The 115,343-nt window shown below is 42.3% G+C and carries 78 protein-coding genes and 1 pseudogene (1 of these 79 cut by a window edge); 28 read left to right on the top strand and 51 right to left on the bottom strand.

The window, feature by feature from the left end; genetic code table 11:
• On the bottom strand, positions 1–766 hold the 5' portion of the coding sequence (locus tag AC59IL_RS08015) for a sigma-70 family RNA polymerase sigma factor (RefSeq protein ID WP_014217201.1). The gene continues 92 nt to the left of window position 1, outside the view; 766 of the gene's 858 nt are visible here — the first part of the coding sequence; the start codon lies at positions 764–766; the stop codon falls past the left edge of the window.
• A gap of 455 nt (positions 767–1,221) precedes the next feature.
• On the opposite strand from AC59IL_RS08015, the gene AC59IL_RS08010 reads away from it, so the two are divergent.
• From AC59IL_RS08010 to AC59IL_RS08000, 3 genes are all read left to right on the top strand, one after another.
• The gene (locus AC59IL_RS08010; protein WP_496551734.1) at positions 1,222–1,560 is read left to right on the top strand and encodes a BlaI/MecI/CopY family transcriptional regulator; all 339 of its coding nucleotides are present in this window, start codon (positions 1,222–1,224) and stop codon (positions 1,558–1,560) included.
• A complete protein-coding gene (locus AC59IL_RS08005) occupies positions 1,557–3,911 on the top strand; it encodes an N-acetylmuramoyl-L-alanine amidase (protein WP_496551583.1) in 2,355 nt (784 codons plus the stop codon). Before AC59IL_RS08010 ends, AC59IL_RS08005 begins: the two co-directional genes overlap by 4 nt.
• A 185-nt stretch (positions 3,912–4,096) precedes the next feature.
• Positions 4,097–4,846, top strand: coding sequence for a DeoR/GlpR family DNA-binding transcription regulator (locus tag AC59IL_RS08000; RefSeq protein ID WP_496551582.1), 750 nt, complete (start codon positions 4,097–4,099; stop codon positions 4,844–4,846).
• Between the two features lie 129 nt (positions 4,847–4,975).
• Here the strand turns inward: AC59IL_RS08000 and AC59IL_RS07995 are convergent, their stop codons facing one another.
• The gene (locus AC59IL_RS07995; RefSeq protein WP_496551581.1) at positions 4,976–6,139 is read right to left on the bottom strand and encodes an AIR synthase-related protein; all 1,164 of its coding nucleotides are present in this window, start codon (positions 6,137–6,139) and stop codon (positions 4,976–4,978) included.
• A 138-nt stretch (positions 6,140–6,277) separates the two neighbouring features.
• On the opposite strand from AC59IL_RS07995, the gene AC59IL_RS07990 reads away from it, so the two are divergent.
• Entirely contained in the window at positions 6,278–7,306 is a 1,029-nt protein-coding gene (locus AC59IL_RS07990) for a bifunctional riboflavin kinase/FAD synthetase (RefSeq protein ID WP_496551580.1), read from the top strand.
• A gap of 113 nt (positions 7,307–7,419) precedes the next feature.
• Here the strand turns inward: AC59IL_RS07990 and holA are convergent, their stop codons facing one another.
• Positions 7,420–8,418, bottom strand: coding sequence for a DNA polymerase III subunit delta (gene holA / locus AC59IL_RS07985; protein WP_496551579.1), 999 nt, complete (start codon positions 8,416–8,418; stop codon positions 7,420–7,422).
• 244 nt (positions 8,419–8,662) lie between these two features.
• Here holA and AC59IL_RS07980 point away from each other — a divergent pair, with 244 nt between their 5' ends.
• Together AC59IL_RS07980 and AC59IL_RS07975 are read left to right on the top strand one after the other, a co-directional pair.
• Entirely contained in the window at positions 8,663–9,640 is a 978-nt protein-coding gene (locus AC59IL_RS07980; protein ID WP_496551578.1) for a DUF8428 domain-containing protein, read from the top strand.
• Between the two features lie 163 nt (positions 9,641–9,803).
• Positions 9,804–10,424, top strand: coding sequence for a Uma2 family endonuclease (locus AC59IL_RS07975; protein WP_496551577.1), 621 nt, complete (start codon positions 9,804–9,806; stop codon positions 10,422–10,424).
• Positions 10,425–10,522: 98 nt separating this feature from the next.
• Here the strand turns inward: AC59IL_RS07975 and AC59IL_RS07970 are convergent, their stop codons facing one another.
• Complete coding sequence (locus AC59IL_RS07970; RefSeq protein ID WP_496551576.1) at positions 10,523–14,029, bottom strand: DUF8818 domain-containing protein; 3,507 nt, start codon at positions 14,027–14,029, stop codon at positions 10,523–10,525.
• 301 nt (positions 14,030–14,330) lie between these two features.
• Between AC59IL_RS07970 and AC59IL_RS07965 the strand changes: the two genes are divergently transcribed.
• On the top strand, positions 14,331–15,143 hold the full coding sequence (locus AC59IL_RS07965) for a hypothetical protein (RefSeq protein WP_496551575.1): 813 nt from the start codon (positions 14,331–14,333) through the stop codon (positions 15,141–15,143).
• Here AC59IL_RS07965 and AC59IL_RS07960 read toward each other — a convergent pair.
• The 9 genes from AC59IL_RS07960 to AC59IL_RS07920 all read right to left on the bottom strand — a co-directional run bounded on the left by AC59IL_RS07960 (position 15,100) and on the right by AC59IL_RS07920 (position 26,416).
• Positions 15,100–15,762, bottom strand: a complete 663-nt coding sequence (locus tag AC59IL_RS07960) for a class I SAM-dependent methyltransferase (protein WP_496551574.1) — start codon at positions 15,760–15,762, stop codon at positions 15,100–15,102. The two genes, AC59IL_RS07965 and AC59IL_RS07960, sit on opposite strands and share 44 nt — an antisense overlap.
• A gap of 6 nt (positions 15,763–15,768) precedes the next feature.
• The gene (locus tag AC59IL_RS07955; protein WP_496551573.1) at positions 15,769–16,479 is read right to left on the bottom strand and encodes a class I SAM-dependent methyltransferase; all 711 of its coding nucleotides are present in this window, start codon (positions 16,477–16,479) and stop codon (positions 15,769–15,771) included.
• Between the two features lie 128 nt (positions 16,480–16,607).
• Positions 16,608–18,224 carry an ABC-F family ATP-binding cassette domain-containing protein gene (locus AC59IL_RS07950; RefSeq protein WP_496551572.1) on the bottom strand — a complete coding sequence of 539 codons (1,617 nt, stop codon included), beginning with the start codon at positions 18,222–18,224 and terminating at the stop codon, positions 16,608–16,610.
• A 137-nt stretch (positions 18,225–18,361) separates the two neighbouring features.
• The gene (locus AC59IL_RS07945) at positions 18,362–19,852 is read right to left on the bottom strand and encodes a hypothetical protein (protein ID WP_496551571.1); all 1,491 of its coding nucleotides are present in this window, start codon (positions 19,850–19,852) and stop codon (positions 18,362–18,364) included.
• Positions 19,853–19,872: 20 nt separating this feature from the next.
• Positions 19,873–21,366 (bottom strand): hypothetical protein, encoded by a 1,494-nt coding sequence (locus tag AC59IL_RS07940; protein WP_496551570.1) that lies wholly within the window; start codon positions 21,364–21,366, stop codon positions 19,873–19,875.
• A 102-nt stretch (positions 21,367–21,468) separates the two neighbouring features.
• On the bottom strand, positions 21,469–21,951 hold the full coding sequence (locus AC59IL_RS07935; protein WP_496551569.1) for a VOC family protein: 483 nt from the start codon (positions 21,949–21,951) through the stop codon (positions 21,469–21,471).
• Between the two features lie 390 nt (positions 21,952–22,341).
• Positions 22,342–23,541 carry a succinate dehydrogenase/fumarate reductase iron-sulfur subunit gene (locus tag AC59IL_RS07930; protein WP_496551568.1) on the bottom strand — a complete coding sequence of 400 codons (1,200 nt, stop codon included), beginning with the start codon at positions 23,539–23,541 and terminating at the stop codon, positions 22,342–22,344.
• 75 nt (positions 23,542–23,616) lie between these two features.
• The gene (locus AC59IL_RS07925; protein WP_496551567.1) at positions 23,617–25,608 is read right to left on the bottom strand and encodes a fumarate reductase/succinate dehydrogenase flavoprotein subunit; all 1,992 of its coding nucleotides are present in this window, start codon (positions 25,606–25,608) and stop codon (positions 23,617–23,619) included.
• A 91-nt stretch (positions 25,609–25,699) separates the two neighbouring features.
• Entirely contained in the window at positions 25,700–26,416 is a 717-nt protein-coding gene (locus tag AC59IL_RS07920) for a succinate dehydrogenase cytochrome b subunit (RefSeq protein WP_496551566.1), read from the bottom strand.
• Between the two features lie 454 nt (positions 26,417–26,870).
• Between AC59IL_RS07920 and accD the strand changes: the two genes are divergently transcribed.
• The 3 genes from accD to AC59IL_RS07905 all read left to right on the top strand — a co-directional run bounded on the left by accD (position 26,871) and on the right by AC59IL_RS07905 (position 29,814).
• Complete coding sequence (gene accD / locus AC59IL_RS07915; RefSeq protein ID WP_496551565.1) at positions 26,871–27,782, top strand: acetyl-CoA carboxylase, carboxyltransferase subunit beta; 912 nt, start codon at positions 26,871–26,873, stop codon at positions 27,780–27,782.
• A gap of 110 nt (positions 27,783–27,892) precedes the next feature.
• On the top strand, positions 27,893–28,330 hold the full coding sequence (smpB, locus tag AC59IL_RS07910; RefSeq protein ID WP_496551564.1) for an SsrA-binding protein SmpB: 438 nt from the start codon (positions 27,893–27,895) through the stop codon (positions 28,328–28,330).
• 488 nt (positions 28,331–28,818) lie between these two features.
• Complete coding sequence (locus AC59IL_RS07905) at positions 28,819–29,814, top strand: hypothetical protein (RefSeq protein ID WP_496551563.1); 996 nt, start codon at positions 28,819–28,821, stop codon at positions 29,812–29,814.
• 125 nt (positions 29,815–29,939) lie between these two features.
• On the opposite strand, the gene AC59IL_RS07900 is transcribed toward AC59IL_RS07905, so the two are convergent.
• The 6 genes from AC59IL_RS07900 to AC59IL_RS07875 all read right to left on the bottom strand — a co-directional run bounded on the left by AC59IL_RS07900 (position 29,940) and on the right by AC59IL_RS07875 (position 37,808).
• A complete protein-coding gene (locus AC59IL_RS07900; RefSeq protein ID WP_496551562.1) occupies positions 29,940–30,677 on the bottom strand; it encodes a hypothetical protein in 738 nt (245 codons plus the stop codon).
• A 166-nt stretch (positions 30,678–30,843) separates the two neighbouring features.
• Positions 30,844–33,366: a DNA gyrase/topoisomerase IV subunit A gene (locus AC59IL_RS07895; RefSeq protein WP_496551561.1), complete on the bottom strand. Its 2,523-nt coding sequence runs from the start codon at positions 33,364–33,366 to the stop codon at positions 30,844–30,846.
• Positions 33,367–33,488: 122 nt separating this feature from the next.
• A complete protein-coding gene (locus AC59IL_RS07890) occupies positions 33,489–33,857 on the bottom strand; it encodes a DUF4260 domain-containing protein (RefSeq protein ID WP_496551560.1) in 369 nt (122 codons plus the stop codon).
• Between the two features lie 7 nt (positions 33,858–33,864).
• On the bottom strand, positions 33,865–34,710 hold the full coding sequence (locus tag AC59IL_RS07885) for a DUF1835 domain-containing protein (RefSeq protein WP_496551559.1): 846 nt from the start codon (positions 34,708–34,710) through the stop codon (positions 33,865–33,867).
• A 38-nt stretch (positions 34,711–34,748) separates the two neighbouring features.
• Positions 34,749–35,651 (bottom strand): DNA damage-inducible protein D, encoded by a 903-nt coding sequence (gene dinD, locus AC59IL_RS07880; protein ID WP_496551558.1) that lies wholly within the window; start codon positions 35,649–35,651, stop codon positions 34,749–34,751.
• Positions 35,652–35,900: 249 nt separating this feature from the next.
• Complete coding sequence (locus AC59IL_RS07875; protein WP_496551557.1) at positions 35,901–37,808, bottom strand: DNA topoisomerase IV subunit B; 1,908 nt, start codon at positions 37,806–37,808, stop codon at positions 35,901–35,903.
• Positions 37,809–38,380: 572 nt separating this feature from the next.
• On the opposite strand from AC59IL_RS07875, the gene AC59IL_RS07870 reads away from it, so the two are divergent.
• Together AC59IL_RS07870 and AC59IL_RS07865 are read left to right on the top strand one after the other, a co-directional pair.
• The gene (locus AC59IL_RS07870) at positions 38,381–38,710 is read left to right on the top strand and encodes a hypothetical protein (protein ID WP_496551556.1); all 330 of its coding nucleotides are present in this window, start codon (positions 38,381–38,383) and stop codon (positions 38,708–38,710) included.
• 110 nt (positions 38,711–38,820) lie between these two features.
• The gene (locus AC59IL_RS07865) at positions 38,821–40,296 is read left to right on the top strand and encodes an ATP-binding cassette domain-containing protein (protein ID WP_496551555.1); all 1,476 of its coding nucleotides are present in this window, start codon (positions 38,821–38,823) and stop codon (positions 40,294–40,296) included.
• 25 nt (positions 40,297–40,321) lie between these two features.
• Here the strand turns inward: AC59IL_RS07865 and AC59IL_RS07860 are convergent, their stop codons facing one another.
• Together AC59IL_RS07860 and AC59IL_RS07855 are read right to left on the bottom strand one after the other, a co-directional pair.
• On the bottom strand, positions 40,322–42,466 hold the full coding sequence (locus tag AC59IL_RS07860) for a M43 family zinc metalloprotease (protein ID WP_496551554.1): 2,145 nt from the start codon (positions 42,464–42,466) through the stop codon (positions 40,322–40,324).
• A gap of 21 nt (positions 42,467–42,487) precedes the next feature.
• Positions 42,488–42,661, bottom strand: a complete 174-nt coding sequence (locus tag AC59IL_RS07855) for a hypothetical protein (protein WP_496551553.1) — start codon at positions 42,659–42,661, stop codon at positions 42,488–42,490.
• A gap of 370 nt (positions 42,662–43,031) precedes the next feature.
• Here AC59IL_RS07855 and AC59IL_RS07850 point away from each other — a divergent pair, with 370 nt between their 5' ends.
• A complete protein-coding gene (locus tag AC59IL_RS07850) occupies positions 43,032–43,349 on the top strand; it encodes a peptidase associated/transthyretin-like domain-containing protein (protein WP_496551552.1) in 318 nt (105 codons plus the stop codon).
• 87 nt (positions 43,350–43,436) lie between these two features.
• Here the strand turns inward: AC59IL_RS07850 and lacZ are convergent, their stop codons facing one another.
• The 9 genes from lacZ to AC59IL_RS07805 form a co-directional block, all read right to left on the bottom strand.
• Positions 43,437–46,583, bottom strand: coding sequence for a beta-galactosidase, LacZ type (gene lacZ, locus AC59IL_RS07845; RefSeq protein ID WP_496551551.1), 3,147 nt, complete (start codon positions 46,581–46,583; stop codon positions 43,437–43,439).
• Positions 46,584–46,610: 27 nt separating this feature from the next.
• Positions 46,611–48,233 carry a GxGYxYP domain-containing protein gene (locus AC59IL_RS07840; RefSeq protein WP_496551550.1) on the bottom strand — a complete coding sequence of 541 codons (1,623 nt, stop codon included), beginning with the start codon at positions 48,231–48,233 and terminating at the stop codon, positions 46,611–46,613.
• Positions 48,223–49,182 carry a BT_3987 domain-containing protein gene (locus AC59IL_RS07835; protein WP_496551549.1) on the bottom strand — a complete coding sequence of 320 codons (960 nt, stop codon included), beginning with the start codon at positions 49,180–49,182 and terminating at the stop codon, positions 48,223–48,225. Before AC59IL_RS07835 ends, AC59IL_RS07840 begins: the two co-directional genes overlap by 11 nt.
• Positions 49,183–49,199: 17 nt before the next feature.
• The gene (locus AC59IL_RS07830) at positions 49,200–50,912 is read right to left on the bottom strand and encodes a RagB/SusD family nutrient uptake outer membrane protein (protein ID WP_496551548.1); all 1,713 of its coding nucleotides are present in this window, start codon (positions 50,910–50,912) and stop codon (positions 49,200–49,202) included.
• Between the two features lie 20 nt (positions 50,913–50,932).
• Complete coding sequence (locus AC59IL_RS07825) at positions 50,933–54,322, bottom strand: SusC/RagA family TonB-linked outer membrane protein (RefSeq protein WP_496551547.1); 3,390 nt, start codon at positions 54,320–54,322, stop codon at positions 50,933–50,935.
• A 264-nt stretch (positions 54,323–54,586) separates the two neighbouring features.
• Entirely contained in the window at positions 54,587–55,690 is a 1,104-nt protein-coding gene (locus AC59IL_RS07820; RefSeq protein WP_496551546.1) for a FecR family protein, read from the bottom strand.
• 138 nt (positions 55,691–55,828) lie between these two features.
• Entirely contained in the window at positions 55,829–56,407 is a 579-nt protein-coding gene (locus tag AC59IL_RS07815; protein WP_496551545.1) for an RNA polymerase sigma-70 factor, read from the bottom strand.
• 239 nt (positions 56,408–56,646) lie between these two features.
• Entirely contained in the window at positions 56,647–58,317 is a 1,671-nt protein-coding gene (locus tag AC59IL_RS07810; RefSeq protein WP_496551544.1) for an ATP-binding protein, read from the bottom strand.
• A gap of 194 nt (positions 58,318–58,511) precedes the next feature.
• The gene (locus AC59IL_RS07805; protein ID WP_496551543.1) at positions 58,512–59,171 is read right to left on the bottom strand and encodes a metal-dependent transcriptional regulator; all 660 of its coding nucleotides are present in this window, start codon (positions 59,169–59,171) and stop codon (positions 58,512–58,514) included.
• A gap of 118 nt (positions 59,172–59,289) precedes the next feature.
• Between AC59IL_RS07805 and AC59IL_RS07800 the strand changes: the two genes are divergently transcribed.
• From AC59IL_RS07800 to AC59IL_RS07790, 3 genes are read left to right on the top strand one after another with little or no spacing between them, the layout of a single operon-like run.
• Positions 59,290–60,489, top strand: a complete 1,200-nt coding sequence (locus AC59IL_RS07800; RefSeq protein WP_496551542.1) for a di-heme oxidoredictase family protein — start codon at positions 59,290–59,292, stop codon at positions 60,487–60,489.
• An 18-nt stretch (positions 60,490–60,507) separates the two neighbouring features.
• Positions 60,508–60,954: a QcrA and Rieske domain-containing protein gene (locus tag AC59IL_RS07795; protein WP_496551541.1), complete on the top strand. Its 447-nt coding sequence runs from the start codon at positions 60,508–60,510 to the stop codon at positions 60,952–60,954.
• Positions 60,951–62,180: a hypothetical protein gene (locus AC59IL_RS07790; RefSeq protein WP_496551540.1), complete on the top strand. Its 1,230-nt coding sequence runs from the start codon at positions 60,951–60,953 to the stop codon at positions 62,178–62,180. Before AC59IL_RS07795 ends, AC59IL_RS07790 begins: the two co-directional genes overlap by 4 nt.
• A 29-nt stretch (positions 62,181–62,209) precedes the next feature.
• Here AC59IL_RS07790 and AC59IL_RS07785 read toward each other — a convergent pair whose 3' ends face one another.
• Complete coding sequence (locus tag AC59IL_RS07785; RefSeq protein WP_496551539.1) at positions 62,210–62,851, bottom strand: M949_RS01915 family surface polysaccharide biosynthesis protein; 642 nt, start codon at positions 62,849–62,851, stop codon at positions 62,210–62,212.
• 334 nt (positions 62,852–63,185) lie between these two features.
• Between AC59IL_RS07785 and AC59IL_RS07780 the strand changes: the two genes are divergently transcribed.
• The 6 genes from AC59IL_RS07780 to AC59IL_RS07755 all read left to right on the top strand — a co-directional run bounded on the left by AC59IL_RS07780 (position 63,186) and on the right by AC59IL_RS07755 (position 72,481).
• Entirely contained in the window at positions 63,186–63,734 is a 549-nt protein-coding gene (locus AC59IL_RS07780; RefSeq protein ID WP_496551538.1) for an RNA polymerase sigma factor, read from the top strand.
• A 116-nt stretch (positions 63,735–63,850) separates the two neighbouring features.
• On the top strand, positions 63,851–65,032 hold the full coding sequence (locus AC59IL_RS07775; protein ID WP_496551537.1) for a FecR family protein: 1,182 nt from the start codon (positions 63,851–63,853) through the stop codon (positions 65,030–65,032).
• Positions 65,033–65,044: 12 nt separating this feature from the next.
• Positions 65,045–68,437: a TonB-dependent receptor gene (locus AC59IL_RS07770; protein ID WP_496551536.1), complete on the top strand. Its 3,393-nt coding sequence runs from the start codon at positions 65,045–65,047 to the stop codon at positions 68,435–68,437.
• Between the two features lie 25 nt (positions 68,438–68,462).
• Positions 68,463–70,070 carry a RagB/SusD family nutrient uptake outer membrane protein gene (locus AC59IL_RS07765; protein ID WP_496551535.1) on the top strand — a complete coding sequence of 536 codons (1,608 nt, stop codon included), beginning with the start codon at positions 68,463–68,465 and terminating at the stop codon, positions 70,068–70,070.
• Positions 70,071–70,087: 17 nt separating this feature from the next.
• Entirely contained in the window at positions 70,088–71,203 is a 1,116-nt protein-coding gene (locus AC59IL_RS07760; RefSeq protein WP_496551534.1) for a SusE domain-containing protein, read from the top strand.
• 117 nt (positions 71,204–71,320) lie between these two features.
• Entirely contained in the window at positions 71,321–72,481 is a 1,161-nt protein-coding gene (locus tag AC59IL_RS07755) for a glycoside hydrolase family 76 protein (protein ID WP_496551533.1), read from the top strand.
• Positions 72,482–72,554: 73 nt separating this feature from the next.
• On the opposite strand, the gene AC59IL_RS07750 is transcribed toward AC59IL_RS07755, so the two are convergent.
• The gene (locus AC59IL_RS07750) at positions 72,555–74,051 is read right to left on the bottom strand and encodes a GH3 family acyl-acid amido synthetase (protein WP_496551532.1); all 1,497 of its coding nucleotides are present in this window, start codon (positions 74,049–74,051) and stop codon (positions 72,555–72,557) included.
• Between the two features lie 225 nt (positions 74,052–74,276).
• Positions 74,277–74,849: a hypothetical protein gene (locus AC59IL_RS07745; RefSeq protein ID WP_496551531.1), complete on the bottom strand. Its 573-nt coding sequence runs from the start codon at positions 74,847–74,849 to the stop codon at positions 74,277–74,279.
• A 348-nt stretch (positions 74,850–75,197) separates the two neighbouring features.
• Here AC59IL_RS07745 and AC59IL_RS07740 point away from each other — a divergent pair, with 348 nt between their 5' ends.
• Complete coding sequence (locus tag AC59IL_RS07740) at positions 75,198–76,724, top strand: RICIN domain-containing protein (protein WP_496551530.1); 1,527 nt, start codon at positions 75,198–75,200, stop codon at positions 76,722–76,724.
• Between the two features lie 130 nt (positions 76,725–76,854).
• Here AC59IL_RS07740 and AC59IL_RS07735 read toward each other — a convergent pair whose 3' ends face one another.
• The 3 genes from AC59IL_RS07735 to AC59IL_RS07725 all read right to left on the bottom strand — a co-directional run bounded on the left by AC59IL_RS07735 (position 76,855) and on the right by AC59IL_RS07725 (position 80,257).
• Positions 76,855–78,990 carry a M43 family zinc metalloprotease gene (locus tag AC59IL_RS07735; protein ID WP_496551529.1) on the bottom strand — a complete coding sequence of 712 codons (2,136 nt, stop codon included), beginning with the start codon at positions 78,988–78,990 and terminating at the stop codon, positions 76,855–76,857.
• A 340-nt stretch (positions 78,991–79,330) separates the two neighbouring features.
• Positions 79,331–79,699 carry a hypothetical protein gene (locus AC59IL_RS07730; RefSeq protein ID WP_496551528.1) on the bottom strand — a complete coding sequence of 123 codons (369 nt, stop codon included), beginning with the start codon at positions 79,697–79,699 and terminating at the stop codon, positions 79,331–79,333.
• Positions 79,700–79,705: 6 nt separating this feature from the next.
• Positions 79,706–80,257 (bottom strand): toxin-antitoxin system YwqK family antitoxin, encoded by a 552-nt coding sequence (locus AC59IL_RS07725; protein ID WP_496551527.1) that lies wholly within the window; start codon positions 80,255–80,257, stop codon positions 79,706–79,708.
• 258 nt (positions 80,258–80,515) lie between these two features.
• Here AC59IL_RS07725 and AC59IL_RS07720 point away from each other — a divergent pair, with 258 nt between their 5' ends.
• Positions 80,516–84,121, top strand: a complete 3,606-nt coding sequence (locus AC59IL_RS07720; protein WP_496551526.1) for a T9SS type B sorting domain-containing protein — start codon at positions 80,516–80,518, stop codon at positions 84,119–84,121.
• Positions 84,122–84,219: 98 nt separating this feature from the next.
• Here the strand turns inward: AC59IL_RS07720 and AC59IL_RS07715 are convergent, their stop codons facing one another.
• The 7 genes from AC59IL_RS07715 to AC59IL_RS07685 form a co-directional block, all read right to left on the bottom strand.
• The gene (locus AC59IL_RS07715) at positions 84,220–85,983 is read right to left on the bottom strand and encodes an SIR2 family protein (protein WP_496551525.1); all 1,764 of its coding nucleotides are present in this window, start codon (positions 85,981–85,983) and stop codon (positions 84,220–84,222) included.
• A 369-nt stretch (positions 85,984–86,352) separates the two neighbouring features.
• Complete coding sequence (locus AC59IL_RS07710; protein ID WP_496551524.1) at positions 86,353–87,327, bottom strand: hypothetical protein; 975 nt, start codon at positions 87,325–87,327, stop codon at positions 86,353–86,355.
• Between the two features lie 857 nt (positions 87,328–88,184).
• Positions 88,185–89,042: a hypothetical protein gene (locus tag AC59IL_RS07705; protein ID WP_496551523.1), complete on the bottom strand. Its 858-nt coding sequence runs from the start codon at positions 89,040–89,042 to the stop codon at positions 88,185–88,187.
• A gap of 895 nt (positions 89,043–89,937) precedes the next feature.
• Complete coding sequence (gene aqpZ / locus AC59IL_RS07700; RefSeq protein ID WP_496551522.1) at positions 89,938–90,615, bottom strand: aquaporin Z; 678 nt, start codon at positions 90,613–90,615, stop codon at positions 89,938–89,940.
• Between the two features lie 225 nt (positions 90,616–90,840).
• A complete protein-coding gene (locus AC59IL_RS07695) occupies positions 90,841–91,104 on the bottom strand; it encodes a hypothetical protein (protein ID WP_496551521.1) in 264 nt (87 codons plus the stop codon).
• Between the two features lie 55 nt (positions 91,105–91,159).
• The gene (locus AC59IL_RS07690) at positions 91,160–92,113 is read right to left on the bottom strand and encodes a hypothetical protein (RefSeq protein WP_496551520.1); all 954 of its coding nucleotides are present in this window, start codon (positions 92,111–92,113) and stop codon (positions 91,160–91,162) included.
• 358 nt (positions 92,114–92,471) lie between these two features.
• Entirely contained in the window at positions 92,472–94,274 is a 1,803-nt protein-coding gene (locus AC59IL_RS07685; RefSeq protein WP_496551519.1) for a S41 family peptidase, read from the bottom strand.
• A 267-nt stretch (positions 94,275–94,541) separates the two neighbouring features.
• Between AC59IL_RS07685 and AC59IL_RS07680 the strand changes: the two genes are divergently transcribed.
• Entirely contained in the window at positions 94,542–96,998 is a 2,457-nt protein-coding gene (locus AC59IL_RS07680; RefSeq protein ID WP_496551518.1) for an ABC transporter permease, read from the top strand.
• Positions 96,999–97,019: 21 nt separating this feature from the next.
• Here AC59IL_RS07680 and AC59IL_RS07675 read toward each other — a convergent pair whose 3' ends face one another.
• The 5 genes from AC59IL_RS07675 to AC59IL_RS07655 form a co-directional block, all read right to left on the bottom strand.
• On the bottom strand, positions 97,020–100,034 hold the full coding sequence (locus tag AC59IL_RS07675) for a hypothetical protein (protein ID WP_496551517.1): 3,015 nt from the start codon (positions 100,032–100,034) through the stop codon (positions 97,020–97,022).
• 81 nt (positions 100,035–100,115) lie between these two features.
• On the bottom strand, positions 100,116–102,506 hold the full coding sequence (locus AC59IL_RS07670) for a T9SS type B sorting domain-containing protein (protein ID WP_496551516.1): 2,391 nt from the start codon (positions 102,504–102,506) through the stop codon (positions 100,116–100,118).
• 233 nt (positions 102,507–102,739) lie between these two features.
• On the bottom strand, positions 102,740–105,187 hold the full coding sequence (locus AC59IL_RS07665; protein WP_496551515.1) for an ABC transporter permease: 2,448 nt from the start codon (positions 105,185–105,187) through the stop codon (positions 102,740–102,742).
• A 240-nt stretch (positions 105,188–105,427) separates the two neighbouring features.
• A complete protein-coding gene (locus tag AC59IL_RS07660; RefSeq protein WP_496551514.1) occupies positions 105,428–106,054 on the bottom strand; it encodes a response regulator in 627 nt (208 codons plus the stop codon).
• A gap of 3 nt (positions 106,055–106,057) precedes the next feature.
• Positions 106,058–109,066, bottom strand: a complete 3,009-nt coding sequence (locus tag AC59IL_RS07655; protein ID WP_496551513.1) for a sensor histidine kinase — start codon at positions 109,064–109,066, stop codon at positions 106,058–106,060.
• 273 nt (positions 109,067–109,339) lie between these two features.
• Here AC59IL_RS07655 and AC59IL_RS07650 point away from each other — a divergent pair, with 273 nt between their 5' ends.
• Entirely contained in the window at positions 109,340–111,265 is a 1,926-nt protein-coding gene (locus AC59IL_RS07650; protein ID WP_496551512.1) for a T9SS type A sorting domain-containing protein, read from the top strand.
• 324 nt (positions 111,266–111,589) lie between these two features.
• On the opposite strand, the gene AC59IL_RS07645 is transcribed toward AC59IL_RS07650, so the two are convergent.
• On the bottom strand, positions 111,590–111,796 hold the full coding sequence (locus tag AC59IL_RS07645) for a T9SS type A sorting domain-containing protein (protein WP_496551511.1): 207 nt from the start codon (positions 111,794–111,796) through the stop codon (positions 111,590–111,592).
• On the opposite strand from AC59IL_RS07645, the pseudogene AC59IL_RS07640 reads away from it, so the two are divergent.
• Positions 111,770–111,910 (top strand): annotated as a pseudogene (locus AC59IL_RS07640) (transposase); the annotation flags it as partial. The gene AC59IL_RS07645 and the pseudogene AC59IL_RS07640 sit on opposite strands and share 27 nt — an antisense overlap.
• Before the next feature lie 384 nt (positions 111,911–112,294).
• Here the strand turns inward: AC59IL_RS07640 and AC59IL_RS07635 are convergent.
• Complete coding sequence (locus AC59IL_RS07635) at positions 112,295–113,125, bottom strand: hypothetical protein (protein WP_496551510.1); 831 nt, start codon at positions 113,123–113,125, stop codon at positions 112,295–112,297.
• A 701-nt stretch (positions 113,126–113,826) separates the two neighbouring features.
• Between AC59IL_RS07635 and AC59IL_RS07630 the strand changes: the two genes are divergently transcribed.
• Positions 113,827–114,438, top strand: coding sequence for a hypothetical protein (locus AC59IL_RS07630; RefSeq protein ID WP_496551509.1), 612 nt, complete (start codon positions 113,827–113,829; stop codon positions 114,436–114,438).
• Between the two features lie 581 nt (positions 114,439–115,019).
• Here AC59IL_RS07630 and AC59IL_RS07625 read toward each other — a convergent pair.
• The gene (locus tag AC59IL_RS07625; RefSeq protein WP_496551508.1) at positions 115,020–115,331 is read right to left on the bottom strand and encodes a hypothetical protein; all 312 of its coding nucleotides are present in this window, start codon (positions 115,329–115,331) and stop codon (positions 115,020–115,022) included.
• Between the last annotated feature and the right edge of the window lie 12 nt (positions 115,332–115,343).

Here is a 115,343-nt window from a genome sequence, read left to right as displayed (position 1 = left end):
TCAGATCGTATTTCTGGCCAATTTGCTCAATGGTAACACCATTTTCACCATCCAGACCAAAATAAGCATTTACAATTTCAGCTTCGCGCGGACTGAGCGATTTCAATACGCGGCGGATTTCGTTGCGTAATGAATCTTTCATAACATCATCGTCCGTGTCGTCGCCACCTTCCAGTAAATCGCCCATGGCCACATCTTCTGCTTCGTGTACCGGAGCATCGAGTGAGGTATGACGGGTATTGCTCTGGAAAATGTTATTAATTTCTGTTTCGCTCATTTCAAGCAACTCGGCCAGTTCTTCGGTACTTGGCTCACGCTCATGTTCCTGTTCAAAAGCCATGTACGCTTTGTTAGCCTTGTTATAGGTGCCAATTTTGTTTTGAGGCAGGCGGACTAATCTGCCCTGCTCTGCCAACGCCTGTAAAATAGACTGGCGAATCCACCATACGGCGTAAGAAATGAATTTAAAACCCTTTGTTTCATCAAAACGCTGGGCAGCTTTTATCAAACCGAGGTTACCCTCGTTGATCAGATCGCTAAGAGAAAGACCCTGGTGCTGGTACTGCTTAGCAACAGATACCACGAAACGTAAATTGGCCTGCACTAACTTATCCAATGCCTTTTGATCCCCCATCTTGATCCGCTGAGCCAGAACAGTTTCCTCTTCAGGCGTGATCATCGGTATCTTTGAAATTTCCTGAAGATACTTTTCTACTGCCTGCGAATCGCGATTCGTAATCTGTGTAGCAATTTTGAGCTGTCTCATATCTAAATATAAAAAATGACTTTAATCGTCGATTTTACAATCTTTCTAAGTTGTTAAGGGTACAATACTAACATTTGCAAGACAAAGAATGTTCAGGAGAGGTTGCAAATCAGGTGCTAATAACCTGTTAATCCATCCGGTACTGTCTGCAAAAGTAACACTCAATCTCCAAACCTCATAGCTTTTGTGGATAAAATCGAAGTTATAAAGGGTATTAATTGACGAAAAGATATCCTTTAATAAATATATAACTGCTAATGTTCCACTTAAATTGGCCGGCTGCGCCTTTTGTTCCACTTATAAGTACCGATTTTAGGGTTAACGTAACCCTCTCAAAAAAATATTTTGAAAAAATAAATTGAAATTTACTACAACTAAATAAATAGTTATACATTTGACAAACAACTAAAATATTAGTTATAATGAAATCGCTCACCAAGGCCGAAGAACAGGTAATGCAAATTCTATGGCAGCTTAAACATGGGTTTTTAAAAGATATTCTGGATAAAATGCCAGCCCCAAAACCCCATTCCAATACAGTAGCAACGATACTTAAAATATTGATAGATAAGGGTTTTGTGAATTTTGAAGTGCAGGGTCGCAACAACCTGTACAAACCCGCAGTTAGCAAATCGGAATATGGTAAAAAAAGCATCAATCAGCTTATAAAAGGCTATTTCGAAGGTTCACCGGCCAAACTCGTATCGCATTTTGTAAATGAAAACAAACTGAGCCAGGAAGAGCTGGAGGCCCTGCTTGAACAAATCAAAAACGCCAAAAACCACCATCAATGACCTATCTTATGTACCCTGCCAAAGTATTCCTGTGTTCAGGGATCTTGTTTGGCTATTACTGGCTGTTTTTACGAAACCGGCGATTTCACCATTACAACCGGTTTTATTTGCTGGGTAGTTTACTGCTATCGATTATACTTCCCCTTTTTAAAATTCAGGTTTGGTACCGGCCCGAAAGCACCGTAAACCAGGTAGTGTACCAAACCATAGATGTACTGACCGCAAATTATGGCGAAACCGAAACACCGGTAAATAGCATACAGGCAGTGAACAATTTATTTACTGTTGAAAATTGCATGTACGCGGTTTATATCGCCGGAATGGCCGTTTTGCTGTGGATGCTGGTAAAATCAGTTTCATATATTAAAAGAATTTCGGGGAAATATCCTTTTGAACGCATCAGCGGACTGAAGTTTTATACCACGCAGGAGCCCGGTACGCCATTCTCGTTCTTTCGCTCAATATTCTGGAACCACGAACTGCCGTTCAACAGCCGTGAGGGGCAGCAGGTGTTTCGTCACGAGCTGTTTCATGTTCAGCAAAAACACAGCACCGATATTATATTTACCGAACTGATTACCGCCCTGTTCTGGTACAACCCGTTTTTTCATATGCTGAAAAAAGAACTGAAGGCCATTCATGAGTTTTTGGCCGACCAGTATGCCGTATCGGGCAGCGACCGCTATGCTTATGCCGAACTGCTGGTAATGCAAACCATAAAAGCCGGCAAAATACCCGTTACCAATTATTTTTTTCAAAACCATATAAAACGACGTATAGCCATGATTACCAACCTTACCTCATCATCAAAATACGGCTACTTCAGCCGGCTGATGATCCTTCCCGTTTCAATATTGCTTTTTTGCACTATTGTGTTGTATGCACAGCAACCAAAAGCACCCGTAAATGCCGCTCATTTTACCAGCGCAGAAAGCAAACCCATTACAGTTATTATTGATGCCGGCCATGGCGGAAGCGATAATGGCGCAGTAAGTGTCGATGGCAGTGTAAAGGAAAAAGACATCGCTTTGCAGATAAGCCTTAAAATTCAGCAACTGGCGCCATCGTATAATGTAAACGTAATAATGACCAGAACCGGCAACGATCTGCCGGCCAATACAACCGAACTGAAAGACGGATTAAGGGCCCGCACTACTATTGCCGAACAAAGTAAGGCCGATGCATTTGTTTCAATACATATGTCGGCCATTACACCTGAGATGGCTGCAGAGGAGAAAAAAAGTGTGAATGATTGGGCCGGTATTGAAGTGTTTATTGCAAGAGAAAATGAAAAATGGATGGCGCCGTCGAAAGCATTAGGCAGCAGCGTACTGCAAACACTATCTTCGTGGTACACAACCTACCCCTCTTTAAAACAACGTAAGCAACAAGGCATTTGGGTGTTAGACCACTCGCCCTGCCCTGCCGTTTTGATCGAATGCGGGTTCATTACCAATGATAAAGACGTGGCCTTTTTCGCAAAAGGCAATAACCAGGAAGCACTGGCCAAAAAGATACTCGAAGGAATAGCGAACTATAAAAATCAACAACCGGCAACAAATGCCGCTATACCAAATAAAAAGGAAATTCAAAAACCTGTTGCTCAAACACAACCTGAAATCAAAGACCCTTCTTTAACCGTCAATAAAATATCGGTACAGTTTACAAGTAGCGCAACAACAGCTTCGCCTGTTATTGAACCTGCATTACAAAAACCTGTTGCTCAAACACAACCTGAAATCAAAGGCCCTTCTTTAACCGTCAATAAAATACAGGTACAGTTTACCAATAGCACAACAACGACTTCGCCTGTTATTGAACCTGCATTACAAAAACCTGAAGTTGAAAAAACCGAAGATGCTGACTTATTAATGAAACTCACCCGGTTTTTCAACAGAAATACCCGCTACCCGCCTGAAGCATTTAAAAATAATATCGAAGGCACTGTTTATTATTCGGTGGTAGTAGATGAAAGTGGGCAGATCAGTAATTTTCAAACATATTCCAAAATGCCCGCCACCGCCCCAAAAATTCATACGCAAACGGTGATTGCGTACCAGCAGACAAACGCCCCGGTAACAGATAAACTTTCGACCGAAGAACAAACTAAAATTTTTCAGGATGAAGTTAAACGAGTTTTTGAAAGAAAGATAGATCTGTCGGGATCGGTTATTAAAGAACGCAGCGAATATTATTTTAAAGCAGATTTCCGTTTGGAAAAGCCGAAACAGACAACTACTTCCGAACAAAATTTAGATGCTGACCGGCAGCGGGTAGTAATGACCTTTAAAAATTCATCCGATATAAAGTCGCTGCTTACCCATAACAAAGCGTGGTTTATGTACCACTAAGATCAAAAAATATAATATACCTCCTACCCTTTCCTCTTATATCACGATAATTAAGCAGGTCTTCGCTGAAATTTTTGCAATAATTATACAGGATTTTATATAGCTTTCGTGCTAAAATATCGTCCCGCCCCGGCAGGGCGGTATTTTGGTTTTAATGCCCATGTAAGTTTTACACCCTCAACAACATGCTAAAAAAAGAGCGACAAGCGTACATATTACACCAGGTTAATCTTCATAACAAGGTAATGTCATCAAATCTCAGCAGGGATATGAATGTGTCGGAAGACACTATACGGCGCGACCTGCAGGAACTTGCAGACGAGGGAAAGATCATAAAAGTACATGGCGGCGCTTTATCGCATTCTTTCAGCCAGGTCCATTTTTCCAACTCAAATGTATATTCGCACGATCATAAAAAAACAATAGCGCGCAAAGCCGCCTCCCTGATACACGACGGCATGTTTGTATTGACCACGGGGGGAACTACCATTATTGAATTGGCGCGGGCTTTGTCGCCAAGGTTAAAAGCCACTTTTGTTTCGCCCAGCATTCCTGCCATTCTCGAATACATGCAGCATCCTTCGATAGATGTAATTGCCATCGGCGATAAAGTATCGAAAAACTCAAAGATCACCACCGGCGGCGAGGCCATTATTCAAATTAAAAGAATACGGGCCGATCTGTGTTTTTTGGGTGTAAATGCAATCAGTATAAAAGACGGCATTACCGACAGCGACTGGGACGTAGTGCAGTTAAAAAAAGCAATGATCGAATCATCGCAAAAGGTAGTTTGTTTAAGTATTGCCGAAAAGATCAACAGCCTGCAACCGATTCATATATGCGACATCAGTAAAATTCATATGCTCATTACCGAATTGTCGCCCGATGATCCGGTGTTAAAACCGTATCGGGATGCGGGGATTGAAGTTATTTAGTTTGTGGTTTGTGGTTTATTGTTTGTAGTTGCTTCGCGGTTCGGGCTTCTTTACTTTTTTTACTCTCCGAACTGGTAACAGGTAACTGGTAACCGGTAACTGCTAAAACATGAAACCTGTAACCTGAAACTAATAAACAATTTCCTCCCCACTTACTTTGAGGATCAATTCTTTCTTATCACTGGCTTCTACCCTGCCCACCACCTGTGCATCGATGCCGAATTTTTGGGCGGCAGCGATCAGCAGGCTGGCCGAGGCTTCATCGGTAAATACTTCGAGGCGATGTCCCATGTTAAACACCTGGTACATTTCGCGATTGTTTGATCCGGATGCTTTTTGAATGAGCTGAAAAATGATGGGAGGTTCAAATAAATTATCTTTTATTATTCTGAAATTACCGGGCAGGTATTTCATGCACTTCGTTTGTCCGCCCCCGCTGCAATGAATTAACCCGTGAATGGTTTCAAAATAATTTTCGATTAACACTTTTAACAGCGGCGCATAGGTCCTTGTTGGCGACAGCAGCAATTTCCCCACTGTATGCTGCGCTGCACCCACTTTGTCGGTAAGACGGTGGGGGCCGATGTACACTACTTCATTAGCCAGACTGTTTTCGTACGACTCTTTGAAGTTATCGGCATAATGCTTACTCAAAATATCATGGCGGGCGCTGGTCAGTCCGTTACTGCCAATACCGCTGTTGTATTCAGTTTCGTAAGTAGTTTGTCCGAAGCTGCTGAAACCAACGATCACATCACCGGCCTGTATTTTTTCGTTGGTAATGAGTTTATTTTTAGGCCAGCGGGCAGTCATGGTACCGTTCACGGCAATAGTGCGCACTACATCACCAACGTCGGCAGTTTCACCACCGAGATAATGAATATGTACATCAAATTTCTTTAATGAATCGAATAATTCCTGGGTGCCATTGATCACCGTTTCAAGCACTTCGCCCGTTACCAGGGTTTTATTACGATCGATGGTTGAAGAAAACAACAGGTTATCGTGAATACCTACGCACAACAGGTCATCGAGGTTCATTACCACGGCATCCTGGGCTATTCCTTTCCAAACCGACAGATCGCCTGTTTCTTTCCAGTATAAATAAGCCAGAATGCTTTTGGTTCCGGCGCCATCGGCATGCATTACATTTACCCAGTCGTTGTTGCCGGTCAGGAAATCGGGATAAACCTTGCAAAATGCGTAGGGAAATAATCCTTTATCCAGTTTTTCCGTAGCCTTATGAACTTCTTCTTTCTGGGCCGAAACACCCCGTTGTGAATATAAACTCATTTTATAATTTGAAACGGCAAAGCTAAGAAAAGAAGTCAGAAGTCGGATGTCAGAAGTCAGAAGAACCTCCGGTTTCCGGCCTCGTCTTCCATTTCCGACTTCAGACTTCAGACTTCATATTGTATTTTCGCATCGCAAATGAAAGTTTACTATTCAACAGATACAATACCGGCCTTTGAAAAGGCAGTAGTTACCATTGGAACGTTCGACGGGGTGCATACCGGCCACACCATGATCCTTGAGCAGCTAAAGCAGGAGGCGGCCCGCATCGGGGGCGAAACGGTTATCATTACTTTTCATCCGCACCCGCGTAAGGTGATCGTTACCGGCCAGCCGGCTATTCATCTGATCAATACCATCGAAGAAAAAATTGAACTGCTCGATAAAAATGGCATCAACCACCTGGTAGTTGTTCCTTTTACCGATGATTTTGCCCGGCAAACGCCCGAAGATTATATTGAACAGTTTTTGATTGAAAAATTTCATCCGCACACAGTGATCATCGGGTACGACCACCGTTTCGGAAAAGACCGCAAAGGCGATTATAAACTGCTTGAAAAATACAGCGACCGGCTGGGCTTTCGTTTAATGGAAATACCCGCACATTTGATCAACGACAATACCGTAAGTTCAACCCGCATTCGCGAAGCGGTGTTGCACGGTGATATAGATACCTCCCAGGCGCTGCTTGGATACGATTTCTTTTTTGAAGGGACTGTTGTCGACGGCAATAAACTCGGCCGCACCCTGGGCTACCCTACCGCTAACCTGCATATTGAAAACGAAGAGAAGCTGGTGCCCGGTAATGGAATATATGCCGTGCAGGTTGAAGTCAGAAAGCGGAAGCCGGAAGTCGGAAGTCAGAAGACGGAAAACGGCAATCGTCAAACGGTAAACGACCAAAAAGCCCCGGCGCTCCCGCTCCTTACTACTTCCCACTCGCTGTTGAATGGTATGATGAGCATCGGCATTCGCCCAACCATCGGCGGTACCGACCGGGTAATAGAAGTAAATATTTTTGATTTCAATGAAGATATTTATGGTGCTACCCTTCGCGTATACGTTAAAAAATATCTTCGCAGCGAAGTAAAATTCAATAGTCTTGAGGCCCTGACAGAACAGCTGGCGAAGGATAAGGAGGATACGTTGAAAGCACTATCAATTTGAAAATGTTTCAGCTTCAAAATCTCTGTAAAATTCCCATTCCGGCTTTAATTTAAAGATCGGTAGGTAAAAACTGTTTTTCTATTTTCAAATTTTCAAATTATTTAATTTTCAAATTAGTTCACCATCTTCGCTACCATTTCTTTCAGCAACGATGCATCGGATGAGCCGGTATCGTTAACACCTACACTACGCAGATTGTAATGATGCAATAAAAGCAATGCTTTTTCAACGCCGTTATATCCGTAATTGCGGGCTACCAGTAAATAGTCTTTTACAAACCAGGCATTCACACCAATATTGGCGGCAATGGTTTTATCGTCTTTGCTGCTTTGGCCGAATATCATGTAAGTTTTACTAAACAGGTTGTACAGGGTTGGCAATACAAGTTGTATGGGAGCCGCTTTGGGATTGGCTTCAAAATACTGAATGATGCGCATGGCTTTGGGCAGGTCTTTGGCCGCCATGGCCGACTGCAATTCAAAAGGATTGTATTCCTTACTTACACCTACATACTTTTCAATATCATCTTCGGTAATACTGGTACGGCTGCCGAGATTAACCAGCATTTTGTCTATTTCATTATCGATGCGGCTAAGATCGTTACCAATATGATCTACCAGTAATAAAACCGCCTTTTGCGAAATAGTGTATCCTTTACTTTTAACCAGTTCTGTAGTCCACTCAGGCAGTTGATTATCGTACATTTTTTTTGTAGTAAGCAATTCGGCTTTTGCTTTCAGCAATTTTGCAAGGCCGGTACGACCGTCGACCTTCTTTTCTTTGTACGATACTACAAAAATTGTTGAGGTTAAAGGTTGGGCAATATAAGATTCCAGTTTTTCGATATCGCGCATTTGCTGCGCTTCTTTTAGTAAAACTACCTGCCGGTCGCTGAACATGGGGTATCTTTTACATGCATTTATTACCTGTGTCCAGTCGGCATCTTTTCCGTAAAATACAGTCAGGTTAAAACCCGCTTCAGCCTCCGTTAAAATGTTATGCTCGGCAAAATGTACTACTTTATCGATAAAATAATCTTCTTCGCCTTCGAGCCAGTAAACAGGTTTAAACAGCTTTTTTTTCCAATCAGCAATGATTTTTTCTGCAGACATGTATATATACGTGGTTTAAACTTTGCAATATTACCATAAAAAAACAGGTGACATATAGTGAATTATACACAACTGTAACACAATACGATACTATGTTTCAGCGTTTTTCCCCGACTTGTGGAAGGGATAAGTGCCCAATTTTGGCATGGTTTTGGTCAAACCCATATGCGAAACCCAGTACAATCGCTAACCTAACAATACTGAACCCGATTTCATAACCTTTCAAAATAAACATACACTTATTATGAGTACAACCAATTATCCATCCGCCAGTCCGCAAGGTACACCCCCAAAACGGGATTCTAAGAATCTGATCATCGGTTTATTGGCCGTAGGTATTCTTGGAACATGGGGATACTTCCTGTGGGACAAAAACAAATCAGATCAAAAGATCACACAACTGCAAACCCAATACGTTGCAGTAGATTCATCAAAGAATGAAATACAAAAAAGCTTTGATGCTGCTTTAACACGTTTGGATTCTTTAACCGGTTATAACAATGAACTGGAAGGAAAACTGAACGACAGAACCAGTGAAATTTCAAAACTGAAAAATCAGATCGGCGGCATCCTGAAAAAACAACGCTTAACTGAAGGCGAAAAGAAGAAAGCTCAGGCTTTAATCGGCGAATTGAACGACAAAATCGCTAACCTCGAAGCCGAAGTTGCCCGTTTAACTCAGGAAAATACTCAGCTGACTACTGAAAAAACTCAGTTAACAGCCGACAAAGAAAAACTGACAACAGATCTTCAAACTACAACTACACAAAAAGAAGAGCTGGCTACAAAAGTAGACATCGCTTCTACGCTGAATGCTACTAACATCACTGTTACTCCTGTTAACGAAAGAAAAGGTGGCAAAGAAAAAGAAACTACCACTGCAAAGAAAGCCGACAAACTGGTAATTGCTCTGGATGTTAGCAATCGTATCGCACAAACAGGTTCTACTGATGTTTATGTTTGCATCACTGGTCCCGATGGCCAACCTGTTGCTGTAGAAGCACTGGGTTCTGGTAAATTCACAACCCGTGAAGAAGGTGAAAAAATCTTTACAGCAAAAGTTCCTGTAGAGTTTGAACAAGGCAAACAAAAACACATTGAATTTGCCTGGAAACAAAACAGCCCTTTCAAAATCGGTAACTACAAGATCGAAGTATACCATAACGGTTTCAAGATCGGTGAAGCTACCCGTGAACTGAAGAAAGGTGGTCTCTTCGGATAATCTTTTCTCTAATATACTTTTAGACGAAATCATCCCGGCATACGCCGGGATGATTTTTTTTGTGCAATGAAAGAGGAAATGATTTTAATCAAAAAATTACTTTGTGGGGTTGAATGGCAATGGACTTTTTGAAATTCCTTAAAGAATGATGTAATTTGGTACAATGGAATTAAGGGAACCCGCTATAGTATACGGTAAAAAACGGCTTACCATAGAAGAATACCTGGAGTATGAAAAAACTTCTGATCAAAAACATGAATACTACCAGGGTGAAATTTTTGCTATGGCCGGAGCGAAAATTGCCCACAACAGAATTGTAGTTAGGCTAACCGGCCTCTTAAGCCAACAGTTACGAGGTAAATCCTGCGAACCTTTTAACAGCGATCAACGTATACACATACCTGTCAATACGCTATTTACCTATCCCGATATCTCTATTGTATGCGGCGAAGTAAAAACCCTTGATAATGATGATTACAATATTTTAAATCCATCTATTATAATAGAAGTATTATCACCCGGCACTAAAAATTATGACCGTGGCGAAAAGTTTCAGTTGTACCGGGATATTCCTACCTTAAAAGAATACATCCTCGTTGATTCACAATTTATAGATGTTGAAGCTTTCCGTATTAACGCCCACGGTCACTGGGAACTCGAAGAATATAAATCACTTAAAGCTGTATTACAAATCCCTGATATCGATGTATCATTGCCGCTGTCTGAAATTTATGATGGAATGAATTTAGTCAATAGGCAACAGACAATAGGCAACAGACAATAGGCAACAGACAATAGGCAATGCTCCAACGCTTTTAGTACTAACAAAGCTATCAAGGTCGATTGCATATTGCCAATTGCCTGTTGCCAATTGCCCATTGATTACAACAGCGCCCTGATCGATGCCCTGCCAATGTGCACCACCCGCGAGGTACCTGGCTTACGCCCTTCGTACTGCATATTAAACTCCAGGTTGTTCGAAAGCCTTTTGGTAAGATCAAGCGTCCATAAATAATTTTTACCGGGTTGTAACCCTTCCAGAATTATGTACGCCGATGATGAATTGGTGTTGGGTGGACTGTCGAGCGAAGTGAATGTTATATCGTTGTAAGTGAATTTCGCCTGAATAGATGTGCTTTGCAGAATATTGTACTTTATATCTGTAGATAATGAATTCGATTTTGACCTTTCTTCACTCCCCTGCTCATTTTTTTTATCACTGTACTTATAGCCAACCCCAAATCTGAAATTGGTTCCTTTGGTAAAAGTGAATCGCGGCTCGGCAGAATACTGATTGATCTTAAAATTACGGTTGTCGAACTTGGAGCTGGTGCTGATGAGCTGGTTGATACCCGTACGCCCTGTTAGTTCAAAGGCAACCAACCGGCTGATGTTCCACCGCGTGCGAACCGTATAGTCGTTTAGTTTGCGGCTTTCATACCCATACGTCAGCAACGATTTATTGTTGTTGCGGGCATTGGTAATATCCAATCCCCACTTCGTACTAAAGCGGTTAAAAGAAAACGTATTAATAAAATTTGAGGCAAGCGTAATTAATGACGTATCACTTAATGGCGATTTAAAGGGATTAAACTGCACGATGTTATTGGCAATTTCTTTTTTATTGATCTGTAACGACGATTGCAGGTTCAGGCGCGATATAAATTTGCGCATGCCGGTAGCGGTGGTCAAATTAATGGCCACACGGGGATTTATACTGATGCTATAGTTGAACGTATTGTAGCTTGCTTTTACATATTGGTTGGTGGGCGTAAATATGCGTATATATTTTGCCTGGTCCTGAAACAAGGCTACTTCAAATTCGTTCAATTGCTGAATACCGTCGTTGTTGTAATCGATCCAGGTATATTCACCCTGCCCTGCAGGCACTTCGAGGTACGAGTAATCTCTTTTTTGCTCCTGCCCCGCCCCTACTTCATACAAAACGTTTCCGGTAAACAATCCCTTTAACGCATTTGCCTGGTATTCGGCCCGTCCCAGTAAGCTTTCATCGGGCAACTGGCTGTTCAGCGAACTGTTAATGATCTGCAATTTGCGGTAGGTAGAGGTGAACCGGAACTGATGCTGCGGGCTTTTTAACAGCTCGGTGGTAAGGGTAATGTTCTGGCTTTTATCGGCCCTCACCAGGTCTTTTCCCAGCGGATAGGAATTGGTACGCGTAAACCAGGTAATACCCCATTGGTTGGGTTTGTTTTGATCTGACTTCAGAAACAACGAGGCGGTGGTAAATGAAAAACTTTGCACCGCCATGCTATCATTCAGCTTATTTTTTATGGCATTGTGCTCTACCGAATAAGCGCCGCCCAACGTATAATTCCACAGTTTTGCAAAGCGGCGCGAAATATTAACGGTTGGCCGCCAGAAATACCCCTTTTGATCGGTGGAATTTATATTGGATAAAGAAAATTGATTGTTGAACGTCCAGCCGCCGGCGGTTTGGGTATGCGTTATGCTGTTCCGATAGCCGGTGAACGAAGTACCACGATTGTATTCGGTAAACTGATAGCGTAACGAGTTATTGGTTTTATCGGCCAGTTGTGCGCCTGCAGTTACAATCGTTTCGTGTTCGGTAGTCGCTAATAACAAAGGCAGGCCCCAATCGCGGGTAAATTCAATGTTACGTAAGCGTTCCAATGGTTTAAAGCGGGCATCAACATATTCATAACCGACAGTTGAAATCAAACGCATGCCTTTTCCGGAACCTTTGAATGGCATTGTATTTTTAAAATCAACTTTGGCAGCATATCCTTTATCGTTGCTTTTATCGATGGTTGAAAATGTATTTACATCGTAATTGCTCATGGCCACCTCGGTATTCACCTGGGTATTTTTAGAAACGTTGTACTCCACACCAAGATTTACGATCTGTTGTTTTTTGGGCGTTACCAGAAACACGGCCGGTTCATAATACCCCTGCTTCACTCCATTTAAAGGAGCCACCCAGCGGTATACTTTACCATTTGCGCCATTCAGGTCGGGAATGTAATTACCATTGTTTGTACCCACTTCAATAAACGATAAGCGATACCGCGCGCTATCGGAATTCGTTGAATACACAAAAACCGAATCGTGCGTACCACCGTTATACAGCGTATCGATCTTTTTATACAAAATAGTACCGGCCGAAAAAGTATCAACTGCTGCATACGGATAATATGCATGCGTTATGCTATCGCCCAGGTTCTTTAAAAACAGTTTCTGATCTGTATCCAGTGTTTGGTTAATAGGCGAACTTTTGGCATCGGCGTTACTGAAATACCCCAGCTTTACCTTTACCTTTTCATTGATATTGGTTTCATTGGTGAGATAAATATTTGAATTGAGGAAGTTGCGGTCGGCATATTCAAACTCCACCACTATTCGCTTATCCTTGGTGACCATTTGTTTGGGCGTAAACGTTACTTCGGCGGTATTGTAATTGATCACATAATCGCGGTCTTCGCCACGCTGCATTAAAACGCCATCGATATATACCCGCTCGGTATTAGCAAGCACCACAAAATAAAATTCGTTGTTGGCTCCCTGCAACCGGTACGGGCCCTGGTTGCCTTCCTGTGGTGCAAGTATGTTACGGTTAAACTTTCCTTTGGCAATGGAGCCGCTTACCATGGTTTTGTTTGATATTTTATCGGTAATGGCCGAGGTAGTTTCAAAAGCCACTCCCTGCAATCGTTTGTAAAAGCTCAGAAAATAGCTTTGCTGCTGGCGGATATCGATATCACCCAAACTTAATTGCCAGTTCTTTTTTCTGAACTGTAAAAAGATGCGGTCAAATTCATTTAGCTGCTGGGTGGTTCCGTCGGGTTGAATGGGAATGTTATTATCGGTAATGGCGGCGACAATTTCAATACTGTCGGCAAGGTAACCGCTTATCTGCAGGTTCAGGTTACTGGTAAACACGGCATCCTGACTGTTTCCAAACGATATGCCGCGACCAAAACTACCGTTGTAATTAATGTTGCCGAAATTGAAAAAGTTATCGGCCTGCCCTATCCCGGCATAATCGGGTATATAGGTTGTGCCCATAAAATTATTCATTACGCTATCGTACTGCAAGCGGCTCACCACCGAATTTAAACGCGTGCGAAATACCCGGTAACGGATCAATACACTGTCCATGGGTGGTAATTGCTTCCAGTTGAGGCGGGCATTTACAAAGTCGATATCAAAAAGGCTGTCGGGAATACCGGCTATTGAAACAGTTCCGGGAACAATGCTGAGGCTGTCTAACAGCACCGGATTTTTTTTAGCGGAGATCATCTTTTTGCGCAGGTTCGACATAGCATGGCCTGCCTGCGGAACCTGTGCGGCAGTCATCAGCCATCCAACAGAAAAACAAAAGCACAGTATCAGGATTTTCCCGATCAACAATTGGTTATTTGATTTGGTAAAACATCTTTTCAAAAGAGGGTAACTCGCAGAATCTATTGAAAAGACCTTTGGTTTGGTAACCGGGCTGATTTTCACTTTGTTAAGCAGCTATCAGCAAACAGTTTAAATAGCGCTTAAAGTTAGTATTTATTGCATGAACCACTGTTTTTATCGATTTAACAACTGTTTACACCGATCACCTGCAACGAATTCGAAAAACAGCTTGTCTGACAGCCGTGTAATGGCCTGGCAAATTTGCGCCAAAACACTACTTTTATCGCATTTAACCAAAACCTGCATGAAAAAATATCCATACCTGATCTGGCTGCCCTTTTTAATCTTTTTATTGAGCAGTTGTACGAGATACGCTTATTTCCAAAGCCCTTTTCAGGCCAATACTTCGGGCTATAAAACCATTCCGCTGCAAACCGATAGTTCACACAGTGCCATATATGCCACCGGCATCCTAAGTGCAACCGGTGTAAACGACCAGTACCGCGATGGGGCGTTTGTTTTTCATGGTTCTATATATCGAAGCCATTCAACCCGGCACTTTCAGGGATATTATGGGCTTACCGGTTCGCTTGGATCATACCAGGTAACCAAGTCTAACTCACAGGGCAATGTATATAACTATAATATGAACGATTCACTGATCAATACTATGGCAGGCAGCAAATTTTTTGGCGGATGGGGCGCATCGGGCGGTTTTAACTTTGTAGCTCCTTTTCCCAAAAGCGAGTGGCGCTTTATAGGTTTTGAAGCAGCCTGGCAACAGGAATTTGGCAGTTATCTGTCGTTCAGGAATAAATTACCCGATACAGCAGCCAACCTCAACAGCCGTTTCAGGAACAATCTTTCCATGGGGATAAATACGGAAATGGTGTTGTATGACAAATATGGTTCAGCCGGATTAAAGCTTGCCTTTATATGGTTTACTCACAATGTAACGCTGTACGACCGACATCGTGAACCAGGCAACTTTAAATCAGCCTATATGTCGGGAACTTTTTTTCGAACATATAAGCATTATACCGGTTTTATGCAATTCAATCTGGGCAGCTATGCTATAGGTGCTCAACTGGGATTGAATTACCGGCTGGGGCGGTGAGTCCTTTTCTACATTTAATTAAATAGAATGGATAATTCTCATTAATCTCCATGATCTCAAATAATCCGGCTTTGTCAAACTCTGCGTGGATCGACTCTCTATCATAAAAAAACATTTTAACACCCCCAAACATTTCATAACGGTCCTTACTAACGAATTTGCCCTGACCATAGGTTTGAGCCCGTTTAGAAATGACTGTAAAAACCATGTAACCATTTTCACTCAGTTGCTGATAGCAATCACGAATGAGTTTCTCCCTTTCGCTGCTGTTCAGTAAATGGATTAAAGCATAGCAAAATATCCCATCATATTGGCACGTATCAAATGGCATATCAGTTACAGAACCATGATAGATGATCATATCTGTTCCGTAATGCTTACCAGCCATTTCAATGGCAGTTTTCGATATCTCAATTCCTGTTACGGCTATTCCGTTGTCTTTAAAAATCTGCGCGTTCCGTCCGTAACCGATTCCGGGTATCAGGATATTTTTTACGGATTGCTGCACAAAAAAATCCTTTGTCAATATCGCAGCATTAGATGGTTCGAAGCCCCACATTTCCTGCTTTTCGACAAATGCCGATTCCCAAAATTCTGTTTTTTCGATATTATTTTCCATCCGGGGTTATTTACTCAACACGTAACTGCAACGGGTTTTCTGAATGGTAAGTCCATTTACTTTTTCATACCGCAGTGAATTGCTTGCCGAAATTTCACTGATAGCCTGTTCGGGTATCATCAGCAATGGCATCTTTCCCGAAACTTTTCTGTAATCGGAGAACATCAGGAACAACATAAACCGTACAAAAGTTGGCACCTTGCCTATTTTAATATAATGGAACAGTATTGATAAGGCATCTTTAACGGAAGATGTATTTTCATCAATGATATCGGCTAAAATGATCTTTCCGTTTTCGGCCATGTATGTGCGAAGCATACCGATCAGCGACTGCAGTTCGGCGGTGCTTTTAAAATATTGGGCTACACTTAAAATAATAATGTAATCGAATTTTGTATTCTCTAATAGCTCATCGAGTATCTTTTTATTTACTAATATATCTGTGGTGATATGAATAAACGTTGAGCCGGGATGATTTTCGCTGCATTTCTCTATATAAAATTCATTGATATCGGCGCCTGTAACAGATATATTTTGTTTGGCCAGCGTATCGGCTACAAAACCGGGACCACAGCCGTAATCGAGAATGGCATGAGTTGCATTTAGCTGAAATCGCTTTTGTATCTGTGCGGCGAAAAAACCGGTTGCGATTTTCATGGCAGCCAAAAACGATTGTCGCTGATCCTTCCAGAAATTATCCCAGCCGTATGAACTCATATCTGATTCAAATTAAAAGTACAATTTCAAATATAAGTATTAATGCCCCTGGTACTTTAAAAAATAAAAGCCGTGCCACACTTTGGAACCGTGGCACGGCTTACATATATAAATCATTTACAACGGCGTTATACCAGTTGCAATTTATTAGCCTGCTTTTTTTCGATGTATTCATCAAAACTCATCAGCTTATCTACGGCCCCGTTAGGTGTAAGCTCAATGATGCGGTTGGCAACTGTTTGCATGAATGTATGGTCGTGCGATGAAAGCATTACAATACCTGTAAAGTTGGTCATGCTTTCGTTGAACGACTGAATTGATTCCAGATCGAGGTGGTTGGTAGGCTCATCAAGTATTACCATGTTAGGGTCCTGCAGCATCATACGGCTGACCATGCAACGCACTTTTTCACCTCCGCTGAGTACCGATGTTTTTTTCATGATCTCATCGCCGGTGAATAACATCTTGCCTAAAAATCCACGCAAAAACGGTTCATCAACATCGGTTACATGTGATGGTACATACTGGCGCAGCCAGTCCATCAGGTTATAGTTGCCTGTAAAAAATTTTGAGTTATCGTTCGGCAAATAGGCTTTGGTAACAGTGCCGCCCCATTCATATTTACCGCCATCGGCTGCCGCTTCGCCATTGATAATTTCAAAGAAAGCGGTAATGGCCATATGGTCATCGGCTACAATGGCAATTTTATCGCCTTTGTTTACAGTAAAGCTGATGTTGCTGAACAACGGCCTTCCGTCTATTGATTTTGATAATTTTTCAACGTTCAGGATCTGGTTACCCACTTCACGCTGTTGTTTAAAGATAATGCCCGGGTATTTACGGTTTGAAGGCGCAATATCTTCAATAACCAGTTTTTCAAGGGCTTTCTTACGCGAAGTGGCCTGTTTCGATTTGGAAGCATTGGCGCTGAAGCGGGCAATGAATTCCATGAGGTCTTTACGCTTTTCTTCTGTCTTCTTATTCTTGTCGCTCTGTTGGCGGGCTGCCAACTGGCTGCTCTCGTACCAGAAGGTATAGTTACCGGTGTATATTTTTATTTTCTGGCGGTCAACATCGGCCACGTGGGTACAAACGGCATCCAGAAAGTGACGGTCGTGCGATACTACAATTACAATGCTTTCATAATCAGCCAGGAAGTTCTCGAGCCAGCTAATGGTTACCACGTCGAGGTTGTTGGTAGGCTCATCGAGGATCAGAATATCGGGGTTGCCAAAAATGGCCTGCGCCAGCAGAACACGCACTTTCAGGGCGCCACTGATATCTTTCATCAGCAATGATTGCAATTCTTCCTTTACACCCAGTTCGCTCAGCAAACTGGCCGCATCGCTTTCGGCCGTATAGCCACCCATTTCGCCGAACTCGCCTTCGAGCTCACCGGCACGGATGCCGTCTTCTTCGGTAAAATCGGCTTTGGCATAAATGGCATCGCGTTCATGCATTACTTCCCACAGCTTTTTGTGGCCCATCAGCACTGTATTCAGTACGGTGCATTCGTCAAACTCAAAGTGGTCCTGTTTCAATACGGCCATGCGTTCGCCGGGCGTAATATCTACAGTTCCCTTATTGGGCTCAATTTCACCGGATAATATTTTTAAGAAAGTCGATTTCCCTGCCCCATTGGCGCCGATAACGCCATAGCAATTGCCTTTGCTGAAGGACAGGTTTACTTCATCAAATAATACCCGTTTTCCAAATGATAGGGTCACATTATTCACTGTAATCATACGTGCGCAAAAATTTTGAGGCGGCAAAGGTACAACAAATTGTGGGTTGAAATGGTATGTGATTTCACCCAAAATATCGAAAAAACCGGCTTTTTGCAGGCCTTTGTACCCCTATGGTTAATAATGGTTTAGAACATTCATTGCATAATAGCCTCAACATTTACCAGTAAAGTATTGCTATTTACCACCTCGCCCGATCGCTGAAAACTCTGGAAATTTGGCCAGTATTTAACAATCACCTGTTTGGCCAGTTCGCGGTCACCGGTTGCTTCATAAACCATTTGCCGTACAAATGGGTCAGGCACCCATTCCCAGCAACTCGAAGGAACACCAAACTCGTCCATCGATTTGGGCACGTGATACTTTTGCGACATAAACTCTTCGGCCGGGCGTATAAACAAAATGGTTTTGATATTACTGTGATAGTGCTGCTGAAAATAATTTTTAAGAGCAACGGTTTCTTCATGCACAGGCTTCAGAAAGGCAGTTTGAAAATTATACCGGGCGCTTACTACAAATACAATAGCGATGGCAATGCCTGATATCTGTAACAACAACCGGTTCCTGATAAAAAACAACGCCATTTCAAGCATAACCACAAACACACAAATATTCAAAGCAAACAGAGTCCTGTTCGAAGCAAAACTTTCCTGTATAAGCAACGCGGGTAAATAAGAAACCAGAAATATAAACCCGGTGCCTGCGAGGTATTTCACGGCATCAGGCCGGTGAGCCTTACCAAACCGCACAAACGCCAATACTACCCAGGCGGCCAGCATCATGGGGTAATACACTTTCGAAATGGTACTGTCTTCATTAGTTAGTATGGTGAACCGGAAGCTTCTTTCGAGCGGGCGCGCCAGAAACCATTTTAATTTTCCTATAGGGTCAAAGTAAAGTGAGTTACGGGGATCGGCGGGAACATTCAAAAAGCTGAAACTTAGTTTATACACCACAAAATAAACACCGCAAACAAAAAAGTAATACACCAGGCCGGTTATCAGTACCGTGTTCTTTTTGGTTGTATAGGGATTGATAAAATTTACCAGAAAAGGGATCAGGAAACAGGCAAACGATCCCTGGTATAAGAAAAGCGCCATAATGCCCAGCAGCAACGTTATAATGGTTGCAACAACCGGAATGCGGAATTTACCTTCATTGATCCGGATGCTGTTTAGAATAATAGCGCCTGCCACCAACGAGGCTGTATCGGCAATAAAGAACTGTAAGCAGGTAGCCCATTGTACACTTACCGCAAAAGGCAAACTGGTTATCAGGTACAGGCACGAAAAAAACGGCAGGTACGCATACCCGGTCGCTTTGGCCACCTGTTGTTTTAAAACCATATACCATACAGGCAAACAGGCAAGCCAGCCGGCTAAAGAAAATACACGCAACAGATTTATATCGTGAATAGTATTTACAAATGTTTTAAACAGCCATTTTTCCAGTACTTCTGTCAGCCACCGGCCTTCATCTATCAGCATATAAAATTTGGGATCCGATTTATAGCCCCATATCTGAAGGGCTTCATCCATAAACAGGTAATCGGTATAAAAAAGCGGATAGAAGATCAGTATCGCTACAGCAAATAAAATCCCCAATAGAATAATGTCTCTCCTTTGCATACTAAATATATTGAAGCCCATTATTTCCCTGTAATCAGTTCGGGAACATTAACCAATAAAGTATTTTCAGTGATCGCTTCGCCCGAAGCAGTAAAACTATGCATGTTGGGCCAGAATTTGATCAACAGCCCGGCTGCCACTTGTCTGTTGCCCGTTTTTTCATATATCATTTGCCGGGTGATGTCTTCGGGCACCCACTTCGGAAATGTCGACGGCACGCCAAATTCATCCATAGACGATTGAATATGATATTTACTCCGGAATGCATCTTCGGCCGGTTGTATAAAATAAACGGTTTTAATGTTTTTATTATAATGCTGCTTTATAAAATCACTTACTGCAATATATTCGTCATGCACAGGTTGTAAAAACTGTTTGTTGAAATTGTACCAGCCCAATAGGGTTAATATAAGTGCCAGGGCAATGCCTGTAATTTTTCGAACCTGTACATTTTTTACGAGATGCAGCACCATTTCGGCACAAACCACAAATACGCAAACATCAATTGCCTGAAGGGTTCTGTTCGAAGAATAATTTTCCTTTACTACCAGCGAAGGCAGGTAGGCAATCAAAAGTATCAACAGTACAACAGCAATGTATCCTATTGCTTTTTTCCCGTTCGCCTTTCCAAAACGAACAAATGCCAGTACCATCCAGCCTGTGAATAGCATTATATAAGCAACCAGGCCCATTTTGTTATCATTGCTCACCACCACATTAAACCAGAATGCTCTTTTGAGCGGTTGCCACAAAAAGAACAGCAATTTATTGAACAAGTTTATATGTATATCGGCCCGCGGATCGTTGCCAATATGATTCAGCTTTAATGTTAGCTTAAACAATACAAAATATACAGCATACATTAAAAAGTAAAATGCCAGCCCTTTGGCAACAACCAGCTCCTTCTTAATTGTATAAGCACTTACATAATGTAGCGCGAAGGGAATTAAGAAACAACCGAAACAGCTTTGATAGGTGAATAACGAAAGCTGCCCCCACCCCGTTGCTACCAATGCCCCAACCACCGGAACGGCCATTAACTTTTCTTTATCCCTGATATTAAAATACAATACAGCGCCCGACAATAAGCCGGCCGTATTGCCCAGTGATAATTCCATACAGGTGGCCCATTGTACACTTACCGCAAAAGGCAAACTGGTGACCAGGTATAAGCAGGTAAAAAAAGGAAGATACTGATAGCCTGGGTTGTTGGCTACGATCCGTTTAATAACCGTATACCAAACCGGTATGCATATAAACCAGGCCAGCAAAGCGATTATTCGTATGTAGGTAATTTCATGAACGGTATTAATGGCGGCATATAAACGCGAAAGCACCAGCTCAGGTATCCACCGGCCCTGTACGCCATACATTAAAAAATCGGCGCCCGGCCGGTAATGCCACAACTGTGTTATTTCATCGGTATAAACATAATCAGTAAAGCAAACGGGATAAAATATAAGCAATACGACCAGGAACAGGATCCCTTTTAAATAGATATCTTTTTGCGGCATACTACATGGCGGGCTTAACCGGTTGCCCAATTAGTTTGGTTACATTCGGGAGGCGTTTACGGTCAAAATATAGTAAGATAAATCGGAATCAGTACGCTTTTCCTATATAAGATTTAATAAATCGTTCAGGTTGAGCGGTTCGGTTACCATTTGCAGGTTGCCATCGGCATCAATCGGCCATTGTTCGCGCGGACGGTCCCAGTACAATTCAACGCCATTGCCGTCGGGGTCGTTTAAATATATAGCTTCCGATACGCCATGGTCGGCGGTGCCGGTTAGCGGATAACGCGCATCGATCAGCCGTTTAACCAATATTGCCAGATCTCTGCGGGTTGGATACAAAATGGCTGTATGAAATAATCCGCATGACCGCTGCGGAGCCGACGGTGCATTTTTGCTGTACCAGGTATTTAAGCCTATGTGGTGATGATAGCCACCGGCTGAAATAAACACCGCCTGTGTGCCATATCGTTGCATGATTTCAAAGCCCAACAGGCCGTGATAAAATTCCAGCGCTTTATCAAGGTCTGAGACTTTTAAATGCACATGACCAATGCGTGTTCCGGATGGTACTTTATATTCCATGGATGTTAGTTGCTAAGTTTTTTCTGAATTGCTGTGTTTCAAGTGGGCAGTGGGCAATAGGCAATGGGCAGTTCGCGTAGCAAGTCTGCAGCCTATTCACTACTGCCTACTGCCTATACTTATCATTCAACCTGCGGCTCCCGGCGCACGTGGCAACTGCGTAGCTTCGGATTCTTTGGCGGCCATAATGTAGGTTTAATTTCAGTTTAATATACGTTGAAAAGTTAATAAGTTGACAAGTTGATCAGTTGAAAAGTTGATCAGTTGAAAAGTAAAAAAGTTAATCGGTTAACAAGTTGACGAAGTTGACAGGTAAAAACGAAAACAGGTTTATAAATTGAAGGGGTAACCTGTCAACTTATAAACCTGTGAACTTTATAAACTAATAAACTACTTCTCTTCCGTTAAACCGGCAATCAGATATTCTTTATTGAGACGGGAGATGTTGGTAACAGAAATTTCTTTCGGACAAACCGCTTCGCATGCCTCGGTAAATGTGCAGGAACCAAATCCTTCTTTATCCATTTGCTGCACCATGTTCAATACACGTGTTTTCTTTTCGGGTTCGCCCTGTGGCAATAATGCCAGGTGCGATACTTTAGCCGACAGGAACAACATGGCCGAACTGTTTTTACAGGCCGCTACGCAAGCGCCGCAACCGATACAGGCAGCAGCAGCAAAGGCAGCATCGGCCTTTTCTTTTTCAACCGGAATGGCATTGGCATCAACCGGGTTACCGGTATTTACAGAAATAAATCCACCGGCCTGAATGATGCGGTCGAAAGCACTGCGATCAACCACTAAATCCTTTATAACAGGGAATGAATTGGCGCGCCAGGGTTCTACAACAATGGTATCGCCATCTTTGTACGCACGCATGTGCAACTGGCAGGTAGTATTGGCATGCCAGGGACCATGCGGACGGCCATTGATGTACATGGAGCATGCACCGCAAATACCTTCGCGGCAGTCGTGATCAAACGCAATAGGGTCTTTCCCTTCTTTTATCAGTCGCTCATTCAGCACATCGATCATTTCCAAAAAAGACATTTCAGAGGAAATATCACTTACCTGATAAGTCTCAAAACTGCCTTTATCCTTACAGCTCTTTTGTCTCCAGACCTTCAGCGTAAGATTCATTGTATAATGCTCCATTATTAATGTGTTAATTTGAGAATTTGAGAATTTGAAAATTTGAAAATTTGAAAATGTATAGATCAGCATCCAAACAAATCCGGGAATACGTCCCTTTGCAGTTGAAATAATTTTTGATAAAATTCTAATTATCTCATCTAAATCACTTCTTAGCTTAGGATTAAACTGATAGCTTTCACTCTTCTCGCACAATATCAACCAATACAAAGTTTCACTGGCCTCTTTAGCTGCAATTTTCATTTTATGAATGAAATCTGACTTGCTTTCCCCGTTCTGGGCTTCAAATACATTTGCACCTATTGAGGTAGCAGAACGCAACAATTGTTTTGCTATCACATATTTCCGATCCTGTTCAAGAGCTTCACAATATTTTATAACCGACAGAGAAAATTCTATTGTTTTGTCTACAATAACATTTCCCTTATCATTTCTCATAATTTGAAAATTAATGTGAGTAATCGAAATATCATTTTCAAATTACCACATTTTCAAATTTTCAAATTATAAAAATTACTTATAACTTCTTTGCGTTGGCTTCGCTACTTCAAATGTCAGCTCTTCTTTGTGTAACTGCCAGTCGCTTTCGCCTTTGAATTCCCAGGCAGCAACATAACTGTATTTGCTATCATCACGCTGTGCTTCGCCTTCATCTGTTTGCGATTCTTCACGGAAGTGACCGCCACAGCTTTCATTGCGATTCAATGCATCTTTACACATCAGTTCGCCCAGTTCAATAAAGTCGGCAACACGGTTTGCTTTATCCAGCTCGGGATTCATTTCATTAATGCTGCCGGGTATACGCAAATCGCTCCAGAATTCTTTTTTCAGTTGCTGTATTTCGGTAATTGCCTGTTGCAAACCTTCGGCATTACGCGCCATACCGCATTTATCCCACATGATCTTTCCGAGGCGTTTATGAAAGCTTTCTACTGATTGCGTTCCTTTAATGCTCATGAGCTTCTCAATACGATCGCTCACGGCTTTCTCTGTTTCTACAAATGCCTGATGATCTAACGAAATAGCTTTGGTGGCAATTTCATCGGCCAGGTAGTTACCCATGGTATAAGGAATTACAAAGTAACCATCGGCCAGTCCCTGCATCAATGCCGAAGCACCGAGGCGGTTGGCGCCGTGATCGCTGAAGTTGGCCTCGCCCAGGGAATATAATCCGGGAACGGTGGTCATCAGTTCATAATCAACCCACAAGCCACCCATAGTATAGTGCACGGCCGGATAAATACGCATCGGCACTTCATAGGGGTTTTCACCGGTAATCTTTTCATACATATCGAACAGGTTACCGTATTTTTCCTTTACTACATCAACGCCGTGTTTGCGAATAACTTCTTTTGAAGGGTTGTCGATGCCCAGCTTACCACATTCTATTTTACCATAACGATCAATTGCATTAGCGTAATCAAGGTAAACGGCTTGTTTAGATGACCCTACACCATATCCTGCATCGCAGCGCTCTTTGGCAGCGCGGCTGGCTACGTCGCGCGGAACGAGGTTACCAAACGCGGGGTATCTTCTTTCGAGATAATAATCTCTTTCTTCTTCGGGTATTTCGTTCGGACGGCGGTTATCGCCCTGTTTTTTCGGCACCCAAATGCGGCCGTCGTTACGAAGCGATTCAGACATCAGCGTTAATTTCGACTGATGATCACCGCTCACCGGTATACAGGTAGGATGTATTTGTGTAAAGCAGGGATTGCCAAAATAGGCTCCTTTGCGGTGGGCTTTCCAGGCAGCGGTTACGTTGCTACCCATGGCGTTTGTACTTAAATAGAATACGTTGCCATAACCACCTGAACATAACAACACGGCATGTCCGAAGTGACGTTCCAGTTCACCGGTGATGAGGTTACGAACAATAATACCACGGCATTTTTCCTGACCACTTTTTTCATCCTTAACCAATACAATATCCAGCATCTCGTGGCGGGCATACATGGTCACATTGCCCAGTGCAACCTGTCTTTCAAGCGCCTGATAAGCACCGATAAGCAACTGCTGACCAGTTTGGCCGGCTGCATAAAACGTACGTTGCACCTGTGTACCACCAAAAGAACGGTTGCTGAGCAAACCGCCGTATTCGCGGGCAAAGGGAACACCCTGCGCCACGCACTGGTCAATGATATTTGCGCTTACTTCGGCCAGGCGATGTACGTTACCTTCGCGGGCACGATAGTCGCCCCCTTTTACAGTATCGTAAAACAAACGGAAAACCGAGTCACCGTCGTTCTGATAATTTTTTGCAGCATTAATTCCTCCCTGTGCGGCAATAGAGTGCGCACGGCGTGGTGAATCCTGGAAACAAAACGCTTTTACTTTATATCCCAGTTCACCCAACGATGCAGCCGCTGATGCACCAGCAAGACCAGTTCCCACGATAATCACTTCGAGCTTGCGTTTATTGGCCGGGTTTACCAGCTTGCAATGCCCCTTATATTCAGTCCACTTCTGATCTAACGGTCCTGCAGGAATTTTTGAATTAAGCATATCTGAAGTTCTTGTTTTTAGTTAATTATTTTCGGTCCCAACAAAGTCGGGATGAATCGGCAAATCGGCAATGCCATTTTCAATTTTCAAATTAATTCATATTCACCCAACCGAAATACATGCTGATAGGCATCAGGGCGAACAGCAAAGGAACTATAATTGAAAAAGCAACGCCGGCCCCTTTAGCCAATGCAATATATTTTTTGTTATGCACGCCAACTGTTCTGAAGGCACTTTGAAAGCCATGCAACAAATGCCATGCGAGAGAAATACATCCTATAATATATAATATAACGATCACCGGGTTTTGAAACACATCGATCATTTTGGCGTATACGTTATGAACAAGAATCGAACTGTTATTATAGGTAACTTCCTGTAACGTGTCGGTAGTAATGCGCGAAGGCACCCAGAAGTGAGAAATGTGCATGATGAGGAACAAAAAGATGAGGGTTCCCAGCAGGCCCATCGACTTTTTATACCAGGCGCTTCCTTCGCTGCCCATGCTAACCTGGTAACCGGTTTTGCGGCGTGCCCGGTTTTGGAATTCCAATGCAAAGCCCTGTACAATGTGAATGATAAATCCGATGAAGAGGCCTACTTCTGCAATACGTATTACATAATGCGCCCCCATGAAATGGGCGGCCAAATTAAAAATTTCGCCGTTGTCGCTATCATCTAATACATCGGCAAAAATACAGGCGTTTATTCCCACATGCACTATCAGAAAGATAATGAGGAATATTCCTGTAAAAGCCATTACTAACTTTTTACCTACCGAAGACGTGAAGAACTCAGACCATTTCATGCGAAAAAGAATTAATTGCTTTTTAAAAGCCACACCGCCTGCCTGCCGGCAAACAGTGATCTTGCCCGTGCATAATTTTCATTGCCCTTTTACATAATGAAAACCTGCGACGGACGATTTCCGTGAAATAAATTTTAGGGCACCAGGTATTATTATACTATTCAGGAAGTATAAAGAAGACCTGCATAAGATAGGTTATATTACCAAAGAGCTTATTATTTATCACTGAAGGTTGCAATAAATTTTGCGCAAATTTATAGCAGCAAGGTTAAAAACCAACGTCCTGTTAAAATTTTCCTTAAAAGTTCGACCTGATATCAATCAGCAACAGATTTTCAAAATAATTCTTTAATTCAATCCGTTTATTTAGAGATTATTCGATTTGAAGGACTTATCACTATCAGAATAGCTCATTATGCTAAAATCGCTATCTTAGCCGCTTTAAAACTACTCAATGAAACAGGAAGAGGATTTCGAAGCCAACTTAGCTGGTGAAGAAGGCCAGGGAGAAGAGGCCAGAAGAAGCTGGTTCAAACGCATTAAGAAAGGCATCCTTACCAGTACTGCAGAAAAAAAAGAAACTCCGGAAGGATTATGGAGCAAATGTCCGGAGTGTGGCTATATATGCACCATGACCGAACTCAGGGAAAACCTGTTTGTTTGTCCGAAATGCACCCACCACCACCGTATCGGAAGCGCTGAATATTTTGAAATTATTTTCGACGACAATAAATTCGAAGTATTAGGCGAAAATATACGTTCCAAAGACTTTTTGGGTTTTACCGATCTGAAATCATATGCCAAAAGGCTCGAGGAGAACTGGTCGAAGACTGATATTACCGACTCGGTTCGCATCGGAAAAGGAACCGTAAAAGGACTGGGGCTGATGGTGGCCTGTATGGATTTTGAATTCATCGGCGGATCGCTGGGCAGTGTGATGGGCGAACGTATTGCACGCGCCATCGACGTTTGCCTGGCCGAACATATTCCGCTTATGATCATATGTAAATCAGGCGGCGCCCGTATGATGGAAAGCGCCTTTTCACTGATGCAGCTGGCCAAAGTATCGGGCAAGCTAACACAGTTAACAGATGCAAAAATTCCTTATATCTCTTTGTTAACCGACCCATCTTTTGGCGGTATTTCGGCCTCCTTTGGAATGTTGGGCGATTTGAATATTGCCGAACCCGGCGCTTTGATCGGCTTTGCGGGTCCGCGGGTTATCAAAGAAACCATTAAAAAAGATTTGCCCGAAGGCTTTCAGCGAAGCGAATTTTTACTGGAACACGGATTTCTCGATTTCATTGTTCCCCGTAAAGAATTAAAAGACAGGCTGGCCACGGTGCTTTCGTTATTTAAAAACTGAAGACTGATGTCAGAAATCAGATGTCGGAAGAACCTTAATTTTCAAACTTCTTACCGCTGACTTCTGACCTCCGGCTTCGGACTTCAGACTTCGGGTATTACTAAAGAATTATGTCAGAGATCAGGAACCGCTCGGCTTATCACGATTATTTCATCGAAGACAAATACGATGCGGGTATGGTATTGGTCGGAACCGAGGTAAAATCACTGCGGGATGGCCGGGCCAGTTTTAACGACAGCTATTGTTATTTTCATAAGGGCGAGCTATGGATCAAAAGTCTGCATATCGCCGAGTATTCGCATGGCACGGTTAATAACCACGATCCTTTGCGCGAACGGAAACTGCTTTTACAAAAACGGGAGCTGCGAAAGCTGGAGACCAAAATAAAAGAAAAGGGATTTTCAATCGTACCCCTGCGTATGTTCTTCAGTGAAAAGGGGCTGGTTAAAATGGAAATCGGCCTGGGGAAAGGTAAAAAGCAATACGATAAGCGCGAAACGATTAAACAGCGTGATTCGGATCGGGAATTGAAGCGATATTTGAAATAATGAAGTCAGAAGTCAGAAATCGGAAGTCAGAAGAACCCCTGGTGCAGAAACCATACTTCAGACTTCAGACTTCGGACTTCAGACCTCCGACTTCAGACCTCCGACTTCGGACTTCAGATTTCGGGGTTGTGCATAAGAACATTAGTATAAATACGCAGTTTCGACTGATTTCTACCAGTTTACCTACGCAACTACCCGTATTGAAAATTTATTTTCCACAGAGGCTTCCAATTACTCTGAGATTTGAAAACTGCAATATATTTTTGTGGATAACATCACTTATCCTGAAACACAAATAACCCTTGATTCGTATCCATTCTATCAATATCCGTTAGAAAAACACCCCGCTCAGAACAGAACACAAGCCACTACACCGTACAGAAAATACGTTAAGTTGCTATATATAATATGCATACTATTAACGGTTTCAGCTCGTATCAGGAATTTCATTTATTAACTGGCTTGATTTTTTCTATTTAAATTAACATATGTTACGAATTATCTTCGTCCTCTTTTTCCTTATAACCGGGCAGTTTGTTATTTCCCAATCAATTTCCGGTTCGTGGTATGGCAAGGCCGACGTTATAGTACAGGGAGTATATAATAACTATCTCACCGAATTGGTATTGAAACAAAAGGGTAGCGAAGTTGAAGGTGTTTTCGGCTATTACTTTAAAGATACCTACCAAAGCTTTTTTGTACGGGGAACCTACGACAAGGATACCAGATCGGTAAATATTAAAAATTTACCCATGCTGTTCTATCAGTCGCGCAATACCCAAAACGGAGCAGAATGCCTTATGAACTTTGAAGGACTGTTGCGGGTAAGTCAGGTTAAAAGCTCCATGAACGGATCGTTTCAAACCATCGACAAATATAAATACACCTGCCCCGAAATGCGGGTTAATTTTACCCTGGATGTGGCTACCAAAAACCTCGACAGTATGCTAAGCAGCAGCATCGTTGGTAAAAAGTTCTGGATGCCGCAACGTGAAGATGTTGTAGTGAATGCAGGCCCCACTCCTACTGCTACCAAAGTCACCGGCGGAACTGTTACAGGCATCGTTCCAACCAAAATCAGCGACAGCGCCATTGAGGAATACAGCGAGCGCAATCTGATAGCAAAATTTACCAGAAGAAAAATAGTATATACAAAAGACCTTGAAGTTGGCAGCGATTCGGTTCGTGTAAGTTTGTACGACAATGGCGAAATCGACGGCGATACGGTTACCGTTTTTTTGAACGGAAAACCAGTGCTCTCCCACCAGGAGCTTACCGCCCGGGCATTGAACATCTATCTTACGCTCGATAACAGTAAGGATGTTAATGAAATAAGTCTGTTTGCAGAAAACCTGGGTAAAATTCCGCCAAATACCGCTCTGATGGTGGTTACCGACGGCATTACCCGCTTCGAAGTATTTTTGTCAAGCAGCTACACACAAAATGCTACCGTGCGAATAAGGAAACGAATATCGCGACATTAGCGGATGGGTTAATGTATCATCTTATTTTACAGAATTTATGCAAGAGGGGCCCGCAAAGGCCCCTCAATTTTTTTCAGTCCTCCTATTCTTGCATCCGGGTTCACCCCCCGAAAGGTGATCAGGCTTTATTTAATTGAATAATCGGTAAGATTGGTAGTGGTTAAAAACCCAGGCATAATCAGCGGATCGCCTGTGGAAATAGTTTTTATAATACCTATATTCTTTGCCACATAAAAGTCGTAGGTAATGTATGAAAGAATACCAAAACCGGGCATGTCGTACTGCAGTTCAACGCGGGAATGAATAACATCATTATAATTTTTGCCCTCTACTGCCATCGACAATCCCTTTTCGATAATGGAGCCGGGCGTATAAGCCGTAAACCCGTTGCCCTGCCCGGCATTATGTTGCCAGGTATAGCCAACCGATGCTGTATCGTTCAGGTATAAAATATTAAAGCTGAAGCCGGCGCCCTGTGGCGACTGACCTTCGGCGTAGGAATAATAATTATGGTCTTTAATACCAAATAAGGCTTCACTTGCAGGCTGGCCTGTGTTAACACTATTGAAAATAGTATAATCTATTGAGTTTACTGTTTTCTTTGTTCCGGTACTGGTGGTGGTATTTTCAAGATCGTATGAGCCTGTTGTTTTATACTTCCAGTAGCTGTTTTTGGTCATTGGCTGGTAGGTATCGGTTCCGCTATTGCCATTGTTGCCTCCGCTACCACCATTATTATTGCTATTATTGTTATTGCCATAGGTTGTGGTATCAACACTTTTTTCTTTTGAACAGCCGGTGATCAAATAAGAGCAAATTACAATACATAACCAGGGCAGGGATAAGCGCATTTGCAGTTTCATGATAATCTGGGGTTAATGTTTAGGTATAGCGATTAATGTTTAACTGAATTATTAGTAGCATCAACAGTTAGATGTTACAGTTACGGGCAAAAAAATAGGGAGTTTGGCGACGAATCGCCAACTCCCTATGCCTTTATAAAGCAAAGTTAATTAAAAAAGCGGGTTGTTAAAACAATTCCGGTTGTTCGGGATCTTTTTCCTGCTCTTTCATCACCCACTCAAATTCGGTACTCTTTGTAAAATCGGCCAGTTTATTACCTACCGCCTTCCAGCCCATCACTTCTACAAAATCGGCGATTTTAATCTTTTGCGTGCGAACCTGTGCGCCCCTGCCCGATTTGATTTGTATAATGGGTTCGGGATGCGTGGTCACTGCTTCGAGGTAATTGCCATCACCTTCTTTTATCATCATGAACTTGCTACGCAGTGTAGTGGTTTCGATCTTGAACCGTTTTACATTAAACTGTTGCTTATCGTTATCGAGGTAAATAGCCGTTAGTATTTTTTCGGGATTGAATTTTTCAATTTTTATTACTTTTTCTATATCAAACTTCTGTGTTGACTCATGGTCGGTGATCTCGTAATTACCATCTTTATAAGCTACGAGAATTTTATCATCGGGTTGAAAACTTCCCAGGTATTCGCCTTTCGAATCGGAGTTCAAACGGCCAAACTGGTCGTCGAACCAAATTTTACGTCCACCTAAAGTTGAACGGCCGGCCTCTTTAAACTTAACAGCTTTGATGCGAAACTTGGTAACCTGGTTGCCCATGCTGTTACGGCTCTTGATCTCGAGCTCTTCAAAATAAAAATCAAACTCTTTTTTCCTTGCCGAACTGTTGGGGTCAAGAACAATCCGTACCACTTCCGCTTCTCCATTGGAATTGGCCGAGAAATAATGGATTTTACTTTTTTCGGATCCCTTTGTAAGATCATATTCTTTATCGCGGGTAATACCTGTTACATTAAACCGCTTTGCATAGCTAACGCCCGTTTTAGCGTCTACATAAACCATATTATACGTAGTACGCTCATCATTTTTCTGAAAAATGGCAACGTGAATGATATCTTTTCCGATGAAATTCTTCTCAGCCACTTTCACCACTTTCATTTTACCGGAGCGGGTAAATACGATAATATCATCGAGTGAAGAACAATCGGTTACGAATTCATCCTTCTTTAAACCGCTTCCTATAAAACCATCGGCCCGGTTCACATACAGTTTGGTATTGGCAATGGCCACCTGTTTTGCCTGAATGGCCTCAAACAATTTAATTTCTGTTTTGCGCTCGCGGCCTTTTCCATAGCGTTGCAGCAGGCCTTCGTAGTAAGATACGGCAAAATCAACCAGGTTGGCCAGGTCGTGTTTTACCTGCTTAATTTCTTTTTCAAGCCCTTTTATCTGCTCGTTCAGTTCGTCGATATCGAGTCGATAAATACGGCGTACGGGCTTTTCGGTTAGTTTAACAATATCTTCGCGGGTAATATCGCGTTTGAGTTGTTTGCGATACGGCTTAAAGGCTTCAGCAATAGCCTCCAGCACTTTTTCCCAGGTGGCGTATCTTTTCTCAAGCTCTTTATAAATCTTTTCTTCGAAGAATATTTTTTCAAGCGAAGTATAATGCCATTTTTCCTGCAGTTCGGCCAACTTGATTTCGAGCTCGCGTTTCAGCAGGTCTTTTGTTTTTTCGGTCGAAATACGCAACAGCTCATGAACGCTGATGAAAGTAGGTTTTTTATCTACAATCACACAGGCGTTGGGCGAAATGCTTACTTCGCAATCGGTAAAGGCATACAACGCATCGATGGTAATATCAGGCGAAATACCCGAGGCCAGTTCAATAATAATTTCAACTTCGGCAGCGGTATTATCGGTTACTTTTTTGATCTTGATCTTTCCCTGCTCGTTGGCTTTTACAATTGAGTCCATCAACTGGGCAGTAGTAACGCCATAAGGCACGTCGCGAATAGCCAGTGTTTTTTTGTCTACTTCTTCAATGTGCGCTCTTACGCGCACTTTACCACCGCGTTTGCCTTCGTTGTAATTGGTTGTATCAATCATACCGGCGGTCTGAAAATCGGGATAGAGCTCAAATTTCTTACCGCGCAGGTGTTTTATCGATGCTTCAATCAGTTCACAAAAGTTATGGGGTAAAATTTTAGTAGCAAGCCCCACCGCAATGCCTTCGGCCCCATGTGCCAGCAGCAAAGGAAATTTCATGGGCAGCGTTACGGGTTCGTTTTTACGGCCGTCGTAGCTTAATGCCCAGTCGGTGGTTTTGGCATTGAAGGCCACTTCAAGCGCAAAGCGGCTTAAACGTGCTTCAATATAACGGGCTGCTGCGGCATCGTCACCGGTGCGTACATCGCCCCAGTTTCCCTGGGTTTCGATCAGCAGGTCTTTTTGCCCCATGTTTACCAGCGCATCGCCAATGCTGGCGTCGCCATGCGGATGGTACTGCATACTTTGCCCGATGATGTTTGCAACCTTGTTAAAGCGGCCATCATCCATTTCTTTCATAGCGTACAAAATGCGTCGTTGTACGGGTTTCAATCCATCCTCAACAGCAGGTACGGCTCTTTCAAGAATCACATACGAGGCGTAATCGAGGAACCAGGTTTTATACTGACCGCTTACCCCTGTTTCGCTGTGTTGTTGTAAAAAACTATTGTCTTTGCTCTTTGCCATCGCTGGTTTGTGGTTTGTAGTTTGTTGTTTGCGGTTGTTGCTCAGTTTTCACTACTCCTTATCCCATTTAACCACTTCAACATTTAAAATTTATTATTCGTTATTTTTTCATTTCACATTATTCATTTCTTATTCTTCATTTCCTTCCCTATCACTCCCAAATGGGTATTCTGAAAACTATCCGGATATTTCAGTCCATATCCCATCATACGGTCCATACTTGAGTGTCCGAACAAAATGATACCGGTTAGCTGCAACACTTCATTATGAAAATAATATCCGGCAATATATACTGCAATAGCTACTGCTTTATGATGAAAAAAGTTATATACCATTGCTCCGGTGCGTGTATTTGCCAAATATCCCAGCATGCTCAGGTCGGGCGCCAGTATCAGCAGCACATACCACCACCATGCAAAAGATAGCTGACTGAAAAGAAAGATGCTTAACGCAAACATCGCAGCTTCTTCGAGAGCGATCGTTTTTTTCATAGTAAAGCTATTGTGGTGATCCTTCAGTTACAGGTGCAGCCTGTGCCGATTTGCCTTTCACCTCAAAATCTTTCATGCCTTTTAATTCGCCCTGTATATCATACTCCCCTGCGGCCAGCATTTGTTTCAAACGCCACAATACATAGGCATCGCCGGTTGTTTGTTTATTCTTATTCAGAAAATTATGAATGATCTTACTGGCTTTTTGCCAATCGGCGGTAATGTACTTTTTCAGATCTTCATCATAAAAATCATACTCCCGCTGTGTAAGTTTTTTACCGCCTTCGAGCAACCGAACCCCTTTTTCCTCATTCTGTAAACGGGTCCATTCATCGGGGTCAACTTCAAATTCGCTCAGCGTAATAGGACGCGCCAGTTTTTTTGCTTTTAAAAATTCCTTAGGCGGAATATGGCTTAACCATTCGGGATAAAAGATCAATCCTTTTTCATTGATAAAAGGCAGGTTGTTCAGATAAAGAATGTACAACCGTCCCTGAAAATCTTTTAACTGGCTCATGAGCCAATAGTAGCCGCTTACATCGTGTTTGTTCTGGGCGGCCCAGATGTACACGATCTCATCAGAAGTACGCGCCAGCCGCACTATTATATCAACGACGGTCTTCATATCATCTACCTCGCCGGTATCAACCTTTCCATCATAGTCGCCACCGGCCAGCACATCGCGCCACCATTGTTTGCGGGCTTCCATGCCTTCGGTGGTATAAATATCTTTTATTGGTCCAACGGCATAATCGTCTTTAATCTGAATCACATCACCCTGCAGTGTTTCGTCCAATTCAATGGCTTTTTGTAAAACACTCACATCGGGCTCGTTAAAAACAATATGAATCATTTTAATTTGTTTTCTATCTGCGAATTGTAAAGTTGCTGTTATTTATTTCTTTTTTGTGATTTATTCCCTGCCCCTTTCACTTTTTTAACTTCATCATTTTTTCTGTTTGATTTTTTAATACCAGTCAGAATATTCTTTTCTTCTTTTTCCAAACGCCTTTTTGTTTTGTTTATATCTTCCACAGCCGGCAATTCTTCAGGTTTTACGCCACGTTCCAATAACATGTTCCGCACTGCCTGGTTATTCTCAACATGTTCGTCTGAAATAGCCCCTTCTCCCTTCAAATCTTTTTCAATTACATTATGGCTGGTTAATTCTGTTGCAAAATCTTTTCCTTTTATAGTAAGTGTTGGCAGAAAATCAGCCAATGCTCTATTCTCCGGTACCCCTATTTTTCTTTTCATATCATTGGTTGAAAAACCACCAAACAAAGCCTTGTCACCTCTTGAACGAATCATTGCAAAACCTTTGCTATCTACACCCCGTTCATATATAATACCAGATAATTTCTTTTCAGACTTCGATAATTTTTCCCGTGCCATCACCCGCGCCACATCAAGCAGTCGTTGTTCAATGATCTCCTGCTTACGGGTTTGAACTGCGAAATAAGTTTGCGCAAATGCTATTTCAAGTTTAGAAGAATCACCGTTCTGCGCAATCAGGTAGCAGGCATATCTGGTTAAAGCTACATTTTCAATTTCCCGTTTTGCTCCCTTAGCCAGATCGATCATTTCGGTGATATCAACGAAATGATCAGTAATTGCCTCACCTGCATTTTTACAGCCCATTTTCGCCTTATCAATTACTTTCAGGAAATTCCTCCAGTCAGAATAGTTAAACAAAAACTGTAATTCCCTGGCACTCCAGCACTCTACTTCTTTGTACTCATAACAGGCTTGTTCAAATTTTTGAAACAATTCATTGATCAACTCTTTTTTCATATAGCATGCACCACTAATCTTTTATAGCCGCTCCACGTTATTAAAAAAAGTCCTTGTAACCATTTTGTTGAAACCAACAAAATGGTCTGTACCTTACTACTATTATCATTTTGCTGATATCAGCAAAATGATCCAAACGCTTATCCACTCTACATTTCAGCCATTTTGTTGAAACCAACAAAATGGTCTGTTTTTCTTAATTTATCATTTTGTTGAACCCAACGAAATGATCGTTTCTCTGCAATTTCTTTATTTTGTTGCTTCCGCACTTTCCTCTACCAAATCAAGCTCAACACGCAGGTTGTCGATAATGAACTCCTGCCGCTCCTGGGTATTTTTGCCCATATAATATTCAAGCAACTGCTGCACATGGTCGCCCTGTTCTATGATCACAGGCTGCTTGCGCATTTCGGGACCAATAAATCGGGCAAACTCTTCGGGCGATATTTCACCCAATCCTTTAAACCGCGTGATCTCGGGTTTACCGGTGAGCTTCTTTATGGCTGCCTGTTTTTCAGTTTCATCGTAGCAGTATATAGTTTGCTGCTTGTTACGAACACGGAACAACGGCGTTTCGAGTATATATACGTGCCCGTTCTTTACCAGATCGGGGAAGAACTGTAAAAAGAAGGTCATCATCAGCAAACGAATGTGCATTCCATCCACATCGGCATCTGTGGCGATAACGATGTTATTATAGCGCAGTCCTTCGTATCCTTCTTCAATATTCAGCGCATGCTGCAACAGATTGAACTCCTCGTTTTCATACACTACTTTTTTGGTAAGCGAAAAGCAGTTGAGCGGCTTACCGCGCAAACTAAATACAGCCTGCGTTTCAACATTGCGCGATTTGGTAATAGATCCGCTGGCCGAATCACCCTCGGTTATAAATATGGTACTGTCTTTTTGCTTTTCAATAACCGCTTCCTTATCACGACCTGTAGGCTCATCGTTCAGGTGAAAACGGCAGTCGCGCAACTTGCGGTTATGCAGATTGGCTTTTTTGGCGCGTTCATTGGCCAGCTTTTTAATACCGGCCAGCTCCTTGCGTTCGCGTTCGCTTTGTTCAATTCGTTTTTTTAACGAATCGGCCACCGTTGGATTCCGGTGCAGGTAGTTATCGAGCTCTTTTGCCAGAAAATCGGCTACGAAATTTCGCATCGATGGACCGCCTTCGTACACCACCTGCGATCCCAGCTTGGTTTTGGTTTGCGATTCAAAAACCGGTTCCTGCACGCGTACCGAAACAGCGGCGCAAATGCTGGCGCGTATATCGGCCGCATCATAATCTTTTTTATAAAAATCACGCAGGGTTTTTACCACGGCTTCGCGAAAAGCGGCGAGGTGCGTACCACCCTGGGTAGTATACTGTCCGTTTACGAATGAATAGTATTCTTCACCATATTGGTTCTCGTGGGTAAGCGCCACTTCAATGTCTTCGCCTTTGAGGTGAATGATGGGATAGCGCAATTCATCTTCATTGGTTTTGCGCTGCAACAGATCGAGCAACCCGTTTTTACTTACATATTTTTTACCATTGAAGCTGAGTACCAGCCCTGCATTCAGATAACAGTAGTTCCATAACTGGCTGTCGAGGTATTCGTGAATAAAGTGAAAGTTTTTGAATACCGTTTCGTCGGGAATAAATGTTACCAGCGTTCCGTTGCTTTCGCTGGTTTTATTTTCCTTATGTTCTTTTATGAGCACGCCACGTTCGAATTCGGCTGTTTTTTCCCTGCCTTCACGAAAAGCAGTTACTTTAAAGTACGTACTCAGGGCATTAACCGCTTTGGTACCCACCCCGTTCAAACCCACGCTTTTCTGAAACACTTTACTGTCGTACTTGGCGCCCGTGTTAATACGGCTTACTACTTCAACCACCTTACCAAGGGGAATGCCACGGCCAAAATCGCGTATAGTAACCGATTTTTCATTAATAGTAATCTCTACCTGCTTACCATAACCCATGGTATACTCGTCGATACAGTTATCTATCACTTCCTTGATCAATACATAAATACCGTCATCAGGACTTGAACCATCGCCCAGCTTACCGATATACATACCCGGGCGCAGCCGGATGTGTTCACGCCAGTCGAGCGATTTAATGGAGTCTTCGGTATAATCAAACAGGTCGTTTTTTTCTGTCTTTGCCATGTTTATACGGATTCTTCTATGTTCAGTGTTTTAAAAGTACTTAGTTCTGTGTTTCAGCGCTTTACAGGCAGGCCGGAATTAAATGCCTTTTTTTATTATTTAACCGGCTTTTGTACCTCTATTTGGCTTCGTTGTGTCACTCACTTGTACGCCTTATTCGCTGTTCAGCAAGGCGCACAAATCATTAATCTGCTATAAATCAGCCACATACGACTAATTTTTATATAATCTTTTACGCCTGCCATTTGCCAAATCGGGGCACAATCTACAAATCATACACCAAAAACGCCTTAACGGGCAAATATAGCCAAATGACGGCAACCCTTTTTTTGAAGAGTTATTAACGCATGTGGAAAACGGGCCGCAGCGTAAGCATAGGCTGAACAATTCATAAAAGTTCTGCTTTCTTAGGGTTTTCTTAGGGTATTTTCAGGGTTTTATCAGGGTATTTATTTAGCTTAAAGCCTAAGAATAGCCTAATCTAACCCTGATAATTCCCTGAAATATTATATCTTTAACACAACCCTATAGTAAGGTTGGCTATTATTTTTTTTATCTGTAAAACAGTTTTTATGGCAATCAGTGAAAATTTTCTGCTTAAAATGGTTTCGGGCCAGCTTGGCAAACAAGTCGTATTCAGACAATACGGTGATAAAACATTGATATGTAAGTATCCCGATTTGAGTAACCGTATATTCAGCGACAAACAACGCCGAAATCAGGAAACAATGGAGAAAGCTAATGTCGAAGCCAAAACAATTATGGCCGATGAGCAGTTAAGAATGGAAGCGCAGGCACGGCTAAACGTTACAAGCAACAAACTATATACTGCCCTGATAAAGGAATATTTCAGCAAGGTTCGGGCACAGAAAAAGGCACCAGGTAATGATGATAATGTATAGGTTCTATGTCAGGCTGCCATAAATGTGCATTTTCTCCCGACTGAGTCGGGACAAATCTGCACATATTCAAATTAGCATTAAGTTGCAGCCGATTTACAGAAAACATGAGCATGATTCCTGAACTGGCGAAGCTTACCGGCGTTTCGGTAACAACCAATGGCATAAGCATACTGAAGGATATTAATCTTACAATTTATCCGAACGAACAATGGGCTATTATAGGTAAATCGGGCAGCGGTAAAACAACCCTGGCCAATACACTGGCCGGAAAAATATTTCACAGCGGTAACATATCGTTCCATTTGCCCGATCATCCTGCGCATGTGCATGCCCATCGCATTTTACTAATTGAACAACAGCACCATTTTAAAAACCGCTCCAATACCAGCGATTTTTATTACCAGCAACGATATAACTCGGTTAATGCCGAAGATACCATTACCGTGCAGGAAGCCCTGCAGCCGTTTATGACCGCATCATCCAAAAACTGGGTCGATCTGCTGCACCTGACTCCCCTGCTGAACGAACCGCTGATTCAATTATCGAACGGCGAAAACAAAAGACTGCAACTGGCCAAAGCACTGTTCCTTGATCCGGCGGTGTTGATTATGGATAACCCTTTTGTTGGCCTGGATGCAGAAGGCCGGCAAACCCTTCATGGCATTTTCGATACCATTGTAGCCGGCGGTATTTCAATTATACTCATAACGCCGCCCCAGGAATTACCAAAAAGTATAACACACGTGGCCGTGCTTGAAAATGGCAGCCTGGTAAAAGCCGGTAAAAAAGAAGATCTGCAACCGGCCGGGCAGGTATTACATACGACCATACCGGCCGGTATCATCCAAAAACTGAATTCCTATGGAGAGCAGAACCATTTTACCGCAGCCGTAAAAATGGTGAATGTGACCATCAGGTATGGCGATAAAATTATTCTGAGCAACATTAACTGGCAGGTAAAAAAGGGAGAACGCTGGAGCATTTCAGGCCCTAATGGCGCCGGTAAAAGTACCTTACTGAGCCTGATCACGGCCGATAATCCGCAGGCCTATGCCAATGAACTGTATCTGTTCGATCAGCGGCGCGGCAGCGGCGAAAGCATCTGGGACATCAAAAAACGCATTGGTTTTGTGTCGCCCGAACTGCATTTGTATTTCGACCGCGGCACCTCCTGTTTTGATGTAATTGCCTCGGGCCTGTTTGATACTATTGGATTATTCAAACGATTATCGGCCAAACAACAGGAACAGGTTGGCGCCTGGATAAATATTTTACAGCTACAATCGCTGCAGCACCGGCCGCTTTTTCAATTATCGCTCGGTCAACAGCGCATGGTATTACTGGCGCGTGCGCTGGTAAAAAATCCACCGCTTTTAATTCTCGATGAACCCTGTCAGGGGTTAGATGATGATCAGATCGATTATTTTAAGCAACTGCTCAACCAGCTTTGCGAAACCTTCAACACTACGATGTTGTATGTAAGTCATTACAGCAAAGACAGACCTGAATGTATAACCCATGCTGCTTTGCTGCAGGATGGGAAATTAGTTACCAGTTACCTGACACCGGATCCCGGTAACCGGTAACTGGCAACCGGTAACCGGCAACCAGCTACCGCTTAATTACCTTCTGCGTAACCACCTTATCGCCTGTTACTACCTGCACTACATAAACGCCGGCAGGAAAACGCGAGATATCGAAGTAATATGAACCCTGGCCCGCGCTGTTAATGATTTGTGTAGCAACTTTCTGGCCCGAGATGTCGAATATATTGATCGCTTTTACATAAGAAGGATTGGGATAAAATTGTATGGTGATGCCGCCTGTGGTAGGATTAGGCGTGATCATAAACTTTTTATCCTTCAGGTTTTTACTGAGCGTAATGCTATATACGTTGATATCGTCGAGATAAATATTGTTTTCGTTTTCGCTGGTGTTCAAAAATGCAATCATTACCGAATCGTTTATATAACCGGTAAGATTTACCGAATCTTTACGCCATTCACCGGCATTGGGCACAAACGTTGAATCAAAAGCATAGTTGCGCGTGATAAGCGAACTACCCCATTTTTTATACAGGCTTGTATAAGTAGCACCGCAATCCCTGCTTACCAAAACCTCCAGCGTATCGAACGGCACCGAAGATGTCGGACTGCTCGACACGGCTGCCGCTACCTGAAAAGTAAGCCAGGCCGAATCGGCTTCTCCAATTTTTACAACCGGCATGCGCAGGTAATCTTTCTGACCATTTACCAGGTAATTAAGGTTACGTATCATCACACTCGCATTTCCGCTTTTTGAAACATTGGTTACCCTTTCCCAGGTGTACGACTGATCGGGGTTTATGATATCCCATCCTTCGGGCGGAAAGGTAGCAGATTCAAAGCCCTGGGTTACTGGTGGTGAAACCGCCGGTAAATACTGGTAAACTGTTGTAAGCGTATCGTTCGAACTGTTGTCGTCGGTAGTGCCGTTGGGTTTTGATACAATAACGGTAAGGGTATGTTTGCCCTGCGTGGTTGTAAGCGCATTGAGGGTTACGGCAGTTTCAGTGAATGTTACCAGAGAACCCGTCCAGCTGGTAACCGAAGTAGCTGTTCCCCCATCTATACTTGCATAAATTGTAGCTGAGCTAATGGTATTGGCCCCCCGGTTGCGCAGTGTAATAACCGGTGAAAAAGTTGCACTGCATACGCGTTGTATAGGGGTGTTGATGCTTTTGGCCGAAGCATCGAGGGTGAATTCAACAACAGGATCGGCTCCATTCGAGGTAAATAACGAAGACCGGTCGCTACTCAGCGAGGCTTCCATACGCGTTACCTGGTCATTGGTAAACATCACCATACAGGCATCGTCGGTATAGTCCATATAATCTTCATACAAAATGCCGGGCAATGTGTCGGTACACTGGTCTTTCACCGGTGCACCGGGGCAACCGCTGGTAAAGGTGCCCTGGTTGGGGGTATCTTCTACAAAATCGGTTCCGCTACATCCGTTTTCATCGCCCCAGATATGGTACAGGAAAAAATAGTGACCCGTTTCATGCACGAGGGTACGGCCTTTATTGTAGGGCGCTGTACCGCCTGGTAAACTGGTATAGTGAATAACCACACCATCTTCGGCAGCTACGCTGCCGTTGGGAAAAGTGGCATAACCCAGGTACCCCTGCGACAAATTGGTGATCCACACATTAAAAAACCGGTTATGGTCCCACGCATCGGCACCGCCTGAAGCGGTATATTTAACGCTGTTATCGGTTATTGAAAAAGATGAATGGGTAGTGGTTGTACGGGTGATCCCTGTTGCAGGCGCATCATCGGGCGTTCTTTGAGCCAGCTTAAACTGAATATGGGTTTTTGCGAACAGGGGTTTAAAGGCGGCGGGTATCAGGGTTGAATCGGCATTGAGACCGGCATAATCCTGGTTCAACTGATCCAGCTGCGCCTGAATCTGCGCATCCGTTATCAGGGAAGGATTGGTTAGCACAATATGAAATACAACAGGCACATAGGTAATGGAACCCTCGGTACGAAGTATATGGGCCCGGCTTTTTCTTTCAATAACAGCTTGTTGTATGGCCAGTTTTCGCTGTTGAAAAGTTGCCTCGAGGTTAGGATTTCTTTTAAAAGTGTTTTCCATCACCTCAATCACACCGCATCTGCCTGCAGCTTTTTGCTCCTGCGCTCTTAACCAGGTAACGCTGCCCGACATCAACAGGATGCAGGCTGCCAGGCAACGTAAAAATTTTATCATCATACGCTTTGTTAGTACTAAAACCTACGTAATATCGAACAAAAATGTTGGTTCCAGGCAGGAAAAATAGATGTAATGCCCAATTTTATCGGTAAATGACATATTCTCCTGTATCTTTCTGTAAACGTAGTTCTTATAAAAAATAGTATTACCATTTACAGGTTCATGTTTCCCTGCTCTTTCTGTATTAAATTCCATCAGTATTATATAATTATTTTTTCATAATGATTTGTTAACGGCCTTTGCGGCTACCTTTAAATATTATTTCATTTACGCAAAAAATAAACATCAGTCATACACTCAACTACTAACTATATTAAACAACCGAAATTCAGGTGTGTTGAATTAATTCTACAGAAGAAACAAAAATATTTTATGCCATCCCCACCCATAAAAACGTTAAAATAATTTATTATAATCATCGGTTTGTTCTGGCACAGTCCTTGTCATCGCATTCACGTTCTCCTATTCTAACCGTATTATATCTTACCCTTGGCAGGCTACAGTTCTTACAATTCCCGTGTAAAACAAGTTACCATTTTGTTTAACCTATAATTTTTGTTGAGTTATGAAAAATGCCAGGATGAGTTTGGCAGCAATTGCATTTGCTGCCGCCGGATTATTTGCTTTTAGCGGTGTAAAAACAGGTTCTATTAAGGGATTGATCAATCCGGCTGATGGTGCAGTCAGAGCATGGGCACTATCGTCGACCGACACCTTAAGAGCAGATGTGAACAAAGGAACGTTTGTGATTACAGATGCCAAGCCAGGCACTTACCGTGTAATTATTGAAGCCAAGCCTCCTTATAAAAACGCTGCGAAAGACGGTGTAACAGTTACTGATGGCCAGGCTACAGATGTTGGCGAAATTAAACTGGAACAATAGAAGTTTCAGGCAATTGTTAAAGTAAAAAACAAAAGCAGCCATGCACATGCGTGGCTGCTTTTGTTTTTCATGGATTATAGTTGTGCACTATGGGTTATATGGCCTTATGGTGAATGATAAACCGGCGGCGCTGGTTGGTATATAATATTGCGGCAGCGGTGTAGGTCCGCAGCTTGCATTGCCAATGCCCAGTTGCCGGTAATCGAGGCTTAGTATTGTTTCTTTACGCGGCTTCAGCTGATACAAATGGCCGGCTTTGCGCAGATCCTGATCGGTAAAATGAAGTGCCGTGAAATTTAATTTTTCATTGGCCACGATCATAATGCCACAATCATCGGCATTGGTGATCTGCAGCCACCGGGTTTCTTCGCGGTTGCCCATTCCCTGCGGACGCTCATAAGGTTCAGGCATATCAGTAACCGATTTTTTGTATTCGCCAAAAGCCGCCGATTCCTTTCTGTCGGAATAATTCTCATGCGGCCCGCGGCCATACCACCGCACATTTTCAAGTTGTTCATTCAATGTCATACGCAAACCAAGGCGGGGAATATCAAGATCATTTTTACCGGGATTGAAGGTGGCCTTTACGCCAATGGCGCCATCGCCATAAACGGTATATTGAATAGAAACACCTATCCTGAAGCCCGAACGGGTTATCGCATCAGTAACAGTGGTTATTTCAACTGCTTTTTCGTTTACCGCATGAACTTTAAAATCTTTCAGCTCATAAACAAGACTGTCGTACCCTGCTTTTTCCCATTCTATAGCCGGCCCTCTTTCCTTTGTACGGTCATTGTCGAGTGTAGCCCGGTATAAATTAAACAGGGGTCCGTTTTGCGCTCCTTCGATAACTGGCATGGTACCATATGTAAGTTTAGCAATGGTACCGGTATGTTTATCAAAAGCAACCGTAAATGATTTACCATTTATGCTTACTTCGCTGCTGTTATCAACAACAGTAACAGCCGGTATAAAGGCAGTTGAAACAGAAGGCTGCGCAGGAACGGCAAACGGAACCGCCAGCTGTTCCCAGGCTACTTCATGCCCGCTGTTCGCCCAGCACTCGTCGTTTCGCAGCTGAAACGCTACCCTGCACCAATAGTCGGTACCTGCTTTTAAAACAGGTTTCACAAAAGGAATATTGATGATAGCAGAATCACCGGGCGCCAGGTTCAATGGCGGCAATATGCCCGATTGCAATATGCGGCCATCTTCTGCCAGCGACCAGTGCAATTCAAACTGACTGAGATTGGTAAACCCATACCGGTTTGTTATTCTTATTTTTCCATTTAATACATCTTCGGGGGTTATTTTTATATACTGGTATACTTTTTTTACTTCTTCCAGTTCGGGCTTTACTTTTCTGTCGGAAGTAACCAGTCCTTTTATACTGAATGAACCATCGTTTGGCTGGTCGCCAAAATCGCCGCCATAAGCAAAAAACGTGCGGCCCGTGGTATCGCCCGGTATCCCTTTATTAACGCCCTGGTCAACCCACTCCCATATACAACCGCCAATAAGCCGTTTATGCGATTCAATAGCCTGCCAGTATTCTTTCAAATCGCCCACCGCATTGCCCATAGCATGCGCATATTCGCACATAAAAAAGGGTTTGTCAGTACTTTTTCTGCCTTCGGCAATCAGCGTATTTACCGAAGGATACATGCTCGATTCAATATCGGCAATCTCATTGTATCCTTCATAATGAATGGGCCTCGATGAATCAATTGCAAGAATGGCTTTCTTCCCTTCACCAAAATTCAGTCCGCCCCACGACTCATTGCCCATCGACCAAATGATCACCGAGGGATGGTTCTTATCGCGTTGCACCAGGCTTACTTCCCTGTCAACAAAAGCGGCCGTCCATTTGGGATCTTTGGTAAGCATATCCCAGGCGCCATGCGTTTCAACATTGGCCTCATCAATCACATACAATCCATATTCGTCGCACAACCTGTACCATTCAGGATCATTGGGATAGTGGCAGGTTCTTACGGTGTTGATATTGTATTGCTTCATCAATTGTATGTCCCTGATCATGGTTGCCAGCGGAACCGCTTTGCCATACGCAGGGTGCACTTCGTGCCGGTTAACCCCTTTGAGCAAAACGGGTTGTCCGTTCACAAACAGCCGGCTGTCTTTAATTTCCACTTTTCTGAAACCGAATGATGAACAGGTGGTTTCGATCACGTTGCCTTTTTCATCTTTCAATGTGAACACAGCTTTATATAAATGGGGCGTTTCGGCTGTCCATAACAAGGGTTGCGTAACACTACCCTGTCCTTCTATCACGGTTTCTTTATTGGTATTCACTGAAAGCACCTTCATTGATATAAATGGCTTATCGGTTAATTGATGGCCATCGGGACCAAAGAGGGTTACTTCGAGGGTATGCGCACGCGACTTTATTATATCATTGTTGCGGATGGTAGTTTTTATTTTCAGCAGGGCCGAAGTAAAATCAGTAGATAATACCGGCTGCAAAAACAAATCGCGTATTTGCAGCTTAGGGGTGGCATACAGGTATACGCTGCGATGAATACCGCTGAAGCGGAACATATCCTGGTCTTCGAGATAACTGCCATCACACCATTTGTATACTTCCACTGCTACCAGGTTCTTTCCGGGCTTTACATAACGGCTGATATTAAATGCTGCGGGGCCCATGCTGTTCTGACTATAACCCACCTTAATGCCATTGATCCAGATATAGAATGCACTGATAACGCCCTCGAAATGAATAAATACTTCTTTACCGTTCCAATTGTTCGGTATGTCGAAATACCTGCGATAACTGCCCACGGGATTGGGTTCTTTATGATTGGTCCAATCATTATGCTCCTGCCCCATTACACGCGGCGGATCAAGCTTAAAAGGATACGTGATATTCGTATAAATGGGCGTACCGTACCCGTGCATTTCCATGTTTGAAGGTACCGGTATCTGTTTCCATTGCGAAACATCATAATCGGTTTTGTAAAAATCTTCCGGTCTTTCTGAGGGCTGTTTCACCCAATGAAATTTCCAGTTACCGTTTAATGAACAATAGTATGGTGATGCAGCAGCCACGCCACGCAAGGCCTGTTGTACATCTGCATAAGGAATAAAGCTGGCATGAACCGGCTCCTTATTTATACCAATCACCTGTTCATTTTCCCAGTCGCGGGGTTGCGCCTGTACCATGCTACCGGTTATCATTGCAATGATCACCCAAATTGCCTTATAACTTCTCATGTATGTATGCTGATTTTAATTCCTTTGCTAATGCAGATTTGCCTTTATCAGTTTTACAAATGCGTCGGGCGTTACCACCCTTACATTGGTATTGAAGCCTGCGATTACCTTTTGTACCGATGACAGATCTTTCGTCCACACATGCACAAATACCAGGGAATAGCCTGCTGCAATATGCGGGTTGGCCGGCCGGGCATTTACATTGCTTATTACTTCGGTCTCCTCTTCAAGCCCCTGCCATAAATTATCGCGCTGTTCTATAATGGGTTTGCCATTGGCCGAAAATTGTATGGTGCCATGCGGCGCTTCGCCATACCCAGTATAAATCAGGGCCTCAATATTCGGTTGTGCCAGGTATTTATTCCATAGATCCATACGGCCTATGGCGCCCTGATCGAGAATATTACAAACACGAAGACCAGCCGCCCCCATAAGTGCATTCAATTTAACGAGGTAGGCATCCAAACCGGCGGCAGGCATCTGACTGGGATAGGTATAACCGCTGCCACTGGGACCTGCTACAAAATAATCATAGCTGGTACCAGCAGATGCTTTTTCATAATACCACCGCAGCGCTGAAGGAGCGAGATCTGCCAGGGAGGGACTAATGGTATAGCCCATATTAAAGGAACCGCGCACCGGGTTGTTAAAGTAGTTGTTAAGCGACCACAGGTTAAAGGCAATATTATCACCATCGCTGGTCATAAAACATACATAATGAACGTTCTCTTCTGTTACCGGATCGGCTGCCGTATGCTGCTTAAAAGCTGCCGTATCATACACGCTGCAAAGCGGCGCCAGGTTAGCGGCAAGATCGGTGGGCAACATGGGTACTCCCTGCTGCGCGGCATTCGATACCATGGTAAATTCATCCTGACCGTACCCAAAACAAAATGCCCCTGAAGCGAGTCCCTTCAAAACCGTAGTTCGCCAGGATGAATTTCCATCATAAAAAGCAAATGCATTTGTTAATGTAATGTAATCCCTGAGATGATGATTGATTGAAGGACTTTGCTCGGCAGCCAATTGTTTACTGAATGCCGAAGGCGCATTTGCATACAACCATTTTTCGTCCTTTGTACGAACGTCGGCCCTTTGGGTGGTTATTCCCAGCGACCGCACCGTTTTTTCGAGATCGGCTGTTACAGCTATTGCACCCAACGGGCCGCAAACAGATGTGGCCGCCGTTAAGGAGCGGGGGTTCCCGCTCCTGTTGTACAGTACATATCCCTTTACGTTGCTTTTGAAATGCGTTAACAGATCCGTCAATGAAATATAGTTCGTAACGGTGATACCATAATGACTGGTCAAAAAGCCTGTCCATACGGTGGAAGGCCCTCCTTCATCAATATAAACCTGTTCAGATGATGTTTTGGCTACCAGCCCCTGTAAAGTAGCTACCAGCACTTTTTCATCATCCGAAAGCCGGCTGCCTGCAATAACAGCCAGTTTTTTGAGCGGAAATCCTTTGCTATGAATAATACCGGTACTGAGCACCTGCCTGTTTGTAAGGGTATCTAACAACACGGTGTCTTTGCTCGTTGAAGGAGGCGAGGATGTATCGGTACCGGTTGCCATGCTTTTACTTTTAGCACAACTATAGCTCAACACCACTACCAATGCGAGCCTGATACCTGTTTTATAATGCATAAATTTCTGCTATGTTAGTACTGTTAGTGGCCCAAACGCCGGTTACTGTTATTCTGAAATACCGTGCTTCGGAGAATACGGGAAGAAAAAACCTGATCTCTTCCTGCGGTTCTACGATCGGCACCTGAAAGCTTCCGTTATCCGTGTAGTTAATGCCATCGGTACTTATGGCAACGGTCATTGCTTTCGGTTGTCCATGCCCATAAATGGCCCAGTCGCCGCTAAAATCGCGGTCAACGACAGCTACGCCATGGATCGTTTGCGTTTTACCCATATCGATGGTAATATAATGCGGAGGCGCCGGTTCATTACCGGCCCACTGCGATTGCCAGAAGGTATCAAAGTCGCCGTCGATGGCAGCCTTTGCAAGGCCGTTGCCATTTCCTTCGGCAGGTTCCTGGGTGCTGTATCCGGCAATGGTCCATGCGGTACGGTCAAAAACGGGCAGGTCTTTTAAAGCGGGTGAGCGGGTAATTACATAGTAAGTTGTTTTTTGCATATTGCCTGCCTGACCGCCATTTACCTGGTCAATGCTTACGGGCAACAGATAACTTGAAAAAGGCTGTAACTGATCGCCGTTTTTTATGATTAGTTTCAGCGGGGCTGTTGTGGTATTTCCTTTGGTAATTACGCCTGTTGCATCGAGCGAATAATTAACGGCAGGTAAAATACTGTATGAGGTATTGTTTTCCTGGTTAAATGTATTTACCAAAGCGGCATCTACCTTAAAGCTGATGGTGATGTCGTTGCCGGCCGATGAAGCAACCGTGGGGTAATCGGCCCCTATCAGCGAGGCGGTATACAGAATAGTATCGGTTATATCGAAATTGGCGCTTACCGTTTTATTGCCTGCCGGCATATATACCGTGGTATTGCCATCGTTGTTTTTTTTGCAGCCGGCCGCCAGCGCCAATAAAGCGCATATATAGTAAAGTGAGATTGGTTTCATAACTGTGTTTTGATTTGTTAATACCCGGAGTTTTGTCCGTTTACCCAACCGTCGGTTCCCGTTTGCTTTCTGATGGCGGGGTTTTGGTCCAATACATTCTGCGGAATGGGCATCGTGTACATTTTTGGCAAAAAGATGCGGTCACGAATATTGGTACGCGTGTAGGTTAAATTGCCTGTTGTACCGGTGATCACCATACCCGTTTCAGGACGGTTCAATACACCGGGCGACCCATCGGATAGTTTATCGGCAATTTTCCAGCGCAATACATCCCACCAGCGCTTGTCTTCAAAACATAATTCAATGCGGCGTTCCCTGCGTATAATATCACGCAGCTGCGACTGGTTTACGGTTCCGTAAGTAGCATTTATACCGGGCAGCTTGCCTCTTGTACGAACTTTGTCAACAGCGGCCAGCACATTGGCTGTAGGGCCATTCACTTCGTTTTCGGCTTCTGCATAGCTCAGCAATACTTCAGCATAGCGAAAGAACATATAGTTCTGATAACATATACCGCTGAAATAACTACCGGGGTCTATCGTAGGATCAAGCCTTTTGCGGGCATGGTAGCCGGTATGCGTTTTATCGCTTGCATAACCCAGGTCAATTGCATTGTTTCCTCCTATGCGGGTATAAACGGTATAGTCGCGCCAGGGTGCGCCATCATACAGGATCGTTTTGTAAAACCTGTCTTCACGGTTGTCGTACGGGTGCTGCGCGTCGTATCCCGAACCTGCTTCTGTTATCGTTTTGCCATTGGCCATTGAAAAATCATCTACAAGTTCCTGTGTTGGCTGAAAATTGCCCCAGCTTACCTGGGCAGCGACCCCGTTCATAGTCGGTCCCTCTTTGCCGATTATGGTTGAACCCTTATTGGGGCCATACTGGCGGGCAAAGATCGATTCAATGCTGTTGTTGCCGGTAACCAGAAATAATTGGTTAAAATCGCTTACCAGGTCATACACGCCCATGTCGATCACTTTTTTATTGGTAGCTGATGCCGCTTTCCACCTGCTTACATCATTGCCGGGGTTGCGCAAGGTACTTGCCTTAAACAGCTCACACCATCCTTTCAGGGTGAGCGCAGCGCCGCTGGTGGGCCTTCCATAATCTGCAGCGCCATAACTTTGAGGCAACACCCGTGATATCGTGTCCAACTCCTTATCGATGAAATCAAATGTCTCCTGTTCAGTGTTGCGTGGTCTGTAAATGTTATCGCCCTGGGTAACATTATCCAACACATCTGTAATTACCGGTACGCCGCCATAGGCCATCCATAACCAGTGATACAAAACCGCCCGTATAAATCTTGCTTCGGCTATACGTTTGGTTTTATAATCGTCTGCCAATTTTGAGGCTGCTACCTTCTGAATAAATAAATTACATCTTCTTATTTTCTGGTAATTCACTTTCCAGTTCCACATATCCCACGGGCCGGTTGGAACACTGTTAGCGTTTACCTGTGCCGTTGCTATAGAGGCATATCCTTTCATCCAGAGCACGCCTACATCCGAATTATCGGTGTATTGGTCAAGATGTTCGGTTTCGTTGTTGATATCGGGTAGTTGATTGTACACATCATTCAAAAAAAGATCGGCATTGGCTGCAGTTGCCCATACGGCATCATCTGCCAGAAAATCTTTCGGAGCTATATCGAGGTAACTTTTTTTACATCCGAATAAGCCAACGATCGTGAGCACAATGCCTGCATATATATTGAGAACTTTCATATAGTGCCAGGAATTTAATGTTAGAATGTTACGTTTAAGCCAACCGAAAACACCTGCTGCTGGAAATAGTATTGTCCATTGCTTGAGCGGGCTTCGGGATCAATCCGTTCTTTCATTTGCGGGGTCCACGTGAACAGGTTTTGCCCGGCCACATAAGCCCTGACGCGTTGCATACCATAACGCTTTATGAGTTTATTGGCAACAGAGTATCCTACCTCAAGGCTTCTCAACTTCAGATAGCCCGCTTTCCGCAACCACCACGACGACCATCTGGTATTGTAACCGGGCTGGTTGCTGTATACCCTGGGATAAAGCGCGTTTGTATTAGCGGGCGTCCAGTGGTTGTCATAAGCCAGTTCAGTGGCAGAACCCTGCTGATCGAACGGAAACACCAGGCTTCCACCTACAGGCAGGGTTACCTGGGCTGCGCCCTGCAACAAAAAGTTCAGGTCAATTCCCTTAAAGTATAGCGTGGGAGCTAATCCAAAAATCATTTGCGGACTACCGTTAGGTTTACCGATAACGGTTTCATCATTGTCGTCGATGATGCCATCGGGCTTTCCATCAGGACCGCTGAGGTCGGCATACCGTAAGTCGCCGGGTTGCACCGGCGCATCGGGAATGGAAGCAATGCCGGATTTCAGCTTTCCGTTTGCCGTAAAATCATCGGCTGTAAAATAACCAAGGGCCTGTAAGCCAAATTGCGTTCCGTTTGCACGGCCTGTACGTCTTCTGTTGGGATTGTTATAGGTAGCCTCGGTTTCATACACCTGCAACAACTTGTTTTGTGCGTAGGTGAAGTTGCCATTAACATCTATTCGCAGGCCATTCGCAAAAGTATGGGTTGTTCCCAATGACAATTCAATACCATGGTTGCTCATAATACCGCCGTTCACTTCAGGCAAACCAATACCATATTCAACCGGCACTACTATATTCGGTCTTACGAGCATGTTCGAACGCCGCTCATGAAAATAATCTGCTTCTATTTTCAGCAATCCTTTCCACAATGATGCTTCAACGCCTATATTGAATTTCTTTGCCCGTTCCCAGGTGATATTGGGATTGGCCTGTGAATTTTCGTATACGCCGGTTGTGGGATTGCCGTTAAAAATGGCTGCATTTCCATAAATGCCATATCCTGTAAGAAATTGATAAGGATCGCCTGCCAGGTTGCCCGACTCGCCGTAGGAAGCCCTGATCTTGAGTTTATCCAGTTGCGCAACATCCTGTAAAAAGTTTTCCTGGCCGATATTCCAGCCTAATGAAAAGGCAGGGAAAAAAGCGTATTGTTTACCGGGCGCAAAATAATAGTGCCCGTCGTACCTACCCGATGCTTCAGCCATGTATTTACCGGCAAAAGCATAACTGAGGCGGTACAGGTAACCTACCTGGGCCTGCTTTGACGATGAACCACCGTTGGTCATCTGTCCTGAAGCAACGCCTCCCTGATTCAGTTCATCAATATTGATCGGGAATGAAGTTCTGCCTGCGCTAACACCCCAGTATTTCTGGTTGCGGGCCTCTGCTACCCCCAAAAAAGTAACATCGTGCTTACCGAATGTATTGTGGTAATTGATATATCCCTGATAAGTAAATGCTTTATTCTGGTTTACATTCTCATCGAGCTGGGGATTCGAAAATTCGGTATAACCGGGCGTAAAGGTGTAGGGTGTGGTAGAAAAATCGGCAGCGTAAGAAAGTACCGGCGTACGCCATATTTTTGAATGCGAGTTATAAGGATCATAACTCACTACCCCTTTCACGCTCAGTCCTTTTACAAAAGGCAACTGTTGCTCAATAGAAAAAGTGGTGAGCAACTGGGTATTTTCGTTGAAGGCATAGCCGCTGTTGTAAATATATCCAACGATCGACCGGCCGATATAACTGCCCCAAAGACCATTGGAGTAATAAATAGCCGATGTAGGCGGTGTGCGAAAAGCCTGGTACATGATACCACCATTGGCCGCTCCGTATTTATCATTTGCATCACCAGCAGTTTGATCTACTTTCCCGGCATAATGCTGATCAACCACATACCCATTCAGCGCCAGCACCACGTTGGTACTATTGGTAGCTTTTACTTCAACGCGTGTATCAACATTGTATTTTTTCAACCAGGTGGTGGCAAACTGGCCCTGTTGCGATGTATATCCCAGTGCGGCATAATACCTGATCCTTTCGGTTCCACCCGAAAGTTCAATATTGTGATAGGTTAACACCGAATTGCGTTTCAGCACATCCCGCAGCCCGTTACTGTTGGGATATTTATCTTTATCAGCATCAGCCGCGCCTTCAACTGTCTTTTTGTATTGGGCAATGTCTGCATCTGAAAAAGGCATATTGGGTAAACCACTGTTCTTTGCACCCTCATTCTGTAACAGTGCATACTGATACGAGTTCACCATTTTGGGAATGCGGGCAGGATTTTGAAAACCAACATAGCCATTGTATGATAACGTAGGTACGCCGGTTTTACCTTTTTTGGTAGTTACCAATATAACGCCATTTGCACCGGCGAGCCCGTATGGCGCTACAGCTGCGGCATCTTTCAGCACGGTAAAGCTTTCAATTGAATTGGGATCTAATTGGGCAAAGGACCTTGGAATGCCATCGACCACCAGCAGCGGATCGGCATTGCCGGTTGTGGAGCTTCCTCTTATCCTTATTCTCGATCCATCGAGGCCGGGCTCTCCGCTGCCCTGGTCGGCGATGATCCCAGGCACCCGGCCAACGAGGTTGTTCGACAAATCGGCCACCGGCTTTTGTGCCACATCTGCTGCCTTTAAGGTCGATACGGCCGCAGTCAAAGAAGTTTTTTTCGTGGTACCATACCCGATAACCACCACCTCATCCAGCTTACCCGGCCCCTCTCCTTTTAGGGTAACAATTATATCGGTTCGCCCGCTCAGTTCAACCACCTGTGTTTCATAACCAATAGAAGAAATTTCAAGTACGCCGCCGTCGTTGTTGGCATTAACCGTAAAGGATCCTTTATTATCGGTGCTGGTGCCTGCTTTTGTTCCCCGCACAATCACCGTTGCACCAGCCACAGGCTCGCCTTTTTCATTAATCACCCTGCCCGTAATTTTAATTCTTTGCAATACGGCAACAGGTTTTGATGTAATGGCGATCACATCCCCCTCGAGTATCCGGTAAGTAAGCATGGTATTCACAAGCACCTTATCGAGCACCTGCGTAACTTCTTCGTCTTTTACCGACAGATCGATTTTCATACCGGCTGGAAGCAGATCGTTATTAAAAATAAAACGGTACTTTGTTTTCTTTTCAATTTCCAGCAACACCTTGCTGATGGGCATTTTTTTTACCGTAAGGCTTACGGTTTGCGAATGCACGGTTGCCGAAGCCTGTATACAAAAAACCACTGTTAAAATGAAAATCAACTTCATAAGCAGAAGAATCTTCAGTATTGGGTGATCCGAAAAAAAAGCATAATGCTCTTCTTTATTTTGCATAATTTAGTCATTAGTAATAGTTAGATAATAAAAGTCACGCACAACTTCCAGGGAGTATGTGACTTTATGTTTAACTGACTTAGGAACGGGGAATGCGTCAAACATTTCCCGTTTTTTATTGCGGTGGGAATATTAAGTGTATAAGTTCATATGTAAGCAGATCGTTTTGTTGTTATGAAATAGTTGTTGCCAATAAGGCTATTCAATAGTAATGGTATTGCTGTTCTTATTATACTGGTACCGGAAAGGATAAGTTACTTTTAGTTTGTCGAGCGCTTCCTGTGCAGATTCGTTATAAAAAATGCCGGTAAACCTTCTTTGCATCAGGCTACTGTTTTTAATAATTATACCCACGTTGTACCATCTTTCCATTTCCCTTGCCAGTTCTTCGAAGGGTTTATTGCGGAAGATCAGTTTATTCTTAACCCATGCGGCTTCAACAACCGTGCTGTCGGTACTATCGTAGGTTAGTTTTGAAACAGCGATCGCAGGTGCCGCAGCACTTTCTTCCTTTTCTTTTACGATGCCTGAGTCGCTGTTTTTAAATAATTGCGGATCGTCGTTACGCACGGCGATTTTTTCGTTAGGCTTCAAAAATATCCTGTCTGAAGGCCGTGCAGCCAGCGATATTTCAATAGATCCCCTGAGCAATGCCGCTTCTGTTGTTTTTTCGTCGGGATAAGCCCTTACATTGAACACGGTACCCAATACCTTAATGTTCATTGTTTTTGTGTGAATGATAAACGGGTGGGCGGCATCTTTGGTTACATCGAAAAAGGCTTCTCCAACCAGTTGCACGTCTCTCGTTTCTTTGCCGAACGATTCATTATAGGTAAGGTTGCTTCCTGCATTTAGCCATACTTCGGTGCCATCGGGCAGGTTTATTCGCGAATGGGAACCATTCTTTGTTGTTATTACATTATTATGCGCTGGCCCATCGCCCTGTGCACGATGCGTTACCAGCCACCAGGTACCTGCACCTGCAAGCAGTATGAAGCAGGCAGCCACGGCCGCATAGCGAATGATTTTAGTAAGTTTTAAGTGTGTGGTGCGAAGTGCAACCGGCTGCTGATCTTTATTTGACCATCTGTCTCTTGTTCTAATAAACCTCTCTTTCACATATGCTTCCGTAACCTGCTGTTCCGTATCAAGCGGCATATCCCATATCTTTTCAACCAGGTTCAGCAATTCAGCGTTGGCAGGGTCTTCATTGATCAGCTTATTCAGTTCGATCATCTCTTCGGGAGATATCTCGCCGGCCTGCTTCTTTCCCATCAATTCCAATAGTCTTTGATCCTTCATAAATAAGGATATATACAGGAAAGGCAACTTTTTTTGCATTTACCCTGAAGCGGAACAAAAATTTTTTTTTGATGCTAAACTTTAGCGGGGAAATATATAGGGGGCCTACGGAGCCGGTTCGGGGTTATTGCCTGAAACTCATTGTGAAGATCTGCGGCGTTGATCATTCATGTGAAGCGCCAGCGCTTCCTTTATTTTGCGAAGGGCAATAGCCATTTGTGTTTCAACCGTTTTTATTGAAATACCCAGTAATTCAGCCACTTCCCTGTATTTCAAACCTTCTTCCTTCACCAAACGAAAGATAAGCCGGCATTTAACAGGGAGTGATCCGATCGCTTTTTCAATATCCCACATTACTTCTTTCGAGATCAATCTATTTTCGGGGTTGCCCTGAAATTGCAATGACGACATCACAACATCATCAAGATCAACCGTTTCATTGCGGCGGTTCTTTTTCAAACAATTCAGCGATGCGTTCTTCGTAGCTACGTATAAATAGTAAGTGAGATTTTTTATGGCAGGAAGTACTTTTCTGTTTTCCCAAAGATTAATCAACACATCTTCTGTTACCTCAGTTGCCCAATCGCGGTTTTTACAATAAGCCAATGCAAAAGAAAATAAACCGGGATAAAAGTGAAGGAATAATTTCTCAAAAGCAGCTTCATCGTCATGCTCGGCAACCTTTAGCGACAATGTTGAAATATCTTCGGCAGGCATTCACACCCAGTTTGGCCAAAAGTAAATAAAAAATAATGATGTTATTAAACATTATAACAGAAAAGAGCATGATTTGCATCATTTGGGTTACTAAACTTATTTAGCAAATTATCCGAAACCGATTTCGGTTTACCTGATAATTAGCTCAACTGATATTTGAACTATAACGTTCATCAATAATTGTAATTAATGACGGCCTTTCCATCTTTAGCTGAACCTTTACTCTTACTCTCACCCGCTTAATGCAGCAATAATACAATTCTTTTGTATAGCTCGGTAAACTCAAAAGGTTTGGTCATATAATCATTCATGCCCGATTCAAAACATTGCCATTGCTCGTCTTTCATGGCAGTGGCCGTCATGGCAATGATGGGTGTTTGCAGGTGCAGGTTATTGCGAATGTAACGGGTGGCGGCATAGCCATCCATCTCGGGCATCTGAAGATCCATTATGATGAGATCGAACAGCTTGTTCTTTTGTAAAAATTGTACGGCCTCGGCTCCGTTATTAGCCATTGTTACGCTTCCACCGGCATTGGTGATCACATAATCGATCAGCTTCTGGTTTATTTCATTGTCTTCGGCCACCAGAAAATGTTTACCGGCCAGCAGTTGACTATTATCCTGTTTGATGTGGTTTACCGAAAGCTCCTGAACTGTTGTTTGACTATAGCCGAAAGGCAGGTAAAATTGAAACTCCGTTCCTTTTCCTACTGTACTTTTTACGGTAATATCCCCACCCTGCAATTGCAGCAATTGTTTACAAATGGTAAGCCCCAGCCCCGTTCCGCCATACCTGCGCGATATGTCGCGCCCCGCCTGTGAAAAACTGTCGAAAATATGATGCAGATTCTCTTCTGCAATGCCGATGCCAGTGTCGGTAACAAGGAAGGATACGTTCACATTGTTTGTTGTTTTTTCCTGCATTCGTACTTCAACCTGTATATGACCGGCCGGGGTAAACTTTATAGCATTGCCAATTAAATTAGTGAGTATCTGGCTCAGCCGGTACGGGTCGCCGGTAAGCCGTTCGGGAATATCGGTAGCCACTACCAGATGCAGTTGCAGGCCTTTTATCTTCAGCTGGTGGTCAAACAGCGAAGCAACACTGCTCAATACTTCCTGTATACTCAAATCAATTGTTTCGATGCGCAGCTTGCCGGCCTGTATTTTCGAAAAGTCAAGAATATCGTTAATGATGACCAGCAGGTTATTAACTGAGCGTTTGATCATGCCGGCCATTTCAAGTTGTTTTTCTGAAAGGGGCGATTGAAGCAACAGGTCGGTCATGCCTTTGATGCCGTTCATGGGCGTTCGAATTTCATGGCTCATATTGGCCAGAAATTGTTCCTGCATCTTTTTTGCTTTCTGCGCCTCATCAATAGCAATGATCAGTTTTTTCTGGGTTTCTTTATGCCGGGTTATATCGCGGTTGAGCTGAAGCAGTATGATTACAACAACAAGAAAAGCGAACGTTCTTCCGAATATAAAACGATAAGCTGTACGGCTGTTGGCCAGTTCGTTTGCCTGTATGCGCCAATCAAGCAGTTTTTTTTCTTCCTGCAACATGGCCTTCAGTAGCGCTTTTTGTTGGGCGCCCGGTCTTTTTTCTTCTATGTATGTACCAAATTCTTTTATAGACTTTTGCAGATCGTGGTTTTCGCGGGTAAGCAGCTGCAGGGTATCTACATCTTCCACGGAAGCCGTTCCGGTTTCTGATACTTTGTTAATGGCCTCCTGCACCTCACCGATTATTTCATAGGTTTGGTTAATGCGCCTGTTGGTTCTGTCGATGTTTTTTTTGCTCAGGAATATCAGCCAGCTTGCCAGCGCGAGGGTAATGATAGAAAATAGCAGAAGCCAGGTTATTTTTCGATGTATAATGAGCCCGGACAGGAAAAATGACTTCATAATGGGGTTAATTCAGTGCTGACATATGTAAATAACGCATGAAAAATAAAAAAATGATTCAGGAGAAACTATTACTATCGGTTAAATGCAGTTTTATTGATTTGAAATAAGATACAGGCCCCGGGAATCACCGGCTGCCGTGAAAACAGGAAAGGGTCCTAACTCTTTCAAGGTAAAGCCTTTCCGGTTCAAACTTATTCCGAAACCAGCAGGCTGTTAGCCACCTTATGGCTCACCACAATCTCTTTTTTGTTTTTCAGTCGAAGAATAATGCTTTTATCAAACTCTTCAATGGCTTTTACCTGAATGGTGTCGCCCAGCACAATGCCGGTCTTATCGAGATAATTTAAAAAAGAAGGCGAGTGATCGGTTACGCCAACAAATTTACCCTGGCTGCCACTGGTGAGGTCAGATAGTAACACGGCCTTCGACTTGGCGAAAACACCATTCGAATCAGGAATAGGATCGCCGTGCGGGTCGCTTTTGGGAAATCCCAGGTACCTGTCTAATTTGTCGACCAGCAAATCACTGTGAATATGCTCCAGTTGTTCTGCAATCTCATGCACTTCGTCCCAGCCAAACTGTAATTTGTCGACCAGAAAAACTTCCCACAGGCGATGTTTTCGAATGATATTAACGGCAATGGATCTGCCGGATTCTGACAGCTTCACTCCTCTTGATTTTTGATAAACAATCAGCTTCTTCTTTGCCATCTTTTTAAGCATGTCGGTAACAGATGCCGAATGAATACCCAGTTCTTTGGCAAGCATTGAATTGGCTACAGAGTCGCCGTGCGCTTCCTGCAACTTATAAATGGCTTTCAGATAATTTTCCTCGGTATGTGAATGTTCCAATGACCTTGTTTTTGGGGCAATTTAGATAAACCGGCCATAATAATAAATTAGATATATCTAAAAGATGTTTTTTGTTCGCCTAATTTTATATTTTTGCATCCATAACTACTTATTGCTTATGTCACGAAAGATTTTGGTGGTGGGTTGTATAACCCTCTTCATTGGCGGGGTTATTGGCTGCGACAAATTGCTGGTAAAAGCACCTGCCGGCGACCAGCTGCTCGATGGCCCGGTTGAAGGGTTAACACCGGAACAGCATGCTGTTTTTCTTAGGGGTGATGTAGCATTCAACGATGTAATATTTACACCTGAAACCGGATTGGGGCCATTATTTGTAGCCACTTCCTGCGGCACCTGTCATGCCGGCGATGGCAAGGGACATCCTTTCACTACACTAACAAGATTTGGCCAAACAGATAGTACGGGCAACCAGTTCATGCATTTGGGCGGGCCTCAATTGCAATCACGGGCAATTCCCGGATTTCAAAATGAGCAAATACCTGCAGGAGCAACATCTTCGAAGTTTACACCGCCTGCCAATACAGGACTTGGATTTCTGGATGCGGTGCCCGATGCCGCCATTCTTGCCATGGCCGATGAAAACGATACCGATGGAGATGGTATATCGGGCCGGCCTAACTGGATACATATACCGGCTTATATCACACTACGGCCAGGTACTATAGAACACAACAATAAATACATAGGCCGGTTTGGCAAAAAAGCAGCCGTGTATGATCTGATGCAACAAACGGCCAATGCCTACAACCAGGATATGGGTATCAATTCATCGTATGAACATTATGATACGTATACCGGACAGGAAATTGAACCCGAAGTTTCCAATAAAACCGTGCTGGATGTGGTATTTTATTTAAGAACGCTCAAAGCGCCTATACAACGCAGTCAAACTAATGAAGCCATAAATAGCGGCAAACAGATTTTTGTAAATATTGGCTGCAGTAAATGTCATACCCCAACATTAACAACCGGTACATCATCCATAGCGGCATTATCAAACAAAACATTTCATCCTTATACCGATTTGTTGTTGCACGACATGGGCAGCGGTCTCGACGATGGCTATACCGAAGGATCAGCAACAACTCCCGAATGGCGAACGCCACCGTTGTGGGGCCTGGGGCTTTCGAAAAATTCACAAGGGGGGCAGTATTTTTTATTACACGATGGCCGGGCGGGCAGCATTGAAGAAGCTATTACACTTCATGACGGAGAAGGAAAACAAAGTAAAAATAGTTTTCAGCAATTAACAGCCGACGAAAAAAAGAAATTGATCAATTTCCTTGAATCACTATAACCAACAATACATTCCTTCATGAATCGAAGAGATTTTTTGGTCAATACCTGTGGCGCCTGTCTTGCTTTTGCAGGTGTTTCCACGTCGATCACCGCCTGTAGCTCCACACGATACTTAGCAGGCAATCTGGGCAACGACGGTCTTACATTCAGCAGGAATGAATTTAAGACAACGAAGAACGGCAAAACGGTTTACCGTTCATTTGTGATCGTTCGTAACGAAGCATTGCAATTCCCCATTTGTGTTTACAGATTAAGTGAAGATAACTATACCGCCTTATGGATGCGTTGCAGCCATCAGGGAGCCGAGCTGCAGGCATCAGGCGAATTTTTGCAATGCCCGGCGCACGGCAGTGAGTTTAACAATCATGGCAAGGTAACCACCGGGCCTGCTGACCAGGATCTGAGAAATTTCCCCGTATCTGTTATGAATGATGAATTATTTATTGATTTAAGAAAGAAATGAAACATTTACTATCCCTGTCGTTGCTGTTATTTGTTTTAGCGTCAACCTGTCTATCACAAATTGACCCATCGCTTTTGCGCCGGGTGTCACGCGACACAACCGGCCAGCAGTTAAATATGGATGCCATATATAACCGTCCTTTTTTACAGGTAGGCAAACTACCTGTTGCATTAGGCGGTTATGCCGAAGCGAATTACCAATACTTAAGTGAGAATGGAATTTCAGAGGGGCATCAGTTTCAAATGCGACGCTTAACGTTGTTTGTTTCATCTTCTATATATAAACGGATTAAGTTTTTGTCGGAAATAGAATTTGAAGACGGCACCAAAGAAATCAATATTGAATTTGCCTCGGTTGATTTTGAATTTGCACCATTATTAAATCTTCGTGGTGGTATTGTTATGAACCCTATTGGCTCCTTCAATCAAAACCACGACGGGCCGAAGTGGGAATTTGTAGACCGACCTATTTCTGCCACACAAATGTTGCCGGCAACCTGGAGCAATGTTGGGTTCGGACTTTTTGGAAAGAAGTTCACCAGCAACTGGGTATTTGGATACGAAGCCTACCTGACCAATGGGTTTGATGATAAAATTATTGCCAATTCAGAGAACAAAACATTTTTACCGGCCAGTAAAGAAAACCCCGATCGCTTTGAAGAAAGTTTTAACGGCTGTCCTTTGTTCACCGGTAAGATCGCGGTACGAAACAACAAAGTAGGCGAACTCGGATTATCCTACATGGGCGGCGTGTACAACAAGTTTCAGGAAGACGGACTGACCCTGGATAAAAAAAGACGGGTAAATGTATTTGCTGTAGATTTCAATACTACCCTCCCCCACACCAAAACATACATAAACGGTGAGTGGGCATGGGTGAGCGTAGATGTGCCGGAAACGTATACCGAGCAATTTGGAAAAAAACAACAGGGAGGGTTTGTTGATTTTGTGCAACCCGTTTTAAAACGAAGCATGTTAGGATTTGAAAAAGCAGTATTAAATGTTGCCTGCCGTTTGGAATATGTTGACTGGAATAAAGGCACATTCAAATCAACAGGAGGAAATATTTCGGATGATGTATTTTCAATAGTACCCGCTATCAGCTGGCGACCGACGGCACAAACCGTTCTTCGTTTTAATTATCGTTACAACCGGCAGCACGATATTTTAGGAAATCCGCCTTCAAAGTTATCGGGTTTTCAGTTTGGGATATCGACGTATTTCTGAGGTAACAATAAACGTCAGCGTTTCGTACATTACTGACCCCAGGTTTGCAGGATATTTTTATTCCAAAGCTTCAAAGCGAAATCTCTAAATTCTTTCGGTCCGTCGATAAATGCTTTATCAAACTTGTACTCACCACCATAAACTTCTGTTTTGGAAAGCTGCACTTTGTTTTGTCCCCGCATGGCAAACTTTTGCGGCCCCTGATACATAATAATTTTCATGTTGCTGGGGCTAACGTCACCATGACAAACGGTTTTGTACATTACCCAAACTTCAGCAATGCCATCATTATTGAGGTCTGTTACCTGAAGTGTATTTTTAATAAAATTTGCTTCAATGTCAACGGGGCAATCCTGTATAAAGTCATAAACCCTCCACGCCTGCAGCAATGAGTCTTTTATTATATAGCGACAGGCAAAGATTTCTGCATCAGCACCATCATTTTCGTGTTTGAATTTAGGGTTATGATAAATCCCTGTTTCTGATTCTATCACAATATTATCTCCAAGTTTGTCAGTCCACCTGATTGCAGCTTTAAACTTTCCGGAATATTTAATTCCTTTCGGCAATTTAGCACTGTCGGGTCTTGTCGCTTTTAAGTCACTTTGAGCAAATGCTGTCAAAGTCATAAAAACAAACAATAAGGCAAAAAGTAATACAGGCTTGATCATTTAAATTTATTTAGCGCCAACAATAGCATGACTATTAATGGTAGTATTTCTGCTAAAATACAGTCCTTTTAGCAGGAAACAAATTTTGCAGGAAACGATTGATTGGGATATATCAGGGAGCGTGAGAAGAACCCGGATCAATCATAATCGATTGACTGCCTTCAACTAAAATAAAATAACGGAAATAAATATATTGAGATCACAAGTTGCTTAACTCGTTTTGCAAAACGTTAGCTTAACAGAATATCTGCTAAAATAAATATTTATTATACTTTTGAATTCAGCGTATTTGCATCATTAACGATTGATAGGTTACATCTAAATCTTGCCCAATATGAAGGGGACATCTGATATTGACTTACTGAAACGCATCAGTGAAGATGACCGGCACGCCTTCCGTGAATTTTATCAGCGCTACACTCCTGAGCTGTATCTGTTTATTAAAAGTTTATGTAATGATGAAGCATTGTGTGAAGATATTGTACAGGAAATATTTATTAAACTTTGGGATAACCGGGCAAATGTTACAAACATAAAACAGGTTAAATCCTATTTATTCAGGGCTGCAAAGAACAGGTTTCTGAATGAATTAAGAAAACAGAAAAACGAACGCAACCTCGTTAATAACAAAACATACAACGAAATTGATCCCGATACTCCTGAAAAACAATTAACGCTTAAAGAAAAAATGCGTTTTGGAGAAGAAGCCCTTTCTAAACTATCGCCTAAAAGAAAGCTCATCGTTGAAATGAGTACACGCGAAGAGCTCAGCCTTGACGAGATAGCCTCCAAAGTGGGCATTTCGAAAAACGTAGTGAAGAAACTACTTTACCAGGGTTTAGCTATCATGAGAAAATATGAGGGTATAAAATATTTTAAGTAAGCATCCTGCCTGCAATCACCTTCCTAACAACCCGGCTTTGATTCATTCTCAGGAAAATTTTAATTATTTTTTTCCGGAGGGGTCCTTTTACCGGCCATGTGTGTCTTAAGGATAATATGGACCCAAAGCAATTCGATGACTTTCTTCAGAAAGTAGCACAGCATACACACTCACCTTCAGAATTAGCCGACTTTCTTGCCTGGCTGCAGGAACTGCCTGAAGAGGAGGCGGCAGCAGCGCTGGACCGGTATGAGCAGGTTTTCAACGCCGTACAAATAGTTGACAAAGAAGTACTGCAACGTATAGAAGAAGGTATTGAAAACCGGTTAGGTTCGTATACTGTTCACAGGATGCCGGTTAAACGCACCCCTGCTTTCTTTTACCTGAAAGTTGCCGCCATTTTCGTGGCAGCAGCCATGTTAGTGACCTTTTTTCTTTACAGAAGCCATTTTAAGAACAACCAAACGGTAACGGGTCATGCACCTCTTGCTATTGTTCCGGGTAAGAACCAGGCCATACTGAAATTGCCGGGAGGTAAATCTGTTCTGCTTGAGGAAGTGACTAACGGTAATATTGTTATCAACGATAAGACCACCGGTTTTGAGAAAAAAAACGGCCTGCTGATTTCAAAAGCAGATGCAAAAACACTAAACGATCCCGGCGAAATAAATATACTCGAAACACCTAAAGGCGGACAATACCAGGTAGCGTTGCCCGATGGCTCGCATGTATGGTTGAATGCATCAACCCGCTTGTACTTCCCAACAGTTTTTAAACCCGGCGAAAGAAAGGTAAGGCTTTTGGGCGAGGCTTATTTTGAGGTAAAACACGATACAAAGAACCCTTTCATCATTGAAACTTCAAAGGGCGCCGCCATACGTGTGCTTGGAACAAGTTTTAACGTGAGCGCCTACCAGGATGATGCCCGGGAAACGACTACACTTTTAAAGGGCAGCGTACAAATTACGAAGGGTCAATCGCAGGTACTGCTAAAACCCGGACAACAGGCAGTGGTAAATACAAAGGAAATAGCAGATGTGAGCGATGTGGAAACCAGTTATGCTGTAGCATGGAAAGAAGGCTATTTTATGTTTAACAGAGAACCGATCAATGAAGTAATGGATAAAATAGCACGCTGGTATGATGTGGAGGTAGTGTATGAAGGGCAGGTTCCCGAAACCCGTTTTTGGGGCACTATATCCAGATTTTCACGGGTAAGCGATGTGCTGAACATGCTGCAGGCTACCGGGCGGGTTCATTTCAATATAGAAGGAAAAAAGATCCATGTGAAAAAATAACAAACCATATCTATGACTTTAAATTTATGTTTTGAGTCAGTGCCCAAAATGAAGCTGCTTAAGAAACTGCTATTGTTAATTTTTTTATCCGCTATGTTGCAGGTAAATGCAAACGGCTTCGCGCAGGGTATAACTCTCAAAGGCAGTAATATTTCCATCGAGCGCATTTTTCTCGAAATCAGGAAGCAGGCCGGAATAGCGGTATTATGCGAAAGCGAGGTGCTTGAAAAAATAAAACCGCTGACTGTAAATTTTAACAACACACCGGTTACAGACGTACTTGCGTTTTGCCTGAAGCAAACTTCATATACCTGGCAGCTTGAGAAAAATAACATTGTAATTAAACCGGCTACTTCTACTTCGTCTGAACAAAGCGCTTCTGCTATCGCGGTACAACAAAAAGTAATTAGCGGAAAGGTTACCGACGAGCAGGGAAATGCGCTGGAAGGAGTAAACGTACAGGCTAATAATAACAGAGGAACAATTACAGCTGCCAACGGAACTTTTAGCCTGCAGGTTTCGGATGATGTAACAAGACTAACTTTCAGTTCTATCGGATATGAGTCAAAGACCGTTACATTGACCGGACAAACCATCCTGAACGTTACACTGCGCAAAACCCCGGTCAACCTGAATGAGGTGGTGGTAATCGGATACGGAACGAAACGAAAAGGGGATCTGGTTGGCGCCGTAGACCAGGTAAAGCCTGAGCAAATTGAAGGGCGGCCTGTAGGCAATGTTATGCAGGCGCTTCAGGGGCTGTCGCCCAGTTTGGTTATACAGCAGCGCAATATGAACCCCAATAACAACTCGATGAACATCAACCTGCGGGGGATCAGCACTTTTGGAAATAACTCACCATTACTTGTAATCGATGGGGTCATCAGCAATGATATTGGCGATATGAATAACCTGAACCCCAATGATATTGAGGAGATTTCCATATTAAAAGACGCCGGCAGTGCAGCCATTTACGGATCGCGTTCAGCCAATGGAGTTATACTGATATCTACTAAAAAAGGAAAACCGGGAATGAAACCCGTTGTCAGGTTCATTGGCCTTGTTGGCTCACAAAACCCGGAGATATTGGTTAAGCCGTTAAAAGGATACCAGAATGCGCTGCTTCGTAATGATTCCTATATCAATTCAGGCGCCGACCCGATTTATTCATCGGAACAAATACGGCAATTTGCCACCGGCGACAGCGAGTATTTCCTGAAAGGAATTTTAAAAAACGCCCTTCAACAAAATTATGACCTGAGCATACAGGGAGGATCAACGAATACCAATTATATGATCTCCTCGGGTTATTACAACCAGGAAAGCAATTTTAAGGGTCCGGATTATGGGTTGAAACGTTATAACCTGCGCTCGAATGTTACTACCCAGGTTGGCAGGTTAAAACTGGCCGCCATCCTTTGGTATAACAGAACTGAAGGAACTGCTTACCAGGGCGATGAAGGGTTCCTGATAGCCGATGCATCGCGTTTGCCGGTATACAACACGTATATTTTAAAAGACAAAGATGGCCGTTATTATAATAATGATGTGCTTACCGGTGGAAATCCCTTAGCCGCGTTGGAGCATGGAGGTTACATAAAAACAACTAATGATAATTTTCAGGGAAGCCTGAACGGCGAGCTCAGGTTGATGGATGGATTAAAAGCAAAAGGTTTGATAGGTTTGGATGTTCGCCCCGAAAACCGGTTGATCAGAAGGTTTTACTGGCCTGTTTACAGCTTATCAGGAGGCGAAACACCGGTTAATATAAACTCCTCAAAAGATTACCATATAGAAGATTACAGCGGTAATTCAACACTGCTGAATGTACAGGCAATGCTTGAGTATAACAAAACCTTTGCAAATGTGCATACTATTTCTGCACTGGCAGGCTTTTCGAACGAATCGTACAGGCAAAAACGTCAGGAAATCAGAAAGAAATATGTTGATCCGGTTTTAGGCATTCCTATCGAAGGCACTATTATAGATGAAGGCAGCTATAATACCGTTGGAGGCACTACGGAAAGAAGCATTTATTCTTATTTCGGAAGGTTGGGCTATTCTTTTGCCAATAAGTATTATGCAGAAGGAAGCTTCCGTTACGATGGATCTTCAAAATTCGCAAAGGAAAACCGGTGGGGATTTTTCCCTTCCGTATCGCTTGGATGGCGCATTACCGAAGAGCCATTTTTTGATTTCTGGAAAAGCAACATTGGCGATCTGAAGATAAGAGGTAGTTATGGCAAACTGGGTAATCAGAATATAGACGATTATCAAACCTTTACCACCTACGATATCTATGTCAATCAATACGGCTTTAACAATGTTTCGGTGCCCGGAACGGGTTATACATTCGGTAATCCTGAACTGAAATGGGAAACCACCACATCCTTTAATATTGGTGCAGATGCCACTTTTCTGAAAGGAAGCCTGAGAGCCGGTTTCGACTACTTCCATAAAATAACGAAAGGTATTTTGTTAACGCCGCAAACACCGATGGTACTTGGCGGGGCAGTGCCTAAGGCAAACTTAGGCGAAATGAAGAACCAGGGATGGGAGCTCAGCATAAACTATTATCTGCGTCATAACGAGTTCAATCATTCGTTCGGGTTCAACATAGGCGATTCATGGAATGAGGTTACAAAATTCGAAGGATATGAACAGATCAGCCAATCAGATGAAATTGAACGTATCATTCGTGTAGGATTGCCTTTGTACAGTTATTACGGCTATAAAACAGATGGCCTGTTCCAAAACCAGGAAGATGTTAAAAACTCCGCACTTCCCATTGGGTTTTCTCCCAAACCGGGTGACGTAAAATATAAAGATCGCAACGGCGATGGTATTATCGACGATAATGACCGTTACGTGCTTGGTCATGCGTTTCCGCGGCTAACCTTCGGGTTTAATTATGTATTACAATGGAAAGGGATTGAGCTGAACATGCTGTGGCAGGGCGTTGGAAAACGCGATATGGCACTGAGAGGAGAAACCATAGAACCTTTCCATGGCGGTTATTCATTCGTGATGTTCGAACACCAGCTCGATTACTGGACGCCTGCCAATCCGGGTGCACGATGGCCAAGATTAACTGCCCCGGGTACAGCTTCTACCATCAACAATTACGGTAAGGGCAGTGACTTTAACATATTTAACGCATCATATGTGCGATTGAAGAATATTCAGATTGGCTATACACTTCCCAAAGCACTGACAACAAAGTTTGGGGTAAATAAACTAAATGTTTTTGTGAACGGGCAAAACCTCCTTACGTTCAGTAACATTCATTTTGTTGACCCCGAGTCGACCGAGTTTGGAAACAACATGAATGCCAGCGGAGCAAACAGTGCCCGCAATTATCCATTGCTTAAATATATAGGAGGAGGTTTACATGTTGAATTTTAAAGCACATCAATACAAATCAGGAATTATGAAAATAAAAATACTGTTGATGGGATTGTTGCTTTCAGGGTGTGTTAAACTGGATGTAATTCCTACCAATAAGTTCACCGACGAAACCTACTGGACCACAGAAGATAAAGCCAACTCGGTTTTAAACATGGCCTACCGGCAAATGTTTACAAGCGATTATTTCATGTTAAATGAAATATTGAGCGATAATGTTTACAATGGTTATGGCACTACCAACGAAAAGGTCATCGCCCTGGGGCTGGCAGATGCTTCGAACGCACGCTTTGCCGGCGAATGGCAGGCCTGTTATGGCGGTATAAAAACCTGTCATACATTTTTAGCTAATGTCGACAGGGTAACCACCATGAGCGGGGAACTGAGGAATAAAAGAAAAGCCGAAATACGGTTTATCCGTGCATGGCTTTTTCTGGAACTGACCACCTGGTTTGGAGATGTTCCTCATTTCACACAGGACATCACACTGAATGAATCGAAAACGGTTTTCCGTAAGTCTCATGCTGAGATCATGGCGTGGATACATCAGGAGCTGGATGAAGCGGCCGCTGTTTTACCAAAACGCGAAGACTATGCAGCGGCAGATAATGGAAGAATTACCAGTGGCGCCGCCATTGCGTTGAACGCACGCGCGTATTTGTATGAAAGCAACTGGGCTAAAGTGGCAGAATATTGCAATAAACTGATCAATAGTACCGCTTATGGCACTTACAGTCTGTTTCCCAACTATGAGCAATTGTTCTGGGTGAAAAATGAATATAACCCTGAAATCATTTTAAGTCTGCAGTATGTGCCTGTAAACAGAACCTGGGGAAACCTGGTCGACTATGCGCCGATGAGTGCCAATGCACGCTTGTGTTTGGCAGGGCCAACGCAGGAACTGGTGAATAGTTACCTGATGAAAAATGGCCATAAGTGGACGACCACTGATCCGGATTATACAGGCCGCGATCCACGTATGGGTGCAACCATTGCCTACGACGGCTCTACGTGGATCGACAGATCAGGTAACGCATATACTATTGTCATACACCCCGATGGCACTACCCCTGCCAATAAAATATCGGATAAGTACACGGGAGCGGGAACTGCGCAAACACCAACAGGATATTACTATCGAAAACTCTGTGACCCTGACCCATCATCGTATACAGGTGGTGGTTGGGAGTCGAGTCTGAACCTGCCTTTGATCCGTTTTGCCGATGTATTGCTGATGTATGCCGAGGCAAAAAACGAATTGAATGAAATGAACATTACCGTTTGGGATCAAACCATAAAAAAACTAAGACAAAGGGCCGGGTTCGATAACACGGCCGAAGCGATGGACCTTCCCGGCAATGACCAGGATGCATTGCGCGAAGTGATCCGTAATGAGCGGCGCGTGGAACTGGCATTGGAAGGATTGCGCATATTTGACATTCGCCGCTGGAAAACAGCCGAAACCCTATTGACACAGGAACGGCATGGAGCTAAATTCGATAAAAGCAGTGGCAGTTATGATTATATTAAGATCCCTTCAGGAAACTTTAACCGTAACCGTGACTACCTGTGGGCAATTCCAAGAGCAGAACGATTGCTTAATACGAATCTGACCCAAAACCCAGGTTATTAAATATTAATCAGCACAACATGAAAAAAAATAAATTATCAATAGCTCTCTTTCTCACAGCGTTTGCAGCCCTTGCGGGATGTTCCAAGGACAACAAATTCAAAGAAGTTAAGGTAACGGAAGTAAATACATTGTATTCACCCGACAACGCACGCAATATTATTCTGCAATCTTCCGGCTCGTCAACTTTATACTTCGAGTGGGAAAAGGCGGTAGCCGAAGACAATGGCGTGGTTTATTATGATGTTCTGTTTGATAAGGCCAATGGCGATTTCTCCAATCCTGTATTCGTTGTTCCGGCCGATAACAATGGTACCAGTACAGGATCGAGTATTACCCATAAGGTGTTGAACAAAATAGGGAAACTGGCAGGTATAGCTGCTGCTGCAGAAGGAACACTGAAATGGACGGTAGCCTCTTCAAGGGGATTGACAAGGGTGGTTTCAAAAGAAGTTCGTACCCTTAACATCACCAGAACAAATGGTATCGATGCACCCGATGCGCTGTTCCTGACAGGTGAAGGAACGGAAGGCGGCGCCGCTCTGGCTCAGGCATTGACCGTTAAAGCGCTTGCCGGCGGCAGCGAGTTCGAAATTTATACCAGGCTGCTGGCCGGTAAAAAATATTCTTTTGTCGATTCGAAAACGAATGTATCCCGAACATTCACCACAGATGGTACCACATTCAGGGAATCGGCAGATGGCGCCACGGTGGCCAAAGATGGTATATATAAAATTCACCTCGACTTTAGTACGACATCGGTTACTATATCGGAAATCACGAACCTTGACTTTTTCATGTGTACACCCCAAAAGCGGGAAACACTTACCTACCAGGGCAAAGGTGTATGGCGAGTGAATGACATTGTTCCCGACTTTACAACAAACTGGAGCGACGACAGGTATTTCTTCTGGATGACCATTGCAGGAGCAGAACAAAAAATAGGCAGCGTTAATAAAGACAACCAGCCACCGACCGCTACAACAGGATCATTTTTTTATTTGTATTTCTATCCCGCCGACAAAAATCAATGGGATTATAGTTTCAAGTTCCCGAACAAATCGGTGACTAAATGCAGTATCGTCGTTTCGTTCAGCGCCGAAGCGCAAAACTATAGCCATGAAGTGGTGTACTGAGCGCCCTGAGCGTCCTGAGTCCCGCAAGTGCGGGAAAGGATCGAAGAATCGAAGCGTTGAGCGTAGTCGAAACGCTATATAGTATCATGGTCAGGTATTCAACATAAAAATTTGCAAATGCAGAAAATCGTATTAATTGCCAACGTTGCGTTTATGCTTTACGCGTGCGGCAAAATAAATGACGTATATATCGACAGAAGTACAAAATACAATATCGATTGGTCCTCTGCTGCAGACAGCAGCAGCACCAGCTTCATTAATGTGTACTGGAATTCGACCAAACATCATTTTAACAACGACAATTTTGGCACCGTTAACCAATTCGATTACTGGCCCGAAGCCCACGGGTTGGATGTTCTTACAGATGCTTATATACGAACAAAAAGCAACTTCTATAAAGACCGTATTTACGATTTTTACGAAGGGGTAAAAGCCAAGAACGGCGGCAGCTTCTATAATAATTATTACGACGATATGGGTTGGCATGGCATGGCGCACCTGCGTGCATTTGAAGCTACGGGAGATGCGCGCTTTGAGGCTTCCGCAAAGGAATTATGGCAATGGATCGTTACCGGCTGGAATGAAGACGATGGAGGCGGAATACCCTGGAATCATGAAAATACTACCGAAGGACGAAGCAAGGGCGTTCCTTCCAATGGCCCTGCGGCTATCATAGCAGCACGCAGATGGCAAAAATATGGCGAAACGGAAGTGATAAACGGACTGAACAATTTGCAATGGCTCGATAAAATTTATAACTGGATGAAGGAGCATCGTGTTGTACAGCAATCGGGCCGGGTGTATGATAATTTCAGCGATACCAGAGGTGATTGGACATACAATGCCGGAACTTACATGGGAGCAGCGTTGGAGTATTACAAGATTACGGGTAATAAAGTTTATTTAAACGACGCCATCAAAACAGCCGACTGGACAACCAGCACGCTGATCAATTCGAACAACAAAGTGCTGAGCGACTGGGCAGAGCAACAAGATCATGATGTAAATCTTTTTAAAGGAATTTTTGTACGCTATCTTACCCTGTTGATCAGGCATAAAGACCTGCCGGAAACAAACAGAAAAAGATATGTTTATTTTTTAAAGAACAGTGCGCAGATATTATGGACAACAGGTTGTGTTAAAAGCCCGGTTATTTTATTCGGCTATCATTGGTGGCAGGCACCAACAGAGGGAAAAGCAGCCTTACGCACACAGTTAAGCGCCTGTATGTTGATAGAATCCCTGGCCTTACTTAAACAGGAAGGATATCTGGAATAGTATATTTCTCCTAAGCAAAACAGCCTTCAGATTTAATAACCTGAAGGCTGTTTTATTTTTGATTCTTTAGCGATTAAATCGACAATGCTTTTTTTAACTGGCCGGCAAACTGATAATCATTTCTTGCATGAGGTACTTTCTGCTGCAGGCCGGTTTTGCCGGATATCTTTAAAAATGTTTCAAATCCGCCTTTCGGCACTACTGTTATTTTTAACGGTTCAATAGCTTTATGTGTTACCACATCTTTATAGGAAAAATTACGGGTGCAGATCTTTTTGTCGAGGCGTTCTGCAAAATCCTGTATATTATCCGGCGCCTGGCCAAACTCAATAAACCATTCGTGAAAAGGCAGCGTGCCATCGTCTTTTATGTTGGGAGCAACCGTATATTCAACTATAGTAGCGCTGCATTCCATTGCTGTTTCAGCGATCGACTTTTCGGTTTCCTCCACGGTTACATGCTCTCCAAATGCAGAAATGTATTGGGCAATTCTTCCTGTGATTTCAATACGGTGCGGAAAAACTGTTTTAAATCGTACCGTGTCGCCATTGATATATCCCCAAAGGCCTGCATTGGTATTTAGTACCAGGGCATAGTTAATGCCGGGCTGCACATCTTTCAAAGAAACTCTTTTTACATTTTCTTTGAATAAAGTATCTACCTCTACAAATTCAAAAAATATTCCATTATCCAGAATCAATTGCATCCCTCTTTCTTCCAAACGGTCCTGGTAAGCCAGCAGTCCTTCAGTAGACGGATACGTTTCGAATGCATCAAACGGCATATTGATGTATTTCTTTATTTCCGGCAAAAAGGGTTCATAATCCATGCCGCTTAGTATGAGCAATTGAAAATTCGGAAATAATTGTTTGAATTCCTTTCCTGTTTTTTCTTTTATTGCTCTGAGAAATACCAACAACCACACCGGCATGGCCACAATGATGCGGATATCATTGACTTCCGCAAGCTCAATCATTGCCTCAATCCTTTCTTTATAATCGGGAATAGCATTAATTTCATCAGAAGGCAATCGCAACCATTTATACCACCACGGAACACAACTGTTTCCAATAGTAGAAATGGGAGCTGCTTTGATGCCATTGATATCTTCAAAAAAATGACCATCAGAAAAAAACAATGATTTACCTTTCAGAAAGGCAACTTTTTTATTTCGATGGGAATATTGTAAGGGGGAATATTGCCCCCCACCTATATGGTTTTTAAGCGAATCTTTGGTGACCGGAATAAATTTCGTTTTACTGGTGGTGCCGGAAGTTTTACCAAAGAATGCCGGCCTGCCTTTCCACAAAACATCACTTTCACCTGATTTTATTCTTTCTATATACGGCAGCAACTGCTCATAATTTCGCAGGGGTACCCGTTCTTTAAAATCTTCATAGGTTCTTATTTTATCAAAGCCATGGTCTTTCCCAAAAACAGTATGTTGCGCCTGTTCAACAAAAGAATGCATTAACCTGGTCTGACAGGCAATAGGGTCGGCAAGCATACCGGCAATCCGCTTATACTTTATACTAACAAATGACGCAAGAAGGGAGTCTAATAATTGCAATGGTACCGTATTTATAAGTAAAAAACGCTTTTGACAAAGGTGAGCCTGCATCCCACATCAGCAGATTCCCCCATAAAAAACCTTCAAATGTAAGAAACTCAAAGCGCTCAGGATGAAACAAATTAATTAATTATCGAATAAACGGTATTGTATATATTAATATTGAGGCAACCGGATGCAAATTTTGGAAAGAAAAGTCAGTGGAAGATGTTGGGATAATGATAGTCAGGAACCCTTAATAAGTTGCTCCAGCTTCCCTGTAGATTGGCCATGAACTTCAACTTTTGTGAACGTGTTTGTGTAATAGGTGCAAATTACAACAGGATCAATTTTTATTGTTGTTGTGCCCGTTCCTGTTTCTGTTATCTGAATGCTCCACTGACCGTAAATTGTTTTCGGATTCCATCCCTTTTCATCTACTTTTTTCAAAACCACCCAGGCATCAGTTTCATTCAATTGACCATTTTTATCTTCGAATGTATAAGCAGGAATAAACGAGGTTTTCTTTGAAACAATGAGCCCTTTCTTTTTATCGACCTTGTCAATAACCAAACCCTTTTCTGCAAACAATTGTGTCACCTTTAACCAAAGAGTATCGATTGATTTATTTGAGGTGATTTCCAAAGGGCTGGTTCCATAATTTCCTTTAAGAGCAATCATACCCGGACTACATGCATTAATAATTACTAATACAATGATTACTGGTAACGAATATACTTTAGTCAGACTTTTCATAAGTTGATGTGAAATTAAAAAGTACTTTAATATTTCAGCATTTATACACAGGGGCAATTGCAATCTAAAGATAACGACTACAGTTCAATGTTATTCCACTTTTTTAACGCTTACTGCGCTTTGTTTCGCGGGGTTTGTTTTCGCTAACTGAATTGAATAAAAAGCCAACATATACCCCTATTCGTTACAAATTTATTCGTTAGTTAGTATCACAATAAACGATTGCCAGGCACTACTCATCTGCACGGTCTTACCATTCCAAAGTACAACACGGTTTGCTTCATTATTCCTTATTTCCTAATCATTAAATATTATCAAATGAACAATTTCGATTGCAAATGCCTTTGTTACAGGATCTCAAAAATATTTTTCCCGCTATTAAAAAGAGGGTGCCTGCTGCTTCTGTTTAGCATGCTGTCCTTTTATCTTCATGCACAATCCACATTAACAGCCACAGCCAGTTCGGGCAGTGCCTACCCGGTCATTTCAGCGGCCGGCTTCGGCAATGAAAATCCCGATTGCGTACATACCTCTTTCGGACCGCATGTTACCCAGGCCTTCGATTCGGATTTGGGAAAGAATGTATTTGTATTCCATAGCCATATCGTTGACGACAACGATCGATGTATCAATCTTGATCGCGTTCGCATGGAAATCAAAGGAGGAGGCAGCGCAGAAGAGCAGGCACAGGGAGAAACAGGCTATTTCAGATGGAAATTTAAGCTCGACGCCAATTTTATCGGCGGATCTTCTTTCTGCCACATCTTCCAGATCAAGGCTGTAGGCGGTGACGATACCGGCTCTCCTTTGATTACCATTACACCCAGGGCCAGTATCCTCGAAGTGATACACGACGGGGGCGATGAAGCTGGCTCGGTTGATCTTGGACGACTCGTGTCGGTTGACCTGGCGCCGTTTAAAGGTACCTGGGTAGAAGGCTATATAAAATATGTAAGCAGTGATAACGGCTCTTTCGAGATCACTTTGAAAAGAATAAGCGATGGCGCTACCCTTCTCAGCTATAGCAAAACCAGCGGCATCGATCTTTGGCGAACCGGCGCATCACGCAACCATCCCAAATGGGGCGTGTACCGTTCCAAAAACAGCACGGGCCTGCGCGATGAACAGGTTCGCTTTGCCGATTTTTGCATATCAGAAAGCAGTGCGTCGCAATGTCCGTCAGATGCAGGTACAGGAGGCAGTGATATTTCGGGATTTTACAGGTTAACTCCCCGACACAGCGGCAAAGCCCTGGTGGTACAAAATGCTTCAACAAGCAATAGTGCAGCAGTTATTCAATATACTTATGGCGGCAGCGCTACCAACGATGAATGGCAGCTGAGCAGCATTGGCAGCGGCTATTACAGGATCATCAATCGCAACAGCAGTAAAGATATGGTTGTTCAAAATGCTTCAACCAGTGATGGGGCAGCCATTATTCAATATACTTACGGTGGCAGCGCTACGAATGATGAATGGCAACTGGTCAGCAACGGCGAAGGGTATTATCGCATTGTAAACAGAAACAGCGGCAAGGTGGTAGAAGTAACCGGCAGCTCTACAAACGATGGTGCAACCGTTGATCAGGCTACCTGGAATGGTGGCGAAAACCAGCAATTCCAACTCGAAAGTATCAGTAGTGCACGTATAGCCCAATCCGAAACCAACGTATTGCCTGATATCAAAAAAGAAACAATTGCATTTCAAAACCCTTTAACAGGCGCAGGCGTAATAAATATTTACATTGACCAGGATGGACCTGTTAGCCTTACACTTTACGACATGACAGGGCGACCGGTATCTGTACTGCTGAACAGCCATTTGCAAAGGGGCAATCATTCGGTTCTTTTAAACAGTAAAAATCTGGCTACCGGGGTGTACGTACTAACGCTGTCACAAAATAATAAGCGGATTTCAAAGCGTCTTATAGCTCCATAGTTGAATCAAAAAATGCCATTATAAGGAGATGTTTACATATTAAAGCCATTTAACAGGCGACATTTCATGAACGAATTAATGACCGGGTCATTAATTCGTTTTTTTTTTGATGGGGATCGAAGTAATCTTCCTATCGCTTAATCACCTTCTGAATAAACTTTTTATCGGAACAAATTGCCTGTACAAAATATACGCCGCTGGCAAAACGGCTCATGGTAAAAGTGTAACTGCCTGCTCCATTCCCTTTAGCGACCTGCTCTCCTACTTTTTGTCCGGAACTATTATACAAAACAATAACTTTTAATGTAGACGGATATGGATAAAATTGTACGGTAATGACATCGGTAGCAGGATTCGGTGTAACCATAAAACCTTTTGATCTGAGATTGGGATTTACGTTTTTACTATAAACAGTAATGTCATCGAGGTAAATATTGTTCTCATTTTCTGTTGTATTCATAAAAGCCAGCAAAACGGGACCAGCGTTTATATAAGGAGAAAGATTAACAGAATCTTTCCGCCATTCTGAAGGGGCAGGCACAAATGAAGATGTTGAAGAACTGCTTCGTGTAATGAGCGAACTGCCCCATTTCTTGTAAAGGCTGGCATATGTAATACCACAATCGGTGCTTATCAATACCTGCAAAGTGTCCCGTAAATATCCGGCAGTTGAAGGGTTGGTCTTTACACCGGCGGCTACCTGAAAAGAGAGAAAAGCCGAATCACCATTGGAAATACTTTCAATGGGCAGGCGCAGATAATCACGCTGACCATTCACCTGGTAATCAAAATTGCGCATGACCACACAGGCGTTACCGGTTTTTGCCACCCCGGTTACCCGTTCCCAGGTAGTAGTATTATCAGGGTTAACAATATCCCATCCGGCAGCAGGGAAAGTATTGTTTTCAAATCCTTCGGTTAAAGGCGCAGCAGCTGACTGATAAAATTGAAACGTGCAGGTATTGGTATCATTAGCGTTATTCAGGTCTGTATTACCGTTAGGCGATGCAACCATCACCTTTAATACATGGCTCCCTTCATTAGCTATAGTAAGCGCATTCAATGTAACGGATGTTTCTTCGAGGCTAAGCAGAGAGCCTGCCCAATGGGTCAATATTGCAGGTTCATTATCTATACTGGCATAAAAATCCGCTGACTCTACTGTTTGGAGTCCCCGGTTGCGCAGCGTAATAACAGGTGAAATGGTTTCAGTACAAACCCGTTGAGCCGGGGCTTTAATTTTTCTCACAGCGGCATCCAAACTAAATAAAGGCACCGGATCGGCGCCATCGGAAGTATAATAGCCCGCCCGGTAATCGCTTAAAGCCGTTTCCATGCGAGTAACCTGACCTTTCGTAAACAAGCACATACAGGCATCATCCGTATAATCCATATAATCTTCGTACAAAATACCCGGAGCAGCAGGACTACAGCCATCCGTTATCAGCGCTCCTCCCGGACAACCGCTGGTGAGTGTTGTTTGATTTGGAGTATCATCTACAAAATCGGTTCCTGTACAACCATTTTCATCGCCCCAGATATGATACAGATAAAAATAATGACCGGTTTCGTGAGTGAGCGTACGCCCCCTGTTGAAAGTAGTAAGGGAGTCGGCGGGCAAGGTTTTATAATGAATAACTACTCCCTCTTCGGCAGGTACGCTGGCGCCAGGCAAAGTGCTGTATCCTAAAACATAGCCAGCTGATAAATTGCAAATCCATACATTAAAAAAACGGTCAGGGTTCCAAGCATCATCGCCACCCAGGGTGCTGTATTTAAGACTTTTATCAAAAGTACTATATACAATGCGCGAAGTAGTGACGCGTACAATACCGTTAGTTGGCTCATTATCGGGTGTTCTTTGCGCCATTTTAAATTGAATTAAACTTTTGCCAAACAAAGGTTTAAAAGCAGCCGGTAGGTTCGCCGAATCACTGTTCATACCTGCAAAATCTTTATTTAACACATCGAGCTGAGCCTGTATTTGTGCATCGGTAATTACAGCCGGATTGGTGAGCACAATATGAAATACAACAGGTACATATATAACGTTTTGCTCAATACGAAAAGTGGGATCTGTTGTTTTTCGTTTATTTACAGACTGCTGAAAATCGACGGTTTGTTTTTGAAATTTTGCTTTCAGTGACGGTTTGCTTTCAAAGGCTTGTTCCAATACCTGCATGGTGCCGCATTGCCGAACCAATGGCTTCTCCTGTGCAAATGAGTAGTTTCTGATACCCAACAAACAGATACTTACAATTGCCAAACGGCTGATTACTTTTACATATATAATCATTTTCCGAAAACAGAAACTCAGATATGTCAATAGAATAGGTTTTAAATCTTAAAAAAACATACTCGCCTTCATTTCAGTGAAACTTTAAATATGAAATGTTACCCGGGGTTGACACCAAAACTTTGAATAGTGTTGTATGAACCTTCATCATTATCATTTCCTGATAAATTTACAATGATTATTGCAGGCTAATTGCCGCAGAAATTGAGCGGTGTGTGCTGTTGAATGAGTGGCAGAGAAATTGGGGTAAGCGGTTGAGGGAGATCAGATAAAGAAGGGACTCAATGAAATTTTGGTTGGGAAGTGTTTTTTATTTTTTCTTTTGTTTAAATTCTATAAATGCTTCCGGATCACTAATATCATTATCTTGTTTAGTGAATCTCACTATAATATTATCTATATTTTTCAAGTCCGGGTTTTGACTTTTTATCCTTTCTGTCACTTGAGAGGCTAGTCTTTCAAGTTCATTATATGATTTATTGTCTAAATCATATTTAAAAAAAGTGACAACTACATAATTATCTTTTTCATCAGTGCCAAAGCTAATTGAAGTATGAACATCTTCATGTTTAAATGTCGTTGATATATCTGAGTTTATTTTTCCAGCCTTGTCGATAATGTGTTTTAGACCGCAAGATGTTAGAAAAATAAATAATATCAATAAAGTGTTTATTTTCATTTTGTGCTATTCTTCTCTTGTTATTTTCTCCCATTCGTCAGCAGTAATTTTTTTGCCTTTTCCATCAAAATATTCTGTAGTGTCAGTAACCGATTTTGTATACTCCCTTCTTATAGTATCCCCTTGCATATTAAAATGATACCACCAGCCTGTATCTTTGTCCAGGTGCCGGTTACCAATGAAATTTAATTTCCCATTTTTAAAGTACCATTTACTAAGCCCCTCAAATTTTCCATCAATTGATATGCCTTCAAATGCGATCTGTCCGGAAGGATAAAATTCAAATGCTTTACCATTTCTTATCCCATTTTTAAAAGTCAGAAGTGCAGCTTTGCTTCCATCTTCCCTATAATGAATTTGTTCACCAGATTGCTTCCCATTTTTGAAACACTTTATTTCTTTTAAATTACCATTTTCATAATAAGATTTCTCGCAGGTGCTGTCCTCATAATGCTCAATTATCTTAGCTGGTTTGCCATTAGCAAATTTGTCTACAATTTCAGTTCTGGAATTGCAGGAAATCAGGAAAAGCAGGATGAAAAAATATACCTGTCGCATAGCTATCTTTAAAATTTAGGGGCGGATGGTATTTATAATGTACACTTTTGTATTTCCGTTATTAAACGCTACCTGAATCAGGAAACAACTTTATCAAGTTATTCTTTTTATGCTACTTAACAAAAAATGCGCGGCTTTTACTATGTAGCGCAAATACAACTCACGTTAATATTATATCATTCAGAAATGCCATATGTGTAAAATTGGAATGATATTAGCAGAAAGGTATACGCGTTACAACCACCATACCCATTGAATATGACTATTCCCAAACAAAAAGGCCTGATCCTGTTAGCTGTGCTGCTTTTCGTACACCCTTTTATTACCTGTGCTCAGGAAGGTATGCCGGTAGCTGTACGCCCCTGTGGTGCAGACAAACTATTGGAACAAATGAGAAAGAATCCCTCTTTCCGGGAGAAGGAGCGGATGCTGAATAAGGTTCTTCTGCAAAAGCATTATTTAAATGTTTCCGCCGCCCCGCCCGCTATTGTTACACTGCCGGTAGTGGTACATATCATCAATGAAGATCCCAACGCCTATACAGATGCAGCCGTTATACAGGCAATACAGGCGCTCAATGACGCATATAGTGCTTCAGGTACTTTTGCCGGCGGACGTACCGATACAAGGATCCGGTTCTGTTTGGCCAAAACAGCCCCTGATGGCAGCCGCACTACGGGCATCCTAAGAACCCACTCCTATCTCTCTGATTTTGACGTTGATATGGAAGGTGACGAAGTCACTGCGCTGGGAGCGTGGGACCGAAGCCGTTACATCAATATATGGGTGGTGTCTGCTATCCGATCTGAATTTATGCAGGATTTTAGTTGTGGTACCTGGACCCGCCTTAGCGAGGCCGGATATGCCAGTCCCGGTGGCGATGTGGTTGTAGCCGGACTGGGAGTGAATTTAGTAGCGCATGAGATGGGGCATTATCTTAGCCTTCTACATACTTTTGCCGCCAGGGACTGTAAGAACGATGACTGTCTTACCGATGGCGACATGGTATGCGATACACCTCCCGAACGAACTATTACCGGAGGTTATGCCTGCAGCGCACCGCAAAACTCATGCAGCACAGATACCCTTTCAGGATTTAGCACAGATGTGCCGGACCTGCCGGATAATTTCATGGATTATGGTTCCGGAACAGGCTGCATCCTGGGCTTTACATCAGGGCAGGCTGAAAGGATGCAAAACTTTATTTCTACTGCATTGCCGCTAATGGTTAACAGCACTGTTTGCAATGATCCCTGTGGCGCTGCTGTTACTGCAGCTTTTACCCGTGACATAGAATATCCAGTAGTTGGCGACGTAGTAACATTTACTGCTGCCGCAGGCGCCGGGCAAACCTTCCAATGGCTGGTAGATGGTACACCAGCTGGCACCGGTGCAACACTTGCATTAACAGTAACCCAAAAGAAAACCTACCGGTTGGAATTACGGGTAACCGATATTGCAAGCGGATGTAAAGCTTCCACTACCGACGCGCTACAGGTAAGCTGCGGCGTAGTAGCGAGATTTTATCCCGACAAGCGCAAGATCGCTTCCAAAAATGGCATTGAGACCGACCACGTTGTTTTTACCAATCGCTCCCGCAATGCTACTTCCTGGAAATGGCTCTTTAGCAACGACAAGGGCATGGCAGAACAGGTCGTGAGCACGGATGAACAACTGGACTACACATTTAAAATTCCCGGCATATATAAAGTTCGCCTTTATGCAACCAATGGTAGTTGCGAAGACACCACCAACCCGGTTACCATTGTGGTGGATGATCCCACTGCCGATGGTGTGATACATGTAGAAAGCGTAACGTGTTATCAACAGGATAAAGTAAGGGTACAGCTTTGGTTTGAGAACAGGGGCTACGTGACCATTCCCAAAAACACCCCTGTATCTTTTTATGACGATGATCCCCGCACCGGCAAAGGGAAGCTGTTGGGAAATCCGTTCCTTTTACCGGATGATCTTCCCGGCAAATGCGCTTCTTACCTATATACGGCAACAGTAACAACCGGTCGTGCTTATTTGGATACACTGGTGACGGTAATGAATGATAACGGCAGTACTTTGCCATTGGCGTTGCCGAATACCGGACTGCAGGAAGTAACTTTTAATAATAACGTGAGTATTAAGCAGGGATTTGCGTTCCGCGCATCACTTAACCCAAATGAATATACGTTGATGCCGGCCGAACAGGTGGAGCTAAAACCCATTGTTGTGAGCGGTGGCGCTATCACTACTGCTACCTGGGAAATTTCGCCTTATCTCAATTGTACCGATTGTATCAATACTATGTTCACTGCATTGTACCGCCAGGATACCATTACTACGGTGAAAGTGCGGGCCTACACGCAATATGCATGCTACAGCGATGCAACGGCTACCATCCATATCCCAGTAGTGGACGATTACACGGTAAAGCTGAACAGCCTGGATTGTTCCGGGGGCGACAGTCTGCATGTGGATTTCTCCCTGTGCAATGGGTATGCACAAGGAAATATACCTGCTTCTCTGCAGGTTGATTTCTATGACCGTTTACCGGATGACCCGGCAGCAGTGAAGCTGGGTAACAGCTATCTTACACCCGCGACTTCTACCGGCGCCTGCAGTAATTATGAGCAATATATCCGGAGCACCACAACAGGTAAGGTGTTTGCAGTGGTTAACAAAGACCGCAAGGTATATCCGGTGGCAAGCGGTTTAAACGAATCTGTCTATGACAATAATACCATTAACCGCAATTATACGCCTCCGGTATTGTTGGTTTTTCCAAAAGATACTACCGTGTTCCGAAAGGCCCTGTTCAATCTGTATTACGATGTAACTGGTTTTACACCAACGTCTGTGCTATGGAATAGCAGTAGTGCATATACGCTCAGTTGTACCACCTGCCCCAGCCCGGTAGCATCCATGCTCGATAGCGGCATGGTGAGCCTGCAACTCACCAACCAGTACGGATGCGTATTAAAGGGACAGGAGTACCTGCATATATTTCCTCCCGATATGACAATAGAATTGTTGTCGGCAGATTGTTACGACAATTCCCATATCATCGTGAAGTTCCGTGTGTGTATGGGAAATGGTTATGATTCTGTTTACAGGCAGATACCCGTATCCTTTTACAATGGAAATCCGGATGATGCACAGTCTGTATTATTATCGCCCGGGTATTATACACCAGCTTCCATATTTGGCGCATGCCGTGAATTTACACATGTACTCACCGCTCCCGGTACCAGCCAGATAGCAGCCCTGGTGAATGACCAAAAGACGTTTAAGGAAACAGATTATACCAATAACCAGGGCAGCCTGAAATATACCCCCTTTGACATAAATTTCACGCCCGAAATTATTACGCTGGCGAGGCCGGCCAGTGTAACCTTGCATCCAACCGTTAGTGGCGGTACCGCCACTGCGTATGTATGGGAACCATCGTTGGGACTTTCCTGCAACAACTGCGCTGAACCGGTAGCTTCGGCAACATCTTCGATGACGTATCTGGTAACTGCCACTAACAATTATTATTGCAATGATACAGCTTCTGTACACATCCAAACCTTTGTGAAGACCGGTATCGCCATGCCCAATGCCTTTTCGCCAAATGGAGACGGTAAGAATGATTATTTCTACGTGATAGGTGGTCAGGATATCCGGAAAGTAAATCTGTCGGTATTTAACCGTTATGGACAGAAGCTATTTGAGTCGGGCAATTCACCGGCTAACGACCGCAAATATGGCTGGGATGGTACTGTGAAAGGGAAACGGGTTGATCCCGGTACTTATGTTTACTTCGCTGCAGTGGAATATCTCGACGGTTCTGTACAGTACATTAAGGGGACTGTAATACTGATACCATAGTGGGTTGATTGAAGCTGCCAGAAGGTTCCGTGAAACATTTGATCTCATCTTTGGAGCTTTCTTCCAGACGAAGTACTATATTTGGCCGTTGGTAGTAATTACATTAATAAATAATTCCAGTATAAGTCAATCCTTGTTAAGATGTGTCTTACAATATGGTATTCGGTAATTTTTAAATTTGTCTTCCATTTACTCCATAATACTTTTTTTTCTTTCTTCTCCAAATGACAATATTTAATCTTTATTCGGCAAAGTTTCCAAAGTTCAGTGTACATGCCTAAAGATTCCGCTTTATCAATAGATTCTTGAAGCTTTTCAAAGGGAACTTCATTAGAATCCCATCTTCCATAACGAATTTTATCTCTATAGGCAATAATGGACATTCCTGTAAGTCCTAAATTCTTATATCCCTTGTAAGAGGGCAAAGACAATAATGATCCATTGTCTATTCCCAAGCGTTCTAAATTATGTTGAATAGATTGACGGTCATCCCATGAACCAGAAGTAACAAGCTCTTGTGCCTGAATATTAATCAATCTTATTTTATTATTTATAAAGTAACGAAGTATAAAAAATAACTTTAGTCTGCATATTTGATTCATTCTCATCCAAAAACTCGTCTCTTGATTAATTAGCGATGCGTTGATTTCACTATTGGATTGGCAATATTTATTAGTTATTTTTTTTGCAAGTACTAAATATTTATATGAACGAATATAACTACCGTGATTAAGCCAAAATCTCGAAACAGAGTTTAATGCAAAAATATGTTCTTTTGTATTATTAGGATAAAGGGTTGAAAGTAATAAACTGGTTTTAGCGGCCTTTGAATATTCCCCTGTATGGCCATACATTTCACATAAGGCATGAGTTGATTTTTTGATATCAAGTTTTGAATTTATTGCTTTTAGTAAAGGGATACCAATGCTTGCACATGCAATCCTATTTAAAATATTTAGCTGCCACTCGTATAATTCAATTTCAGATAACAGAAAATATATTGACGGGTTGAAATCAATCTTTTCAAGAGTTAGTTTAATTTTCTCTTTAAAAAATAGTTCAATAAACTTTTGAAAATCCCCTATCAATAACTCATTCTCCGATTTTGAATTAAGTAAGAAATCGGCATACGCAGTTAATTCCTCCTTTACATTGCCAGTGGCAGAATAATGAATCCAAATGATCTTCTTGTAGTTATTCAATTGTGTAATTAAAGGGCAAATATCAAAGTCCCGACCACTATACCCTATAATTATAAGAACTTTTTCAGATATTAAATTCTTTAGCAACTCTACTTTCCATTCTTTTAAACTTCCTTCCTGGTTAAGTGTATAAATTAGCGTGTTTTCATAATTACTTTCAGACGTTCCATGAATTTTAAAATATATCCCATCGATCAATTCCTGATTAAGATTATTATAGTCGTCTTCATCTCTGATTAGCTTTATTAGACCAAGTTCTTTCAATGCGGCATCAAAGGTAAGATCATAATTTGGTGTTATTATTCCCCGCAATACTCCCTCCATTAACTTTTTCGATATGCTCTGATGAATTGAGTTGAAACGATCAGTTTTAAATATAGAATTAATGATAGCTGGCAATCGGTGTTTATTAGGAAAGCATTCCATTAATGCTTCAAATGGAATATCTGAAAATTCTTTTTTTAACCATGCATAAGATTTGTTCTGAAATATATTATTACTGAAAATATAAGAATACATTCTTTCACAGAAATTCATTCCTGACAACAAGTTTGTGGGAGCAAACATAGAAATAGCAGAACCTATAAATAACACAGGTCCTGATTTAATTATTTCTCCAATTTCATTAGGTGGAAACTCTTCAATATTTGATATAGTCACATTATGAAGGATTAGTTTGATGTTAACGTTTATGACGTTCTAATGTGCTGGCATTCCTCGTTTCATCAGTATCCATCAAAAAAAGTTATATCAATCATCGTCATATTTCCCAGTACCACGACACTTATCGCATTTTTTTCTTCCATTGCCACCACATCTATAACATTTTACCCAATCATTAGCCAAACTGGTTAATTCAGAAAGACCAAACATATAGGACGAGTTTCTAATTTTACCAGTACCGTTACATTTGTCACAACGGATTGTTTTATTACCGGCGCATTTATTACAATTGTTCATTTCCTTTGAATGTTAATCATTTTGTTCGCAGGTCGGAATTTTCTTTTGTTACACAACTGTTAGTAATCATTAAAAATTAGATTTTACATCGCTTAATTCTGAGTATAGATAGGATAAATGAAATAATTCTTCCTCTGTCATTTCGTTAGGATTCTTAGTAATTAATTCAGCAATATACCAATCGGCAGCGCCAGCGTAATAGTTCACCTTTTGTTTTACAACTCCAACAAGTTTGTCACCAACGAATGCTTTTGCTAATTCAGTAAGCGGTAATAAGATGACATATTTTACTATTTTTGCAAATAAAACCGGGACCCTAATTAAAAGAATTACCCAACCTTTTGAAGAAGTTTGACCTTGTTCTTCCGCCCAACGATATACACCTAAGCCAAAGTTTATAAATTTAATCATCACATCGCTAATTAATGGTGGCAACCAGAATCGTGATAGTGGCGCAAAACCAAGGCAACAAGCTAAAACATGGAGTATAAAAATGATTCCAATTATTGTACCAATTACAGGGCTAATTGCGCTACCGACTGCTGTCAAAATACCAAGAAGAAGCACCCCATAGAATAGGGAGACAATAGATAGTATTGAAATATCTTCCTTAAAATCCTCATTCAATAAATCTTTTAACTTAAAACCATCACTCAATACAACTTCGTTTTCTGTCCATTTATACTTTTTCTCCTTAATAAAAGCCCATAAATTTTTAAGTATTGATTGAATTTCAGGTGCATTTTTTCTTATTATTTCTTCTGGTTCTTCACGAACTGTTTGTTTTTTATCTGTGAATGAAAAAGCATCACCAGCTTGATATGTTCCTTTCAAGTAAGAGTAAATCATTTGACATGCTGCTTCAACCTGCTGAAAGTTAACTGTATATTCTTCAGTAATTGATTGGTCATTTAAATGTGTTACTTTGTCTGGGTGCCACCTTTTTTTTGCTTTTTTTTCAAGTTGAGGAATGTCTTCAGTCTTAAGTTTTGAAATGTCAGCAATTTCTAAAAGCTCAATAGCTTTATCAAAAGTAAATTCCATGGCAAGTCGTTTTGGTTATGGTTATTTATTTGTTCTAGCCTAAAAGGTCTTTACAGCTTTTACATCTTTCATGTTTACAATTATTACATACCCATTTGTCATAATAATTTTCATGTCTGCATTTGCAACATCGCCAACTGTTAGTCATTGCAACTGGGGTTGTTGTATTTATTACATTGAGTGAATCAACCATATTGGGCGTATGATTAATTAAACCATCAATTGTCAGCTTAATTTTAATAGCATGGGCTGTCATAATAGATTTATTTTAACGTATGATAAAAACCGATCCGGCTTCAACTATAGTATATTGTTAGCAGCCAGCTCCATTCTTCACGGCTCTTTTTCTTTTAATGTCTCATCCTGGAAATTAATAACTACTTTCAATATTAAAACTCATCAATAATTTCAACGGTTGCTTTAGCATAGGGGCTTCTGTCAATTTGTATTTGAAGCACTCTTCTAAAATTGTTCAATTCCCGTTGTTCAATAACCTCTTGCATTTTGGTCCGTCCTTGAAAACACTCGGAAAACCTGTTTCTCTCAAACAAATATCTTTTTTGGCAAAAAGCTATACCACCTTAGTCACAGCGCAGTAAATGTCAAACAACATTTTGTTGACATCAGCATGTAACAACCTAAATCAGAAAAACTAGGGATTCAATTAAATGTATTGGTTGGGGTAATAATGGCTCAAACAATGACCATCATAAAATTTCAACGGGTGCGAGTTGCCGTATTATCAATATTAGGGATAAAACCCGATACCAATGTAGAAATCCTTTTTCAAACTCCCAAATTCTTGCATGTAAACAACTCTACAATAAAAACCTTCTTAGATCATTAATACAGTATAGTTAACAGTCGTGAGAGTTAAATTGATAAGAAAAATGGGATAATATACGGATCAAGTCAAATTCCCGGGGGATAGGTAACACACTGACTACCGCCCCATCAAAACGTTTGTACAGAGAAGTAATGAAATGATATTGACCATTGCGATGGATAACAAGACCGGCTGTATTCTTTTTAATGGCTGGTTGCCGGCAATCGTCCCGTTGCTGCAGTGTGGATAACAGTTCAGCTATAATATCCGCTTCGTCCCATTCGTCTCTTAATAACTGCATAGCAAAAGCAGTTAATTGCTGAAAGTAGCTTCGACACTTGTATTGAAACGGGATCCGTGCGTGTAATTTTGAACCAATTTTTGATGCCCGGGCCAGCAGGCCGGCATTATATAGCAATCGCTGCCTGTTGGCTTTGCGGCGAACACTCTTTATTGATTTACCCTCCCAGTAAGCGCTGTTCAATTTTCGATAAGCGCGTTTAGGCTCAGCAGCAGGCAAAGCGGCAATGGCTTCCTGCGTAGGTTGTTTATTAATCACCGCTTCTACATATCGCTGATACAATAGCTGTTGAATCTCCTCTTCCTTCTTCCCTTTTTTAAGCAGGGTATATGCTTCGCCGGTGAATGACCGGTACATCCACCCCTGCCGCCAGTATTCTGGCAATGCATTATATACCCGGGAGCCGATTTGGGAAGCTTTTGCCATTACACGGGCATTATGCCGCGTGCGTTCAAATTGAGGAGCATAAAGTACTTTTCTTCGGGTGAGCGAGCTTTTTTTACGCACGAAGTTCCTGCCTTCCATAACATAGAAGGTAAGCTTACCGATGGTTCGGTTAATAATGAATGGTGCAAAAGCTTCGGCCATGTAATAAAGTTACCGACTATATTAAAACGCCGGATGCCGGCACCATGATTTTGACTTTTTTCAATATTTAGCCCTATTGCGGTAGAAAGTTTGCAACCAATATATGACCGCCACTGAACAAACTTAATGCGTTGCTGTTACAGGAACTACTATACATGTACCGTACATGCGCCGTTGCAGGTCCGTGGCACATCGGTAGTTGAACGCCGCCAACTCCATGGATGCGCCCACGATACAGAATACTTAAAGCGCATTTTCTAAAAAGTAGAGTCAGTCAAAAATGGCGTACATGAAACACAATTCATAAGATTTATTTAGTGCGGTCAGTATTTTAAACATCCTCCAACAATTTGACTTGATTCACGATAAGAAGTACCGGGTGTGCCATTCAAGTTGATGATCATGCCGGGCACACACAAAAAAAGGCTTTAAGTTCAACGACTTAAAGCCCGACGAAGCTTAGTTGTTACCTGCATAGCCTTTTTTGCCAGAGTTGTATCCATTGTCTCTGTAAAATTGTTGGGGTCAGCAAAACATTACCACTTTGGTTTTATAAAATATAGAGCAGTTCCGTCAGGGTCGGTAAAGTGTAAAAATTGCCCACCTTCTTCTTGTCTGTCAGTTGCTTTTATAGATATTCTTTGTAATAAGGATCTTGACTCTTCAAAATTATCCACTGTAAAACCTATTGAAACGTTACCTGAATTGTTTGTCAAATTTGCCTCAACTGTGGATGTAATCCAATAATAACACCGGGTGCTGTCAGTTGAGCGTAATAGTTCCCCCATCGATTTTTTATTGTTAAACCGATGGACTCATAAAATGAAATTGACTTATTCAGGTCTTTTACATTAATTGTGATATTAGCTTCTTTTATTGACATATAAAGCCGGGATTATTCTGTCTTGAAATATTTATATACTATTCCTGCCAGCGCTGCACCAGCAACAGGGATTAAAATAAAAAGCCAAAGTTGAGACAACGCCCAGCCTCCCACAAACAATGCCTGGCTAATACTTCTTGCCGGATTAACGGACGTATTTGTTACAGGAATGCTTATTAAATGAATCAATGTCAAGGCAAGTCCAATTGCAATACCAGCAAATCCTTTTGGTGCCTTTTCATCAGTTGCACCTAAGATTACGAGTAAAAACATAAACGTCATTACAAATTCTGTAATTATAGCTGCAGGCATACTATACTTACCTGGTGAATGTTCTCCATATCCGTTAGCAGCAAAGTTGCCAATAGAACTTTCATTACCGGTTACAATCAGGTAAAGAACAGCCGCAGCCGTTATTCCACCGGCTACTTGTGAAATAATATATGGCAATATTTCTTTAGCACTAATTCTGCCACCCGTCCATAAACCAATAGTAACGGCTGGATTTAAGTGAGCTCCGGAGATATGTCCAAATGAATAGGCAATTGTTAATACGGTCAAACCAAATGCTAAAGAAACACCTAATAAACCAATCCCAACATTTGGAAAACCCGCCGCCAGCATTGCACTACCGCACCCGCCCAGAACAAGCCAGAAAGTCCCGATAAATTCTGCAAGATATTTTTTCATTTTTTTTGATTTTAGTTTTCCTGCTCTTGTGATTATTCGGTGATACCCCGTTTTTTTTATATGCCGGTTATCCACTGCTTTCTATAACAAATGAGGCTTGATAGTATATGGCTTATATTAATATACTAAAACTTAATCCGGAACAATGATGGGAATCAATCAAAACTTTGGTTGGGGTACAAATGGCTTAGACAATGCCATTTACAAATTTCAATGTGTGCGGGATTATATAACAATATAGCATTCCTTCTTCAGATTCCCAAATTCATGCCTATCGGGCTTAAAAGGCTTTAAGTGCAACAACTTAAAACATTTTAACAGAGGTAAGTTATATTCACGGCATTTTCCAAACTCTGCATTGAAGTGAGCAACCACACTCTTCGCTTTACCGTGGGCAACTCCGAATTCATCTTTGAGTTTTTTAACAGCATAAAGTTTTGATTCCTGAACCATAAGCCCCCATAATTCCAGAAGGATATCTTCCGGCAAGTCAGGTTTTTCTACATGCCATGAACATTTTTTACAAATTGAAGTGCTTATGTATTTACCAGGGGCGGTCTAACATCCCAGACTCATTACTCACTAATTTTCCTGCAAATGTAAGCGCTGTTTTGTGACATATTTCATAAATAGCCATCAATCCGTAAGTGCCAAGTAGGCCACAATCTTCTATGCGGCAGACTTTGCCATTGTCGTAAGTAATTGACAGAAATCCAAGGGGTTGATGAAGTAAATCGTAATATTCTTTCAACCCGGGAAAATTCATGCGATTCAGCAGGCCAGTCAGCCGGTTCCAACAAGCGGTATCGGTGCCGCCTACATATTTTTTAATAACTACATGATTACAAGTTGAAACCTGCCTGGTTAGGCGGGTGGTATCCCGGGAAAGTGTCAACTCAAAAGAAGAGCTGTCAACCATGGCATAACCAAAACTTAAACAGGAAAAACCAATATTTTCAATGGTATGATGAGCAGGTTGGGTGTTTTCAATAAATTCATCGAAGGCATACAACAACGTATCAACTCTTTCGATTTGATGCACCGGAGAGTTATACGACTCTATTTCATGACCCGCGTACGCTATTTCAATCATCGGTCGCCCGCCTGTTTGCACCGTCCTCGCGGCCAAATAAATCCTAAATTTTCTGCAATAGATATTCTTTATCCGGAAGGAATCATTACCAAATGAAAGTACCACCAAAGGCAGGGATTCCTCATATACATTCCCATAGCTGCACCCTAAACAGCCATTAAAAAGCAGGTCTGTGTAGCCATTGTTATCAAAATCTGCCTTTTCGTAATAATTCACTCGCCTTAAAACAGGAAACAATGAATCCCGTGTATGCCTGAATTCAGCATCTGGCATCATTTCCTCAAAACCATGATTTACCTTTTTTAAAAAAACCAGCGCTTCTTCATTACTGTTAATAGCTTCTATGTTCTGGGCATAAAAGGTAATTGGAAAAAGGAACAATAATAGCATGAGAAATCTTCCCATTATAAATTTTTAAAAATAACGGCAAGGCGCTGTTTATAGTATTGCAGGGCTTTATAAATAATTGTGAAAGCAGAATCAAGTCAAATTTCCCGGGGGATGTTGCAGACCATGTTGAAAAGAGGAGCATAAAGTACTTTTCTTCGGGTAAGCGAGCTTTTTTTACGCACAAAGTTCCTGCCTTCCATAACATAGAAGGTAAGCTTACCGATGGTTCGGTTAATAATGAATGGTGCAAAAGCTTCGGCCATGTAATAAAGTTACCGACTATATTAAAACGCCGGATGCCGGCACCATGAATTTGACTTTTTTCAATATTTAGCCCTATTTCAGGGCTTTGCGCAGGTGCGGTACTGTTGCCTTAGTTGTTAGCAGAAGTACTGTTTTTTTCTTTAATCAATTTTCTAACAAACTCCAGTTCAACATCTTTTCCAGCCAGGAAGTCCTGAATAGTGGGCCGAACTTCATAATCTGGAAGTAACCCTCGTCCGAAAGGTATTGAATTGTTTTGTGTTTCCACCACAAACTTGCACAAGGGTACTCGTCCTTTTAATTGTGTATTGGGTAGCGTGAATTTCAGGTAACTTCCGCTGGTATTTCCATAATACCCACCACCCGTTTCTTCGCCTATAAAAATTGCATTGGTATAATTTTTGGCTAAGGCAGCAAATTCCGAACCGCCGGAAAAAGTCAATCCACTGATTAAAATATAAATGGTACCGTCAAAATGAATTGAGTTGGGGGTACGCCCTTCATAAAACCCTTTTTTATTCAGATACCGGCCATCGGAGCTTTGATAGAATTCTTCTGAAAGTTCACTTTTTAGTGTGTCCTGTTCACCTTTATAATCGGTAAACTTCAGAAAGGAATAGGTAAAGGAAGGAATTTCTACATACCTATATTTATGGTAATTATCAGTTATCAGGTAAGAAAGCAACATATCTTCCATCCCCTGTGTGCCACCTTCGTTTTTTCTAATGTCAATTACCAGGTTTTTTATATTTTTTTCTTTCAGTAATGTAAAAACTGAATCTAAATATTTTTGAAAACCTTTTTTTCCTCCATCATAATTTCTTGTTCCAAAACTATTGATAGTTAATATTGCTTCTTTTTTCAAAGTATCTAAAGAAAACAAAGCAGGAGTATTGAATTTATAGCCAGGATGCTTTTTTATAAATGCCAGATATAATTTTGAGTATCCTTTATAAGTGAGTGCCGGAATATTATTAACTGTTTTCTCTTTTGTAACGGGATTAATACATTCAATAGAAAAGAAATTGGATGAGCCAAAGAATCGTAAATAATATTTTGCAAAAGAGTCTTCAATCCAATGATACTTGCTTGTAAGGTTATAACCATCAGATGGTTCAATATGCATAAACCGGGTTAAAATGCTATCCGCACCTATTCCATTTATTTTAGCAATCATGAGTCCTCTGGTATTATATCCTGCAACATCATTTAGGATATATATTTTTTGATCAATAATTCGCACAAAAAAAGGTAAATAACTTCCGTATTGTTTCAAATAGTTATTCGTTTCATCGGGTATACTCACAAAGCAATGGCCTTCTTTGGTAAATGTTGTAACCGGGGCAATAATTTTGTAAAAATCCAATGCAGTCATTTTATCTTTTAGCTGGCTTTTTTGTGCCTCGCAAATACTGTCAAATTGGGCATAGCTATTATACCATAACCCTATCCGTGTTTCGAAGTATGCTTTTTTTATAATCTCAAAATCCTGATTAAGTTGTTCAAGATTATACCTGGTCAGTTTTTTGGGTATTGTCGAAATGCAGATGGTGTAATCGCCTTTTTCGGGATTGGCTTTTTGTTCCAAAGGTTTTACGGAAATAGTGAATAGGTCTGAAGTATCAGGCGAAAATGTAATTGTTTCAGTGCCTTTATTTCCGGTAGGGCTGTCTTTTTCTTCTATAATTTTGTTGTTTTTGTCTTTTACATAAACTACCACATCAATTCCCTGTTGCTCAACTGAAATATTGTAGTATATGTCTTTGGTAAATTGTGCTCTAAAATTATGTTCCTGTTTTTGTGCTATCGAATATTGTAAAGCTTTTGCATCGATTTTGAATGCTTTATCGAAATTTTGGGCAGAACAAATGTGATTAATGACTAATAGAAAAATAGTAATACCCCTTCTCATTTTAAATTGGTTGAATAATTATAACAAAGATATCAGGATGAGTTGAAATTCTAACGTTGGTATTTATACTAATATATAGTTACCGCGCACATACAAAAAGGTGAACCGGAAGAGAACAGGCAGTGTATCATTATCGAACAAATTCCTCCAATAAAAAAATATAAATTTCTGATTATTAGTATCGTATAATTACGGCATATATCTGGATGCCCTGAAGAAGCGTATGCGCTTTACAACAAATCTGAATATGCTTAAATATCACGATACATGTTACAAAGTTTCTTAAAAATAGCTTTCCGGAACCTTACCCTACGTAAAAGCTATGCTTTGATGAATATTGCAGGACTGGCCACCGGCATTACGTGCTGCCTGCTAATATTTGAATATGTTGCTTATGAAAGAAGCTACGATAGCTTTAATAAAAACGCAGATCGTATTTTCAGAGTGCAGGATGAAGAATATCAGAATGGAAAATTGGTTGTGCCGTGCGCATCAGCAATGCCAGGGGTTGCACCTGCTATGAAACGCGAATTCCCGGAAGTTGAGGATGCCGGCCGTTTATATAAAGTTGAGCCTTTATTGGGCAATGATGTTCGTAATATAAGGTTTAAGGAATCTGATGTTTATTATGCCGATGAATCGATAGTTAATATCCTTCAGCTTTCATTAGAGAAGGGAGATTCGAAAACTGTTTTATCAGAACCGGATAAGGTTATTATATCAGCAGAAGAAAAAAAGAAATATTTCGGAAATGAAAATCCATTGGGAAAAGTGCTGACCGTTCATTCGAACGGTCATACACGTTCGCTGCAGGTAACAGGGGTCTTCAAAAATTACCCGGCAAACTCACATCTTAAGTTAAGTATTCTTATTTCGTACCCCACCTACAGTAAAGTAATAGGTACTTATGGTATGGCCAATGATGTGCTGGAGACGAGCTTTGGCTGGACGGACTTTTATACGTATATTCTGTTGCGTAAAGGAGTAAACCCAAAGCAGGTAACTGCAAAGCTACCAGACTTCATTGACAGACACTACAACAACCTACCGGAAAACAAGAATCAGGGCGACCGTTATTCACTTAGCCTGATGCCACTGAAAAGCATTCATTTATATTCACATTATACGGAAGAAGCTGAGGCCAACGGTGATGGGCAATCGGTAAATTTTTTATTTCTAATTTCCTTTTTCATTATCGGCATTGCGTGGATAAACTATATTAATCTTGCTACAGCCCGTTCGCTTGAGCGTGCCAGGGAAGTAGGTTTAAGAAAAGTGTTGGGCGCCCTTAAAAGGGAATTGATCTGGCAATTTATGCTGGAAAGCCTGATGCTGAACGTGCTTGCGCTGGTGTTTGCCTGTGCTATTACCCTTGCGGTCAATCCTTTATTTGCCGGTCTTACCGGCAGGCCGTTACCCACGTTGATATCCCTACCGTTAAATTATCAGGCGTACTTTTTAGTATTGTTAGCTGCCGGCACCTTTCTTTCGGGAATATATCCGGCATTGGTTCTTTCCCGCTACCAGCCTGTAGCTGTGTTGAAAGGTCTTTTCAAAAATGCCGCTGGTGGCCAATGGCTACGCAAAGGACTCATCGTAAGCCAGTTTGCCATTTCCATAATCCTTATAGCAGGAACGATGATCGTTTACCGGCAGGTGCATTATATGCAAAGCCAGGAGCCCGGAGTTAACATTAATGAAACGCTTGTGATAAAAGGCGCATTGGGGAGCTTAACAGATTCTGCATATCGTGATGTTTACGGAGCATTCAAAGGAGAAATGCTTAAGGTGAGCGGGATAAAAAGTATTACAGGATCTTCAGCAATAATGGGTAAAGAGATTTTGTGGAGTACAAACTGGAATAGGTTGCGTAGTGGAAGTAAGCAGGCAATTAATTTATTTCACTTAGGCGTAGACGATGATTTTATAGAGAGCTATGGATTAAAAATGGTGGCTGGTGAGCCTTTTTCCAGGGGTTTGGGAGCCGACCGGAAGAAAATCATCCTGAATGAATCGGCCATTCGGGTCCTGGGCTTCTCTTCTCCGAAGGCTGCTATCGGGGAATTAATTTCCGGTGGCCAGAATGATATGGATTCGCTGGAGGTGAAGGGCGTAATTGCCGACTACCATAATGAAGGTCTGCAGAAATCCATTCAACCCCTTGTGGTTTTCGCCAACCGCAAAACGCGCGAATATTACTCTGTTAAAATGCAGGGAAAAAATGCCGTATCTACGGTCGCTTCTATCAAAAAAATCTGGGACCGGTATTTCCCGGCCGATCCTTTTGATTATTTTTTTCTTGATGAATTTTTCAACCGTCAATATGCCGAGAACAAGCGCTTTGGAGAAGTGTTCGGGCTTTTTGCCATACTTTCAATCGGTATTGCCTGTTTTGGATTGCTTGGATTATCTGCGTATAACGTTCTTCAACGTACAAAGGAGATTGGTGTGCGTAAGGTGTTAGGAGCTTCGGTCAACAGCCTGGTGCTTACATTATCAAAAGATTTCCTGGTACTCGTGGCTTTTGCTTTTGTAATCGCTATCCCTATAACAGGGGTGGCCATGAACAGCTGGCTGCAGGACTTTGCTTACCGAATCAGTATTCCCTGGTGGATATATGCGTTGGCAGGTGTTCTTGCCATTTTGATTGCGCTTTTAACCGTAGGCTTTCAGGCTTTAAAGGCCTCTTTAGCTAACCCCATTAATAGTTTAAGAACGGAGTAATCAGATAACCTTGAATCATACTCAGAATACGGGCACCTTTATAATAGCCTGATGATGCAGCGAATGGTCCTGTGCCAGGTAAGTACTGCGGATGCCGGCCTCGAAAGGAATCAGGAAACGCATAAAATTTACATCTGCCGTTAATTCCATTCCTACATTAGTATAGCGGCGCAGATGCCCGTCAACCAGGTCATTATACAAAGATGTTCCGACCGCCCATTCGGAAAACACATCCAGTTTCAGCCGCTGAAAATAGAGGAAGCCATTCAATACAGACAAATCAGGATAACACAGTGGTAGTTTATAGTCAATTGAATAGATCTGCAAATGATGGAACAACTGATCTCCCACATTCCGCACAAATAAAAAGCGGTTTTCGAAATGATAATCAGTGCTATCATCACGCTGCAGGCAGGCCCTGAGCGTTGCAGCATGATGTTTGAAGAAGCCTGGTAGATACACGTTTATATTTACCGCAGTTTGCGAAGCGTTGAGAAAGCTATGGAAGGGTGTGTTCCGGAAACTGTAGGCGGTGACGACGCCTACCCTTGGCCCCACATCCCGGATACTTTGCCGCAGCCGCCATTCAAATGATATATCATGTTGAAGAGAAAAAAAATTCCCAAAGTATTCACGTTTATATTGATTTTCATCAGGCTGGTGCACCAGCTTGTTAAAAGAGTTGTATACAACCTGTGATTTCAGAATCAAATTCCGGATATACGGACCGCTTGAAAAATTGAGCGGCAAGGCTGTCCCGAAATTAAAATTCCTGAATGCGATGAGATCGTAATAAACGGAAGACGCCAAACCGGCCCCGGCTTCTCCCTTTGAAAAAATGGCCTTTCGCTTTCCATCGGTATAAGAAATAAAAAACTCCGGATAAAGACCATTATAACTCAGCTTCGCATATTTTCCCCACTGTTTTTCATTATTGTCATAACTAAACCCCGCTTCCAGTACCGTTGTGCTCAACATATCCTGCGATTTAACGCCGATGTTCAACAACTGGGGCAGATTGGACAGGGGTTCGGCACCCCAGCTGTAAATATTAATGGCATGTTTAAGTTTATTATACCGTGCAGAAGGGTACACCGAATCGGGAATGCGGGATAATATATTGCCTGCTTCCTGCTGCGCAAATCTTTTATAATACTCTACTTTGTTCGCAGCATTCTCCGTAGTATCTATCTTTTCCCATGTACTTACATCTATGGGCATGGTAGCGACACGAAATCCGTCGGGCATAAAATCCTGAAAGCAGAGCATTGTATTATCAGGAGAAACACAGGCATTAAAAGCGCCGTATTTTCTGTTTGTTACCTGGTATTGCTGACCTGTAATGGTATCAATGGCATAAATGTTATCGGTGCCTGATCGCGGAGAATTGAACAATACGTAATTCTTATAATCTGCCGGGGCGGAAATATTTTCCGGAACAGAAGGCAGCACTGTTGAAACAATTCCGGTTTCGAGGTTTACTTTTACAATACTTTTTGATCCTGCTTCTGCTTTTATCAGCAGAATATTTTTGCCATCCCTGGTAAAATGTGGCTGAAGCAATTGCAGGTTTTCGGGGTTGGGAAATTTCCTGATCAGTGCACCGGTATTCCCATCCATCAATACAAGAAAATATTTGCAGGCAGTAGTGTATTCAATGGCTGCAATTAATGTTGCATCCGGTGAAAAACAAGGGGCATGCAGGCGGCTGCGGTGAGTGAGCTGTTTTTGTTTATTGGTTTTTACATCCAGCGTTTTTATAACGGTATAGTTGCGGGCGCCCCACCGCGGATCGTAAGAATATTCTGTCCATACTACTTTGTTACCGGCACAGCTCATTATGCCATTATCATCAAGCACACCCGACATGCAGATCCTTTTTTCTTTGCCGTCATTCGTGAGCAATACAAAAGCCGACTGATCTACGATGCTTGACTTGTAGGCAAGAAAGCTTCCGGTTTCCAATCCTGCTTTTTGCGTTACAATGCTGCCGTCTGACAGGTATTGCGGAAATTTATAATTGGAAAATACTTTTTCCTGCGGCTGATGGAAATATGTTACCGGTGTTTCTTTAACGTTGCTTACCTGTTGCCCCCACAGGTCTTTCAGTTCTTCTGTCATGGCAGCATAGGTTTGATTGGCGTTAAGCCCGGTGATTTTTTTCATGCTGCGCGAAAAACAAAAAGGCAGGGGTGGCGTTCTGTAAGTGTGGTCGAGGATTTTTTCCCATACATCGGCGCCATAATGGTTTTTGACGTAAGTGGTCATCAGGTATCCGAGCAAATAATGATTTGGAATAGCATTTTTCATTGAGCCGCAGGAGGCTTTGATGTAAGAGAAAGCTCCCCGGGAAAGCAACTGTGTACGAAATGTTAAATCAAATGCAGGAATGCGGCCTCTGCCGCCGTAGCCTAAAACGGATTCTATTCCCACGGCATCGCCTTCCCAAAACCACCAGGGATTGGTAAGCCCCTGCATAACAGATGTTCCGGAATTACCAAATAAATAAAAAATGTATTTTCCCCAGCCCTGTATGGTGTGATCCATCTGCACTACATGCCGGTACTCATGCAGCGATAACTCATCAAACCAGTTGTTCATCCCCATATTTTGCGGGTTTTGGGGAGGAGTGGAAAAAAATTCGGCCCTCCTTCCTTCTGATGTCACAAAGGCATTGTTATCTGTTGTCTGGTTTTGTAGTACTATGGGTATTTTCCTGGGCAGTACGTTTAAAGATTTGGCCACATCGCCGTATGCATTCATCATGGCATTGGCTGTTCGCTGTGCTACCGAATCCATTTCTTCCGGATAGATAATACGAAAATGAGGTGTCTGGATCTGCCGCCACTTCAGCTTCCAGGGCGATTGGCCCAGCGACTCGATGATTTGTGCCTGAAGTACAAACGGACAGAACCAAAATACAAGAAAAGTGTATTTCAAAAACATACCTGAACAAAAATAATTGAATTTACCAATCACAACAATGGTAATCATTAAGGCATAAATGCTATAAGCAATGCCTGAAGGTATATTCAAATCCTGAATTAATTCTTTCAAATTGTAGCAAGGGGCAAAATCAGCATAAAACAAAAACCTCTCAAAAAGAGAGGCTTCCCCTCATCTCAATAACATCACCACACCTTTCAGTATCCTTTTGCCATTGCCAATGTTAAGCATATATGCATATCCACCGGAGGGTTGATCGATGCCATTGAACCGTCCGTTCCAGCCCATATCATTGTTTTTAGTATGATATATCAGTTGTCCCCAGCGGTTAAAAACGCTTAATTCAAAAACCGGAATGGCCTTTAAGGCAGGAATATGCCAGGTATCATTATGCCCATCTCCATTAGGCGTAAATGCATTCGGTATATAAATACCGGGGAAAACAAATACATGCACCGTATCGCTCACGATACCGCAAGCGCCATGAGGGGTGGTCGATAAAATGTAATCAATATCCGCTGGAGGACTAACCTGCGGTGTAAGCGAGGTAACATCCGTTATATAGGAAGCGGGCGTCCAATTGTATGTAATGTTCGCGCCATTTACTGTACCGTTCAAAGTCGTAGTTTCTCCTTTTAAAATGCTTTTGTCGGGACCGGCATTCACGGTTACTCCGGAATCCACATTAATCACAACATAAGCGGTATCTCTACAGGTAGGGTCTGTGGACACAATTACCATATAGCTGGTTGTGTAGACCGGCGTAGCTACCGGGTTGGCAATATTATCTGCAGATAAGCCGGTGGATGGCAGCCATTGATACGTGGTACCGCCGCTGCTGGTTAAATGCACACTTTCATTTTTGCAAATGCTGGTATCCGCACTAACGGTTGCCACCGGCGCCGGACTGATGCTCACTGTAATAGAATCCGAATACGGGCAGGCGCCAGCGGCGCTTGCCTGCACATAATATTTACCCGATTGAACTGCCTGGGCATCGGGAATGGAAGCAGAGGTGCCGGTAGCGGTAAACCCATTAACGCCCGTCCACTGATATTGAGCATTACCTGTAACTGATAACAGCAGGGTATTGCCCGCACACAAGGGAGCATTACTGCTTACGGTGCCTGTTAATCTGGCACCCACATTAACAACGACATACGCGGTATCTCTACAGGTAGCGCTGGTAGACACAATTACCATATAACTGGTTGTATCGGCCGGCGTGGCTACCGGGTTGGCAATATTATCTGCAGATAAGCCGGTGGATGGCAGCCATTGATACGTGGTACCGCCGCTGCTGGTTAACTGCACACTTTCATTTTCGCAAATACTGGCATCCGGACTAACGGTTGCCACCGGCGCCGGATTAATGCTCACATCAATAGAATCTGAATACGGGCAACTGCCGGCAGCGCTTGCCTGCACATAATATTTACCCGATTGAGCGGCCTGGGCATTAGGAATGGAAACGGAGGTACCCGTAGCGATAAACCCATTAACGCCCGTCCACTGATATTGTGCACTACCTGTAACTGATAACAACAGGGTACTGCCTGCACACAAAGGAGCATTACTGCTGACGGCGCCGGTTAGTGTTGGCATAATCGTTACCGACAATACCTGTGAAGTAGTTCGGCATATGGTAAGGTTGCCTGCGGCTACCGCGCTCAACCGGTACTGGTAGGTGCCAGGTGTTTGAGTAGCAGCGTAGTTCTGCAACAAAGTAGTGCCTGTTGCACCTGTTATATCCTGCCAGCCGCCGCCATTGATATTCTGCTGCCATTGCATAACCGGGTTAGCCAGACCCGACATCACATTGCCCGTAAACGTTACAGCATTTGAGCTCCCTGCGCAAAAAGACAAGCTGGTAGCCGGTGATCCGTCAATACTCGCCATGATGGTGGGACCGCAGGGACGAAACGTAATATCATCCAGCGCCAGGTCGTTACCACATCCTCCCGAAGCATTGTTTACGATACGTAATACAACATCCTGGATACCCGGGGGTGTCGTAAAATAAAACCCCATCTGTTGCCATGTGAAGGTGCTTTGTTCAGGAATACCACCGGTATTATAAGTCTGTAATACCGTACCATCTGTTTTTTCTATAGTAAAAGTAAGATCAGGTTGTATACTGGGCTGACAACCCTGGCCAGCCATCAGCACATTGGCTATCCAGGCGGCAAATTCAAAAGTGGTATTGCTGCAAAGTCCATGCACGGTATCGAGGTAAAAGGCGCTGGGATTGTAAGAGGCGTTGACCAGCATAAAATAACCATTGGGATCACCGGTGTGGTCGGAAGCGATCGTATGCCAGGCGCCAAAACAGGCATTGGTGCTGTTGCGGATAGCATAATAACCATCTGTAGGACAATCAGCCGATGTATACACGTAGGTAGTAGTAGCTGCAGCAAATGGTTGGCCCGGGTTAGCGCCGCTTCCAAAGGTGATGTTTACGATAGGATCTCCCAGACTGCCCTGGCAAAGCTGTGCATTCGCCAGGTTGGTGATCAATAGGAATATAACGGTTATGGTATAGGTATGGATAAGCGTTTTCATATGATATAGGTACGGATAAGCGAATTAATAGAATCATTCACTTCAACAATTTAAACGCCAGTTTTACCTATAGATCAATTATGTTAAAAACTTTTGAACAAAGAGGTCTATTTTATCAATTCACTTTCATTAATAATTTAATACTAAGAAAACGTCTATTGAAATAAGATAATAGGTTAGATATTTTTTCTGCTAAAGGCTGTTAGCATTAACCCCGGGAATTGAGTCAGCCATCACTCCGTACGGAGCGACTTCACCGGGTTTGCTATTGCTGCTTTTATTGCCTGGAAACTAATCGTTGCAAGTGCAATAATTATTGCAACAAGTCCGCCTGCAGCAAATAACCACCAACTGATACTGATGCGATAAACATAATCCTGCAACCATTGATGCATGTAATACCATGCAATGGGTGTAGCAACTGCAAAGGCAATTGCAATGAGTATGATAAATTCTTTTGAAAACAAATAAACGATATTGCCTGCAGTAGCACCAAGTACTTTACGAATACCAACTTCTTTTATTCTCTGCACTGCCATGAATGAGACTAAACCATACAACCCAAGACAGCTAAGGAAAATAGCGATGGTTGCAAAAATTTTATATAGTTGCGATAGCTGATTTTCCTGTTTATAAAAGCTTGCTATTTTATCATCAAGAAACCTGTATTCATAAACAAAATCGGGAAACGTTTGCTCAAATATGTTTTTAACAGATTGCAGTGTAGAAGAAATGTTTTTCGTTTCAAGTTTTATTCCTGCCTGGTTGTACATTGTGTTGTTTGTGGTAATAAGCAATGGTGCAAGATCATTTCGAAAAGATCTGTCATTAAAATCTTTCAATACACCAACAACCGGGCATTTTATTCGATCGCCCCATATGCTTATTTCTTTGTTCAATACATCTTCCGGTTTTTTAAATCCTAAACTTTTCACCAGCGACTCATTCACTAAAAATTCTCTTGTCATTTTAGAAGGCTGCAAATTTCTTCCGGCGACCAGTTGTAGTTTGTAAGCCGGCACATATGCGGTGTCGGCGAATTTGGTAATAACTTTAAAGTTTGCTTCTTTTATTGCATTATCAAATTTGAATGTGCTCCATGTATCATTACCATCTTCAACCGGGGTGTTGGAACTGAAGCTTACTGCCTGCACGCCATTAACCTGCAATAACTTGTTCCGTAAATAATCCAGCCTGCTAATGCGAAGACTATCTACACGGAAAGGAACATTTATGATTGCATCTTTATCGAAGCCTAATGGCTGATCCATAAAATAACTCATTTGCTTTACAATAATGAATGTTCCGATGATCAGCGCCTGTGCAATGATGAATTGAAATACGACCAACCCTCTTCTTAACGAAACTCCCTTTGCAGTATTTACCGTGAGTTTACTCTTTAAAGCATTAACAGGATTGAAACGTGATAAAACAACAGAAGGATAAAAACCGGCAAGTGCGGTTACAACAATTGTTACAGTTAAAAGTAATAAAATAACTGCAGGGTTGTTCAGTATGTTGAAGGAAAGCGAAAGTTCTAAAAGTTGATTTACAAACGGCAATGCAAGATTTGTAATAACTGTCGCAAGTATTACAGCACTTGTAACTATCAAAAATGTTTCAATGATAAATTGGGTTTGCAATTGAGATTTATTACTGCCCAAAACTTTTCTTACACCAACCTCCTTTGCACGGTTAACAGCTTGTGCAGTAGAGAGGTTGATAAAGTTTACGCAGGCAATTAATAAAATGAATGCTGCAATCAGCCACAATACATTGAGTAATTCCTGACTAATTGTTTTGTTGCTGTAATTACCGGTTTGTGTGTCGTAATGAACAGCACTCAACGGCTGAATGATATGGCTATCCTTATTTTCAGAAGATTGAACCTTTACTGAATATGCTCTTAGCTGCTGATTAAAATTATCAACAGAGGTATTCGGAGGCAACATAATATAGCAACCAAAACCAGCATTCGTTCTATCCTCCCAATTGGTAGATTTCGCTATAATACTTCCGGTAAAACCTGATCCATAAGCCACAACAAGTTTTAGCTGAAAGTCAGTATTTGCCGGCATGGTCGCAAGAATGCCTGACACTTTCAATACTTCAGTGCCATGTTCGAATAAATAGCCGCCAACTTCCAGCTTAATGGTTTTACCCAGCGCTGTTTTCCAGTCACCAAAATATTTTTCTGCCATCTCTTTTGTAAGCAATACATTGTTCGGTTCTTTTAATGATTCATACGAACCTGCGAGCAGCGGGTAATCGAACATTTTAAAGAATGAAGGCGATGTAAAAAATACGCCCCGTTGCTCTTTAAATGTTTTTACAGCAGTTCCATTATTACCAGGTATCAGCAACTGATCATCGTGGCTTGCAAAAATCGGAGCTACTTGTTCTGTTTGGGGAAAAGCTGTTTTCAATCCTGCGGGCATTGGAAAAGGAACGTCTTTCCCGTAAGCAATAGTTGCTGCATCTGCATGATGATATTCGGTTAACACACGATAGACCCGATCTTTCTTTGCATGAAAATTATCGAAGCTTGTTTGAAATTGTATAATGATAAAGATCATCATACAAACGGCAATACCAACAGCCATTCCGGCGATGTTGATAATAGTGTAATTCCTGTTTCGGATCAAACTTCTGAATACGGTTTTGAAATAGTTTTTAAGCATTACTATTTTTTATTCTGTTCACGAACTTTTCACAGATTCGCTTCCTATAATACAGTTCTATTAAAAAAATATCAGAGATGGTAGAGTATACGGCATTTAGTATTAAAAAATATGCCGAACGAGCAATTGAATGGTCTTCAATAGCTTAAGAAAAAAACGATACGAAGCTGTTCGCTTTTGATACAATGGGCTGACACAATCCGATACAGTGATGATTCAGAGAGAAGCTTCAGGTTTATTTTATTCGTTTTTGAATTGCTGAACCTTTTTGGTGAGTTCAACTACATTCGAAACATCCAATTTTATCATAATATTAGCCTTATGCGTGCTAATTGTTGATATATGCAGAAAAAGCATCTCAGCAATTTCTTTAACATTTTTTCCTCCCACCAGGTGATTCATGATCTCAAGTTCCCTGAAAGTAAGGTTATCAAAGGGAGTGCTTGCCCCGTCTATATTCTCCGAGGTTAGTATATGCTTCATATCAGACCCAAGATATTTTCTATTGTTCAGAATGGCAACAATGCCAAGCCTGACCTCTGACGGCTTAGCTTCCTTATTGATAAATCCTTTTACGCCCATGGACAGGTATTGCTTTGCATAAATGGCCACAGGGCTCATCGTGAAGATCATCACTTTCTGATCGGGTTTTAGGGTAAATATGTTTTTCAACAGGCGAAGTGAATCCATCGCTGGCATTGTTATGTCCAGGATAATTAGGTCGTATTCTGTATTCTGTATTTTTTTCCACACGCAATCGCCGTTGCTGCATTCATCTATTTCCGCGTTTGAGAACTCATCTTTTATAATAAGGCTAAGTCCCGTTCTTAATATATGATGATCATCCGCCAGTAAAAATTTTTTCATAGGCTATCCCTTATTTTCAAAAGTTATGGTTATTATATTACCCTGGCCATTATTGCCCGATACTATGTTGAGCGTACCCTGTAACCTGCCCAAAATTTCAATAATGATCTTGTAGCCCCACCCCATTCCGTGGTGGGAAGGATTATAGCTTTTATCAAGGATCCTTGCTACCAGTTCCTTATTCATGCAATCGCCTTCATCGGTAATAACGATCCGGGTCGTGAATGCATCCCGGATGCCTTCAATTGTTATAGCTCCTTTGGAAGTATATTTATTGGCATTGTCGACCAGGTTTCTCAGCACCAGGCTTAACAGGCTGGCATCTGTATACAGCGTAATAGCTTCAGGCACGAGGTTGCTAAATGTATTTTTTTGGATTTGGGCCCCCACTTCACATAAGGAGATAATTTGATTGACGAGATACCGCAGCACTATTTCTTCCTCGTTGATCACAAATCCTTCTTTTTGCATTTTGGTAAACACAAAAAAGTCCTGGGTAAAATCGTATATTTCATTGGTTGCGCTCTCGAATTGAAACAAGCTCCGCGAAAGTTCCTTATCTGCCGAATCTTTATGATCATTGTATATTCGCCCGGCTAAAATGTGCAGGAACCGTAACGGCGACCTTAGATCATGCAGGATAGCAGAGATCATTAACTCTTTTACCCGGTTGCTCTCGGATAGTTGCGCTGTTCTTTCATCCACCTTTTGCTGCAGCAATTGCGCTCTTTTTACCTGGTAGTTATAACGCAAACGGAAAAATAATAAAAATACCGCTATTGCCAGCCCACCCAACAGGCACCTGAACCACACCTGTTCATACCAGTAAGGAAGTACGGTTAAATGAATGGTGTTATAGGTATAGCAGGCATTGGGGTTCTGACTTCTCACGGTAAGGGTGTACTTACCGCTGTTCAGGTTTGGTATTATGAGTTTACCGTCGTCATTCACCGGGTACCATCTATCATTCAACTCCTTTATCGCATATTCAAGGTGCAGGTTGAACCTGTTGCCGAAATAAGGAGCCGAAATTTCAAAAGTCAAATGACTGGAATCCCCTGATACCTCCAGTTTGTTTTTCAATAGCAACCTTTTCTCATCTGCTTTTATAAGCTCTACAAATATTGGTTTATCGGGCAAACTGATATGTACGCTATCGGGGTTAAACCGTACAAGGCCATCCAGTGAGGGTAATGAAAAAAAATGATCACTTGTTACAATACCACAGGGCGTGCACCGGCCATTAAATTCATTGGTACTAAATCCATACGATTTATCAACATAGTAATAATAAACCTGCTGCTGTTGGCCGGCGGCATAATTATCCAATTCTTTTTTCGCAACCCTGAACAACCCCTTATTGGTGGGTATCCAGAAATAACCCTGATGGTCCTCCATGAAACAATGAGCGGTAACAAGGCTCTTCCTGGAATCCAGCGGCATTTTGATGAAATGACTCTTATAAAATTTGTAAAAGCCTTGTCCATAGGTGCCTATCCAGATACTGCTATCTTTTGCTACGTGGATAGTTTCTATATTCATTTTTTCAAGGCCCTCAACCCGTCTTAATGCCGCGCCTGCGCGGTACTTCGACAAATCATATACAAACAAACCTGCCGACGTTCCAATCCATAAATTATTTCTACTCACTTCCCTCAGCGTTTGGATCTCTGCATGCATCAGGTCGTTATCATTGATTAATATAGTATCTTCTGTTCCATGCCGCCTGAATACCTGGTGCTTATTGCTGTAGATAATATCTTTATTATCCCTTTCAATAATGCCGGTAAGATAATATCCCAGTGGTTTTTGGGTTACAAAAGAGGTAAGATGAATATCGGTCCTTTTTAAGGAATCAAATTCCGACAGCCAGATGGATCCATCGGAGGCCTGCATCCATGCCTGTTTGCCGAAATTGTGAGTGTCCGGAAAAAGGATATGATCGTTATTGGAATAATTGAGGATGCCGGTTGGGGTGAGAATGCGGGAGCCTGGTAATTCAATCTGCAAGGATTGGCTATTGGCAATAAACCTGGTATCGTTAAAAAAAAGCCGTTCAAATTCATGTAGCTTCAGCACGTACAATCCATTCGTAAGGGTACCTAAATAAAGCGCCTGGTATCCTTCGTCATAGATCATGCATTTGATATCTTTTACAGGAATACCGGCTGCCAGTATTTTAAAGTCCAATACATTGTTAACCGACTGAAGCAACAGGATCGTATCCTTACAAAGCATTAAAGTGTGATTGCCATCTCTTCTTATTTTTAATGAAGCCTGTACCGGATCGGCCAGCGCTTCAGCGGTCTTAATAAAAAATGGAAGCAGGTTGGCGGCACACCTGATATTTTTTTGCAATACCCCGTTTTTGTACGCAAACACGCGATATTGATCATCTATATAAAAATAAATATCGCCTGTTATGAATTGAAGCTTCATCTTATGGCCGGTAATTTCCGGCAGTTCCCTAATGCTGCGGGTATTTTCATCGAGGAAGTAACAAAAGCCGGCATCACTAAAGTAAGCCTGCCGTTCATTCACCGTAACCGGTGCATAGTTGGTAGCCAGCTTATCGAACAGTTGTTCATAGACAACGCCATATGTGTTGTAAATACCATTATAAAAAAACAGGTGGTTGTTTGATGTCATGAACTGGCGATGAGGCGTGGCCGAACGAACACTATCCGTCACGATTTGGTAATCATCGGTGATCGTTAAAATGTGAGCGCTGTCAAAAACCGGTTTAAAAAATAGCCGATCGGTACCAGGCTCTCTTTGTGGCAGCGAATATTCATTCCACAATAAAGCCGCACTATTCTCCGAGTTATATTCCCTGAAATTTTTGCCATCAAACCTGACTATACCCATTTTGGTGGCCAACCACAGAAATCCGTTTTTGTCAAAGGCCATACCATTGATGCTGTTCTGCGGAAGGCCATTATCACTGTTATAATGGGTGATGTTATACCCGTTAGTGAGAGCCTGCTCTTTCGACGGCAGCCATTGCAGCAAACAACATACAATTAATAATAGCGGCCTTAACCGGTGGCTCCTCATGGTGTTAATCAGGTCAATAAATGTTGTAACAACAGTTCAAATATTATAATTTTTTACTTATAAAAAAACCCCTGATAATATTTTTTAAAAAATAATACGAGCCATGCCTGCTATTCAATATACAAATAACGAATTGTTTTAATACAACTAATACTACGAAACAGCTTTTGAGAACGATCCATTTTTACGCTGCTATAATCTGTTCCTATAACAAAAATCCGTTACCCGATGAAATTCATTGTTCAAAAAAGCAGTGTCAAATGCATCCTGTTTACAGGCATCCTGATGCTGCTGCTTATAACATTTGCGGATGTGCAGGCACAAAGCCCGCAGTCCCTGAAGTCGATCTTAATTAACCATGGGGAATCTTTCTGTGGCAGTGGATCGCCGGAGCAACAGTTGTTTACAAATGCGCTTAGCACGAACCCGGCTTTACTGCAAACCTGTAATCCGGGGTTGCCTCTGACTTATGCATCCATTGCCTACAATCCCAAATACAGGAAAGTTTACTTCTTGGATTACAGCAATGCAGATTCGGCCCGCATTTATATGCTGGATTACAATTTTGCAGGAATAATGAGTTGTCCTGCGTCTGTTTCTCCGCTATTCATTTACAAGAACCACTTAAATTATTTTTGTTTTGATGAAGACGGCTATAACCTTAGCCTGGCCAATTATAATAGTACTACAGCACAGGGTACCGTAAAAAGGATCGATTTTTCGACCGGCATCGATATTCCCGGAACGAATAAACTGATTGACTTCCCCGCGGGCAATACACCCTCTTCATTTGTCGACGGCGATATTGTTATCCTGCCCAATGGGCGTGTATTTGCCGCGCTTGGCAGCGGCCCATCGCGTTTGTACGAATTGGTCAATTTAGACGGTCACGGCAACGCCTCGGCTGTTTATTTAAGTACGCTGCCGCGTGACTGCTTTGGTATTGCTTATCTGGATGGTAACTTGATTATGGGTGGCTTCGATGACAGCGGCTGTTATTATTTTTCGTGGGATATCAATAGTAATAGTTTAAGCCCTGCTGTTCCATTTCCCCTGGGTACAAGTACTTATGATATGACGCATATGAACCTGGGTACAGGGGTTTCCCAGGAATTGATTGGTGAAGTGCGAGTGAATGCCAATACGTCTGACATCATTTACAAAGTGTATCTTAAAAATAAAGGGAATTGCGATCTGGTCAATGTACAATTGCAGAGCAGGCTCACAGATGTTTTCGGGGCCGGTAATGTATCGGATGTGCAGGCAAGTTTTTCAACCAACCCGGCAGGGCTGACCCTTAACCCTGCTTTTGATGGAATAACTGATTTTAACCTGTTATCTCCCGGGCAAATATTGCCGAACTATCCGGCAGAGAATGACTCCCTGTCTATTATCGTTAAAGTGCGTGCTACCAACCTCGTCATTAACCGGCTTTATCTGAGTTCTGTGATTGCCACCGGCCAGGTGGGCGCGGCAGCAAACATGCTGTCAGTTACTGATTCTTCCAACAATGGTAATGCCGCTAAAATAGATCCCGACCGCAACGGCGTTTCGGATGATGCAGGAGAAGGCATCCCTACGCCATATATGTTTAATGTTGTATTGGCATCAAATGAATGGCAATTTGACGGCAGCCTTCAAAAAAATACGGTTAGGTTGCAATGGCGCCCTACCGGTGAGGGATCTGCCGTGCGTTCTTTCGAATTGCAGCGAAGTACCGATGGCATGCAATTTACAGGTATTGCTTACAGGGCTGCGCAACCCCGCAACGAAGGCCCGTACACCGAAAGTGATGATGTAACCAATCTGCATGCGGCCAACGTTTATTATCGTTTAAAGATTTCAGATAGCAACGGCTTATATACATACAGCCATATCGTAACGATACATTTAAAAGAAGCAAACAACAACCTGGTCATGTTCCCTAATCCATTTACCGATTACATTTCACTGAAAGTGAATTCCATCCAAAAAGCGAAACTCCGAATAACCATTTATGATGGTTCAGGAAGGGCATTAAAGAAACAACTAAATGATTTGCACCCGGGCGATAATATCATTATTGTCAGCGGACTGCAATCCCTTTCCAAAGGAACCTATATTTTAAAGACCGAAGGTGATAAGCAAACCATGCAGTACAAAATCATAAAATAAGCTTAAGAACAGCTTCGCCGATCCATTTTTACACAGCAATATCTGTTACCTATAACGAAAACCCGTTACCTGATGAAATCCGTTTTACAAAAATGCAGTATCAAATGCTTCCTGTTTACGGTTATATGGTGAACGGGAAATTGGTAATTCATCATAACTTTTAGAATCGTTTAGTGAGTGAACCCCTTCGTTGCAACCCCGGCTGGTAAATTCACTGGTCGGGGATTTTTTTTTGGAAATTCTCCCGCTGCCCAAAAAGAAGCCGCCTCCATGTTTTACAAACATAGCAGACGGCCTTCGGTCTTTTTACCCCAGGGTATTTAGTTAGCTTTTTATCAGTTTCTTCGTTATTGTTTGTTTTCCTGTATTTATTGTAATGATATATAAACCCGACGGCAGGTTGGTAATACTTATCTGTTGTCCGGTTTGAATGTGCGAAGCGGTGTAAACAACAACACCGTTTACATCCCTTATTTTAACATCAAAATTACTGTTGCGTTTTCGATTGGCACAAAAAAACCAAACATTCAAGCCGGCCTATCCGTCAATGATCTTGCCCGGGAACACGGCATCAGCAAAGCCACCTTTTACAACTGGAAGGTAAAGGATGGCGGTATGGAAGCCAATGAGGTCAAGCGGATGAAAATGATGCCATCAAGAACGTATTGGAAAAAAAGTTCGGCGGCCTGACGAATCAATGGGCAGAAAACAATTGTGATTAATAAAAAAGGGAAACTGCTGCGTAAAGCATTTATGTGGAAAGCCAACGAAGAAAAGAATAAATTATCATTACAGGAGAAAAAGTACTTATTACCGGCGACTTCTTATTCAGACGCAAAATAGGGGAATCTCATTTTTAAAATCAGGTGTTAGCTTCAGGGTAATTTGCAACTATATCTATCGAAGTATTGCTTTTTTTCACAAGGGTAAATATACTAATCCAGCCCTGCTCCTGCCAATAAAGCATACTTAAAGCCTTTAAATCCACCGATTGGAAGACAAGAAAATTGTTAATGTATGTCATCACCCTTACATTTTTATGCTTTGCACAGTTGCTTTGAATTTGTCAAGCCATTTTCCCTGTTCACCATCTTCTCCCAAAAACAGCACAGCCTTTGTTCCTTTATGAATAACAACCTCGTATAAAATACTTTTTATATTGCTGGCATCTGTAGCTTCCATGGTTACTTCATAGGCATTATTGCCGCCTATTACAATGTCTTGCTTTTTAACATTGCTCACCTGTACCCCCTGCGCGCTATATCCCGAAATGATATGGTCTAAAAATTCCTTTGCTTTTGAAAAGGAAGGCTCTGCAATGGTAGACAATGTGAAGTTTGATAACATATCCTCACTTTTGCCGGTTGGTGAATAGATAAACATATTATTCGTTGTTGTTGCATATTTAAACCCTGTAATACTTTCGTCGAATTTAATGCTGGCCATTTCAAGTGGATTAAATTCTAATGATTTGTCGTAGTAAGAAGTACTAAGCATCTTATTCAATTCATTGATGGCCGCCTTATCGGATGTTCGACAAGCACCAACAATCATTATCACAAAAGTACTGTCGCCGAAAACTAATCCCAATCTGGTTTCACCTGCTTTTTTAGAAGAGCCCGAAAAATAAATAGCATCGTAGCCGTTGTATTTAACAGGTTTGTCAATATCAACTGTTTCGATATTACGTTCGAGTGCTTCTTTTGTCAATTTGCTCTTATACCCATTGAAATTAGAATAGGGAAAATCAATTTCCGTCAAATAGGTACTATCATCTCTTTTCAAACGAGTTACACTCTCTATTTGCTTGTAACTGTCTGGAGCAGACACAAAAAGCTTTGTTCCCTTTATCCTTTTCATACCGGCTGTTTTTGTAACATTTATGGTATTCGGAAAAGGGGTTTGTCCATTGCTACAGGAGAGTCCAAAAACAAAAAGGATCAGGGCGAAGGCAAAAGCGGGGTATCTCATTATGAATTTTTATTATTTTTAGAATTCCGGTTAATGGCATTGAAATGAATAAAAAATATTGCTGCAGAGAACCAATAGGCCTTATTATGCAAAATAATAATTTCCCGTCGATTTCGCGTAGAGTTGTCCTTTAGCACTACAGTTATTCAATTTTAATATTTTGTAACACATCTGCTGCTGACATTCCGGCTTTATCAGGATATTGATGTAGAGGATGAAGAGGACTACGACCTGGATATACCTTTTATAAAAACAACTTATCAGTTCACGCAGAATCATGCAGATAATACTCTCCCGCAAACTTTCTACCAGGAGACAGGTGCAACAACTAAGCAGCATATTGACAAAGAAAATTGATGATAAAGGCGGCGTTCCAGGAGACCGGTACCACCAAAGCTGCCCCTAAATAGGAAACGGAAAATTTTGGTTCGGGACAAAATGCTGGTTTGTCCGATAGGTGCCGGATAAATAATTTCGTGCAGTACCTAGCCGGTCAGATTAGCAAAACGATATATACGAACAACCACTTAGCAGAGATCCCAGGATGGTTTGCCATGAGAATAATAATTTAAGGATTAATAATTTTGAAAATGAAAAACGCAATTACAGTATTGGTCTATGTGTTCTTTTTTTCGCTGGTTGCAAATGCGCAGCAGGCGAAACCTGAGTTGCTGAAAGAGCCTTCTGCATGGGAGTTTGAAAGATTTGCTTTGCCTCCTGTCTTTTCATCCGGCTTTCCCTATAAAGGTGTCGAAGAATTGCGCTTCTCTCCCGGAATGTTTATGAAAGATTCATCAGGGTACTTTAGTTATGCATTTGTCGCACAGCTTAATAACACCACCCGTATCACGCAAGCTGAAGTAAAAAACTATCTGCTCGCTTATTTTAAAGGGCTGTGCAGCAGTACCGCAAAACAACGCAATCTTTCCATTGACACGTCTCAGATAAGTGTTTCAGTAGAAAAGCAAAATAGTGCTGCAGGCAACGGCCTAATTTATAATAGTGTACTAAATGTATTTGGTGTCTTTACAGACGGTGCGCCTGTAAAACTAAATGCAGAAGTAAAAGTACTGAGTGACACGAATGCACAAAAAACTTATCTCCTTTTTATTGCATCACCGTGTAATAAAACAGCGCTTATCTGGAAGCAATTATATAAAATTCAACATGATTTTACATTGCCCGTTGCTGCTCCTCAATAATTAACCCGCATAGAACTTTCTGCAGAAAAATAATTAATGCCGGCATTTTTATAACAAGTACAAAATATTTTGTTATTGCACCGACCCTTTTCTACAAGGATTGTTGTGCGGCCTGATTTCCCATGAGAAATGATTCATTGCTTACAGGAAAAAATGCTTTTCCCATGGGAAATTTGTCTTTGCTTGTAGTAACTGTGTCTTTGCTTATGGAATTTGGCTTTTTGCTTATGGTAATCGGGTAATTGCTTGAGGTAATTATGTCTGCACCTACAGAAAAAATGTTTTTGCTTGCATGCAATGAACTTTTTCTCATGACAAATGACCCTTCGTACATTTGCGAAGATCCTTCGCTCACGGGAAAAAGCTTTTTCCCATGGTTAATGAACCTTAGCTTCCTGAAAATTATAAAATCCCCCATGACAATGACCGTGCGTCTGCAGAAAAAAGATTCACACCAATAGCGTAGAGCCTTTTCCAATGAGCAATGCGTTTTCGCTCATATGGCAAATGCTTCGCATTATGAACTAATTACCTGCTTCCCCAATTTTTCAATATGATCCCGGTAACGGGGCGATTTGAGCTCATGTAAAAAAGGTGAAAGAGCTGCCCACTAACGTCAAAGTTTCAACAGTCGGAGACACTTCAGGGAGGCTTGCCTTCAATTCAGCCCGAAACTTTTTGAATGAATCAAGATCTGTAAGCATTTTTTCTGCATCCTCGTTATTTACAAGAACAAAATGTACAAATGACCTTTTGTCTTCCAGTTGAAAAGCGCTGTATTTTAGACCGGGATGGTCCAGCCGTTTTAAATCACCCATTACCCTGTTAATATTTTCAACGTTTTTATCAGCGTACCCCGCTTTTACAGTATACGCAACTTTTACTGCTTTCATTGTTCCTGATTT

It is taken from the genome of Niastella sp. sgz303648, from assembly GCF_059587045.1.
This window is presented reverse-complemented; position numbering and strand designations above follow the sequence as displayed.

Coding starts and splice junctions, on each gene's coding strand:
- AC59IL_RS08010 (WP_496551734.1), top strand. CDS start 1,222: ATGCAAATTCTATGGCAGCTTAAACATGGGTTTTTAAAAGATATTCTG.
- AC59IL_RS08005 (WP_496551583.1), top strand. CDS start 1,557: ATGACCTATCTTATGTACCCTGCCAAAGTATTCCTGTGTTCAGGGATC.
- AC59IL_RS08000 (WP_496551582.1), top strand. CDS start 4,097: ATGCTAAAAAAAGAGCGACAAGCGTACATATTACACCAGGTTAATCTT.
- AC59IL_RS07995 (WP_496551581.1), bottom strand. CDS start 6,139: ATGAGTTTATATTCACAACGGGGTGTTTCGGCCCAGAAAGAAGAAGTT.
- AC59IL_RS07990 (WP_496551580.1), top strand. CDS start 6,278: ATGAAAGTTTACTATTCAACAGATACAATACCGGCCTTTGAAAAGGCA.
- holA (WP_496551579.1), bottom strand. CDS start 8,418: ATGTCTGCAGAAAAAATCATTGCTGATTGGAAAAAAAAGCTGTTTAAA.
- AC59IL_RS07980 (WP_496551578.1), top strand. CDS start 8,663: ATGAGTACAACCAATTATCCATCCGCCAGTCCGCAAGGTACACCCCCA.
- AC59IL_RS07975 (WP_496551577.1), top strand. CDS start 9,804: ATGGAATTAAGGGAACCCGCTATAGTATACGGTAAAAAACGGCTTACC.
- AC59IL_RS07965 (WP_496551575.1), top strand. CDS start 14,331: ATGAAAAAATATCCATACCTGATCTGGCTGCCCTTTTTAATCTTTTTA.
- AC59IL_RS07960 (WP_496551574.1), bottom strand. CDS start 15,762: ATGGAAAATAATATCGAAAAAACAGAATTTTGGGAATCGGCATTTGTC.
- AC59IL_RS07955 (WP_496551573.1), bottom strand. CDS start 16,479: ATGAGTTCATACGGCTGGGATAATTTCTGGAAGGATCAGCGACAATCG.
- AC59IL_RS07950 (WP_496551572.1), bottom strand. CDS start 18,224: ATGATTACAGTGAATAATGTGACCCTATCATTTGGAAAACGGGTATTA.
- AC59IL_RS07945 (WP_496551571.1), bottom strand. CDS start 19,852: ATGCAAAGGAGAGACATTATTCTATTGGGGATTTTATTTGCTGTAGCG.
- AC59IL_RS07940 (WP_496551570.1), bottom strand. CDS start 21,366: ATGCCGCAAAAAGATATCTATTTAAAAGGGATCCTGTTCCTGGTCGTA.
- AC59IL_RS07935 (WP_496551569.1), bottom strand. CDS start 21,951: ATGGAATATAAAGTACCATCCGGAACACGCATTGGTCATGTGCATTTA.
- AC59IL_RS07930 (WP_496551568.1), bottom strand. CDS start 23,541: ATGAGAAATGATAAGGGAAATGTTATTGTAGACAAAACAATAGAATTT.
- AC59IL_RS07925 (WP_496551567.1), bottom strand. CDS start 25,608: ATGCTTAATTCAAAAATTCCTGCAGGACCGTTAGATCAGAAGTGGACT.
- AC59IL_RS07920 (WP_496551566.1), bottom strand. CDS start 26,416: ATGAAATGGTCTGAGTTCTTCACGTCTTCGGTAGGTAAAAAGTTAGTA.
- accD (WP_496551565.1), top strand. CDS start 26,871: ATGAAACAGGAAGAGGATTTCGAAGCCAACTTAGCTGGTGAAGAAGGC.
- smpB (WP_496551564.1), top strand. CDS start 27,893: ATGTCAGAGATCAGGAACCGCTCGGCTTATCACGATTATTTCATCGAA.
- AC59IL_RS07905 (WP_496551563.1), top strand. CDS start 28,819: ATGTTACGAATTATCTTCGTCCTCTTTTTCCTTATAACCGGGCAGTTT.
- AC59IL_RS07900 (WP_496551562.1), bottom strand. CDS start 30,677: ATGAAACTGCAAATGCGCTTATCCCTGCCCTGGTTATGTATTGTAATT.
- AC59IL_RS07895 (WP_496551561.1), bottom strand. CDS start 33,366: ATGGCAAAGAGCAAAGACAATAGTTTTTTACAACAACACAGCGAAACA.
- AC59IL_RS07890 (WP_496551560.1), bottom strand. CDS start 33,857: ATGAAAAAAACGATCGCTCTCGAAGAAGCTGCGATGTTTGCGTTAAGC.
- AC59IL_RS07885 (WP_496551559.1), bottom strand. CDS start 34,710: ATGATTCATATTGTTTTTAACGAGCCCGATGTGAGTGTTTTACAAAAA.
- dinD (WP_496551558.1), bottom strand. CDS start 35,651: ATGAAAAAAGAGTTGATCAATGAATTGTTTCAAAAATTTGAACAAGCC.
- AC59IL_RS07875 (WP_496551557.1), bottom strand. CDS start 37,808: ATGGCAAAGACAGAAAAAAACGACCTGTTTGATTATACCGAAGACTCC.
- AC59IL_RS07870 (WP_496551556.1), top strand. CDS start 38,381: ATGGCAATCAGTGAAAATTTTCTGCTTAAAATGGTTTCGGGCCAGCTT.
- AC59IL_RS07865 (WP_496551555.1), top strand. CDS start 38,821: ATGATTCCTGAACTGGCGAAGCTTACCGGCGTTTCGGTAACAACCAAT.
- AC59IL_RS07860 (WP_496551554.1), bottom strand. CDS start 42,466: ATGATGATAAAATTTTTACGTTGCCTGGCAGCCTGCATCCTGTTGATG.
- AC59IL_RS07855 (WP_496551553.1), bottom strand. CDS start 42,661: ATGGAATTTAATACAGAAAGAGCAGGGAAACATGAACCTGTAAATGGT.
- AC59IL_RS07850 (WP_496551552.1), top strand. CDS start 43,032: ATGAAAAATGCCAGGATGAGTTTGGCAGCAATTGCATTTGCTGCCGCC.
- lacZ (WP_496551551.1), bottom strand. CDS start 46,583: ATGAGAAGTTATAAGGCAATTTGGGTGATCATTGCAATGATAACCGGT.
- AC59IL_RS07840 (WP_496551550.1), bottom strand. CDS start 48,233: ATGCATTATAAAACAGGTATCAGGCTCGCATTGGTAGTGGTGTTGAGC.
- AC59IL_RS07835 (WP_496551549.1), bottom strand. CDS start 49,182: ATGAAACCAATCTCACTTTACTATATATGCGCTTTATTGGCGCTGGCG.
- AC59IL_RS07830 (WP_496551548.1), bottom strand. CDS start 50,912: ATGAAAGTTCTCAATATATATGCAGGCATTGTGCTCACGATCGTTGGC.
- AC59IL_RS07825 (WP_496551547.1), bottom strand. CDS start 54,322: ATGAAGTTGATTTTCATTTTAACAGTGGTTTTTTGTATACAGGCTTCG.
- AC59IL_RS07820 (WP_496551546.1), bottom strand. CDS start 55,690: ATGAAGGATCAAAGACTATTGGAATTGATGGGAAAGAAGCAGGCCGGC.
- AC59IL_RS07815 (WP_496551545.1), bottom strand. CDS start 56,407: ATGCCTGCCGAAGATATTTCAACATTGTCGCTAAAGGTTGCCGAGCAT.
- AC59IL_RS07810 (WP_496551544.1), bottom strand. CDS start 58,317: ATGAAGTCATTTTTCCTGTCCGGGCTCATTATACATCGAAAAATAACC.
- AC59IL_RS07800 (WP_496551542.1), top strand. CDS start 59,290: ATGTCACGAAAGATTTTGGTGGTGGGTTGTATAACCCTCTTCATTGGC.
- AC59IL_RS07795 (WP_496551541.1), top strand. CDS start 60,508: ATGAATCGAAGAGATTTTTTGGTCAATACCTGTGGCGCCTGTCTTGCT.
- AC59IL_RS07790 (WP_496551540.1), top strand. CDS start 60,951: ATGAAACATTTACTATCCCTGTCGTTGCTGTTATTTGTTTTAGCGTCA.
- AC59IL_RS07785 (WP_496551539.1), bottom strand. CDS start 62,851: ATGATCAAGCCTGTATTACTTTTTGCCTTATTGTTTGTTTTTATGACT.
- AC59IL_RS07780 (WP_496551538.1), top strand. CDS start 63,186: ATGAAGGGGACATCTGATATTGACTTACTGAAACGCATCAGTGAAGAT.
- AC59IL_RS07775 (WP_496551537.1), top strand. CDS start 63,851: ATGGACCCAAAGCAATTCGATGACTTTCTTCAGAAAGTAGCACAGCAT.
- AC59IL_RS07770 (WP_496551536.1), top strand. CDS start 65,045: ATGACTTTAAATTTATGTTTTGAGTCAGTGCCCAAAATGAAGCTGCTT.
- AC59IL_RS07765 (WP_496551535.1), top strand. CDS start 68,463: ATGAAAATAAAAATACTGTTGATGGGATTGTTGCTTTCAGGGTGTGTT.
- AC59IL_RS07760 (WP_496551534.1), top strand. CDS start 70,088: ATGAAAAAAAATAAATTATCAATAGCTCTCTTTCTCACAGCGTTTGCA.
- AC59IL_RS07755 (WP_496551533.1), top strand. CDS start 71,321: ATGCAGAAAATCGTATTAATTGCCAACGTTGCGTTTATGCTTTACGCG.
- AC59IL_RS07740 (WP_496551530.1), top strand. CDS start 75,198: ATGCTGTCCTTTTATCTTCATGCACAATCCACATTAACAGCCACAGCC.
- AC59IL_RS07730 (WP_496551528.1), bottom strand. CDS start 79,699: ATGAAAATAAACACTTTATTGATATTATTTATTTTTCTAACATCTTGC.
- AC59IL_RS07725 (WP_496551527.1), bottom strand. CDS start 80,257: ATGCGACAGGTATATTTTTTCATCCTGCTTTTCCTGATTTCCTGCAAT.
- AC59IL_RS07720 (WP_496551526.1), top strand. CDS start 80,516: ATGACTATTCCCAAACAAAAAGGCCTGATCCTGTTAGCTGTGCTGCTT.
- AC59IL_RS07710 (WP_496551524.1), bottom strand. CDS start 87,327: ATGGAATTTACTTTTGATAAAGCTATTGAGCTTTTAGAAATTGCTGAC.
- AC59IL_RS07705 (WP_496551523.1), bottom strand. CDS start 89,042: ATGGCCGAAGCTTTTGCACCATTCATTATTAACCGAACCATCGGTAAG.
- aqpZ (WP_496551522.1), bottom strand. CDS start 90,615: ATGAAAAAATATCTTGCAGAATTTATCGGGACTTTCTGGCTTGTTCTG.
- AC59IL_RS07690 (WP_496551520.1), bottom strand. CDS start 92,113: ATGGGAAGATTTCTCATGCTATTATTGTTCCTTTTTCCAATTACCTTT.
- AC59IL_RS07685 (WP_496551519.1), bottom strand. CDS start 94,274: ATGAGAAGGGGTATTACTATTTTTCTATTAGTCATTAATCACATTTGT.
- AC59IL_RS07680 (WP_496551518.1), top strand. CDS start 94,542: ATGTTACAAAGTTTCTTAAAAATAGCTTTCCGGAACCTTACCCTACGT.
- AC59IL_RS07670 (WP_496551516.1), bottom strand. CDS start 102,506: ATGAAAACGCTTATCCATACCTATACCATAACCGTTATATTCCTATTG.
- AC59IL_RS07665 (WP_496551515.1), bottom strand. CDS start 105,187: ATGCTTAAAAACTATTTCAAAACCGTATTCAGAAGTTTGATCCGAAAC.
- AC59IL_RS07660 (WP_496551514.1), bottom strand. CDS start 106,054: ATGAAAAAATTTTTACTGGCGGATGATCATCATATATTAAGAACGGGA.
- AC59IL_RS07650 (WP_496551512.1), top strand. CDS start 109,340: ATGAAATTCATTGTTCAAAAAAGCAGTGTCAAATGCATCCTGTTTACA.
- AC59IL_RS07635 (WP_496551510.1), bottom strand. CDS start 113,125: ATGAAAAGGATAAAGGGAACAAAGCTTTTTGTGTCTGCTCCAGACAGT.
- AC59IL_RS07630 (WP_496551509.1), top strand. CDS start 113,827: ATGAAAAACGCAATTACAGTATTGGTCTATGTGTTCTTTTTTTCGCTG.
- AC59IL_RS07625 (WP_496551508.1), bottom strand. CDS start 115,331: ATGAAAGCAGTAAAAGTTGCGTATACTGTAAAAGCGGGGTACGCTGAT.